The organism is Acinetobacter sp. TG2027, assembly GCF_000302435.1.
Classification (GTDB): domain Bacteria; phylum Pseudomonadota; class Gammaproteobacteria; order Pseudomonadales; family Moraxellaceae; genus Acinetobacter; species Acinetobacter pittii.
Genome location: NZ_AMJN01000008.1, coordinates 173015 through 277149 on the forward strand (window position 1 = coordinate 173015; position 104135 = coordinate 277149).

At 39.1% G+C, this 104135-nt stretch carries 97 protein-coding genes, 1 tRNA gene and 1 riboswitch (1 of these 99 cut by a window edge); of the genes, 55 read left to right on the plus strand and 43 right to left on the minus strand.

Features of this window, described 5'->3' with window-relative positions; genetic code table 11:
* From B806_RS0103885 to B806_RS19850, 4 genes are all read left to right on the plus strand, one after another.
* Positions 1-910: the 3' portion of a methyltransferase gene (locus tag B806_RS0103885; protein WP_017385597.1), read on the plus strand. Its footprint begins 104 nt before the window's first position; only the last 910 of its 1014 coding nucleotides appear in the window; the start codon falls outside the window, past its left edge; its stop codon occupies positions 908-910.
* Between the two features lie 21 nt (positions 911-931).
* Positions 932-2392 (plus strand): amino acid permease, encoded by a 1461-nt coding sequence (locus B806_RS0103890; protein WP_014207587.1) that lies wholly within the window; start codon positions 932-934, stop codon positions 2390-2392.
* Between the two features lie 266 nt (positions 2393-2658).
* Positions 2659-3864: an RtcB family protein gene (locus B806_RS0103895; protein ID WP_017385598.1), complete on the plus strand. Its 1206-nt coding sequence runs from the start codon at positions 2659-2661 to the stop codon at positions 3862-3864.
* Positions 3865-3867: 3 nt separating this feature from the next.
* Positions 3868-4026, plus strand: coding sequence for a hypothetical protein (locus B806_RS19850; protein WP_017402640.1), 159 nt, complete (start codon positions 3868-3870; stop codon positions 4024-4026).
* A gap of 121 nt (positions 4027-4147) precedes the next feature.
* Here the strand turns inward: B806_RS19850 and omp38 are convergent, their stop codons facing one another.
* Positions 4148-5173 (minus strand): outer membrane protein Omp38, encoded by a 1026-nt coding sequence (gene omp38 / locus B806_RS0103905; protein ID WP_017385600.1) that lies wholly within the window; start codon positions 5171-5173, stop codon positions 4148-4150.
* Positions 5174-5552: 379 nt separating this feature from the next.
* Here omp38 and B806_RS0103910 point away from each other — a divergent pair, with 379 nt between their 5' ends.
* The 3 genes from B806_RS0103910 (at position 5553) to B806_RS0103920 (ending at position 7925) form a co-directional block, all read left to right on the plus strand.
* The gene (locus B806_RS0103910) at positions 5553-6068 is read left to right on the plus strand and encodes a GspH/FimT family pseudopilin (protein ID WP_017385601.1); all 516 of its coding nucleotides are present in this window, start codon (positions 5553-5555) and stop codon (positions 6066-6068) included.
* A 108-nt stretch (positions 6069-6176) separates the two neighbouring features.
* On the plus strand, positions 6177-7352 hold the full coding sequence (locus B806_RS0103915) for an acetyl-CoA C-acyltransferase (protein WP_017385602.1): 1176 nt from the start codon (positions 6177-6179) through the stop codon (positions 7350-7352).
* A 129-nt stretch (positions 7353-7481) separates the two neighbouring features.
* On the plus strand, positions 7482-7925 hold the full coding sequence (locus B806_RS0103920; RefSeq protein WP_005072758.1) for a VOC family protein: 444 nt from the start codon (positions 7482-7484) through the stop codon (positions 7923-7925).
* A gap of 51 nt (positions 7926-7976) precedes the next feature.
* Here the strand turns inward: B806_RS0103920 and B806_RS0103925 are convergent, their stop codons facing one another.
* The 6 genes from B806_RS0103925 to B806_RS0103950 all read right to left on the minus strand — a co-directional run bounded on the left by B806_RS0103925 (position 7977) and on the right by B806_RS0103950 (position 15786).
* Positions 7977-8330 (minus strand): SMR family transporter, encoded by a 354-nt coding sequence (locus B806_RS0103925; RefSeq protein ID WP_017385603.1) that lies wholly within the window; start codon positions 8328-8330, stop codon positions 7977-7979.
* A gap of 81 nt (positions 8331-8411) precedes the next feature.
* Positions 8412-8897 (minus strand): DUF934 domain-containing protein, encoded by a 486-nt coding sequence (locus B806_RS0103930; protein ID WP_017385604.1) that lies wholly within the window; start codon positions 8895-8897, stop codon positions 8412-8414.
* On the minus strand, positions 8890-10533 hold the full coding sequence (locus B806_RS0103935) for a nitrite/sulfite reductase (protein ID WP_005064287.1): 1644 nt from the start codon (positions 10531-10533) through the stop codon (positions 8890-8892). Before B806_RS0103935 ends, B806_RS0103930 begins: the two co-directional genes overlap by 8 nt.
* A gap of 166 nt (positions 10534-10699) precedes the next feature.
* Entirely contained in the window at positions 10700-13105 is a 2406-nt protein-coding gene (locus tag B806_RS0103940) for a glucose/quinate/shikimate family membrane-bound PQQ-dependent dehydrogenase (protein ID WP_017385605.1), read from the minus strand.
* Positions 13106-13279: 174 nt separating this feature from the next.
* Positions 13280-14512 (minus strand): carbohydrate porin, encoded by a 1233-nt coding sequence (locus tag B806_RS0103945; RefSeq protein ID WP_078210305.1) that lies wholly within the window; start codon positions 14510-14512, stop codon positions 13280-13282.
* Positions 14513-14667: 155 nt separating this feature from the next.
* A complete protein-coding gene (locus B806_RS0103950; protein ID WP_002116185.1) occupies positions 14668-15786 on the minus strand; it encodes a CoA transferase in 1119 nt (372 codons plus the stop codon).
* A gap of 210 nt (positions 15787-15996) precedes the next feature.
* Between B806_RS0103950 and B806_RS0103955 the strand changes: the two genes are divergently transcribed.
* From B806_RS0103955 to B806_RS0103975, 5 genes are all read left to right on the plus strand, one after another.
* The gene (locus tag B806_RS0103955) at positions 15997-17007 is read left to right on the plus strand and encodes an AraC family transcriptional regulator (protein WP_002116561.1); all 1011 of its coding nucleotides are present in this window, start codon (positions 15997-15999) and stop codon (positions 17005-17007) included.
* Positions 17008-17176: 169 nt separating this feature from the next.
* Entirely contained in the window at positions 17177-18382 is a 1206-nt protein-coding gene (locus tag B806_RS0103960) for an acetyl-CoA C-acetyltransferase (RefSeq protein ID WP_005064279.1), read from the plus strand.
* Between the two features lie 18 nt (positions 18383-18400).
* Complete coding sequence (locus B806_RS0103965; protein WP_017402641.1) at positions 18401-20536, plus strand: 3-hydroxyacyl-CoA dehydrogenase NAD-binding domain-containing protein; 2136 nt, start codon at positions 18401-18403, stop codon at positions 20534-20536.
* Positions 20537-20701: 165 nt separating this feature from the next.
* Positions 20702-20959 carry a hypothetical protein gene (locus B806_RS0103970; protein WP_017402642.1) on the plus strand — a complete coding sequence of 86 codons (258 nt, stop codon included), beginning with the start codon at positions 20702-20704 and terminating at the stop codon, positions 20957-20959.
* Between the two features lie 15 nt (positions 20960-20974).
* Positions 20975-21835: a patatin family protein gene (locus B806_RS0103975; RefSeq protein ID WP_017402643.1), complete on the plus strand. Its 861-nt coding sequence runs from the start codon at positions 20975-20977 to the stop codon at positions 21833-21835.
* Positions 21836-21864: 29 nt separating this feature from the next.
* On the opposite strand, the gene B806_RS0103980 is transcribed toward B806_RS0103975, so the two are convergent.
* Together B806_RS0103980 and B806_RS0103985 are read right to left on the minus strand one after the other, a co-directional pair.
* Positions 21865-22284: a GNAT family N-acetyltransferase gene (locus B806_RS0103980; protein ID WP_017402644.1), complete on the minus strand. Its 420-nt coding sequence runs from the start codon at positions 22282-22284 to the stop codon at positions 21865-21867.
* A 12-nt stretch (positions 22285-22296) separates the two neighbouring features.
* The gene (locus B806_RS0103985; RefSeq protein WP_017402645.1) at positions 22297-23508 is read right to left on the minus strand and encodes an SAM-dependent methyltransferase; all 1212 of its coding nucleotides are present in this window, start codon (positions 23506-23508) and stop codon (positions 22297-22299) included.
* A gap of 129 nt (positions 23509-23637) precedes the next feature.
* On the opposite strand from B806_RS0103985, the gene B806_RS0103990 reads away from it, so the two are divergent.
* The gene (locus tag B806_RS0103990) at positions 23638-24279 is read left to right on the plus strand and encodes a hemolysin III family protein (RefSeq protein ID WP_031944657.1); all 642 of its coding nucleotides are present in this window, start codon (positions 23638-23640) and stop codon (positions 24277-24279) included.
* 132 nt (positions 24280-24411) lie between these two features.
* Entirely contained in the window at positions 24412-25722 is a 1311-nt protein-coding gene (locus tag B806_RS0103995; RefSeq protein WP_005072730.1) for an MFS transporter, read from the plus strand.
* 65 nt (positions 25723-25787) lie between these two features.
* On the opposite strand, the gene B806_RS0104000 is transcribed toward B806_RS0103995, so the two are convergent.
* A complete protein-coding gene (locus B806_RS0104000; protein ID WP_002116535.1) occupies positions 25788-26231 on the minus strand; it encodes a hypothetical protein in 444 nt (147 codons plus the stop codon).
* 131 nt (positions 26232-26362) lie between these two features.
* Positions 26363-29083 (minus strand): preprotein translocase subunit SecA, encoded by a 2721-nt coding sequence (gene secA, locus B806_RS0104005; RefSeq protein WP_017402647.1) that lies wholly within the window; start codon positions 29081-29083, stop codon positions 26363-26365.
* A 407-nt stretch (positions 29084-29490) separates the two neighbouring features.
* Here secA and B806_RS0104010 point away from each other — a divergent pair, with 407 nt between their 5' ends.
* From B806_RS0104010 to B806_RS0104020, 3 genes are all read left to right on the plus strand, one after another.
* Complete coding sequence (locus B806_RS0104010) at positions 29491-30141, plus strand: peroxiredoxin (RefSeq protein ID WP_005309671.1); 651 nt, start codon at positions 29491-29493, stop codon at positions 30139-30141.
* Between the two features lie 215 nt (positions 30142-30356).
* Positions 30357-31169 carry an MBL fold metallo-hydrolase gene (locus B806_RS0104015; protein WP_079380925.1) on the plus strand — a complete coding sequence of 271 codons (813 nt, stop codon included), beginning with the start codon at positions 30357-30359 and terminating at the stop codon, positions 31167-31169.
* Positions 31166-31744, plus strand: a complete 579-nt coding sequence (locus tag B806_RS0104020; protein WP_017385613.1) for a dual specificity protein phosphatase family protein — start codon at positions 31166-31168, stop codon at positions 31742-31744. The genes B806_RS0104015 and B806_RS0104020 overlap by 4 nt, the downstream gene beginning before the upstream one ends.
* Positions 31745-31772: 28 nt before the next feature.
* Here B806_RS0104020 and B806_RS0104025 read toward each other — a convergent pair whose 3' ends face one another.
* The 5 genes from B806_RS0104025 to B806_RS0104045 all read right to left on the minus strand — a co-directional run bounded on the left by B806_RS0104025 (position 31773) and on the right by B806_RS0104045 (position 37103).
* Entirely contained in the window at positions 31773-32837 is a 1065-nt protein-coding gene (locus B806_RS0104025; protein ID WP_031944496.1) for an SPOR domain-containing protein, read from the minus strand.
* Entirely contained in the window at positions 32828-34114 is a 1287-nt protein-coding gene (gene folC, locus B806_RS0104030) for a bifunctional tetrahydrofolate synthase/dihydrofolate synthase (RefSeq protein ID WP_017402648.1), read from the minus strand. Before folC ends, B806_RS0104025 begins: the two co-directional genes overlap by 10 nt.
* Positions 34111-35007: an acetyl-CoA carboxylase, carboxyltransferase subunit beta gene (gene accD, locus B806_RS0104035; RefSeq protein ID WP_002116475.1), complete on the minus strand. Its 897-nt coding sequence runs from the start codon at positions 35005-35007 to the stop codon at positions 34111-34113. Before accD ends, folC begins: the two co-directional genes overlap by 4 nt.
* On the minus strand, positions 35004-35807 hold the full coding sequence (trpA, locus tag B806_RS0104040) for a tryptophan synthase subunit alpha (protein WP_017385616.1): 804 nt from the start codon (positions 35805-35807) through the stop codon (positions 35004-35006). The genes accD and trpA overlap by 4 nt, the downstream gene beginning before the upstream one ends.
* A gap of 246 nt (positions 35808-36053) precedes the next feature.
* Complete coding sequence (locus B806_RS0104045; RefSeq protein WP_017385617.1) at positions 36054-37103, minus strand: AraC family transcriptional regulator; 1050 nt, start codon at positions 37101-37103, stop codon at positions 36054-36056.
* Positions 37104-37224: 121 nt separating this feature from the next.
* Between B806_RS0104045 and B806_RS0104050 the strand changes: the two genes are divergently transcribed.
* On the plus strand, positions 37225-38100 hold the full coding sequence (locus B806_RS0104050; RefSeq protein ID WP_025465958.1) for a metal-dependent hydrolase: 876 nt from the start codon (positions 37225-37227) through the stop codon (positions 38098-38100).
* 8 nt (positions 38101-38108) lie between these two features.
* Here B806_RS0104050 and B806_RS0104055 read toward each other — a convergent pair whose 3' ends face one another.
* The 4 genes from B806_RS0104055 to B806_RS0104070 are packed head-to-tail and all read right to left on the minus strand — an operon-like array spanning position 38109 to position 41536.
* Complete coding sequence (locus B806_RS0104055; RefSeq protein ID WP_005804702.1) at positions 38109-39104, minus strand: DUF2804 domain-containing protein; 996 nt, start codon at positions 39102-39104, stop codon at positions 38109-38111.
* Positions 39105-39141: 37 nt separating this feature from the next.
* Positions 39142-39654: a DUF1543 domain-containing protein gene (locus tag B806_RS0104060; RefSeq protein WP_001139542.1), complete on the minus strand. Its 513-nt coding sequence runs from the start codon at positions 39652-39654 to the stop codon at positions 39142-39144.
* 9 nt (positions 39655-39663) lie between these two features.
* A complete protein-coding gene (trpB, locus tag B806_RS0104065; RefSeq protein WP_017385619.1) occupies positions 39664-40893 on the minus strand; it encodes a tryptophan synthase subunit beta in 1230 nt (409 codons plus the stop codon).
* A complete protein-coding gene (locus tag B806_RS0104070) occupies positions 40868-41536 on the minus strand; it encodes a phosphoribosylanthranilate isomerase (RefSeq protein ID WP_017385620.1) in 669 nt (222 codons plus the stop codon). The genes trpB and B806_RS0104070 overlap by 26 nt, the downstream gene beginning before the upstream one ends.
* A gap of 126 nt (positions 41537-41662) precedes the next feature.
* Positions 41663-41870, plus strand: a riboswitch (cobalamin riboswitch).
* 23 nt (positions 41871-41893) lie between these two features.
* On the opposite strand from B806_RS0104070, the gene B806_RS0104075 reads away from it, so the two are divergent.
* The 3 genes from B806_RS0104075 (at position 41894) to B806_RS0104085 (ending at position 45272) form a co-directional block, all read left to right on the plus strand.
* Positions 41894-43810, plus strand: coding sequence for a TonB-dependent receptor (locus B806_RS0104075; RefSeq protein WP_017402649.1), 1917 nt, complete (start codon positions 41894-41896; stop codon positions 43808-43810).
* A 95-nt stretch (positions 43811-43905) separates the two neighbouring features.
* Positions 43906-44484 carry a cob(I)yrinic acid a,c-diamide adenosyltransferase gene (locus B806_RS0104080; RefSeq protein WP_017385622.1) on the plus strand — a complete coding sequence of 193 codons (579 nt, stop codon included), beginning with the start codon at positions 43906-43908 and terminating at the stop codon, positions 44482-44484.
* Between the two features lie 74 nt (positions 44485-44558).
* Complete coding sequence (locus B806_RS0104085; RefSeq protein ID WP_017402650.1) at positions 44559-45272, plus strand: glycerophosphodiester phosphodiesterase; 714 nt, start codon at positions 44559-44561, stop codon at positions 45270-45272.
* A 28-nt stretch (positions 45273-45300) separates the two neighbouring features.
* Here B806_RS0104085 and B806_RS0104090 read toward each other — a convergent pair whose 3' ends face one another.
* On the minus strand, positions 45301-45834 hold the full coding sequence (locus tag B806_RS0104090) for an META domain-containing protein (protein WP_017385624.1): 534 nt from the start codon (positions 45832-45834) through the stop codon (positions 45301-45303).
* Between the two features lie 208 nt (positions 45835-46042).
* On the opposite strand from B806_RS0104090, the gene B806_RS0104095 reads away from it, so the two are divergent.
* The 3 genes from B806_RS0104095 (at position 46043) to B806_RS0104105 (ending at position 49412) form a co-directional block, all read left to right on the plus strand.
* Positions 46043-47215: an acyl-CoA desaturase gene (locus tag B806_RS0104095; RefSeq protein ID WP_017385625.1), complete on the plus strand. Its 1173-nt coding sequence runs from the start codon at positions 46043-46045 to the stop codon at positions 47213-47215.
* Between the two features lie 99 nt (positions 47216-47314).
* Positions 47315-48757: a protein adenylyltransferase SelO family protein gene (locus B806_RS0104100; protein WP_017385626.1), complete on the plus strand. Its 1443-nt coding sequence runs from the start codon at positions 47315-47317 to the stop codon at positions 48755-48757.
* Positions 48758-48830: 73 nt separating this feature from the next.
* Complete coding sequence (locus tag B806_RS0104105; protein ID WP_017385627.1) at positions 48831-49412, plus strand: L,D-transpeptidase family protein; 582 nt, start codon at positions 48831-48833, stop codon at positions 49410-49412.
* A gap of 70 nt (positions 49413-49482) precedes the next feature.
* Here B806_RS0104105 and B806_RS0104110 read toward each other — a convergent pair whose 3' ends face one another.
* Both B806_RS0104110 and baeS read right to left on the minus strand, forming a co-directional pair.
* Positions 49483-50169 carry a response regulator gene (locus B806_RS0104110; RefSeq protein WP_002116101.1) on the minus strand — a complete coding sequence of 229 codons (687 nt, stop codon included), beginning with the start codon at positions 50167-50169 and terminating at the stop codon, positions 49483-49485.
* Between the two features lie 21 nt (positions 50170-50190).
* Positions 50191-51849 carry a sensor histidine kinase efflux regulator BaeS gene (baeS, locus tag B806_RS0104115; protein ID WP_031944498.1) on the minus strand — a complete coding sequence of 553 codons (1659 nt, stop codon included), beginning with the start codon at positions 51847-51849 and terminating at the stop codon, positions 50191-50193.
* 132 nt (positions 51850-51981) lie between these two features.
* Between baeS and B806_RS0104120 the strand changes: the two genes are divergently transcribed.
* The 4 genes from B806_RS0104120 (at position 51982) to B806_RS0104135 (ending at position 57005) form a co-directional block, all read left to right on the plus strand.
* Complete coding sequence (locus B806_RS0104120) at positions 51982-52362, plus strand: hypothetical protein (protein WP_000784273.1); 381 nt, start codon at positions 51982-51984, stop codon at positions 52360-52362.
* Positions 52363-52651: 289 nt separating this feature from the next.
* A complete protein-coding gene (locus B806_RS0104125) occupies positions 52652-54454 on the plus strand; it encodes an acyl-CoA dehydrogenase C-terminal domain-containing protein (protein ID WP_001136741.1) in 1803 nt (600 codons plus the stop codon).
* Positions 54455-54621: 167 nt separating this feature from the next.
* Positions 54622-56403: an acyl-CoA dehydrogenase C-terminal domain-containing protein gene (locus B806_RS0104130; protein ID WP_001123422.1), complete on the plus strand. Its 1782-nt coding sequence runs from the start codon at positions 54622-54624 to the stop codon at positions 56401-56403.
* A gap of 119 nt (positions 56404-56522) precedes the next feature.
* On the plus strand, positions 56523-57005 hold the full coding sequence (locus tag B806_RS0104135) for a phosphate-starvation-inducible PsiE family protein (protein ID WP_001113293.1): 483 nt from the start codon (positions 56523-56525) through the stop codon (positions 57003-57005).
* Positions 57006-57042: 37 nt separating this feature from the next.
* Here the strand turns inward: B806_RS0104135 and B806_RS0104140 are convergent, their stop codons facing one another.
* Positions 57043-57426, minus strand: coding sequence for an RcnB family protein (locus B806_RS0104140; RefSeq protein WP_000743009.1), 384 nt, complete (start codon positions 57424-57426; stop codon positions 57043-57045).
* Positions 57427-57590: 164 nt separating this feature from the next.
* Between B806_RS0104140 and B806_RS0104145 the strand changes: the two genes are divergently transcribed.
* Positions 57591-58037, plus strand: a complete 447-nt coding sequence (locus B806_RS0104145) for a hypothetical protein (RefSeq protein WP_001290065.1) — start codon at positions 57591-57593, stop codon at positions 58035-58037.
* Between the two features lie 194 nt (positions 58038-58231).
* On the opposite strand, the gene B806_RS0104150 is transcribed toward B806_RS0104145, so the two are convergent.
* Positions 58232-59695 (minus strand): phospholipase D family protein, encoded by a 1464-nt coding sequence (locus B806_RS0104150; protein ID WP_002059994.1) that lies wholly within the window; start codon positions 59693-59695, stop codon positions 58232-58234.
* A gap of 75 nt (positions 59696-59770) precedes the next feature.
* A complete protein-coding gene (gene znuD / locus B806_RS0104155; RefSeq protein ID WP_000899879.1) occupies positions 59771-61846 on the minus strand; it encodes a zinc piracy TonB-dependent receptor ZnuD in 2076 nt (691 codons plus the stop codon).
* Between the two features lie 135 nt (positions 61847-61981).
* Here znuD and B806_RS0104160 point away from each other — a divergent pair, with 135 nt between their 5' ends.
* The 5 genes from B806_RS0104160 (at position 61982) to B806_RS0104180 (ending at position 67165) form a co-directional block, all read left to right on the plus strand.
* The gene (locus tag B806_RS0104160; protein WP_002059997.1) at positions 61982-62746 is read left to right on the plus strand and encodes a DUF4184 family protein; all 765 of its coding nucleotides are present in this window, start codon (positions 61982-61984) and stop codon (positions 62744-62746) included.
* Between the two features lie 170 nt (positions 62747-62916).
* Positions 62917-64695, plus strand: coding sequence for an aspartate--tRNA ligase (gene aspS / locus B806_RS0104165; protein WP_000986451.1), 1779 nt, complete (start codon positions 62917-62919; stop codon positions 64693-64695).
* Positions 64696-64836: 141 nt separating this feature from the next.
* Positions 64837-65055 (plus strand): hypothetical protein, encoded by a 219-nt coding sequence (locus tag B806_RS0104170; protein ID WP_001251493.1) that lies wholly within the window; start codon positions 64837-64839, stop codon positions 65053-65055.
* Between the two features lie 42 nt (positions 65056-65097).
* Complete coding sequence (locus B806_RS0104175; RefSeq protein ID WP_002059998.1) at positions 65098-66147, plus strand: glycosyltransferase; 1050 nt, start codon at positions 65098-65100, stop codon at positions 66145-66147.
* A gap of 85 nt (positions 66148-66232) precedes the next feature.
* Positions 66233-67165, plus strand: a complete 933-nt coding sequence (locus B806_RS0104180) for a glycosyltransferase (RefSeq protein WP_017402651.1) — start codon at positions 66233-66235, stop codon at positions 67163-67165.
* Between the two features lie 82 nt (positions 67166-67247).
* On the opposite strand, the gene B806_RS0104185 is transcribed toward B806_RS0104180, so the two are convergent.
* On the minus strand, positions 67248-68102 hold the full coding sequence (locus tag B806_RS0104185; protein ID WP_001035148.1) for a WlaTC/HtrL family glycosyltransferase: 855 nt from the start codon (positions 68100-68102) through the stop codon (positions 67248-67250).
* Positions 68103-68205: 103 nt separating this feature from the next.
* Here B806_RS0104185 and B806_RS0104190 point away from each other — a divergent pair, with 103 nt between their 5' ends.
* Positions 68206-69336, plus strand: coding sequence for an acyltransferase (locus B806_RS0104190; protein ID WP_002059996.1), 1131 nt, complete (start codon positions 68206-68208; stop codon positions 69334-69336).
* A 68-nt stretch (positions 69337-69404) separates the two neighbouring features.
* On the opposite strand, the gene B806_RS0104195 is transcribed toward B806_RS0104190, so the two are convergent.
* From B806_RS0104195 to B806_RS0104235, 9 genes are all read right to left on the minus strand, one after another.
* The gene (locus B806_RS0104195) at positions 69405-70472 is read right to left on the minus strand and encodes a glycosyltransferase family 4 protein (protein ID WP_000734175.1); all 1068 of its coding nucleotides are present in this window, start codon (positions 70470-70472) and stop codon (positions 69405-69407) included.
* Positions 70469-71497 (minus strand): ELM1/GtrOC1 family putative glycosyltransferase, encoded by a 1029-nt coding sequence (locus tag B806_RS0104200; RefSeq protein WP_002060002.1) that lies wholly within the window; start codon positions 71495-71497, stop codon positions 70469-70471. Before B806_RS0104200 ends, B806_RS0104195 begins: the two co-directional genes overlap by 4 nt.
* Positions 71490-72485: a glycosyltransferase gene (locus tag B806_RS0104205; protein WP_000546718.1), complete on the minus strand. Its 996-nt coding sequence runs from the start codon at positions 72483-72485 to the stop codon at positions 71490-71492. The genes B806_RS0104200 and B806_RS0104205 overlap by 8 nt, the downstream gene beginning before the upstream one ends.
* Before the next feature lie 12 nt (positions 72486-72497).
* Positions 72498-73307 (minus strand): polysaccharide deacetylase family protein, encoded by an 810-nt coding sequence (locus tag B806_RS0104210; RefSeq protein ID WP_000499402.1) that lies wholly within the window; start codon positions 73305-73307, stop codon positions 72498-72500.
* Positions 73308-73320: 13 nt separating this feature from the next.
* Positions 73321-74208, minus strand: a complete 888-nt coding sequence (locus B806_RS0104215; RefSeq protein WP_017402652.1) for an ELM1/GtrOC1 family putative glycosyltransferase — start codon at positions 74206-74208, stop codon at positions 73321-73323.
* A gap of 68 nt (positions 74209-74276) precedes the next feature.
* Positions 74277-75203, minus strand: coding sequence for a branched-chain amino acid transaminase (locus B806_RS0104220; protein WP_017385645.1), 927 nt, complete (start codon positions 75201-75203; stop codon positions 74277-74279).
* 24 nt (positions 75204-75227) lie between these two features.
* On the minus strand, positions 75228-77978 hold the full coding sequence (gene glnE / locus B806_RS0104225) for a bifunctional [glutamate--ammonia ligase]-adenylyl-L-tyrosine phosphorylase/[glutamate--ammonia-ligase] adenylyltransferase (protein ID WP_017402653.1): 2751 nt from the start codon (positions 77976-77978) through the stop codon (positions 75228-75230).
* Positions 77979-78045: 67 nt separating this feature from the next.
* Positions 78046-79317 (minus strand): HAMP domain-containing sensor histidine kinase, encoded by a 1272-nt coding sequence (locus B806_RS0104230; protein WP_017402654.1) that lies wholly within the window; start codon positions 79315-79317, stop codon positions 78046-78048.
* A 524-nt stretch (positions 79318-79841) separates the two neighbouring features.
* Positions 79842-79928 (minus strand) — tRNA-Leu (locus B806_RS0104235).
* 182 nt (positions 79929-80110) lie between these two features.
* Between B806_RS0104235 and queA the strand changes: the two genes are divergently transcribed.
* From queA to secF, 8 genes are all read left to right on the plus strand, one after another.
* Positions 80111-81148 carry a tRNA preQ1(34) S-adenosylmethionine ribosyltransferase-isomerase QueA gene (gene queA / locus B806_RS0104240; protein WP_002116179.1) on the plus strand — a complete coding sequence of 346 codons (1038 nt, stop codon included), beginning with the start codon at positions 80111-80113 and terminating at the stop codon, positions 81146-81148.
* An 85-nt stretch (positions 81149-81233) separates the two neighbouring features.
* A complete protein-coding gene (locus tag B806_RS0104245) occupies positions 81234-82235 on the plus strand; it encodes a hypothetical protein (protein ID WP_017385648.1) in 1002 nt (333 codons plus the stop codon).
* Between the two features lie 96 nt (positions 82236-82331).
* Positions 82332-83360: a hypothetical protein gene (locus tag B806_RS0104250; RefSeq protein WP_017385649.1), complete on the plus strand. Its 1029-nt coding sequence runs from the start codon at positions 82332-82334 to the stop codon at positions 83358-83360.
* Positions 83361-83445: 85 nt separating this feature from the next.
* Positions 83446-84015: a LemA family protein gene (locus B806_RS0104255; RefSeq protein WP_017402655.1), complete on the plus strand. Its 570-nt coding sequence runs from the start codon at positions 83446-83448 to the stop codon at positions 84013-84015.
* Between the two features lie 152 nt (positions 84016-84167).
* A complete protein-coding gene (gene tgt / locus B806_RS0104260) occupies positions 84168-85301 on the plus strand; it encodes a tRNA guanosine(34) transglycosylase Tgt (protein ID WP_017402656.1) in 1134 nt (377 codons plus the stop codon).
* A 97-nt stretch (positions 85302-85398) separates the two neighbouring features.
* Positions 85399-85728 (plus strand): preprotein translocase subunit YajC, encoded by a 330-nt coding sequence (gene yajC, locus B806_RS0104265; protein ID WP_002116168.1) that lies wholly within the window; start codon positions 85399-85401, stop codon positions 85726-85728.
* A 51-nt stretch (positions 85729-85779) separates the two neighbouring features.
* Complete coding sequence (gene secD / locus B806_RS0104270; protein WP_002116237.1) at positions 85780-87681, plus strand: protein translocase subunit SecD; 1902 nt, start codon at positions 85780-85782, stop codon at positions 87679-87681.
* Between the two features lie 8 nt (positions 87682-87689).
* On the plus strand, positions 87690-88655 hold the full coding sequence (gene secF, locus B806_RS0104275) for a protein translocase subunit SecF (RefSeq protein WP_005804728.1): 966 nt from the start codon (positions 87690-87692) through the stop codon (positions 88653-88655).
* Positions 88656-88721: 66 nt separating this feature from the next.
* On the opposite strand, the gene coaBC is transcribed toward secF, so the two are convergent.
* Positions 88722-89975 (minus strand): bifunctional phosphopantothenoylcysteine decarboxylase/phosphopantothenate--cysteine ligase CoaBC, encoded by a 1254-nt coding sequence (gene coaBC, locus B806_RS0104280; protein WP_017402657.1) that lies wholly within the window; start codon positions 89973-89975, stop codon positions 88722-88724.
* 99 nt (positions 89976-90074) lie between these two features.
* Between coaBC and radC the strand changes: the two genes are divergently transcribed.
* Both radC and B806_RS0104290 read left to right on the plus strand, forming a co-directional pair.
* Positions 90075-90794 (plus strand): DNA repair protein RadC, encoded by a 720-nt coding sequence (radC, locus tag B806_RS0104285; protein ID WP_079380924.1) that lies wholly within the window; start codon positions 90075-90077, stop codon positions 90792-90794.
* A 61-nt stretch (positions 90795-90855) separates the two neighbouring features.
* The gene (locus tag B806_RS0104290; protein ID WP_005064169.1) at positions 90856-91767 is read left to right on the plus strand and encodes a bestrophin family protein; all 912 of its coding nucleotides are present in this window, start codon (positions 90856-90858) and stop codon (positions 91765-91767) included.
* A gap of 7 nt (positions 91768-91774) precedes the next feature.
* On the opposite strand, the gene B806_RS0104295 is transcribed toward B806_RS0104290, so the two are convergent.
* Positions 91775-92626: a PHP domain-containing protein gene (locus B806_RS0104295; RefSeq protein WP_017402659.1), complete on the minus strand. Its 852-nt coding sequence runs from the start codon at positions 92624-92626 to the stop codon at positions 91775-91777.
* A 44-nt stretch (positions 92627-92670) separates the two neighbouring features.
* On the opposite strand from B806_RS0104295, the gene B806_RS0104300 reads away from it, so the two are divergent.
* From B806_RS0104300 to mnmC, 4 genes are read left to right on the plus strand one after another with little or no spacing between them, the layout of a single operon-like run.
* A complete protein-coding gene (locus tag B806_RS0104300) occupies positions 92671-93285 on the plus strand; it encodes a septation protein IspZ (RefSeq protein ID WP_017402660.1) in 615 nt (204 codons plus the stop codon).
* 34 nt (positions 93286-93319) lie between these two features.
* Positions 93320-93622, plus strand: coding sequence for a YciI family protein (locus B806_RS0104305; protein ID WP_002116400.1), 303 nt, complete (start codon positions 93320-93322; stop codon positions 93620-93622).
* 4 nt (positions 93623-93626) lie between these two features.
* Positions 93627-94097 carry a hypothetical protein gene (locus B806_RS0104310; protein ID WP_017402661.1) on the plus strand — a complete coding sequence of 157 codons (471 nt, stop codon included), beginning with the start codon at positions 93627-93629 and terminating at the stop codon, positions 94095-94097.
* A gap of 23 nt (positions 94098-94120) precedes the next feature.
* Positions 94121-95995: an FAD-dependent 5-carboxymethylaminomethyl-2-thiouridine(34) oxidoreductase MnmC gene (gene mnmC, locus B806_RS0104315; protein ID WP_017402662.1), complete on the plus strand. Its 1875-nt coding sequence runs from the start codon at positions 94121-94123 to the stop codon at positions 95993-95995.
* Between the two features lie 36 nt (positions 95996-96031).
* On the opposite strand, the gene B806_RS0104320 is transcribed toward mnmC, so the two are convergent.
* On the minus strand, positions 96032-96346 hold the full coding sequence (locus tag B806_RS0104320; protein ID WP_002116171.1) for a rhodanese-like domain-containing protein: 315 nt from the start codon (positions 96344-96346) through the stop codon (positions 96032-96034).
* Positions 96347-96437: 91 nt separating this feature from the next.
* Here B806_RS0104320 and B806_RS0104325 point away from each other — a divergent pair, with 91 nt between their 5' ends.
* From B806_RS0104325 to B806_RS0104335, 3 genes are all read left to right on the plus strand, one after another.
* Positions 96438-96926: a YajQ family cyclic di-GMP-binding protein gene (locus B806_RS0104325; protein ID WP_002051423.1), complete on the plus strand. Its 489-nt coding sequence runs from the start codon at positions 96438-96440 to the stop codon at positions 96924-96926.
* 34 nt (positions 96927-96960) lie between these two features.
* Positions 96961-97455: a DUF4442 domain-containing protein gene (locus B806_RS0104330; protein WP_014207651.1), complete on the plus strand. Its 495-nt coding sequence runs from the start codon at positions 96961-96963 to the stop codon at positions 97453-97455.
* Positions 97456-97530: 75 nt separating this feature from the next.
* Positions 97531-98037, plus strand: a complete 507-nt coding sequence (locus tag B806_RS0104335; RefSeq protein WP_017402663.1) for an ester cyclase — start codon at positions 97531-97533, stop codon at positions 98035-98037.
* A 70-nt stretch (positions 98038-98107) separates the two neighbouring features.
* Here the strand turns inward: B806_RS0104335 and B806_RS0104340 are convergent, their stop codons facing one another.
* Genes B806_RS0104340 through B806_RS0104350 form a run of 3 tightly spaced genes read right to left on the minus strand, consistent with a single transcriptional unit; the run spans position 98108 to position 99860 of the window.
* Positions 98108-98524: an acyl-CoA thioesterase gene (locus tag B806_RS0104340; protein WP_002116010.1), complete on the minus strand. Its 417-nt coding sequence runs from the start codon at positions 98522-98524 to the stop codon at positions 98108-98110.
* 1 nt (position 98525) lies between these two features.
* A complete protein-coding gene (gene trxC, locus B806_RS0104345) occupies positions 98526-98963 on the minus strand; it encodes a thioredoxin TrxC (protein ID WP_017385658.1) in 438 nt (145 codons plus the stop codon).
* A complete protein-coding gene (locus B806_RS0104350) occupies positions 98964-99860 on the minus strand; it encodes an alpha/beta hydrolase (RefSeq protein WP_005064153.1) in 897 nt (298 codons plus the stop codon). It abuts the gene before it with no gap.
* 192 nt (positions 99861-100052) lie between these two features.
* Between B806_RS0104350 and B806_RS0104355 the strand changes: the two genes are divergently transcribed.
* The 3 genes from B806_RS0104355 (at position 100053) to B806_RS0104365 (ending at position 103404) form a co-directional block, all read left to right on the plus strand.
* Entirely contained in the window at positions 100053-100388 is a 336-nt protein-coding gene (locus B806_RS0104355) for a TIGR01244 family sulfur transferase (protein ID WP_002116083.1), read from the plus strand.
* A gap of 363 nt (positions 100389-100751) precedes the next feature.
* Positions 100752-101948, plus strand: coding sequence for a hypothetical protein (locus B806_RS0104360; protein ID WP_017385659.1), 1197 nt, complete (start codon positions 100752-100754; stop codon positions 101946-101948).
* 82 nt (positions 101949-102030) lie between these two features.
* A complete protein-coding gene (locus B806_RS0104365; protein WP_017385660.1) occupies positions 102031-103404 on the plus strand; it encodes a dihydrolipoyl dehydrogenase in 1374 nt (457 codons plus the stop codon).
* Positions 103405-103463: 59 nt separating this feature from the next.
* Here B806_RS0104365 and B806_RS20190 read toward each other — a convergent pair whose 3' ends face one another.
* Entirely contained in the window at positions 103464-103994 is a 531-nt protein-coding gene (locus B806_RS20190) for a hypothetical protein (protein WP_017385661.1), read from the minus strand.
* Positions 103995-104135 lie beyond the last annotated feature (141 nt).

Sequence of the window (104135 nt, forward strand, 5' to 3'; positions counted from 1 at the left end):
GGATATTGATGCTTCAGTCTGGACATGGAACCATACTGACTATCAGAGCTTTATAAATAGTGGAACAAATGCACATTTCTCAGTTGAGTTTCCATTACAAGAATTCGATCAAGCCGTCATTTTTGTTCCCAAATCTAAAGAACTATTAAATTACATATTGCATGTCGTAATGAGCAATCTTAAAACTGCTCAGTCTGTTTTTTTAGTAGGTGAAAAAAAAGGTGGTGTTGAACGCGCTGCCAAACAACTACAAAGCTTCGGCAAAGTACTTAAACTCGATAGTGCACGCCACTGTCAGCTATGGCACTTAAAGATTGAAAAAACAGAACAAATTAAACCTCTCGAAAGTTGGCTTAAAAATTACACTGTTCATGTTAATGAACAAGAACTTACGATTTGTGCCCTTCCCGGTGTATTTAGCCAAAATCATCTAGATGTCGGAACTGCTGTTTTACTCCCTTATCTTAATCAGGTGAAATCAGGTAGAATTGCCGACTTCGGGTGTGGTGCTGGAATTATCAGTTGCTATTTGGCAAAAATAAATTCAAGTAATATTATTCATGCCCTAGATATTGATGCTTTCGCTTTACGGTCAACGGAAATGACTTTTAGTCGAAATGGAATAGGTTCAGACCAGTTGAGATTGCAGCCTGTTACAGGAATTGCAGACGCTCCAACAGAACTCGATGCCATTGTCAGTAATCCCCCTTTTCATCAGGGTATTCATACCAACTATGATGCAAGTGAAGGACTCTGCCAGAACGCTAAAAAACATTTAAAGGCATCAGGTGAGCTATGGATTGTAGCAAACCGTTTTTTAAACTATCCGATCTTAATTGAGAAGCACTTTGGTCAGTGCCAGATTAAAACTGATCATCAAGGCTTTAAGGTGTTATATGCCTGTGCATAACAAACTATGTAAGGAATCTCCATGAGCGAAACACATGCTCCTGAAAAACTCCAGCGTAAGCTTGGGGCTCGTCATCTGAATATGATCGCCATTGGTGGTTCCATTGGTACAGGCCTCTTCCTTGCTTCTGGATCAACCATTGCAAACGCTGGCCCTGGTGGAGCGCTACTCGCCTATTCACTCATTGGCATTATGATTTACTTCTTAATGACCAGCTTAGGTGAGCTTGCAACTCACACACCAACATCCGGTGCCTTTTTTACTTACGGCAGTCGTTATGTCGAAGAAGGCTTTGGTTTCGCTCTAGGCTGGAACTATTGGTATAACTGGGCAATTACGGTTGCATTCGAACTTGTTGCGGTTCAGTTTATTATGAAGTTCTGGTTCCCTGATATTCCAGGGTTCTATTGGAGTGCCCTGTTCCTTATTGTTATCTTTCTGATCAATGCCATGACAGTAAAGGGATTTGGGGAAAGCGAATTCTGGTTTTCGATGGTAAAAGTAATTGCGATTGTTGCATTTATTATTATTGGCTTAGCCATGATCATCAAGATTATGCTAACTCCAGGTGTTGCAACTTTCGGAAACTGGACCTACAAAGAGGCACCTTTTGTAGGCGGTTTACAAGCCATGATTGGTGTAGCAATGATTGCTGGATTCTCTTTCCAAGGAACTGAAATGGTTGGAGTTGCTGCTGGCGAATCAAAAGATCCAAAGAAGACAATTCCACTTGCAATCAAACAGATTTTCTGGCGAATCTTATTATTTTATATCCTATGTATTTTCATTATCGGCACTCTAATTGCCTATGATGACCCGAATTTATTGCAAGCAGCAGCCACTGAAGATATCGCGCTTTCTCCGTTTACATTGCTTTATGAAAGAGTAGGTTTTGCTTTCGCTGCGAGTTTAATGAATGCTGTCATTCTTACTGCTATTTTATCAGCAGGTAACTCAGGCATGTATTCCTCAACTCGTATGTTGTTTAAAATGGCTCAAGAAGGCCGTGCACCAAAGTGGTTTGCAAAACTCGATGGTCGTGGCGTTCCAATGAACGCGCTATACGCAACGACATTTATTGCTGCATTCTGTTTTTTAACGACATTTATTGGTGAAAAACAAGTATTTAACTGGCTACTCAATATGTCGGGTATGTGCGGTTTTATTGTTTGGTTAGGAATTGCGATTTCACATTATCGTTTCCGTAAAGGATACATTGCTCAAGGCTATAAATTAGAAGATTTAGCATATCGTGCCAAATTTTTCCCATTTGCACCTTGGTTTGCATTTATTCTCTGTTCAATCATTATCTTAGGACAGAACTACCAAGCCATTTTAGGTGGAAAAATTGATTGGTTAGGCTTACTTTCAACTTATATTAGCTTGCCACTGTTCTTGATCATTTGGTTAGGTTATAAGTGGAAAAATAAAACCAAATTGATCTCTTACGATCAAATGAATGTGAAGCCTGAGCAAGACTAAGAATCGGTAATTAAAAGTTAATCAAAGATCAAAAACTTGATCTTTGATTAAAAAAGCGTAAAATGCCGTTCAGATTTTCAACGGCACTTTTAAATAAGGAGGACATCATGCCATTAGTACAAGGTAAAACAGATTAAATTATTTGGCACGATGTCAGCTCACGGACAAGTGTACAAATTCACACCACTTGTCCGAATGCTTAAATTTAGAACCTAGCATTCGCTAGGTTTTTTTATGCCTGCTCGGACAAAAATAAGAGAAAAATTATGGGCATACAAAAAATATTAAACAAGGAGGCACTCTATGGTGTCCCTGTTAAAATTTTCACTCAAGACATAGATAGTGAAAGCATCGAACAACTCAAGAAAATGGCACAGCTGCAATTCATCTATTCTCATATTGCAGTTATGCCTGATGTGCATGTGGGCAAAGGTGCCACTGTAGGTAGTGTTATTCCTACTAAACACGCCATTATTCCTGCTGCTGTAGGAGTTGACATTGGATGTGGAATGAATGCAATTCGCTTGAGTTTAAAGGCTTCACAATTACCTGATAACTTAAGCCGTTTGCGTGATGCGATCGAACGTAAAGTACCGGTTGGCTTTGCTTTGCATAAACAAGTCAAAGCGAAAGCTTCTAGCATTATTCCACTTGAAAAACGCTTAGAACCAATTATCAAGAAGCATCCTGGTCTTGTCCGAATGCTTCGGCAATTTGATGCAACATGGCAAAAACAACTTGGGACCTTGGGTGGTGGTAACCACTTTATAGAGTTATGTATTGATGAGAATCAAGATGTATGGGTAATGCTACACTCAGGTAGCAGAGGGCTTGGCAATGTTATTGGCACTTATTTTATTGAGTTAGCCAAAAAAGAAGCTCAGCATCGCTTTGGCCATGTACCAGATAAAGACTTAAGTTATTTTGCTGAAGGCTCAAAAAGTTTTGATGATTATGTAGAAGCTGTAGAGTGGGCACAAGAATATGCTTTTGAAAATCGCAAAGAGATGATGCGATTAATTTTAGAAGCGATCCGCCCTCTTCTACCTTCTTTTCAAATGACAAAAGAAGCGATTAATTGTCATCATAATTATGTAAGCCGTGAAACACATTTTGACGAAAATCTATTGATTACCCGAAAAGGTGCAATTAGAGCAGGCTTAGATGAGCTAGGTATTATTCCAGGTTCAATGGGCGCACGATCTTATATTGTTAAAGGCAAAGCAAATCCTGAATCATTTTGTTCTTGTTCTCATGGCGCTGGTCGCAAGATGAGCAGAAGTAAAGCAAAAGTTCTTTTTAATCAGCAAGATCTTATTGAACAAACCCAAGGTATTGAATGCCGTAAAGACAGTGGCGTTGTCGATGAAATTCCAAGCGCTTATAAAGACATTGATGAAGTCATGGCGAATCAGTCAGATCTCATTGAAGTCGTTCATACTCTAAAACAAGTTTTATGTATTAAAGGTTAAAGCATGAAAATTAAAGAAATGCCAAAGATCAAAGTCCGTAATCAAGTAGCTCTATCCCCTTTACTTCACAAAGGTGGTATGCACGAAACGGAAAAACCTCGTGCTCAACATCGCAGAGATAGACAAGACACTAAACAGCAATTGAGAAAAGGTAATTGGTAACTAATTTAAACCAAGATCGAAAGCCATTATTAAGGAGACACAGAAATGACTAAATATTTTAAAAATCGCCATAAAAAAAGCGACTCTTACGAGTCGCTTTTTTACTGTTCAAGAACTCAAATTATTGAGCTTGTTGACCAGGTTGAACTACCACAGTACGGCTACCAGTGATTGTCGCGAATACACGACGGTTCATAGCACGACCTTCTTTAGTCTTGTTGTCAGCAATCGGTTGATCCCAAGCGAAACCTTGAGTAGACAAACGAGATGCATCAACGTTGTATTCGTTTACAAGAGCTGATTTAACAGAGTTAGCACGAGCTAAAGATAAACGTTCGTTCAACTTACGTGGACCAGTGTTATCTGTGTGACCTTCGATACGTGCAGTAGCGTTAGGGTATTCAGTTAACTTCTCAGCAACTTTAGCGATTTCTGGCTTGTATTGGTCTTTGATGTTTGATTTGTTAGTATCAAAGAACACACGAAGTTCCATGTTAAGGTCTTCAGTTAACTCTTGTGGTTGTGGAGCAACTGGAGTTGGTTCAACTGGAGCAACTTCTACTACAGGAGCAGCAGGCTTCAAGTGACCACCAAGAACTACGTTTAAACCAGCAAGAGCTGTATAACGCCAGTATTTTTCGTCAAAATCATAAGTACCACGAGCTTCTGTACGAAGTGATAGTGCGTCGTTCAAACGGTAGAAAGCACCAACACCGGCATTACCGATAGTGTCTTTCTTGTCTTCATAGATACCATCAAACTCAGTTTTAGTTTGACCTGCACCTAATAATACATACGGCTTGAATTTGCTGTCGTAGTTCTTAGTGATTAAGTCTGAAGTTGCGTAGAAGTTACCAGCAATAGTTTTTTGCTTATATTCAGAACCAGCTACGCCAGTACCTTCAAGATCGCCTTTAACTTGGTTATATTCAGCTTCAAAACCTAACCAAGGAGTTAACTCAACACCTAGTGCAGCACCAACGAATAAATCATCTTGTAATTCAGCATGACTTGTTAATTTATCGTTGTTGTGGTCACTATCCTGCCAAGTATAACCTACTAGTAAAGGAGTAACAGTTACGCCCGCATTAGCAGCAGCTAATGGAGCAGCGACAAGCATAGCAAGTGCAATACGACTCAATTTCATGGATATCCTCCAGAGATAACAATTGTTGTTCAAGCTCAGCCTAAATTTATTGGCCCCTGAGATATTTTCACCCCAGTATTATTTTTAAGCTATTCACATTTGAATCATACAAACACTTGATAGACTTTCCAAGTGCTTGATAATTTTAATCAAGTAAATTATTGACAAAATTACTTACAATTTCCGTTGTAATTCGGTAATTTTTCACTCAACTAGCAAATATGGACAACTTCTTTCTTTCGCTTACGGTGATTTTACCAGTATTCTAGCATCCTGATAACCTTTATTTAATTTTGTGTTTCCTCACTATAAAAATCATTATAAATCATTGATAGAAAGCATAAAATCAAAATATTTCTTTATATATTAAGGAATTTTAATGTTTAAATCTCCCGGTTTCACGTTGTTGGAACTCACTATAACGCTCGCAATTCTTATGATTATGGCCACTATAGCGCTTCCTTTATATCATCAATTTATGGCTTCTGTAGAATTAAAAAATTCGTCTCGACTACTCACAATTCATATACAAAAAGCCAAATACGACGCAATTCTACGACATAAGAGTGTCGTACTTTGCCCAAGTGTTGATTTGTCTACATGTAATAGTAACTGGGATACAAGTCTTATAAGCTTTGTAGACACGAATCAGAATCTACAAAGAGAAAACAATGAAGAAGTATTAACCAATGTTGAACTTGCTCATCGCTACGGTTCTTTAAAATTTCAAAAGTTTGGAAAAAAACTAAATAGTATTGTATTTCAGGGCGACACAGGACTCCCACGCGAATCTAACGGCACTTTTACTTACTGTTCTTATAACCAGCTTAAAAACTTTAAATTAATTCTCAGCAAAATGGGACACACCCGTTTAGAAGACCTTAAAAATTGTTAGAACTCTACAGTCTAATGCAGAAGATATCTCTCTTTGATTTTTGCAATATACTGCCTAGGTTTTAAACATTTCTTATTTTGAGATTAAGAACAATCGGAGATTACAACAATGACTGACATCGTAATTGTAAATGGTGCTCGTACTGCCATGGGTGGTTTTCAAGGATCACTATCAGTACTTACAGCGCCTGAATTAGGTGCTGTAACGATTAAAGAAGCAATCGCACGAGCAGGTTTACAGCCTACTGATGTCGAAGAAGTCATTATGGGTTGTGTACTGCCTGCTGGCCTAAAGCAAGGTCCAGCACGTCAAGCGATGCGTAAAGCTGGCTTACCAGACTCTACAGGTGCAGTAACGATTAACAAGCTTTGTGGTTCTGGCATGAAAGCTGTTATGCAAGCCGCTGATATGATTAAAGCAGGTAGTGCTGAAGTTGTTGTTGCTGGCGGTATGGAGTCTATGACAAATGCACCTTATGTTTTACCAAAAGCACGAGCTGGCTATCGCATGGGCCATGGTGAAATTAAAGATCATATGTTCTTTGATGGGCTTGAAGATGCTGAAACTGGGCGTTTAATGGGTTCATTTGCTCAAGATATGGCCAATACTCGTGGCTATACACGTGAGCAAATGGATGACTTTGCGATTCGCTCTTTGAAACGTGCTCAAACAGCAATTACTGAAGGTTATTTCAAAGACGAAATCGTTCCAGTTACTGTACCTAGTCGTAAAGGTGATGTCGTTGTTGATCAGGATGAACAACCTTTAAATGCCAAGATTGACAAGATTCCTTCACTCAAACCAGCTTTTGCAAAAGACGGTACGATTACCGCCGCAAATGCAAGTTCTATTTCGGATGGTGCGTCTGCATTAGTATTAACTTCAAGTGAAGTTGCAGCACAGCGCGGTTTACAACCGCTTGCAAAAATTATCGCGACAGCGTCAAACTCTCAGCATCCTTCAGAATTTACGATCGCTCCAGTTGGTGCTATTGAAAAAGTTCTTAAAAAAGCGGGATGGAATGCGCAAGACGTCGATCTTTGGGAAATTAACGAAGCGTTTGCTATGGTTACCATGTGCCCAATTGATGATTTCAAACTTGATGCAGAGAAAGTAAATATCAATGGTGGTGCTTGTGCACTAGGTCACCCTGTAGGTTCTACGGGTTCTCGTATTATTCTTACCCTTATTCATGCACTCAAACGTACTGGCGGTAAAAAAGGTATTGCTGCACTCTGTATTGGTGGTGGTGAGGCAACAGCAGTTGCAATTGAACTCATTTAATCCAAATTCATTATTTTAAAATCCCACTTCGGTGGGATTTTTTATGAAAAAACTACAAAAAATGACCCACAAAATCACTTTTAAGTTTTAACTTATTCCTTTAAACGAAAACAACAATGGACAATAACAATGCAACTCAATCACTATCTCAATTTCCAAGGTCAAGCAGAACAAGCCTTTAACTTTTATAAATCAGTATTTGGCGGTGAATTCGGTATGTTAAGCCGTTATGGTGATATGCCAGCGCCTGAAGGTGTGACGTTATCGGAAGCCGACAAAAATCTGGTTCTACATGTTTCTTTACCGATTAATGAGTACACTGTGCTTATGGCCTCAGATACAAATGATCAGTTTTGTGCCCCTAACAGCGTTTTTACCCAAGGAAATAATCACTACATCTCGATCAACCTTGAAAAAGATGAGCAAGAAAAAGCAAAACAACTTTTTGATGCTTTATCTGTTAATGGTCAAATTGAAATGCCTTTAGAAAAAACGTTCTGGGGCGCATTGTACGGCGCTTTTACCGATCAGTTCGGTATAAAGTGGATGGTTAACTGCCAGCTCGATACCTAATATTTTCAATATTTAGCCCTTATAGAGATACTTAATATTTCTATAAGGGCTTTAAACATCGATATTGGAATATTGTGCAATAATCATTAAACCTACAGTAATAAAACCAATTCCCACCCATCCTGCCACATCAATATTCTGACCAAGAAAAATCTTTGCCAAAAAAGCTGTTGCTAATACACCTATCCCAGACCAAAGCACATATAAGATTCCAGCTTGCATATATTTCAAAGCAATAGCAGCGCATGCAAAAGAAATAATATACAAAACCAGAGCAATACCCTGAGCTGTTTTATTGACTAAGCCATTCCCCTTAGCAGAATAAAATGTTGAGAGTACATCTGTCGCAATAGCAAAAAGTAGCCACCAAGCACCAGGATTTATTTTTGAAATTAAACCAAACATTGTTGTTCTTCAGTTGAGTCATTTAAAAATTATTCATAAAAAAAGCTGAACCTGAGTTCAGCCTTTATATTTAAAAACTATTTAAGCGCCAGTTTGATAACTTGCTTGCGGTACGGCTGTTGAGGCTTGGTATGGGTTGGTAAAGTCTTGCAAACCAGCTGCCGCTTCTTGCACATCTTTACCTTCTTTAATCACAAAACTATCAAAACCTGAACGTTTTAAATAGTTTAAGACATCCTTAAACACATCACCAGTTGCACGCAACTCACCTTGAAAACCTTGACGACGTAGTAGTGCAGCGAATGAATAACCACGACCATCACCAAAACCCGCAAACTCAATGAAGATTGCATCAAGTTCATTTAATGGAAATGTGTGCTCTTCAGGTGAATCATTTACAGTCACATACAAAGCTTTTTTGCCTTGAACGTTAGCTAATTGATCGAGTTGAGCTGTTGTTACAACAACATCACCTTGGGGAATAACACCATCTTCAGCAATGATTTGATAAGTATTATCTGTAATCGTGCCATCTTTATAAAGCACTGGTAGAGCTGTATTAAGCATATGCACGCTCCTTAAATGGTTGAATTCCTACACGGCGATATGTATCAACAAAACGCTCACCTTCAGTACGTAGATCAAGATAAGTATTCAATACTTCTTCAATGACATCTGGCACTGCATCTGCTGCAAATGATGGGCCTAAGATGTCACCGATTGATGCATCATGGTCTGAATTACCACCTAATGTAATTTGATAGAACTCAGCGCCTTTCTTATCTACACCTAAAATACCGATGTTACCTACGTGGTGGTGACCACAAGCATTCATACAACCAGAAATATTTAGATCTAAATGACCAAGATCATAAACTTTGTCTAAGTCATCAAAACGACGTGTAATCGCTTCAGCAATTGGAATTGATTTCGCATTTGCAAGTGAACAGAAATCACCGCCTGGGCAACTAATGATATCGGTAATAAAGCCGATATGTGCACGCGCCATATTTTGTTGTTCAAGCGCTTGCCATACATCAAACAAATCTTTTTGAGGTACATCTGCCAAAGCAATGTTTTGTTCGTGAGTCGTGCGAAGTTCACCGAAAGTGTATTTATCAGCAAGGTCTGCAATAAAATTCATTTCTTCAGTAGTCATATCACCTGGTGCAATACCTGCGCGTTTTAGAGAAATCGTAACAATACGATAGCCCTTCACTTTATGCGCATGCGTGTTGATATTGAACCACTGTTTGAATTTTGGATGCTCAGCAAACAATGCTGTGAAGTCTTCATCTGCCAAATCTTGGTAAGCAAATGGAGTGAACTCTTCATCCAGTTTTTTCAAGATTTCTGGCTGAATCTTTAATGCTTCACGTGTATGTTCAAATTCAGCTTCAACTTTTTGTGCAAACACTTCAGGAGTTAATGCCTTAACTAGAATTTTGATACGCGCTTTATATTTGTTATCACGACGACCATGCAAGTTATAAACACGTAAAACCGCTTCTAAATAAGCAATTAAATCTTCACGTGGTAAAAACTCACGAATCACACTACCGATGATTGGGGTACGGCCTAAACCACCACCAGCCATAATTTTATAGCCGATCTCGCCTGCTTCATTACGCACGATATAAACACCAATATCGTGGAATGCAGTTGCCGCACGATCTTTTTCTTCAAGTGCAGAAACAGCAATTTTGAACTTACGTGGCAAGAATGCAAATTCTGGGTGGAATGTACTCCACTGACGAATCAACTCACATGTTGGACGTGGGTCTGCAATTTCACCAGCAACCACACCTGCATATTGGTCAGTTGTCGTGTTACGAATACAGTTACCACTGGTTTGAATGGCATGCATTTGTACAGTTGCAAGTTCAGCCAAAATATCTGGCACATCTTCAAGCGCAGGCCAGTTCAACTGGATGTTCTGACGTGTAGATACATGTGCATAACCACGGTCATAAGCAGTTGAAACTTCAGCAACTTTACGTAATTGTTTAGAATTCATTAAGCCATACGGCACAGCTATACGCAGCATAGGCGCATAACGTTGCACATATAAACCATTTTGCAAACGTAATGGACGATATTCGTCTTCAGAAAGTTTGCCAGCTAAATAGCGTTCTGTTTGATCACGGAACTGAGCAACTCGTTCATTAACCAGCTGCTGGTCGAAATCGGTATATAAATACATGGCGTATGGCTAGTAGATTCATTATTAAGGCGGATAGCATAGCGAGCTTTTATTCATCAATAAAATGCTTTTTTTGCATATTTAATAACGGTTTTATTGATAAGCTTTAATATAAATCGACATAAAAAAAGCCCGGATAAATCCAGGCCCTTTCTATAAAAGCTTTTTATTTGTTATCTGGTAAGGCATAAGCCACTAAATAGTCGCCCATTTTCGTACCAAATGAACCATGACCACCAGCCATGATCACAACATATTGCTTACCATTGATTTCATAAGTCATTGGTGTTGCTTGTCCACCTGCTGGTAAACGCGCTTCCCAAAGTTTCTTACCGTTAGTAACGTTAAACGCACGTAAGTAGTTATCTTGAGTTGCACCAACAAACATGACATTACCGGCAGTAGAAATTGAACCACCTAAACCAGGCACACCAATTTTCACAGCTGGTAACTGGAACAAGTTCGGCAAGCTGTCACGAATTGTACCAATACGTTTTTTCCATACCACTTCATGAGTTTTCAAATCAACGCCAGCTACATAGCCCCAAGCCGGTTGTTTACAAGGTAAACCAAGCGGAGATAAGAATGCGCTAATTTCAACACCATACGGTACGCCGTACATCGGTTGTACGCCCTGCTCAGTTCCCGCACCTTTTGCAGTTTGTGCACGGTTTGGATCAGCAGGAATTAAACGACTGACGAATGGCAGACCAATCGGGTTCATTACAGCAACCTGACGATCAGGGTTAACTGACATACCGCCCCATTCAAACACACCTAAGTTACCAGGGAAAACTAAAGTACCGTTTTCAGATGGTGGCGTATAAATACCATCGTAATTTAGACGTTTGAAAGATACACGACACATGAGCTGATCAAGCATAGTGGCACCCCACATGTCTTTATCAGTCAATTTATCTTGTGGCGCCAAGTTCAAGTCAGAGAATGGCTGAGTTTTTGAATAGAACTCACCTTTAGTTTGTGGTCCACGTTTAACTGTTTGTGGAACTGGTTTCTCAGTTACAGGGACAATCGGTTGACCATTACGGCGATCAAGCACAAAGGCATTACCTGTTTTCGTCAATACATAGATTGCAGGAACAGTTTGGCCAGCTTTGTTTTTGATATCAGCTAAAGATGGTTGAGATGGTACGTCCATATCCCATAAATCGTGATGGGTTGTCTGGAAGTTCCACACTAATTTACCAGTAGAAGCATTAATCGCTAACATTGAGTTTGCATAACGCTCTTTCAGCTCGGTACGGTCACCACCCCAGATATCTGGTGTACCTACACCTGTTGGTACATAAACGATATCAAGTTTGGCATCGTATGCTAAAGGTGCCCACGCATTTGGTGAGTTGTGAACAAAAGTAGTACCTTCGCCCGGCATTGCATTTGGATCTGCTGCGCCAGTATCAAATACCCAAAGAAGTTTACCAGTGTTAACGTCGTATCCACGAATGACACCAGATGGCTCTTTATTGGAGTAGTTATCTGTTACAGAACCAGCAATCACAACAGTTGAACCAGTCACGATACCAGGAGATGTTGGGTTGTAACCGCCTGGATAAGCATATGGCATAAACTCTTGTAAGTTCACTTGACCATTTTGACCAAAGTCAGTACATGCTTTACCAGTGTCAGCATTTACAGCCACTAAACGGCCATCGTTGACTGGTACAAATACCTTACGTGGACATTGTGTAGAGCTAGATTTCTTGCTTTGAAGACTCGTTGCAAACTCAGTTGTATTGTTTGCATCGTAGTACATCACACCACGACAAGTTAAATGCTGGAACGATTTATCCGTTTTAAGTTTCGGATCGAAACGCCATTTTTCTTTACCTGTAGCAGGATCAATCGCAATTAACTGCTGGTGAGCTGTACAGATAAACATGTTATTACCGATTTTAATCGGTGTAACCTGATTGGTCGTTTCGCCAGAGTCGTTATCTGTCTTAAGATCGCCAGTACGTAAAGTCCAAGCAACTTTCAAGTCTTTTACGTTTTGATCATTGATCTGTTTCAATGGAGAATAACGCACGCCTGCTTGAGTACGACCATAAGCTGGCCAATCGCTTTCAGCAACACCAGGCACGGCTTGAGCTGTTTCTGGTTGAGGTGTTTTGATTTCACCATTAATTTCTTGCGGATCATTGAAGATAGAATAAACCATCAACACGATTGCAATTGCTAAAGTTGAAGATAAGGCAATCTTACTTGATCCAAGGTTGTTGATTCCACGAGTTACAGCCGGAACCAATAACCATAAACCAAGAATACCTAAAATATCTAAACGTGGTGCAAGCGCCCAAAAGTCTGTTCCAACTTCCCAGACACTCCAGATAATAGTTCCTAGCATTAATGCAGCATAAACCCACAAAGCAGTAGAAGCACGCTTGTAGAGTTGCCATGCAACAATGAGGAGTAATACTCCAGCTATAATGTAGTAAATTGAACCGCCTAGTGTAGCGAGCCAAATACCTCCAATTAACAGGAATAACGCCAGTAACCCAATAATAATTACGGTAAAAGTCGTTAAACCTGATCTTGAAGTAGGTTGATTCATAAACCACCTCTTATCAATCATCATTTTTATAGGAAAGATGTGCCAAGAACCTTATAGAAAAATGGCATCACCAATACATCTAAAACAAATTCAGGCATCAAGAAAAAACGGAAGGTCAGGTTAATTCAATCAATGATTTAGCCCTCGACAATCCGTTTTTCGGAGTAATTACGCTTAGAATGCAGTTGAGAATTTAATACCGCCAACCCAAGTGTTATCACCATTTTTTAATGCACCAACATGACGAACATATTGCACATTTGGACGAATAGTTAACCAGTTAGTGGCATGAATACCGTAGTAAAGCTCGGTATTGTATTCAGTGTCATATTCTTTAGTTTGAACATCGTTCCAATCATCATTGATATGGATACGAGCCACACCGAGTGCCAACTCATCTTGAGGACGTTGATTGAGCAAACCTTTATAGACCAAGCCTACATTTTGCATGTTATCAATTTTGTTGGTATCAGAGTCGTGGAAAGTCAGGTTCACAAAACCTGTCAAACCGCGATCTGTTTGATCAGCAGGCTGGAATAATTTTTGTTTTGCAGTTACCCACACCCCTTGTTTATGAGATGTTTGAGCCTTATTCGTAATTTCTTCAGCGTCAGCAGTGCTGTAGTAATAACCTAAACGGTATTCACCAGCCATACTTTGAGCGCCTAATTTAGGTGACCAAACTACTTCGGCAGGAATAATTGCACCGTGAGAACCATCAGTACTTAAGTTAAAACCTTTACCTCGGTCCAGATTTTCCGGGTTGTATTCATATACACCAACTTGCGTATATAAATCAGGTTGCAAGTTATATTTAACACGCATTGCCCATTGGCTTACTGGCCAGTTATACCACTGATCGCCCACCCAGTTACCGACTTGCGAACCACAAAGCGCTAAATTCTGGAAATCACAGTCAAAACTATTAAAGTCTTCACCTTCACCAAAACGACCGACTTTCACATCTAACTTCTGATCAAGGAATTTCTTCTTGATCCACAAATCTGTTAAACGCCAAGTTTGCTCACGCCCCCACACTTCTTGCACCGAGCTTAAGTGCCCTGCTAAAGCTGGTGAATGTTCAGAAAGCGACTGCCCATCACGATATGTTAATGTGATTTGAGCTTCCGTATCTTGCCAACCTAAAATTTTATTTAGGTCAAAATGAGTTCCTAGTGCAAGTTGCCCCGTATAAGCACTACCATGCGTAGACGTATTTTTTGAATCTAAAATACCGGCATATTCGCCGGTATATCCAAAAGAAAAATCATAACCTTGTGCTTGTAACGCTGTGCGTTGACCGTTCCAATCACCCAACATCCAAGGACTATTTGGGTCGAATGCAGCAGCAGCTTGTGCATGCTGTATAAAAAGAGTAATTGATAAAACGGATAAACAGGAAGCCATCAAGGATTTATGTGTTTTCATGTTTACATACCTTTTATGTCTTTGTTTATAAAGGGTACGCTAATTTTATGTAAAGAAATTATTCAAAATGTTAATCGATTGATTAATCTAATAATAATCTTAATACACATTGTATGAAAAATGGCCCCAGCTCTTTACCACTGCCCTTCACCAAGTTTTTGACCTATAAAGGAATATCTCATTTTCGATCTTGAAAACTTAATTGGACAAGCCAATTGTGGTTCTGTATCCGCTGTATTATTTTGCAAAGGTACATCCACAATCCATCCACGTTCTTGTGCTAAAGGCGAGTTTAAGGACTCAGTTAGGCTTAAAACAGGTTCTACACACACATCAAGATTTGCAAAAATTTCATGCCATTCTTTAAATGATTTCGTTTTAATTTTCTCTTGAATGGCTTGTTTAACTTCCTGTCGGTCTTCGACATCTAAGGAAGCGCCTTTTTGTAATAGTAAAGGCAAATCAAGCGCCACTGATAAACCAGACATAAATTGTGGCTCAAGACTACCTATTGAAAGATAACGACCATCTTGAGTCATATAATAGTCATAAAAAATACCGCCATTGAGCATGCCATGCTCTGGTGCTTGTTCAACTTGTGCCGCAAGTGTAGCGGATGCGGCCATACTGTTTAGGCTAGCAACACAATCGGTCATGGAAATATCAATATATTGTCCCATTCCACTACGTCCACGTTCGACAACCGCAGCTAAAATTGCAATGACAGCATGAAGTGAACCACCTGCAATGTCTGCAACTTGAATACCGAGTGGTGGCGGACCACTGTCTTGTCGGCCGCTATATCCAGCAATACCTGCTAAAGCTAAATAGTTAATGTCATGCCCAGCTCTGTCTTTATAACTTCCTGTTTGTCCATAACCTGTAATTGAACAATAAATGAGACGTGGGTTAATTTCGGCAAGTGTCGCGTAGTCTAGTCCGAGACGACGCATCACATCAGGTCGGAACTGCTCTATGACAATATCAAACTCAGAAATTTTGGCTTTAATCAGATCAATACTCGCTTTATCTTTTAAATCCAGAACAATCGACTGTTTATTTCGGTTTAGATAGCTATGTGCTGTTGCTTGACCATTTGCATATGGTGGCATGATTCGGATTAAATCAGGACGTGATGGAGATTCGATATGGATGACTTCTGCTCCCATATCGGCCAAATACATTGTGGCAAAAGGTCCAGGTAAGAGCGTCGAGAAATCGAGAACTTTAAGTCCATTTAATGCTGTCGTCATCGTATTTTTAACCACTATTATTCGAATTTTCTTTTATATTAGTTAAGCAAATATACTAAAACAATGTCATGTTCAGCCATTTACCTTGATCATTTCGGCAATTTAACATGTAAAAAGTGCTTTTACTCTGTTGTAAATCGCCAATTTATTTTTTTAGACGGTCATTTAGGTCAATTTAAAGTGAACATCAAAGAGACTGAAGGATTCAATATGAGTCGCGATACGATTAGCATCCACTTCGTGAATGCGGCTTTGACAGGCGTAAAACGCCTTGGCATGGATGTTGAAATGCTCCTTTCACATGTGGGTATTGAAGCGGAATTATTACGTCAACCTAAAGCTCGAATCTCACCAGAACAATACACTCGTTTTATAAAAATGTTGTGGATGGTCACACAGGATGAACACGTTGGATTTGACGTACAACCACGTCGTCTGGGCACTTTTGCCATTATGTGTCAGTTGATTATTCACGCAAAAACATTGGGCCAAGCCCTTGAACTTTCATCTCAATTCTACAAATTATTTGGCGATGAATGGTCTGTAACTCTAGAGCGTGACAAACATGAAGCACGCCTAGTTCCCCTCATTCCAAAAACTTTAGATCCAGACCATTTCATTACTGAAAGTATGCTCATGATTTGGCACGGTCTAGCATCATGGTTGATTGAACGCCGCTTGCCATTAGAACGTGTTCATTTTAGCTATCCACGTCCTGCACATGCAGATGAATATGATGCATTATTTTTTGCACCAGTTATGCAGTTTGATGCACCACGTACTGAAATTACCTTTGCAGCTGATTATCTTGATTTGCCAATCCGCCAAGATGAGAAAACGCTAGAAGAATTCTTAAAAGCAGCTCCTGCTCAGCTTTTAGTAAAATTCAAAAACACCAACTCGCTAACTTCTCGTATTCGTGAAGTACTTAAAAGCCAAATTGGTGAAGAAATGCCAACGCTTAATGACGTTGCATCAATGTTGTATTTATCTCCGCAAACTTTACGCCGCCGCTTGGCTGCCGAAGGTAAAAGCTACCAAGGTGTAAAAGATGCCCTACGCCGAGATGCTGCGATTCACTTGTTACTTAACCCAGAATTAACACTTGAAGACGTTGCTCAACAAGTTGGTTTTAGTGAAACCAGTACGTTCCACCGCGCATTTAAAAAGTGGACGGGTGTAACTCCTGGCCTATATCGCCAGCTACATGGTTATCACTAACTCTTAAATCTCTTTAGTTTCACATTTAGCCCAAGTTCAACTTGGGCTTTTTTGTATTTCTATTGGCAAAAATCATCACCTGACTGGTGCGCTTATCGTCATTGCGTTGCCTTTTAAAACCAGTACACTCAAAACACAACAAAGTTTAAGTAATAAAAAAGGAACTGTTATGAGCGAGGCTTATATTATTGATGCCATTCGCACCCCACGCGGAAAAGGAAAAAAAGATGGCTCTCTTTATGAAGTAAAACCAATTACATTACTGACGACCTTATTAAATGAATTACAGCAGCGCCATCAACTCGATACGTCTAAAGTCGATGACATTGTTTTGGGCTGCGTAACACCAATTGGCGATCAAGGTGGTGATATTGCCAAAACTGCAGCGATTGCAGCAGGTTGGAATGATGATGTTGCTGGGGTGCAAATCAATCGCTTTTGTGCATCAGGCTTAGAAGCAGTCAATATGGCAGCAATGAAAGTCCGCTCTGGTTGGGAAGATTTAGTGGTTGCTGGTGGCGTTGAATCAATGTCACGCATTCCAATGGGCTCGGATGGTGGGCCGTGGGCATTAGATCCAGAAACAAATCTTAAGTCATCATTTGTTCCACAAGGTATTGGGGCCGACCTCATTGCAACCTTAGATGGCTATAGCCGTGAAGATGTTGATAATTTTGCTGTAAAGTCACAGCAAAAAGCGGCGGCGGCTCAATCAAATGGTTATTTCGACCAATCAGTTGTGCCAGTAAAAGATCATGCAGGTGTGGTGATTTTAGAGAAAGATGAATTTATTAAAGGCAATACCACACTCGAAGGTCTAACGAAGCTCAACCCAAGTTTTGAAATGATGGGACAAATGGGCTTTGATGCAGTTGCTTTACAAAAATATCCAGAAGCACAAAAAATCAATCATGTTCATCACGCAGGTAACTCATCAGGTATTGTCGATGGGGCAGCTGTAGTTTTATTAGCTTCTGAAAAAGCTGTCAAAGAACAAAATTTAAAACCACGCGCTAAAGTTTTGGCGACTGCATTGGTTGGTACCGACCCAACCATCATGCTGACTGGCCCTGCGCCTGCTGCACGTAAAGCTTTAGAAAAAGCTGGGCTTACGATTGATGATATTGACCTATTTGAAGTTAATGAGGCATTTGCGGCAGTTGTTATGCGTTTTATTAATGAACTCAACGTCCCAGCTGAGAAAGTCAACGTAAATGGCGGTGCGATTGCTTTAGGTCATCCATTAGGGGCAACAGGTGCCATGATTTTAGGTACTTTACTTGATGAGCTTGAACGACAAGATAAAAAGCGCGGTTTAGCGACCCTCTGTGTTGGCGGTGGGATGGGTATTGCCACCATTATTGAACGCGTATAAAAATTAGGGATATAGAAGATGAGTGCAATTCAATACGAAAAAAATGCCGACAATATTGTCATTTTAACGCTTGATTCAACCGGTCAATCTGCAAACACCATGAATGCCGAGTTTCGTGACTCGCTCGATGAAGCGACTCAGAAACTTAAAGCAGAAACAGAACTTTCAGGGGTTATTTTCCGCTCGGCTAAAAAAACTTTCTTCGCAGGCGGCGATCTAGATGAACTAATTCAAGTTCAGCCTGAACACGCAACTGACTTTTTCAACATGGTTGAAAAGCTAAAAGGTCATTTACGTACAATTGAAACACTAGGGATTCCAGTGGTTGCAGCATTAAATGGCACAGCACTTGGCGGTGGTTGGGAAATCGCCTTAAGTTGCCATCACCGTATTGCAATCAATGACCTGAAAAGCAAATTTGGCCTACCAGAAGTCACTTTAGGTTTGTTACCAGGCGGCGGCGGTATTGTGCGTATGGTACGTTTGCTTGGGCTTCAAAATGCATTTCCTTTCTTAATGGAAGGCAAACAGTTCGGTGTTGATAAAGCAAAATCTTTAGGTTTAATTCATGACACTGCCGAAAATGATCAAGAGCTTTTAGATAAAGCAATTGCTTGGATCAAGGCCAATCCAAAATCTCAACAGCCTTTTGATGTAAAGGGCTACAAAATCCCGGGTGGTGATCCAAAAACTCCAGCAGTTGCACAAGTTCTTGCAATTGCACCAGCCATGTTAAAAGACAAGACCAAAGGTTGTTACCCTGCCCCTGAAGCGATTATGGCTGCCGCAGTTGAAGGCGCTCAAGTTGATGTCGATACTGCACTGCGTATTGAGTCTCGCTACTTTACTCAGCTTACCACAGGCCAAATTTCTAAAAATATGATCGGCACGTTCTGGCATGGTCTAAATGCAATTAAGTCTGGTGCGAGCCGCCCTGCCGACGTTGCAAAATGGCAAGCCACGAAAGTGGGTGTGTTGGGTGCAGGCATGATGGGTGCAGGCATTGCTTATTCAACAGCCATTAAAGGCATTCCAGTTGTACTTAAAGATGTATCTGTTGAAAATGCTGAGAAAGGCAAAGCATATTCTCAGAAATTGCTAGATAAACGTGTTTCACAAGGCCGCATGACGGCAGAAAAACGTGATCAGGTTTTATCGCTCATTACGGCTACAGCTTCTGCTGAAGATCTTCAAGGTTGTGATTTAATTATTGAAGCCGTATTTGAGAATCAAGAACTCAAGGCGAAAGTCACTCAAGAAGCCGAGCAATATCTAGCACCTAACGGTGTGATGGCATCAAACACCTCAACCCTGCCAATTACAGGTTTAGCGCAAGCAAGTAAGGATGATAAAGCTTTTATCGGTCTGCATTTCTTTAGCCCTGTCGACAAAATGCAGTTGGTTGAGATTATTAAAGGTAAAAACACCTCCGCAGAGACACTTGCCAAAGCTTACGACTTTGTACAACAAATTGGAAAAACACCGATTGTTGTTAATGATAGCCGTGGTTTCTTTACCAGTCGTGTGTTTGGTACGTTCATTCAAGAAGGTATGCGCTTGCTTGCCGAAGGTGTCCACCCAGCGCGTATTGAAATGGCAGCACTGAAAGCTGGTATGCCAGTTGGCCCCCTCGCTATTCAAGATGAAGTATCTTTAACATTAACCGAACATGTTGCCAGTGAAGCACGCAAAGCTCTTCAGGCCGAAGGAAAAGATTTACCTAAAACTTCTGTAGATGAAGTGGTTCACACCATGATTCATGAGTTAAACCGTAAAGGTAAAGCTGCTGGAGCTGGTTTTTATGAATACCCTGAAAATGGTAAAAAGCATCTATGGGAAGGCTTAAACCGCTGGAAAAAAGATCATGATATTTCTGAACAAGATATGATTGATCGCATTCTGTTTGTACAGGCCTTAGATACCTTACGTTGTTATGAAGAAGGCGTATTGGAGTCGGTAATTGATGCCAATGTCGGTTCTATCTTTGGGATTGGTTATGCACCTTGGACTGGAGGAGCAATTCAATTCCTAAATCAGTATGGTACTGATAAAGCACAAAAACGTGCCGAAGAATTAGCTGCCAAATATGGTGAACGTTTCACACCGCCTACGTTACTAAAAACCAAAGCTGAGCAGAAACAAAATATTCAGTAATTTAGTCTTATTGAATATTTAAAAAACTGCATAAACCTTACCCATATAAATATATTTTATTTATATGGGTTTTTCTTTATGACCTTTAAGATTTCAGCCCCCTGCCTAAATATGCTATAAATAGACTTCATTTTTGTGCTTCTACAGCACATTCGAGAAATTCTTATGTCCGATAAAAATTCTTCCGAGTCAGCAATTTTAGGCTGGAAATTTGTTCTGATCGTTGGTGTTTTAAGTGCAATTTTCCTTGGCTTTTTCTATTTAGCAATGAGTAATGAACCTGACTATATGCCAGGTGCACAGCGCAAAGCACAACAAGAGCAAATGCAGCAAAAGGCTGAGCACTCTACAAAGCAACACGCTCAACATAGTGACAACATGCCTGAAATGGATATGCAAGAACATAAGCAATCAACTCAGTAATCAGATATTTTTCAAATGACAGATTTTTCCCGCAACGCACTGGTTGTAGAAGGTGGAGGCATGCGCGGCGCCTTTACCAGTGGTGTACTTGACGCGTTTTTACAACAACAGTTCAACCCATTCGATTTATATGTTGGCGTATCATCTGGTTCAACCAATGTCGCTAACTACTTGGCAGGTCAGCAAGGCCGCACTCTAACATTTTATATTGATCATTCACTGCGCCCTGAATTTATCGATTACAAACGCTTTTTTAAAGGCGGCGACTTACTTGATTTAAAATGGATGTGGGAAATTGGTGAAAAAGAACATCCACTTGATCAACAGAGTCTTTTTGCCAAAAATCCTGATTTTTATATGGTGTTGACGCATGCCAAAACAGGTCATGCAGAATATCTTCGTGCGGGTAAAGATAATTTACTCAATGCGCTTCGAGCTTCTAGCTCAATTCCAGTTTTAACGCGTCATCCCGTCGATATTATGGGTGAACCTTATTTTGATGGTGGTGTTGCAGATGCCCTACCCGTTCGCTGGACGGCTCAGCAAAGTGGCGTCAAAAAACTGTTAGTTTTACGTACTCGTCCGAAAAACTATTTCAAAGCAAGTAGTCGAGGTGATCAATTCCTCGCAAAATATGCGTTTAAACATCATTATGGTTTCGCTAGTAGCTTGCGTAGCCGCTGTGCTCGTTATAACGCTTCGGTCGATTTTGTTCGTGGTGAAAATCCAGACCAGCAAATTTTAGAAGTGTGTCCACCGCCTCTTAAAAATATGGCTGGCCGTTTAACTACCAATCCCAAAAAGCTTCGCTACAGTTATGAAGTCGGTTTAGAAACTGGCTTACAGGCCATCGAAAGCTGGCATGCAATGAAATAAATCTAAATTGAGACTTCTAAAAAGAAGTCTCAATTTAACTTCAAAACCATATCAATATGTGGAATGCCACAGTCTTCGTAAACTTCACCTTGCACGTGAAAACCTAAAGCTTTATAAAAGGCTGTTACATAGGTTTGTGCTGAAAGCTTTAAGTAAGGCAATTTATGATGACGCGCATATTCAATAATATGCTGCATTAAAATTTTACCAATACCCTGCTTTCGATAAGGCATTAAAACAGCAACACGCCCTACGCTATGCTGTGGCAACAAACGTGCTGTAGCAATAGGCTGCTCTTTGTCATAGACAATAAAATGTAGAACTGTGGCATCCAAGTCGTCCCATTCATCTTCAGGTGCAATTCCCTGTTCTTGGATAAAGACTTGTTCACGGATGTATTTGGCATCCTTCTCAAGCTGTTCCCAACCACCCTCTACAATTTTATACATCCATTCACCTTCCTAGCACTTACAGCCAATATTTTCGATCGGCAACTGATCTTGTAACAACAATTCCAACGTTTGTTTTTTAATACCATACATTTCTTTCAATGCTTGGATTTGAGCCATAATCTTGGGATCAGGTTGTGAAACATTTCTGCGTTTTGTTGCCAAAATCATTTTATTTTTGCTGGTATGTTCAAGCGATACAAACTCAAAAACTTTGGTTTCATAACCATACGCCTTTAAAAGTAATGCACGTAAAGTGTCGGTCAACATCTCGGCTTGTTGTCCAGCATGAATACCAAACTGTAGCATTGGCTGTAAAACTTCTGGGCTATGTAATTGAGGGCGTAACTCTTTGTGGCAACATGGTGCACACATAATCATCGAAGCGTTTAAACGAATTCCGGTATGAATAGCAAAATCAGTCGCAATATCACACGCATGTAAGGCAATCATAACGTCCAGCTTTTCTGGTTGATAACTACGAACATCGCCTTCAAAAAAGTCTAGATGATTGAAATTAACTTTGTTTGCAACGTTCTGGCAAAATTCCACCAAATTACGACGTAGCTCTACACCAGTAATCAATGGTGTTTTCTGCTGTTGTTGCAGATAATCATACAATGCAAAAGTTAAATAACCTTTCCCCGAGCCAAAATCAACAATGCGTAACTCTTGTTGAGACGCATCAATCTGTTCGTAGGCACTCGCAAAAATTTCAATAAATTTATTAATCTGTTTCCATTTACGAGCCATGCTTGGAATGACCTGAGCTTTTTCATCAGTAATACCCAGCTCTTTTAAAAATGCATTGCCCTGCTGTACATAGCGCTGCTTTTCACGGTCATGTGCCTGAACCGTTTGTGTCGTATTTACGGCCTGCTTTTTACCCATATTTAATATGGCTTTTTTCTTATTTTTTTTTAGTTGAATTTCTTGAGTGGTTGAAAATAAGTTTGCTTGCTTACACTGTGTGATTAATTGCTCAATCTGTTGCAAACCTTCTTGAAATGAATAGTTTTTAGTCACATCTTGGGTCGTATGATGGTATAGAGCTGAAAGCTGTTTTTGTCCATGTAGCTCTACAACGCGGAAAGTAATTTTTTCCAGCTGCGCCAACTCTCCCTTATATTGGCTCAAGATCAAACGCTCAAAAGCTTGTTGGTCAAGCATTTGCTTGATTTCATGAAAGAATTGCTGTTCTTGCTCAAAGGAGAAAACCGACACGGATATACCTGAAAAATTGAAGACTCATATAAAATAGAAGTTTAAAGGGTCTAGGATTAAAAATAAAATAACTTTACGACTGTTTTGTATTTCTATACATTTGTATTTTTAATCAAAAAAATTAAAGTTATGAGTAAATCTGTGTTGGAAACTTATGATCCAAAAGAAGAACTATTTAATGCCTATAGTCATGGTGCTGGTGTTGTTATGGCAGTTGTAGCTTCTATCTTTTTAATTATAAAGGGATCTTATCTTTCAACTGCTCAGTGGGTGGGTTTATGGGTATATTCATTTAGCCTAATTTTAGTTTTTACCAGTTCTACACTCTATCATTTTGCTCAAACACAAAACCTACGCTACTGGTATAAAAAACTCGACCACACTGCTATTTATTATTTAATTGCGGGAACATATACCCCGTTCTTAAGCATTGCTATACCTACGCAAAAAGCTCATATTTTACTTATTGCTCTATGGAGCATTGCTGCAATTGGTACACTTTTCAAGTTAGTTTTTATTCATCGTTTTCAGAAAATTTCGCTACTTGCTTATGTTCTTATGGGTTGGCTTGCTGTATTTGTTATGGATGATATGCGCACCTATCTAAGTAAAGACGCGTTGATTTTGTTAATTATTGGCGGATTAGCTTATACGGTTGGAGCATTGTTTTACGCGTTAAAAAAGGTAAGATATACCCATGCGATCTGGCATATTTTTGTGCTTTTAGGTGCAGGGGCACATTTTCTTGCAATCTATTGGTACGTAGTTTAGTCCATTTTTCACTCATATTCAGTGATCCTGAAAGAGTCATGGATGATGTTCTTTCACGCTATTCTTTGAGAAAAATACGTCTTTAAAAAGAGTAGTCATTAAAAATAAATTTTAACGGATATAAGGACTTATATGGAGTCAACTTCTGCGACTGCTGCTCCTGTAGTAGCCACTAATTCAAAAACACGAGTTTTGTTTGCAAGCTTAGTCGGTACAACCATTGAGTTCTTCGACTTTTATATCTATGCAACAGCTGCCGTGATTATCTTTCCTCACCTATTTTTTCCTGCTAGTAGTGGCAGTGCCGCAGTCTTACAATCTCTGGCAACCTTTGCAATTGCCTTTATTGCTCGTCCTATCGGTGCCGCATTATTTGGCCATCTAGGAGACCGTATCGGTCGTAAAGCAACTCTAGTTGCAGCTTTACTGACCATGGGTATTTCAACCGTATGTATTGGTTTACTTCCAACTTATGCTCAAATCGGAATTATCGCACCATTACTATTAGCTGTTTGTCGTTTAGGACAAGGCTTAGGTTTAGGCGGTGAATGGAGCGGCGCAGTATTATTAGCGACTGAAAATGCCCCAGAAGGTAAAAGAGCATGGTACGGGATGTTTCCACAGCTAGGTGCTCCAATTGGCTTTATTCTGGCAACAGGTTCATTCTTATTATTGAGTGCAGTTATTCCTGAGCAAGCATTCATGCAATGGGGTTGGCGTATTCCATTCATTGCCAGTGCTGTATTGGTTATTGTTGGCTTATATATCCGTTTAAAACTTCATGAAACTCCAGCTTTCCAGAAAGTCTTAGATAAGCAAAAAGAAGTTAATATTCCATTTAAAGAAGTTTTAACCAAACATACTGGTAAACTTATTCTTGGTACAGTTGCAGCAATCTGTACCTTTGTTGTGTTCTATCTTACTACCGTATTTGCCTTAAACTGGGGAACCACAAAGCTTGGGTATGCGCGTGGTGAATTCTTAGAACTTCAACTCTTTGCCACACTTTGCTTCGCCGCATTCATTCCTTTATCGGCTATTTTTGCAGAAAAATTTGGTCGAAAAACAACTTCTATTGGCGTTTGTATTGCTGCTGCGATTTTCGGCTTGTTCTTCTCTAGTATGTTAGAGTCTGGAAATACTTTAATCGTTTTCCTTTTCTTATGTACTGGCTTGGCAATTATGGGCTTAACATATGGTCCAATTGGTACAGTTCTTTCTGAACTTTTCCCAACTTCAGTTCGATATACAGGTTCAGCATTAACTTTTAACTTGGCTGGTATTTTTGGTGCATCCTTTGCCCCACTGATTGCGACTAAGCTTGCTGAAACTTATGGTTTATATGCAGTTGGTTATTATCTGACTGCTGCATCACTTTTATCATTAGTTGCGTTCTTACTCATTCGTGAAACAAAAAATGATGATGTAAATAATCAGATTTAAAGTTTTAAAGACACCCCCATAAAAAAGCCAGTTCAATTTGAACTGGCTTTTTATACGTATATGAATTAGTTCATTGATGCAGGATTTGCTGGAGCAACACTATTTGTTGCAGCTGGCGCTGTTACATTGCTTGCTGCAACTGCTGCTGGTCCTGCTACAGCTGCTTCACCGATTAAAGCAACTTTTGCTTTTTCTTGGCTTTTTGCAGAGAGAGCTGGGTTGCTTGCCACAATTCGATTAATGTTTGCTGAGTTTGCCGGAGCAATCGCTGTAGTTTGTAAGATAATTGGGCGATTACCTGTGTTACCCAACGTATAGCGAATACCTGTACGTGGACTAATCACTGTAGTATTTTCTTGCTTCACTACAGCTTGAGCCGAAGTTGGGCCTTTTGCTGCAAGTACTTTGTCAACCGTTGTCGTTTGAGGGGCTGAAGCTGCTTCTGCTGCAAAAACAAAACTTGGTACAGCAAGAACAGTTAAAAATAAAGGTTGTAATACTTTTTTCATTGTCTTTCCAACATACACTCTGGATGAGAAGTAAATAGCATTTAATGCTTAAAACTGCAAACATTATTCACAGGCTTACTACAAACATAAAAAAAGCAGAACAATTGTTCTGCTTTTTTTGAGAAGGCAGATTAGATCTTACCGTGACATTGCTTATATTTTAGTCCTGAACCACATGGGCATGGGGCATTACGGCTTTCTGGAACAGGGAAAGCTTGCTGATCGGCAGACTCGTTCATGGTTTCTTGAGAAAGTGTAACTTCACCAGTTAAACCATCTACATCATCATGTTCAAAAGAAAGCTTCATTGATTCAGCTTGCTGCTGTTGTTGAGCTTCCATTTCTGCAAGTTCTTCTGGTGTTGGGATATGTACACGAGACAAATCAGTCACAACATCAGTTTTAATAATACCCAACATGTTTACGAACAGGTTGAAAGCTTCTTTCTTATATTCTTGCTCAGGGTTCTTTTGCGCATAGCCACGTAAGTGAATACCTTGACGCAAATAATCCATTGCAGCCAAGTGATCTTTCCAATGGCGATCAAGAGAGTTTAAAACGAAATGGCGCTCAAGCATTGCTGCAGATTCATCACCCATTTGAGCACGGCGCTGACGATAACGCTCAATCACTTCATCACTAATACGCTCAACCAAACCTTCTTCATCTAAACGACGATCTTGGTCTAACCATTCCTGAACTGGTAGCTCAATACCTAAATCAATACGTAAAGCATTTTCTAAACCTTCCACATCCCACTGGTCATGAATTGACTCTGGTGGAATAAAGTTAGCAATCATGCCTTGCATCACTTCACGATGCATTTCTTCAACGTATTCTTTTAAGGTGTTTTCAGCTAATACTTCATCACGTTGTGAGTAAATGATCTTACGCTGTTCGTTATTCACGTCATCGTATTTCAATAAGTTCTTACGAATATCGAAGTTACGCGCTTCAACTTTACGCTGAGCATTCTCAATCGAACGACTCACCATTTTATGTTCAATCGCTTCGTCCTCTTTCAAACCCATCGCGCGCATCATACCAACGACACGGTCGCCTGCGAAAATACGCATAAGGTCATCTTCAAGAGATAAATAGAAACGAGAAACACCAGGGTCACCCTGACGACCGGCACGACCACGTAACTGGTTGTCAATACGACGTGATTCATGGCGCTCAGAACCAATAATGTGCAAACCACCCGCTTGCAAGACATCTTCGTGGTCCTGTTCCCATTGTGCTTTTAGACGTGCTTCATCTTCTGCAGTTGGGTTTTCAAGTTTGGCAAGTTTCGCTTTCCAGTTACCACCCAAGATAATGTCCGTACCACGACCAGCCATGTTAGTTGCAATCGTTACTGCATTCGGGCTACCCGCTTGAGCAATAATGTCAGCTTCACGCTCATGCTGCTTTGCATTCAATACTTCGTGGTGAATACCAGCTTGCATTAACTTAGAAGATAAAATTTCGCTGGCTTCAATGGTTGCTGTACCAATCAGAATTGGAGCAACACCCTGCCCACGAATATTCATAATTTCTTGAATAATCGCGTTATATTTGCCGTTACGGTTTAAATAAATTAAATCGTTTTGGTCGTTACGAATCATTGGACGGTGAGTTGGAATAATCACAACATCAAGACCGTAAATTTCTTTCATTTCCGCAGCTTCAGTATCAGCAGTACCTGTCATACCTGAAAGCTTTTTATAGAGACGGAAATAGTTCTGGAATGTTGTTGTCGCTAAAGTTTGGTTTTCAGGCTGAATTTCTAAGCCTTCTTTTGCTTCAACAGCTTGATGCAAACCTTCTGACCAACGACGACCCGGCATCGTACGACCCGTATGTTCATCGACAATAACCACTTCACCATCATGAATAATATAGTGAACATCACGTTGGAATAGGAAATGCGCACGAATAGCAGCAGATACATGGTGAACAAGGTTCAGGTTTGTTGCTGAATATAAGCTTTCGCCTTCAGCCAACAAGCCCATCTGAATAAGTTCTTGCTCAACAGTTTCATAACCAATTTCGGTCATTTCTACTGAACGCTGCTTTTCATCAATCCAGAAATGGCCGCCATCTGCTACTTTTTCTTCTTTTTGCGGATGTAATTTAGGAGGAATCTTATTGATTGCACTGTAGAGGTGTGAAGAGTCTTCACTTTGACCAGAAATAATTAATGGTGTACGTGCCTCATCAATTAAGATGGAGTCAACTTCATCGATAATGGCATAGTGCAAACCACGTTGTTTCTTTTCTGCTAAAGAAAACACCATGTTGTCACGTAAATAGTCAAAACCGAATTCGTTATTGGTACCGTAAGTAATATCGGCAAGGTAAGCTGCCGCTTTTTCTGACGGACCTTGCATTGAATAAATTGTACCAATTGATAGACCCAAAAACTCAAATAATGGGCGGTTCAACTCGGCATCACGCTGTGCCAAATAATCGTTCACAGTAATGACATGTACACCTTGGCCACTCAAAGCGTTTAAATAACACGCCAGAGTACCCATAAGGGTTTTACCTTCACCAGTACGCATCTCGGCAATCTTACCTTCATGTAAGGTAATACCACCAATTAACTGAACGTCATAGTGACGCATACCCATCACACGCTTAGCAGCTTCACGACAAACTGCAAACGCTTCTGGAAGTAATTTATCTAAACTTTCGCCATTATTATAACGTTGTTTGAATTCTGGAGTTTTTGCAGATAAGTCTGCATCGCTTAAAGCTGATATCGTCGGCTCGAGCGCATTGATTTGCTCAACAATTTTGCGCATGCGTTTGAGTTCACGCTCATTTTTTGTACCGAAGATACCTCCGATCAGACTTGCCAACATGGATAAACTCTCTAAATCTTGCTTGGTCAAATGAATAAACTTTTTCTCAGTCGTTTATTATGGTGCCAGAAATTTGAAGTACAAGGGGTTTGCACAAAACCCCTAAAAAAAATCTGATAGTTAGACGAATGGTTTTTTCATTCATCTAATCTCCCCTTAATGTGCCGAGCACCAAAAACACACCATTAACGCTCATCTATTAAGCATAACTTCCGAGAAATCTAATTTAGCAAATTTACCTTAAAGTTACATTGATTAAGCACTTAAAATAATGAGTTTTAGTCATATATATTTACACTTATATAAAAATTTCATAATAAAATATAAAAACAATAATTTTAATCATAAAGTAAATGCTGCATATTCATTCAATCGAATAACAAATTATGAGCAATTGAGGAAATATCATGACACTACGATTAGGAGACACTGCCCCCGATTTTCAACAAGAATCGAGCGAAGGCCCAATTAATTTTTATGATTTTTTAGGGGATAGTTGGGGAATCTTATTTTCACATCCAGCCGACTATACGCCAGTATGTACAACAGAGTTAGGTTACACAGCAAAATTAAAAGATGAATTTACGAAGCGTAATGTTAAAGCGATTGCTTTGTCTGTAGATGATGTAGAGTCTCATAAAGGTTGGATCAACGATATTAATGAAACACAAAACACAACTGTAAACTTTCCAATCATTGCAGATAAAGATCGTAAAGTATCTGAGCTCTATGGCTTCATTCACCCTAATGCCAGTGAAACTCTAACAGTGCGCTCATTAGTGATTATTGATCCTAACAAAAAAGTTCGCTTAATCATTACCTACCCTGCTTCGACGGGCCGAAATTTTAATGAAGTCTTACGTGTTGTGGATTCATTACAATTAACAGATAAACATAAAGTCGCTACGCCTGCGAACTGGCAGCAAGGTGAAGATGTCGTGATTGTGCCATCACTTAAAGATGAAGAAGAAATTAAACAACGTTTCCCTAAAGGTTATACGGCTGTTAAACCTTATTTACGCCTCACGCCACAGCCTGAAAGCAATAAAACCGACTAAAGGTTTTATTGCTTGCAAGACAAACGCAGTGCGTAGGCAAGCATCTGAAAAATTCCTTACAAGACAAGCGAAGCGCGTAGGCACATTTAGATTAAATATCACACCCGAAAAAGTCATCCGTAGTGATGGCTTTTTTATTTATGTATTGAATACTCATGGTTTTTATTGTTTAGATCAGTTATAACTCGAAACGATTTGGTAAAAAAATAAAAATCATGATCTATAAAATTCATCATTTAAAGTGTGGCAGTATGTGCCCAGTTTGTGCCCCCTTATTTGGACAAAAAGGCTTCCGAGCTGAAGTAATCTGTCATTGTCTTTTAGTTGAAACTGATCGAGGCTTAGTGCTTATCGATACTGGCTTTGGCTTGCAAGATTACTTACATATGAAGCAGCGCCTAGGCTCATTAGTTAAACGCTTAGGCAATATTGAGCATAATATTGAATTTAGTGCGATCCAACAAATCCAAAAGCTCGGGTTTAGTCCCAAAGATGTACAGCATATTTTTGTCACTCATCTTGATTTCGACCATGCTGGTGGTATCTCAGATTTTCCTCATGCCACAGTTCATGTTTTAGCAGCAGAATACAACGCTGCCCAACTTCCAAATTTTAAAGGCAAACTTCGCTATAGAACCAATCAATATAAAGATCATCGGTATTGGAACTTCGTTGAATATCAAAAAGGTGAAGCATGGTTCAACCTCGAAAAAGTTAAAGGTTTTCCGCTGTTTCAAGATGAAATTTTAATGATACCGCTGTTAGGACATACAGCTGGACATTGCGGGATTGCCATAAAGCAACAAAATCAATGGGTATTATTTTGTGGAGATGCCTACTACTCACACCTAGAGTTAAACCCTAAAAATAAATTAAGATCACTTGGTCTGGTGGAAAAAACATTTGCAGAAGATAATGAAAAGCGTCTTTTTAACCTCAAGCGTTTACAGCATTTAGCTCAACATGAACCCAAGATTGAAATAATTTGTGCTCACGACCCTGATGAGCTGAAACGGTATCAAACATGAAGAAATTATCGCTCCTTACACTTGCCATCTGTATAAGTTTACAAGGGTGTATGCAGCACGAAAGTATCGCCCATGAGCATCGACCACAAGATTGGGGAAGCTTAGTTTCTCAGACTCATAACTTTTATCAAATTAGTAATGATGTTTATCGCAGTGAACAACCTGATACTGCAATGATTTCTGAATTAAAGAATCATCAAATTGGAACGATCATTAATTTAAGAGCCAAAGACGCAGATAGTTTAGTTTTTAAAAATGAAAATTTTAATCTTGTACATATTCCTATTAACACTTGGGCAATTGACCGACAAGACCTCCTAGAAGTCATGCAACAAATCAAAATTGCCAAGCAGAATGACCAGCGCGTTTTATTACACTGCTACCATGGTTCAGACCGTACCGGCGCCAGCGTTGCCATGTATCGCATTATTTTTGAAAATTGGGCAATTGATGATGCGGTTAAGGAAATGAAACAAGGGGGTTACGGTTATCACATTATTTGGAAGAACATTGACCGTTTATTTACACCTGAAAATGTAAAATGGATTCAACAGCAACTGTCGAATCCATCTTAGTGACATCTTGAGTGGAGTTTTAATCTGGTTAACGTTGGTCTAACGGCACCCAGTCAATCACCCACGCTGATTTCATGTTTAAACTTGAATCAGAAGTAATTTTCTTACGAGCAGCATCTGCTGTATCACGGTCTTTTGCAGGTCCAACCATAATACGAATCCCCTTACTGGTTGGGCTTGTAGTGACCTTATAGCCTTTAGCTCGTAATTTAGAAACAACTGCATCTGCATTTGCTTGGTTAGCAGCCAAAGCGACTTGAACCATCCACTTTTTATCGCCATTTTCAAGCAGTTCACGTGCTTTTTCAGCTTCAGCTTTTTTCTCAGCTTCAGCTTTTCGTTTAGCATCAGAGGCTTTTTTATCAGCTTCTACTTGTCGTTTGGCTTCAGCAGCTTTTTTGTCTGCTTCTGCTTGGCGTTTCGCTTCTGCAGCCTTTTTATCAGCTTCTGCCTGTCGTTTAGCTTCAGCTGCTTTCCTGTCTGCTTCTGCTTGGCGTTTTGCTTCAGCGGCTTTCTTGTCTGCTTCTGCTTGACGCTTAGCATCAGCCGCTTTCTTGTCTGCTTCTGCTTGGCGTTTTGCTTCAGCAGCTTTTTTGTCTGCATCTATTTTTGAAGTATCAGTTGTTTTATTCACCGTATTGGTTTGCTGGTTTTTTGCTTTCGCCTCACCCACTAACTCCGGTGGAATATTATCTGAACTTTCTTGAGCCGCTGTACGGCGCGCATTAATCGCAGCGTACTCTGCTGCAGCTTTACGAGCAGCATCAGCTTCAGCTTGCTGCTGCATTGCTAAGAACTCAGCTGCACGTGCTTCTTGTTCAGCAACGGCCTTTTCACGCGCACGACGCTGTTCTTCTAGCAAACGTTTTTCAGTTTCAACATCAACCGCAAGCGGTTGTAGTTGTACCATTTGCCCTTCAGTTGTCTGTTTTGGTTTAGTTTGAGTTTTTGGCGATGTGGATGCGGATGCGGATGGTTGAGCTTCAACCTGTTTTATTTCCTCATTTCCTTTTAGAAGTAATGCTGCCAATAAAACACCACCTCCTAGTAAAACAACGCCACCCATCCAGCGTTGTTTGTTATTCATTGACATTCTTCCAAATACTCCCAAATCGCTTCTAAAGTATGAAACGAACCACAGGCCAAAATCAGCTGATTGTTATTTGTTTGCTCAAGCGCTGATTTAAAAGCCTCTTTGATATTGCCATATTGTTGTACTGTCTGGCCTTGCAAGGCATCATTGAGTTGCTGAATCGGTGCAGCACGCGGCACATTCAATTCAGCAATTTTCCAATGTAAAACAGTAGGTTTCAATAAATCGACTACTGATTTTATATCTTTATCTGCCAGCATTGAAAATACTGCGACAACTTCTGTGTACTGTTTATTGTATTCTAAGAAATTTCGCAATTGCTTTAACAAAAATTCAACACCATGTGGATTGTGCCCAGCATCAAAAATGACCGTCTTCCCATCCACTTGACGCTGTTCAAAACGCCCTGCTAAGCGAGCAGATTGAATACCTTTTTCTAATGCTGACTGAGAAATTTCAAGTCCGCTATTTAAAATGGCCGCAACTGCTCCTGCAATATTTTCAATCGCTAATGTACCTAAAGGAAGTTTTAAAGTGGTTCCTTCCGAAGCAAAGTACCAGTTTTGTCCATCTTCTGCGAGCTTATAAAAATAATCACGATTAACGGTATATAAGTCTGCTTGTGAACTTTGCGCTTTATCTTGAATTGCTTGCGGTAATTGTTGCTCACCCGCGAAGATAACCGGAATATATGGACGAATAATGCCTGCTTTTTCAAAAGCAATTTTTTCGATGGTATCGCCTAGCCAATCTGTGTGATCTAGGCCAATATTAGTAATTACTGCAATGTCGGGGTCAATCACATTGACGACATCTAAGCGCCCGCCCAAACCAACTTCGAGCACCCATATATCACATTGTTGTTGTTTAAAAATAACAAAAGCAGCCAAAGTGGTTGCTTCAAAAAAAGATAAGCTTAAATCACAATCGCGACGAGCCTGATCGACTTGAACAAAAGCATCAATCAGACTTTGATCATCGACTTCAACTCCACCTAACTTAACTCGCTCATTAAAGCGATAGATATGCGGTGACTGATATAACCCAACTTTATAACCCTGTACGTTTAATATCGCAGCCAGTGTGGTTGTGGTTGAGCCTTTACCATTCGTTCCGGCTACTGTAAAAACTTTAGCATTAGGCTGAGTTACACCCAGCTTTTCTGCAACAGGAATTACACGTTCCAGACCAAGATCTATCCCTGTAACGTGAACATGGCTCCAATAATTGAGCCATGTATCTAAAGAGTCTATTGAAAGTGGAGCTTGTTGGTTCAAGGTAAGTTCATCAATTTCGATACAAGTCGAGATACAGTATCACGTAAAGCATGACGATGAACAATCTGATCGATTACACCATGATCAAGCAAATATTCAGCACGTTGGAACGGTTCTTCAAGAGTTTCACGTACAGTCTGTTCAATTACACGCTTACCAGCAAAGCCAATCATCGCTTTAGGTTCAGCAATATGAATATCACCCAACATTGCTAAAGAAGCTGTTACACCACCATACACAGGATGTGTTAACACAACGATATATGGTAAGCCAGCATCTTTTAATTTTTGAATCGCAGCAGAAGTACGCGCCATTTGCATAAGCGACAACATACCTTCTTGCATACGCGCGCCGCCAGAAGCTGCGAAACAGATTAATGGCTGACGTTTTTCAATTGCAAGCTCGGCAGCCTTTACAAAACGGTCACCGACAACTGTACCCATTGAGCCGCCCATAAAGTCGAACTCAAAAGCACATGCAATCATATCTACGCCATTTAAGTTACCTTGCATGGCAATTAACGCTTCCGTTTCACCAGTTTTGCTTTGCGCTTCACGCATACGATCTGGATACGGTTTAGAGTCGACAAACTTTAATGGATCTTTAGCAGTAAATTCTTGACCCAATTCAGTTACAACATTATCGAAGAACCAGTTCAAGCGGTCACGAGCTTTCATTCGTAAATGTTCGTCGCATTGCGGACAAACATATGCATTGAAAGAAATTGCTGTACGTGTCACTAGTGCATGACATTCAGGGCATTCAATCGTTGGCTCAGTAAATGTTGCTTTGAGAATTTGTTGCTCATCTGCGACTTCAATACCTGGAACCGGACGTTTTGTCCATGGTGTCGAAGGGCTAAGAACTTTCCCTGGTTTCACTTCTTGATTCATACTAACTCATCGAGCGCTGCTCGAAGCTCCTTGACTTTACTCACCGTCTGTTCAACAGCGTCATCCGCTGCCAACGTTGCAAAATTTTTAACGAAAGCACTACCTACAATCACGGCATCAGCAACATTACCCATTGCTTTTGCTGAAGCAGCATCACTAATACCAAAACCAACACCCACTGGAATATTAGTGGCATTTTTGATTTTTTGAATACGCGCAGCAGCTTCTGCCGTATCAAGTGTTGCTGCTCCAGTTACACCCTTAAGTGAAACGTAGTAAATAAAACCACTTGCCTGATTAGTCACATGTTGAATACGTTGATCTGTAGAAGTTGGCGCAAGCAAGAAAATTTGGTCCATATCATGTTGTTTCAACACAGTACCAAACTCTTTTGACTCTTCTGGTGGTAAATCCACAAGTAATAAGCCATCTACACCACATTGTTTCGCATGAGAAACAAACTTCTCGTAACCAATCACTTCAACCGGATTCAGATAACCCATTAAAACAACAGGTGTTTCCTGATCCTGCTCACGGAACTCTTTTACCATGTTGAGTGCATCCAACGTGTTAGTCCCTGCCGCAAGCGCACGTTCAGCTGCAAGCGCAATTACCGGACCATCAGCCATTGGATCTGAAAATGGTAAACCAAGCTCAATGACATCTACTCCTGCCGCAACCATTTTATGCAGTAACGGAACCGTTACTTGTGGCTGTGGATCACCCGCCATAACATAAGATACAAGCGCTTTACGTTGTTGGGACTTAAGCTTTTCAAAACGGGTGGCAAGACGTGACATAGGGTTGTGCTTTCCTTGAATTATTTAAAATTGAGGAGTTGTTTGTAGAAATACAAGAACATCGCATTTTAACGCTATTTTTTGTCCATTGAACAGGTCTAACGTTATGGCGATATTCGATTGTATGATTCATACAACCCATGGTGTACATTTATCAATATTTTGAAACTTTTCTCAATGATCAAAGCTTCCTATTTTCGAGCCATTATTAGATTGCCACCCGATCAAAAAATCACCACACAAAACTTATTTCTCAATATTTTTATTGGCGAGTTGTAATTCCCTTTTCCGCGTGAGTAAAGTTTGTCCTGTCAAATTTTTATGAGCACGCGCAAGTGCCGACTGATCCGAATATCCCAACTGTTCAGCAATTGTAGTGAGGCTTTCATTTTGGTGAAGTAATATTTCACAGCGTTTCATGCGTTCAGTATCTAAAATTAATTTAAATGAAGTATTTAATGACTGTAATTGACGCTGCAAGCTACGTACTGAAATATTCAACTCGATGGCAATATCCTCTATTTTAGGGGCTTGTTGCTTGTGTTTGAAATATTCATGAACAATCCAATGTATTTGCTGAGCTAAATCTGTATGTATTTTCCGCTGAGCCAATGCCTCTTCTGCTTGTTTCACTAAAAGTTGCATTAAGCTAGGGTCTGCATGTCGAGGACGAACATTCAATCCCTCACTTGCAAAAGTTAATGCATAGTAAGGTTGCTCAAATGATAATTTGCATTGAAAGAAACGCTGATAGTGAACTAATGGGCCACGTGAGCGGTGTACGAACTCAACATGCTGCAAGAGAAAATCATGGAAAGGAGCAATTTGTTTAGCAAGCTGCACCATAGCAGCTAAAGTCAGCTCACAAAGTATGATATTACTGGCATCAACTAACGGCCAATACAAACGAATGTTAGAAGCATCTTGTTCAACTTGCATAGGCACGACTTGCTCACCGTCAATCACGAGACGATGAAATTTCATGACATATTCAAGAACCTCTGAGAAGCTGCCACTTCGAGAAGCCATGTATCCCAGTACACCAAAATTGGCAGGTGTAATACAAGTTGCCATTTCTAGGGCTAAATTAGAAACTTGTAGACGAGACTCTGTCAGCTCTAAAAGTTCAAGAAAAAAGTTTAAAGAAGATTGGGCATCAATAGATGAAGCTAAAATATTTTGAACTTGACGGGCCTGAACATCTGTAAGGTTTAATGCATGCCAATCGATTCCTTTTTCTTTTAGATAAGTATTCCAAAGATAAAAATAACCATTTGAAATCGTAAAATCCTGCATGGCTCATCCTTTTTTTAATGCCATCTTGTCGCAAACTGTATAAAAATTGGCAATAACTGTCAAAACAAAGCCGACTATTAGCGACATACTAATGAACATGTTAGATGCGAGAAATAAAAATATGAACGCACATGTTTCTTATCAGGTCGAGCCAGTGGTTCGTAAAGATCTGGATTTTCATTTAAACGAAGCGCCTCGCTTTTGGTTTAATAATGATCCTTTTTTGACTCGTATGTTTGATGCGCTCAGCTTAACCTTTCCAGATGGAGAGCGTTATTTTATTGAATGTGTCCGTATGTTCCGAGACAAAATTGATGATCCCGAACTACAAAAACGGGTTGCGGACTTTATTAAACAAGAAGCTCAACACGGTATTGCTCATGACAAAATGAATCAGCTCATGAAAGAGCAAGGCATGCCTGTTGACCAGTTCACAACCACACTTAAAAGAATTTTTCGTTTTGAACTCACCAAACGTTCACCGCAATACAATATTGCAATGACGGCGGCAGCTGAACATTTAACAGCGTTAATGGCGGAAACTTTTTATAGCAATAAAAAAACTTTGGAAAATGCTCACCCCTATGTTCGAGCGCTATTCGCGTGGCATGCCATTGAAGAGATGGAGCACCGCGATGTTGCTTTTGATGTCATGAAACAAGTAGGTGAAGTTCCTGAGTCGACTCGTCGTTTTGTATTGGTTCTTACGACAGTACTAATGTTTGGCTTTACACTCTATCGCACCAACATCATGTTGAAATGTGATGGCTTTAGTCCAAGAGAAAGACTCTTGATGAACCTTAAAGGTTTACCTTGGTTCTTCGGCAAAAATGGCACATTAACTGCCATGAAAAGCCAATATTTAGATTGGTTTAAAAAAGACTTTCATCCAAGTCAGCATCCAGTCATTCGTCAATATCCTGTTTGGATTGAAACACTCGAAAAGACAAATGATCCTATTGCAGCTGGTGAGGCATTCTGGCAAGCAGGTTTATAACCTGCTTGTTACCATTTCGCATAATGTTGTTCTAGTAAACCATATTGTTCGTTGCAATTGATGATATCGGTTGCCTCATGCTCAATCGCGCCGCTAATTTTAGCTTGCCACTGATTGAACTGGCTGCCGATCATTCTTAAGTTTATATTTTCATATCGGCACCAACCAATATGCACTTGGAGATTAAGCTTTTGATCTAAAGAGCTAATTTGCCAAAGCTCATCATTTACTTTTTCAAATAAAACATCAGTTAGTGGAAATAAGACTCCGTTAATCCATAAGCAGTTTTCATTACCAAAACTTTCATTAACACCAGAAGCCAGATTTAGCCCTATACGACGCCCTTGCTCATCCCAGAAATTACATGAAAGCCAGAACCAAGCCGTTTCAGGTCGCAAAAAACCGCAGGTATCATCTAAAGAGGCAAATGTCTTTTCATCAAATTGTACGACTTGGTTTTGCTTATTAATAAACATTCCCTCTACAGCCAATGTGGTCTGCTTTTGGGTATAAGTCCAACCATTGATGCCAGTTGGTGTACACAAACTTAATATATCGGTTCCAGCACAAAAAATACGAGCGCTAAGTTGAATCTCACCATATTTAGTGACTCGAATGTATCGCACACCATTGGCATGCTGGATATCAAACTGATAAGGAGATTTAGAAAAATAACTTTGATTAAATAAAGGTTGTTCATCAAGGTAGGTTTTATGACCTAAAGGCTGAATGGCATTCCACTCGATGACTTGCCCTGTTTCATGGTCATAAATATAGAAAAAGCCATGCCCAACCCAGCCAATATCTGCAATTGCCAGACCAATACTATAGTGTTTATGTTGAATGCCGCAGAATTTAAATTTTTTATATTTTAATTGCTTACGCCAGCCTTTAAGGACCTTACCATAAGGGGTTTTATAAATATAATGTTGTACGTGAATGGTTGACGGTACAGATTCAAAACGCCCGTAGCGAGGCTGTCCATTTTCTTGAATTAAATCCATTTACCCACTTCCATATGAATATTAGATTTCAAATGACCTATACCACGGTCAAATACGTATTTTCCCAAATTGTTTCAGCAAAATCGCCTTTTATTAAATGAATATAGCGCCCTGCTACACAATCTATTGCTAAGCAGTCATCAATATCAATGACTCGATCTGTATGTGCTTTTTGCCACTGCCGATCTATAAATTGTTTACCTAATTGTTTGGCAGCTACCGCATTCGGTGCAACCACAAACTCATAACGGTGAAGTTCACCGAATTCACTTGCATTATATCCACCTAGATTAATTAAATATAATTTTAAATCATCTGGTTGTGGAGCAGCATCTGTAAAGTGAATTTGATAATTTTGCCCTTGAGAGCTAACACCAGAGAGCTTGGCCCAAGCATCAATATGTAATCCTTGAGCCTCACCAAACCAAGCCTGTTTAAGTTGAGGATAAACTTCTTCCAAAGTATCTCCTACAGCCATGACTACATCATGAACTTCTGTATTAGCGCGTGCATGACGCCCGCCTAACATCACCATAAACAAACTTGGCATTATATCCTCTTACATCTCGACCATTTCTACGCCATCAATACGTGCAACTGTCATTAAATCTTTATCACCACGACCTGAAACAGTCGCAATAATAATCTGATCTTTAGACATCGTCGGTGCAAGCTTAGAGACATAAGCCATCGCATGCGAGCTTTCAAGCGCAGGAATAATCCCTTCAATTTTAGTTAAATCACGGAAACCTTGTAGAGCTTCTGTATCATTAATCGGCACGTACTCTACACGCTTCATATCTTTCAAGAAGCTATGTTCAGGGCCAACACCCGGATAATCAAGGCCCGCCGAGATACTATGTGTCTCAATAATCTGACCTTGTTCATCACTCATCAAGTAAGTACGATTACCATGTAATACACCCACATGACCTGCATTTAACGGCGCAGAGTGTTTACCAGTTTCAATACCAAAACCAGCTGCTTCAACACCATACATTTTCACGTTGGCATCGTTTAAGAATGGATAGAACAAGCCCATTGCATTTGAACCACCACCTACACAGGCAACTAATGCATCTGGTAAGCGACCTGCTTGTTCCAAAATCTGTTTGCGTGCTTCACGGCCAATGATCGACTGGAAGTCACGAACGAGTTGAGGGTATGGATGTGGGCCTGCAACTGTACCAATTACATAGTATGTCGTATCAACGTTGGTTACCCAGTCACGCATCGCTTCGTTCATGGCATCTTTCAGCGTTTTAGAACCACTTTGTACAGGAATAACTGTAGCGCCCAACAAACGCATACGGTAAACGTTCATGGCTTGACGCTTAACGTCTTCGGCCCCCATATAAACAACACATTCAAGACCTAAACGTGCTGCAATCGTTGCAGTTGCAACACCATGTTGCCCAGCGCCCGTCTCGGCAATAATACGTTTTTTACCAGAAAGCTTTGCCAATAACGCCTGACCAATCGTGTTGTTTACCTTGTGTGAGCCAGTATGGTTCAAGTCTTCACGTTTAAGATAAATTTGCGCACCACCTAACTCTTTTGACCATCGCTCAGCATAATAAAGTGGACTAGGACGACCTACATAGTAGGCGAGATCGCGGTCGAATTCTGCCAGAAACTGTTCATCATTTTTCATGCGGGAATAGAGATTTTCTAAATCTTCTAATGCCGCCATTAAAGTTTCTGACACAAAACGTCCGCCATGGATACCAAAATGCCCTGCAGCATCTGGGTACTGTGTATAGTCAATCACATTGTTTTGCTGATCCACGTTGGACTCCTTGCATAAATCTTTCAATGAGTTGTTGGTCTTTTATACCTTTTGCGGATTCTACGCCTCCGCTCACATCTACTGCAAAAGCACCGGTAGTATGAATAGCGTCTATGACATTGTCAGGGGTTAAACCACCTGCCAAGATTAAAGGAATATCAAGTTTTGGGAATTTAGACCAGTCAAACTGATGTCCTGTGCCCCCTTTAAGCTCAGGATGCCACGCATCGAGCAATACAGCACTGGCACCAGCCGCCTGATATTTTTGAATTTCAGCAATTACATCTAAATCAGGTTTAACCTGAATCGCTTTATACCAGCGACGTTTACAATAGCGAGCTATTTCCTGACATTGTTCTGGAGTTTCATCGCCATGTAGTTGTAATACATCTAGGGGAACACAATCAAGTACATCCTGAATTTCAGTAGCACTCGCATTTACAAACAAACCTATCATTTGTACATAAGGTGGAATTACTTTTGCTAATTCTTGGGCCTGTTCAACCGTAACATGTCTTGGGCTTGGCGGAAAAAAAACAAAACCAATCGCATCTGCTCCAGCAGCAACAACTGCTTGAACATCTTGAATACGAGTAATTCCACAGATTTTTGCTCGTGTACGTTTTTGGTTTGATTGGCTCATGATCTGCCTAAACTACAACCATTTCTTAAAATAAGCGCCATTGTAATGCAATTTTTGTCCCTTGCGTAAAAGTTCTCAGGGAATTGCTCCAAATGACATTGTATGAAGTAAATCGCCACTTTATACTGCGTAAAATTGGAAACAAGTGTAAGCAATTCATGCTTTAGGGAAGCTGGTGAAAGTCCGGCACTGCCCCCGCAACGGTAACAATGTAAAGCATATTTTTTAAGTCGTTCTCGACTTACACCACTGCAGTAATGTGGGAAGGTGAATATGTCCATAAATTAAATATGGCGCTGAAGTCCGGAGACCTACTTGTTTCATCTATCTACCCGATCATTCACGTGGGGTGAATGTATGGAGCATGTTATGTCTAAGTCTTTTCAACCTACTCGTCTGGTAGGGGCTATCGCTATTGCGATGGGGTTTTCACCTGTTATTTTTGCTGAAGATACAACGAATGTAACTCAGCTTGATCCAATTGTAGTGACTGCTTCCAAAAGTGCTGAAAAAGCGAGTGAAGTTCCGGCGCGTATTTCAGTGATTTCAAAAGAAGAAATTGAAAAAAATCCTATTTCAAATTTATCTAGTATCTTACAAAAAGATGCATCTATTTATATCAAACAAAATGGTGGTCTTGGACAAGGCACTAATCTTTTGATTCGTGGTACAAATCCAAATCATGTACTGTTATTAAAAGATGGAGCACGTCTAAATACTCCAAATACCCTTTCTCCGATCTATCCTGAACTTTTAGATACAACTAATCTTGACCGCATTGAAATCTTAAAAGGTCCTGCATCAGTTCAATATGGTACTGATGCGATTGGCGGTGTGATCCAAATGATTACATCTTCACCTGAAAGAAACTCTGCATTCGTTACAGGTATTTATGGTGAAGATAATACTTATAAAGCGATTATTGGAACAGATTTAGTCAGCAATGAAGGGTTCTTTGCTCAAATTCGTGGGCAAAGTATGGAAAGTGATGGAACGCATATTTTCAACACTCAACCAGACAATTTAAAAGCTGCTTATGATCAAAAAGGTTATAGCGCAAAAATAGGTTATGACAACAAGAACAACCTAAATGCAAATGTTGAAATTTCTCAAAACAAGGGTGCTAATAATTATTCAGACAATGGTGGCATAAGCAATACAGCTAAACGTGAGTTTGACAATCAATTATTCAGCACTAGAGTCGAATATAAACCTACATCTAATATCACTATCAATACAAGATATTCTAATTTTAAAGATACACAAGATTATCGTGAATCATCACCTTATCATGCCGACACTAAACGCAATGAAGGTGATTTAAATGTTAAGTGGCAATTTACACAGGCACAAAACATCTTGGTTGGCACAAGTATTGATAATACAGAGTATCAAGATGCCTCCATTTTAAATGGAAAGCAAGATATTGACTCTACTGGCTATTATCTACAACATCAATATAAAACTGATAAAATCAGCACGCAATTAGGCGTCCGCCTCGAAGATAATGAAAAATTTGGAACACATAATGTAGGACAAGGGGCTATTCGTTACTTTGTATTACCGTCAACCAGTATATATGCAAATATCGGAACAGCATTTAGAGCTCCGTCACTTACTGAATTGTATTATCACAGCGAAGCGGATTATGGTTCTTTTGGAATTTATCATACTTATGGGAATACTAATCTAAAACCAGAAGAAAGTACTTCATATGAAATTGGCTTAGATCATCAGTTTACTCCTGCATTAACAGCATATTTATCGGCATACAAAACAGACGTCAAAAATTTAATTGCCTCAACTTCAAGCTTTGATGTTGCAACTAATACAACGACAAGTACTTATGAAAATCTAAACAAAGCACAATTTTCTGGTGGAGAAGTTGGATTTAAATGGAAACAAGATGATCTATTTTTATCGACTGAATATGCCTATGTAAAAACTGAGAATAAAGAAACTGGTTTAGAAATTGCTTATCGACCTAAACAAACACTTACCTTAACTACAGGCTTAGAAAATGCTGTTTACGGTGTTAGCGCTTCTGTTATTGCCCGCTCTAGCTCTAATGCGCAGAATAGCTCTAATCCACAAAAAGTACCAGGCTATGCTACTGTCGATTTAAATGCTTACTGGAATATCAATCCAAACGTTAAAGTATTTACTAATATCGAAAATGTAGGTGATGCTGAATATAAAACAGTTTACAACTTTAGTAACTGGTATGTGAACGGTGGCCGTCAAGCTTCTGTTGGCGTAACTTTCCGTTATTAATTACTCACGCCAACTATAAAAATATTTTCTTAACTCCAGTTTCGGGGTAATGTTCTGACCGACATTATCCCTTTTTTATGTTCAGGATATCCATCATGGGACACCGTTTAAGCAAAATCTATACACGCACAGGCGACTCAGGTACAACAGGTTTAGGCGATGGTTCTCGTGTTGCCAAGGATGATTTACGAATTACGGCACTTGGTGATGTTGATGAACTCAACGCCATTATTGGGGTACTTCGTGCTCAAATCACAGATAGCCAAGTAACTGATAAGGCTGATTGGGATAAAAGCTTAAGTCTGATTCAACATTGGCTTTTTGATTTAGGTGGAGAGGTTTGTATTCCAAATTACAATCTACTCCAGCCCGTTTGTATTGAATTTCTTGAAAAAGAAATTGACCGTATGAATGAAGACTTACCGATGCTTAAGGAGTTTATTCTACCATCTGGTTCTTTATCTTGTAGTTATGCTCATCAAGCTCGTGCCGTTTGTCGTCGTGCAGAGCGATCACTCATGTCGGTGCAAACTCGTGATCAAAATATTCAAACCACGGCGCTCCAGCTTTTAAACCGTCTATCTGACTGGTTATTTGTCGCATCACGCGCTTTACAGCGTGCCGAAGGCGGACAAGAAGTACTTTGGCAAAAAAATATTAATGAGATTATTTAAAAATAGATTAGATTAAACATGGTCTCTGGTCTTTTTAAAGAGACCATAGTCAAAATATTTCATAGAAGAAAATTATGCGCATTATTGGTCATCGTGGTGCACGCCGAGAAGCTCCTGAAAATACACTTGGTGGGTTTCAGCACATAAAAAATTTAGGTATTCGTGGTGTCGAATTCGATATTCGTCAGCTTCAAGACCAAGAGTTAGTTGTTATTCATGATGATAGTTTTTTACGTACAGCTGGAGTCGATCAAGTTGTAGAGCAATCTACTTTGGCTCAAGCGTTGTCATTTGATCATCGTCAAAGCTGGCCCAATTGGCCAACCTCTGAACCAACGCCTACACTAAAAGGTGTTTTAAATTTACTTGATAATTTCGATCATATTGAAGTTGAAGTTAAAGCTGTAAGAGATATGGTGTTGGCCGAAAAACTCGTTCAAAAGCTTGAGACTGAATTACAGGGTTTTGAGAAAGTTGTAACCATCACAAGTTTTGATCTTCAAATTTTAACTGCCTTACGCGATATAAACTCTCAATTTAAACGCGGATTGTTAGTTGAACTTCCGGTTGGCGCAACAGCGATTGAACTCGCGCATCAGTATGGGTGCTGTCATATTGGTTGGCACGATCAGCTGGCAACAGATGAAATGATTCAATTATCACATCAAGCTGGTTTGAACATTAGTGTCTGGACAGTCAATGATGTAGAAAGAGCAAAAAGACTACGTGATTTAGAAGTTCAGGGCTTAATTACAGATATTCCAACCACGATGTTACAAGCCCTATAAATATAAAAAAGGTGGTAAAAACCACCTTTTATTTCTTTTGTGCCTGAATGAGACGCTGACCATTCTGGTCAAGTAAATATAGCGTATTACCTACGAGTTGGAAGCGTTGAATACGTTGCAAAGCATCTACCAACTCTGCTTCTTGAGCCAAAGCACCATCACAGCTTGAATGACCTGCATTTACTTGCATATCAAGTTTTTGCTGGCTGAAATTAAATGTATAACGGCCAAAAACAGCATTACAGCCAGTATGGCCCGATACTGTTTTGACTGCTGAGTTCAGTGAAAGAGTTGGCCATTGGTTAAAGAATTTTGCCTTATGACCACTGATCTGAGTGATCTGCCAATCAATATCTTGAATGCCATCTGGACTCACTCTCTTTTTTACAACAGGGGTTTGAGTCTGATGAACTGTTCTTTTTGGTTGAACTTTTTTCGTAGTTTGTTCGGGTGCACTTTGACATGCGGCTAATACAAGACTGATTGTGACCAAGATACACTTCAATGATAATTTTCTTGAAATATCAATGCTGTTCTTTTTTTTCAATCGTTGTACGTTCATTAAACAACTTCTCCTGCTTGAAAAACTCTTTGACATAGTTTAATTCTGTTACGGTTCTTTCAATACATCTGTACAATAATGCTAGTGATTCTCACTAAGCACGTGCTAATATGAAGGATAGAATAGCAATATATCTTGATGATTGGTTTTGCTATGTCGTTTTGTCTTTGTACCTTGTTTCACAAGGATTCTAGGAGCGCTGCCGGATATGACTTCCGCCCCACTCAAAGCCCCAATTAACTGGACCGCTAGCATTACCTTAATTGGTTTACCAATTCTTGCCGCAATCATAATCCCGATTTATGCGTATTTTTATGATTTTAGTGTAAGCGCATGGGTAAGCTTATTTTTTCTTTTAGCTCTAAGTAGTATGGGGATTACTGCTGGTTACCATCGCCTTTGGGCTCACCGAGCTTATGAAGCGTCGTTACCGCTTAAAATTCTTTTAATGATCGGTGGAACATTTGCCGTACAAAATAGTATTTTGTTCTGGGCATCTGGTCACCGTACTCACCATCGACATGTTGATGATGTTGATGAAGATCCGTATTCAATTGAGCGTGGTTTTTGGTATGCCCATATGGGTTGGATGATCCGCGATCATTCACCATCTGAGCCAGACTTTAAAAATGCACCAGACCTACTCAATGATAAATTGGTCATGTTCCAGCATAAATATTACGCACTACTTGTAGTCGCAGTTCATGTTGGTATTTTAGGTTTAATTGGTTGGGCAACAGGTGATCTATGGGGTGTAGTCCTCCTAGGTGGTCTCTTACGTTTAATCATTAGCCATCAAGTTACATTCTTTATTAACTCGCTTTGCCACATGTTTGGTAAACGTCCTTATACAGACGAAAACTCAGCACGTGATAATTTCTGGTTAGCTATTGCCACTTGGGGCGAGGGTTACCACAACTATCACCATATCTTCCAATACGACTATCGTAATGGTGTGAAATGGTGGCAATATGACCCAACAAAATGGTTGATCTGGTCATGTTCTAAAATTGGTTTAGCTAAAAATTTACGTCGTATTCCAAGCTTTAATATTAAAAAAGCAGAACTGGCGATGAAATTTAAATACGCTGAACAAGACCTAGCTATTTATGGTCATGATGTAAATGCAGACATTACTCAAATGAAACAACGTATTGCACAAGAGTACGAAGCATTTACACACACCTTAAATGATTGGGCAAAACTTAAAGAACAAGAGTTACAAGCGAAAAAAGCAGCAATGGCTGAAAAGATTCATAGAATGGATCATAAGCTTAAAGTTGATTTTCAATTGCTTGAACACCGTTTAAGTCATCACCGCGAATGCTTAGAAACACTGATGCGTAGTGTTAAAAAGAATACCAACGTGGTGTCAGACTAAAATAAATTCTGATCTAAAATAGCTCTTTCGGGAGCTATTTTTATGCCTGCTTTTTAACTGTGTTATAGTGAAATCTGCTCTCTCTATTTTGCTCAGCCTATGCAGTTTAATCCTCTCTACCCTTCACTTCCGTCTAAATTATTTCATGTTCAGCAACCATCACCTTTACGTGGTGCAAAAGCAGGACATTTTAACAGTGCTTTGGCTGATGAACTGCAATGGTCAGAAGACGATAAAAATGCATGGGTTGAGATCTGTAGTGGACAGCGTACATTCCCTGAATTTCCGTCTCTTGCGATGGTCTATGCTGGCCACCAATTCGGACAATGGGCAGGACAACTCGGCGATGGACGTGGCTTACTGATTGCGCAAATACTGAATACAAAGGGTCAAACCATTGACCTACATCTCAAAGGTGCAGGTCCTACGCCTTATTCAAGAATGGGCGATGGGCGAGCAGTATTACGTTCTGTGGTCCGTGAATATTTAGCAGGACATGCTCTAAATGCTTTAGGCGTCGCATCTAGTCATGCAGTCGGTTTTACAACCTCGACTCAAGGTGTACAGCGTGAAAAACTAGAGTTAGGCGCAATGCTACTTAGAACATCTGAATGTCATATTCGTTTAGGACACTTCGAATGGATTAATCAATATGCGCCTGAATTGCTGTCAGAATTCACTCAAAAATGTATTGAATGGCATTATCCAGAATGCTTAGAAACTGAAAATCCAATTTTATCCTTTGCAAAAAAGGTAGTTGAATGTACTGCAATTATGATTGCGAAATGGCAATTGGTTGGGTTTGCTCATGGAGTGATGAATACCGATAACTTAAATATTACAGGTTCAACACTCGATTTTGGTCCATATGGCTTTATGGAGCGTTTTCGCCCGAACTGGATCAACAACCATTCCGATTATCAAGGTCGTTATACTTACCAAAATCAACCAAGTATAGGCCATTGGAACTTATGGACGTGGCTAAACAACTTAATTCCTCTCGCTGAACCTGAACAAAAAGATAAGTTTAAAGAAGAGTTAGCACGTTGCTTAGAACAATTTGAACCAATCTTTTTAGAACACTATGGACAAGGTTTATGTCAAAAAATGGGACTTCCCCATTTCCACAAAGACAGCCTTGATTGTAGTTTTGCGTTTTTAAGAATCTTACAAACTGAACAACTCGATTACACTCAAAGTTTTATTCGTCTTCAAAATAAAGAATATAAAACTCTACGAGATGATTGCCTTGATATTCGACAGTTTGATGAGTTTCTTAGCCAATATCAAAGTATTCGTGAACATCAAGATACTGATGAACTTGATGCAAATATGCAAAAAGCAAATCCGATTTATATTTTACGGAATCACATGGCTCAGCGTGCTATTGAAGCAGCGGAAAGAGATGATTTTAGCGAAGTAGATCGTTTATTTAAGCTACTTAATCATCCATACACAAGACAACCAGAGCTTGAGCAACCACAAGATTTAGGGCCATTACCAAGTGATGTTCCAGATGTAGCAGTGAGCTGTTCATCTTAATATTAAAAAAACTAAACTCTCTTAAGTCATTCTCAACACTTAAGAGAGTTTCTTACACATCAAAGAATAATATATGAAAATTAAACCCCTCATTATTTGTACATTTCTTATCATTCTACTGGGAATCGCTTTTTATAATTATGAAAAATATTTACCGACTTTTACGTCAAGCCATCAAGCGCTTTCAAAAGAAGAAATATTAGAACTCATAAAGACCAAGCCAGTTACCTCAATTGAAGTGTTTAAAAACCAACGCCTACTTCTGCTCAAGAGTAATCAGGACGTGATTCGGCAATATCCGATTCGTCTCGGCTTTAATCCCAAAGGACATAAACACTTTGAAAATGATGGTAGAACACCTGAAGGAATTTATTCTATAGATTGGCGAAACTCACAAAGTGCTTACTATAAATCTTTGCATATTTCGTATCCCGATGCGAAAGATATTGCTTATGCCAAGCAACATAATCAACCAACAGGAGGAGATATCATGATTCATGGATCTGTTCCGAAATCATTACTCTCCATGCCTTTTAGCTCGACTTATATGCCCCATAAGGATTGGACGTTAGGATGTATCGCGGTTAGAAATGTAGATATAGATGAAATTTGGCAATTAGTACCCAATCAAACTAAGATTATAATTTATCCATAAAATTTTTAAAACTATCCACATTTTCTGTGGATAACATTGTGGTTATCCACAGAATAACTTTTATGAAGACTTACTCTTCAGGATATTCGAAGCGATAACCTACACCATAAACTGCTTGAATCCACTCATGGCGGTTACCAGTTTCCGCTGCTTCACTAATTTTTCGTCGCAAGTTTTTGATATGGCTGTCAATCACACGATCGGCAACATCAAAGCTATCTGGATTAATATGATCCAATAATTGTGCACGTGAATAAACTTGCCCCACATGCTCTAAAAATAGCTCAAGTAAGCGAAATTCGGTTGGCGTTAAGCTCAACGATTTTTGTTGATACCAAATTCTTTGTTGTGCTTTATCAATTCGGAAAGAATCATTTTGTTCAGGTTCTGCCTTACGCTCTAAACGGCGTAAAACAGCTTGTACACGAGCCACTAACTCTTTTGGGCTAAATGGTTTACATACGTAATCATCAGCTCCCATGTTAAGACCTAATACTCGGTCAATTTCTTCGGTACGGGCAGTGACCATAATAATCGGTAAATCTGATTGTTCACGAACTTTACGGCAAATCGTTAAACCATCCATTCGTGGAACCATTAAGTCCAGAATCATCAAATTTGGTTTACGTTGCTGGAAACTCGCATAGGCATCTTGACCATCATGAAACATACTTACTTCAAAACCGGCAGCTTCAAGATAATCACGCACCAAATGCGCCAATTCGACTTCATCTTCAACCAACATCACATGTTTCATGAGATATTTTTCCTTTTATATTTAACTCTGCTTTTTAAAAGTAAGTACACAACGTAAACCACCTAATGGTGAATGTTCAAAACTGAGTGTACCACCAAGCGCCTGCGCAATCTTACAAGACAAAGCTAAGCCCAGCCCTGTTCCACCTGTACTACGCGTACGCGAATCATCTACGCGATAGAAACGTTCACCTAAACGGGATAACTGCTCATCACTTAAACCATAAGGACTATCATCGACATACAAAGTCCACTCTTGAGGAGTCTGGCTTGTATGAATATGAATTTTGCCACCTGTTTCTGTGTAACGAATACTATTACTAATTAAATTAACAATAATCTGTTTAAAACGGTCACGGTCTAATAATAGCGGAGAACTTGTTCCTTCAACTTGAATTTCGAGACCAGCCTGCTCAAGTTTGGGTTTAAAGTTTTCAACTTCTTGTAGTACCACTTCCCATGGATTTACAGAGCTCAAATAACACTTAAGCTGCTGAGCATCTGCCTGCGCCAAGTCTGCAAGGTCTTGGGTCAATTTTTTCAAGCTTGAAACCTGACGCATCATTGCATCTAAATGTTCAGGAGTTGCTTTTCGAATCCCGTCTTGCATCGCTTCAATTTGTGCTTGCAATACAGCCAAAGGCGTTTTTAATTCATGAGAAGTATCTGCCACCCATTGACGTCGTGACTCTTCATGCTGATGTAAAATCTCTGCCAAATGGTTCAACTGGGTTGATAAATCACCTAGCTCATCATTTCGCTTAATGACCACTTGGTGTTGATAATTTCCTTTGGTTAATTCATTGGTTGCATTTAATAAACGCTGAATTGGCTTTTTAAAATAAGTCGCCATTAACAGTGCTGCAACTAGACTTGAAAGTAAGGTTAAAGCATAAATTAAGAGTAAATAACGCTTTTGATTACTAAAAAAGTTAATACTCAAAGCGTCTTCTTTATCTAAAACAGGCTTTAAACCTAAATATCCCACGACTTTATTATTTAAAATAATCGGGCGAAATGACATTTGATCTGAAGAAGGCGGTTCACCTACCACAAACTGGTGCTGTGCATCATATAGAGATAGACGCGAACTCAATCCTAAACGGTCTGGTAAAGCGATAAAACGTTTCTTCCCATTTTGGGTTTCAATATCTTTTAGGCTTCCCTTCTTTGACTTATTTTTATCATCACTTGGACGAAACTGGTTTGCACTTAAGGGGAATCTTAGCCCTTCAAAGGGTTGATATTGAGAAGGTAAATTTTGCTCAAGCGTTCTTAACTCTTCATCACTAAAAATAGTATTTTTATTGGTCGGTGCAACTTGCGGTGAAATATTAATAAGGGCATGTTCATCAAAAGAATGCTGCTGTATGGCAATGTCATATTGACGACGAAGCCACCACTGCGAGAGACGATCGTAGTCATCGGGAGCCGCGGTTCCTTCGATTTGTAAAATCTGTGCCTGAATCGCATTTCCCCAATCATGGTATACCGTATAAACATCACCCAGATTGGTAATGAGGCGGTCTAGTTTCTGCATTTCAACGTCAGCCACATATTTGGCAAAGTTCTTTTGCATTGTCCAGTGCAAAACGCTCAAGCTTGCAGTCGCAATAAGCAATGTGGTGAGCAAGACTGTCAAAAATAACCGTAATGCAATGGGAACACGTAGAACGTTCAAAAGCACTCTCTCATTTTTACGCTATATTTTGCATTGTAACCAACAACGAAAAGAAAAACTCTCCATTGTTTCTACATCTTTATTATCTAATCTTTAAGCCATCAGAAAACACAACATTAAAGGGCTTTAAATATGAAAATGACGGCTAAAATTGCATTATTCAGTGCAGCAATTGTAACTATGGGTAGTTTGGCTGCTTGTCAATCAACAACTCAACCACCTAAGCCAGAACATGGCATGATGCAAGATGGCCCACGTAATGGTCACCACCATCGTATGAAACACCGTGAATTTACGCCTGAACAAAAAGCAGCATGGGAACAACACCGTGCAGAGCGTAAAGCTCGTTTTGAGCAAATTCAAAAAGCATGTGAAGGTAAAGCTGTTGGACAAACTGTCAATGTTCAAGTTGGAGATAAAACACTTGAAGGTACATGTAACCTCCGCTTTGAGCCAAAACGTCCTCAACCACCAGTCAATGCCCCTGCTCCAGTAGCGACTCAAGCAAAATAATTCTAAAAACAGTAAAACAAAAGGCGCCAGAAGGCGCCTTTTATTTATACATAACTATTTACGATTTTGACTATTTGTCTCATCTAAACTTCATCAAAAGTGTTTACACTCAAAGCACTTACATAGTTCAAGTATTTTTTTCTTGACTTTGCAGTCACAAAGTAAAGGCCCCGAGGTGCTTGTACAGTTATGCAAGTTGTTGCACGATGTAATAGTTCAAGGTGCCTTATGGCACATTATCGTAGATTAGGATTATAACTCTGGTTTCACCAGTATTGAGGAACCCGATATGCCACAATACAAAGCGCCCTTACGTGATATGCAATTCGTTTTGCATGAATTATTAAATGCTGAAGAACACTATGCAAAATTACCTGACTTTCAAGGTAACGTAAGCCGTGAATTGGTTGATCAATATTTAGAAGCTGCGGCAGACTTCTGTGAAAATGAACTTTCTCCTTTAAACCAAGTTGGCGACCGTGAAGGTTGTACTTGGAATGATGGTGTTGTAACTACACCAACAGGCTTTAAAGAAGCTTATCAAAAATACATCGAACTTGGCTTCCCGTCTTTATCAGCAGAAGAACAATACGGTGGTCAAGGCTTACCTAACTCTTTAGGTATCGCAATTTCAGAAATGGTAGGTAGCTCTAACTGGGCATGGGGTATGTACCCTGGTTTGTCTCACGGTGCAGTACGTACATTAGAACATCATGGTTCTGAAGAGCAAAAAAATACTTACTTACCAAACCTTGTTTCAGGTGTTTGGACAGGTACGATGTGTTTAACTGAATCTCATGCAGGTTCAGACTTAGGTATTATCCGTACTAAAGCAGAACCAAATGCAGATGGTAGCTATGCAATCTCTGGCGAGAAAATCTTTATCTCTGCTGGTGAACACGACATGGCTGAAAACATTATCCATATCGTTCTTGCTCGTCTACCAGGCGCACCAAAAGGGACTAAAGGGATTTCGTTATTCATCGTTCCTAAGTTCAATGTCAATGCAGACGGATCTCTAGGCGAACGTAATGCCGTACGTTGTGGTTCAATCGAACACAAAATGGGTATTCACGGTAACGCGACTTGTGTCATTAACTTTGACCAAGCAAAAGGTTATTTAATTGGCCCTGAAAACCGTGGTTTGAACTGTATGTTCACCTTCATGAACACAGCACGTATTGGTACTGCGGTTCAAGGTTTATCTGCATCTGAGTCTTCTTTCCAAGGCGCTTTAACTTACGCGAAAGAACGTTTAGCTATGCGTTCACTTTCTGGTCCTAAAGCTCCAGAAAAAGAAGCAGATCCAATTATCGTTCACCCTGCCGTTCGTAACATGCTTTTAACTCAAAAAGCGTTTGCTGAAGGTGGTCGTGCACTTGTTTACTTACTTGCTCAATATGCAGATATCGTTGAAAAAGGCGAAACTGAAGAAGAGCGTAAGTTTGCTGACAACATCTTGTCTTTATTGACTCCAATTGCAAAAGCATTCTTAACTGAAACAGGTTCTGAATCTGCTAAGCACGGTGTTCAAGTGTTCGGTGGTCATGGCTTCATTTCTGAGCATGGCATGGAGCAAATCGTACGTGATACACGTATTGCTTGCTTGTATGAAGGTACAACTGAAATTCAGGCACTGGACTTGTTAGGCCGTAAAGTTTTACAAACTCAAGGTGCAATGCTTCGTGATTTCACTAAGATTGTTCACAAGTTTGTAGAAGCAAATAAAGACAATGCTGCCATGAAAGAATTTGTTGAGCCACTTGCTGCGCTGAACAAAGAATGGGGCGACCTCACTATGCAAATCGGTATGCGTGCAATGCAAAATCCGGATGAAGTGGGTGCAGCGGCTGTAGATTACCTCTACTTCTCTGGTTACGTTACTTTAGCTTATCTATGGGCTCGTATGGCGCTTGTAGCACAAGAGAAATTAGCTGCGGGTACAACCGATGTTGATTTCTACAATGCGAAAGTAACTACTGCTCGCTTCTACTTCAAGAAAATTTTACCGCGTGTACGCTCTCATGTAGATGTTATCGCAGGTGGTTTAGACCCATTGATGGCATTAGATGCTGAACATTTCGCTTTCTAATCATAGTTAGTTGCGATATGCAATGTTAAAAACCAAAAAAGGACTGCTCAGTTTTGACGGTCCTTTTTTTATAAAATCAATGATAAATTTAGATTTTAAATTCAATATCCATTTCGTTTTACAGGATATCTAGCACAGGCCGATGTGCACAAAAAAGGTGAACGATTATGCCAATTTACAATGCTCCTTTAGCTGATATGAAATTCATCTTAAATGATGTATTTAAAGCAGAACAATTTTGGCAGGCTAATGAGAAACTCGCTCATGTAGATGCTGCAACAGCTGAAGCAATTTTAGAAGAAATGGCTAAATTTGCTCAGAATGTGACTCATCCATTAAACCGTACTGGTGATGAAGAAGGCGCTCGCTACGAAAACGGCGAAGTCTTTACTCCTGCTGGCTTTAAAGATGCATTTCGTCAATATGCAGAAGGTGGTTGGATTGGCTTAGGTGCAGATGAAGAATGGGGCGGTCAAGGCATGCCAAAAATGCTTACCGTTCTTGCGGATGAAATGTTATTCGCGACAAACCCATCTTTCATGCTCTACCCACTTCTTTCAGTAGGTGCAGGTATGGCTTTAAGTAGCTACGCATCTCAAGAGCAAAAAGAAACGTATTTACCTAAGATTTATTCAGGTGAATGGTCAGGTACCATGTGTTTGACTGAACCACATGCCGGTACTGACTTAGGTATTATCAAAACTAAAGCCGAGCGCAATGAAGATGGTACTTATAACATTACAGGTACTAAAATCTTCATCACTGGCGGTGACAACGATTTAGCAGAAAACATCATTCACTTGGTACTTGCTAAAACTCCAGATGCTCCTGCTGGTTCACGTGGTATCTCGCTATTTATTGTACCGAAATACCTTGTAAACGAAGACGGTTCTTTAGGTGACCGTAACCATGTTGGTCCAGGTTCTATTGAACATAAGATGGGGATCAAAGCATCTGCAACTTGTGTGATGAACTTTGACGGTGCGAAAGGTTACCTCGTTGGTAAAGAAAACGAAGGCCTTGCTGCCATGTTCGTGATGATGAACTACGAACGTTTATCAATGGGTATTCAAGGTTTAGGTGCTTCTGAATTTGCTTATCAAAATGCTGCTCAATACGCGACTGACCGTTTACAAGGTCGTAGTGCAGCTGGTGTTCAGTCACCAAGCAAACCCGCTGATAGCATTTTAGTCCACGGCGATGTACGTCGTATGTTGTTAAATGTACGTGCAAACAACGAAGCTTCTCGTGCCTTTGCAGTTTATGTAGGCCAGCAGCTCGATATCACTAAATTCTCAACTGATGCAGAAGCCGTGAAAAAAGCCAATGACCGTGTTGCGCTTTTAACCCCAATTGCAAAAGCTTACCTCACAGATACAGCCTTCCAAGCGACATTAGATGCTCAAATGGTATTTGGTGGTCACGGTTATATTCGTGAATGGGGTATGGAGCAATGTATCCGTGATCTTCGTATTGCTCAAATCTACGAAGGAACTAACGGCGTTCAATCTCAAGATTTAATTGGTCGTAAAACCATTAAATGTGGCGGTGCATTCATTGCTGAATACATCACTGAAATTCGTGACTTTGCAAATGACCTAGACACTGATTTGAACTTCATTAAAGATGCAACTTTAGATGCTGCAACTGAAATCGAAGCAATCACTCAGTTTATTATTGAGCAAGCTGCAGAGAACGTAGAGTTCCCGAACTCTGCTGCTGTTGATTACTTACATGCAGTGGGTCTACTCAGCTTCTCTTATATGTTTGCAAAAATTGCTGCCGCTGCTAAAGATAAATCTGGTGATTTCTACCAAAACAAACTTGCATTGGCTCAATACTTTGTTGAACGTATCTTGCCAGATATTGATGCACGGATTGCTAAAATCAAAGCTGGTTCTGACTTAATTATGGGCTTTAGTGAAGATTACTTTACAAACCAAGCGTAATTAAATTTTTTATAAAAGCGCCTGAAAAATCAGGCGTTTTTTTATTTTGTATTTACTATTTCCATTGGCACAAAATTTGTTTAATTTCTAAACATTCTCATATTAAAAAAGATTTTACTATGCCTGATCCCAAAAAGTTTGAAAGAACCCTTGATCGGTTTGGACATTATGCTGTTGAGGCTTTTCATTATTTAGCCTTATTTATCATAGGCTGTATGATTGCTTGGTCTGCTGCTCATACCGTTTTTGAAATTCTGACCGTCAAAAAATATGCATCAATCGATGACATCTTATTGTTATTTATTTACCTAGAACTTGGGGCAATGGTTGGAATTTACTTTAAAACCAATCATATGCCTGTACGTTTTCTTATTTATGTCGCCATTACAGCCCTAACACGTTTACTGATTTCTGATATCCAACATGACCATAAAGCTGACCTTGATCAAGTCATTATTACTGGCTCAATTCTTATTTTAGCCTTATCTATTTTAGTTGTCCGTTTTGCTTCTTGGCACTACCCATCTGTTATGAAAGAAAAACATTCAAAAACGCCTACTTCTTTAAAAACACCCCAACCGCAAGATGACGAGTTGGCATAAAAAAATGGCCCTAAGCTGGCCATTTTTTATTTTACATTTAACGAACTCGATAAATGTGATGTTTCGAGTCAACCAATAAGTATTGGTTAGGAGTCTTCACCCAGTGGTATCCACGTGGTGGTGCATATAAGCGATGTGCACGCCAGTCTGAGACATAATAACGGCTATTACGGTATTCCACAGGAATACGATCACCGCGCTTAAAGGCTACATATCGGCCATAATGGTTGCCACGCTCAGAATGTGACCAAACAGGAGCTCTATGATCATTGCGGTGGTCATAACGATAATCATGACGCTGTTCATAGCGATTATGGTCTTTACCGTGATAGTTATCCCAACGATGATTTGAATCGGCCATCGCAGTTGCCGACATACCCAACATTAATGTTGAAAGTACGAGAACAATAGGCTTTTTCATGGAGTATTCCTTTTTATCTTGATCTGAAGCTAGATTAAGAGAGAGTCAAGGAGAAACCATGAATAAAATGGCTTTGATTGATATTGTTTGTAATGACTATAAAGAAAATATGAAGAATCTGTATCTGTGCTACCATTAGCATTTTTCAAGCTAGGTCAATTGCTGTGTCTGAAATCAGTTTTGAACGTCTTCATCAATTTTTCTGCAAAGTTCCAAGTGTACAAGAAGCCCGTATCATGGCTCATGGAGCAGATGGCGAACACGCTTGGTGGTTTAAGTTCAGTATTGATGTACAACACCCTCTCGCATGGCAAACCGTTCAAGAATTAGGTCATGTTTTAAATTACCTGTCGACGAATGAACGTTTACCTACTTTATTCTTTCCTGTGTCTCCACCACCTTACATGAATGGTGAAGCAAAAGATTTTTTATCATGGGTTATTCAGTGTAATCACCCTGAGTTTTCTCCAGATGTGGTTTGTGATTGGCTTGAAGCGCGTTTGCCGAATCCTGTAGATGATGAGTCGCAGTGGAAAATTAAGACGGATTTGAGTGAAATAGAGAAGTTAGATGATAAGGCTTTGGATCAGTTGATTCCGCCTACTGCTTAACTCGGACTTATGGCACAGCCCTTACTTACAATAATATTTGAATGTCTTTTATATAAGCTAATGCCTCACTTTTGAGAGGTCAAAAGTGACAAAAACCTTTGTTTCACTGATGTTGCTTCCATGCAACACAGTGAAACGGCGACATCCATGTCGCCAATCACCTTGCTACTTTTTGGAAAACTTCAAGATAGTAATTAAAAAGTCGATAAACCTGACCATTCCATAAAACGATAAATCCAATACTTCACTTTAGACTCATCGGCATACTTCGCATAGTCTACGCTCATCTGTCTACCTTGTAGGTTTGACCACGAAGTATTGAAGTAATTCTGAGCATCTTTAAAGACTTGATCTTGAACTTTGCCTACAACCAACATATCCGTTTCAAGGTTATAATTTTTTAAATTACGGGCTGTAAAATTGGCAGATCCTACAATTAACACAGCTTGTTGAGCATTATATTTCAAGATCATTTTGCTATGGTTCTGCTCACCATGGGTATCACACCAACGAATTGGAATGCCAGCAGCATGTAACTCTGAAGCTACCTGACGGTTTGGGATACCATTCTTTTGTCTACCAAACGCATCTTTATTTGGATCGAGTAAAACACGAACAATAACGCCACGTTCTTGGGCACTTTTTAGAGCTTGAATAATCTTACGTTCAGACAAATAGAACATACTTAAATCAAGATGTTCTTTAGGTTTAGCCGTATTAATTAATTTTAATACAGCTTCATAGATTGCCCCTTCAGTTAACACCTGAACTTGAGGCTTGCTAACGTCTTTTTCAAAATCGCCTAAAATAAGTGATGGTGAACTACTTCCTGACATTTGCGCAACAGCAGCTTCGGTTTGGAGTACATCAGCAGCTGTGGCTCCATTTACCACCAATGCCACATTAGAATGGCGCGAACTACCATCATGCGGATTTGCTGAAGTTACTAATGACTTCCACCCCACATCGGTATCAACGACAACAGTTTTACGATGGTTTGCTTTAAAGTTAAATAAGTTCAAATAACTACGTAGCGTAATTTTTTCATCGCCAAATGGGTTGGGTAACCAACCTTTCTCTGGATTATTGCCAATATTTTGGCAACAGATGTACCAAAACCCCGACCAGAATGGGTTAGAAGCACGTAAAGGTGCCAGATTCGTTTCGATGACATCAACACCAGCTTGGCGTAATTGACGGTAGTGTTCAGGGCTTAGTCCACCATATACCGAATTAATCGGGTCGGTAATCATAACAACCTGAATTTGACGGTTTTGTCTTTTTTTACTAATTAGTGCATCAGTGAGCTCTTGCATCAATGGTCTTTGCTTGAGTTTCGAGTCACCCACTTCTGAATTAAACAAGAACATATCCACCACAATCGTGGTTTTTGCTTCATCAATCATTTTCAAGATTTCATCAAAGATGTGCTGATCAACCTGTTGTTGCCCATTCGCATCAATATACGTTTTATCGGCTAAAAATTTAACATCGGCATGTCTGAGCTTTCCACTAAAGTTAATTCCTTGCGGCAATGGTTTCACTGTGTGATAAATTGCCGATGCAAGATATGCAATAGCAACAACGCAAAGTATGACCGCCATATAACGACGTCCTGACCAATTTAACTTTTGATGAATTCGCTGAAAAATACGCATAAAAAAGACCTAACTTGATAGTTTCAAATTAGGTCTTTTGGCTTGATTTTTCAAGTTTAGTTTCGTGTTGAAGCCTTAGAAACTAAAATCTACACCGACGGTAAAGTTACGTCCAACTTGCGGGATATTTGATAAGAACGACGCATGTTGATAAACCGTGTCATCTAACAAGTTATTCGCTTTTAAATAAACGCGATAATCTGTTTTTGCACCATATTGTCCAGAGTATGCTACCCCTAAATTGAGCATGTTGTAGCCTTCTGTTTCGGTTTCATAAGCCGCAATCTTATCTTGATTAAAGACATGATAGTACTCAGCAGAACCACTAAAACCGTCACCAAAATCTGCATCAACTTTAGTACCTAAACGCCCAGCCGGAATACGTGGAGCATTGCCCTCGGCATCAATCTTACCGCGCACGTAATCGCCAAAAGCACTGATCTTGTACATTGGCGTAATTTGATAACCAATTTCACCCTCTGCACCATAGAAACGAGCTTTATCTTGAGTGTATTGAACTAAACGGAAGTCTTTATAACGGTCAAGGGTTTGCGCATAGATGTAGTCATCAAACCAGTTATGGTAAACATGAAGATGATAATCGAGTTTGTCATTATCAAAATGCAAACCTAACTCAACATTATTTGATTTTTCCTTACTGAGTTGATCATTTCCTAACTCATAAGTATTCGTAGCAAAATGGGCACCATTTGCATATAACTCTTGTGCAAGAGGTAGACGCTCTTGGTGTGATGCTACAAATGAAAGCTTATAATTTGGCGCAAACTCCCAGTTGGCAGCACCTGCATAGGAAAAAGCAGAACCGTCAAAATCTTGTTTAGAGTTATCATCTACATCTATTTCTTGCTGATCTGCACGAGCAGAAAGTTCAAAATGAACATCTTTCCATTGTTTATGTTCTAAAGCAAAAACACTCCACTTTTTGGTAGTGGTTGGTGCCATAAATGCTTCTTCACCAGTTAAATTTAGTTTTTGTTGGCCTAACTGGGTACCAATTACCCCTTCCCAATCAGCAATAGGGTTATGGACTAACTCAATACGCCCATCATAACCTTTGTTTTGGAATCGAGTCGCGATTGTCCCTTCTTCAATTTCATCATGCTGATAGTCAGTATAGCTCGCTTGGGCACGTAACTTTTGGAAGCCTGCAAATGGATCATTTAACTCGGTTTTAAAATCATAACGCTCAGATTTTAAGTCAATCCATGGGCCGCCATGTTCGTGCTCATGTTCTTCATGGGCATGAGCCTCTTCACCCTCTTCATGATCATGCTCATGAGCATCACAATGTAAATGTGGTCTACCTGTTAAATGAGCACTACAGGTTTCATATTCATGGCTATGCCCCGGTAAACCATACTGGTCTCGACGGTTACTATACGAAATACCCGTATAACCGCGATCATAAATCCAAGACAACCCCACATTCACTGAATCACCTTGTGCAAAGGTATTGTCTACACGGCGCTCTTTTTCACCTTCATGAATATAGTTTGGTGCAATATAGTTATTCGCATCACGTGTTAACCCCTCAACACGTAATGCAACTTGGCTTCCCAACCCTACAGTTACACCAGCACTCGCCAGCTTTTCATCACTTCCAGTGTTGTAACGTAAGCCAACTTGTCCTTCATAACCATTTTCAGGCATTTGTGTAGGGATCTTGTTATCAATAACGTTGACTAAACCACCAACAGTTCCCGCACCAAACAATAAAGTAGAGGGTCCACGAATCACTTCAACTTGTTTTGCGAGAACTGGATCTACTGTTACAGCATGATCAGGAGACAAAGTTGAGACATCCACATTTTCAGATGAATTTTGAAGAACTTTAACACGTGGTCCATCTTGTCCACGGATGACTGGGCGACTCGAACCAGCCCCAAATTGATTCGCATAAATCCCCACCTCACTATTGAGCGCATCCCCAATAGTGGCGGCCCCTTCCGTCAAATGCTTTTGGTCAACTACAGTATCTGCGACTGCAAAATCTTTTGAAGTTTGCTCAAGGGGGTGCGCCTTGATGCGGATAGTTTCTAACTTCTCAACATTTTCATTTTCTGCTGCAAATACAGGTATAGATATGGCAGCCAAAATGGATAAGGTCAAAATATTTTTATAGAACAACATGAGGTGAGTCTCTAATCGTACGCCTTTTGTTTTGTTATATTATAACATTTCAGTTGTTTTGCAATAAAAAACATTCGCTAATGACATGTTTCGATAGACTCAACTTTTTGATGATGTGAGAAGCTTTCTTTTCTAATGCCTTTTACAATCTCCCATGCAGTTATCGCCCTTCCACTTGCTAAATTGAGCCGAAATACGTTACCCATTGCCGCCTTAGCAATTGGCAGTATGACGCCCGATCTTTACCGCTTATTTACAATGCAATCAGGTATGCTGACTCATCAATGGAAGGGGCTTTTCTACCCTAATCTTGCACTAGGGTTATTATTCTCTGCCATTTGGTATTTACTTTACCGACCTGTGGTTTACCGTTTTTTTGGTATCCAACACGATTTAAAACTAGATTCTTTTAGACATTTTTTTAGCTTTTTTATTGGAATCATAATTGCTCTACTCATTGGTATAGCAACACATCTCATTTGGGATGGGCTTACCCACTCAGACTTTAGAACTTTTATATTTCAAGACTTTTTATCGCAAACTGTTCACTTGTTTGGCCGCCCTTATCCATTACATCGCCTTCTTCAACTCGGTTCTTCTGCTCTGGCATTACCTTTTTTAGGCTGGATGAGTATTCATTACTATCAGCGCCATAAACAGCATTGGAAAGTAAATTATAAAATTAAAATTTTTGCTTGGTGTTTATTTGCTTTATCTACACTTTTAGGCTTATTTTCATTTTGGGACTATGCCCGTTATATTCCCCATGAGGTTTGGCATTCTGATACCTATTATTTTACTGGCCGCTCTATTAATGAGTTTATGCAAGGATGGTTAAGTACGTTTAGTTTAGGATGTCTATTATTCTTATTTTTAGATCGACAACAAAGAATGGGCTAAATAGCTAAACTTGCTGCCAAATTGCTCATTTTTAGCTAAATTATAGCTGTTTTTTGATCTAGTTCTTGTGGCATGCCATTCAACAGGGCATAATCGAAAACTTATTTTTTTGACGGTGCGCGGTTTACGCATCCGTCTTTTCAGCCAATATAGTTTGGATAATCTTCATCATGATGCGAACTCATTACTGTGGCTCTTTAACTGAAGCCCAAATCGACCAGACCGTTACATTATGCGGTTGGGTACATCGTCGCCGTGACCATGGCGGTGTTATTTTCCTTGATATGCGTGACCGTGATGGTCTCGTTCAAGTGGTTATTGACCCAGATACTCCAGAAGCATTTGCAACTGCAGATAAAGCACGTTCTGAATATGTATTAAAAATTACAGGTCGTGTTCGTCGCCGTTATGAAGGTACTGAAAACCCAAATATGGTGAGTGGTCAAATCGAAGTTTTAGGCAAAGAAATCGAAGTTCTTGCTGCATCTGAAACTCCACCATTCCCATTAAATGATGACACTATTAACGTGTCAGAAGAACACCGTTTAAAATATCGTTTCTTGGACATCCGTCGTCCAGAAATGTTAGAGCGTTTACGCTTCCGTTCTAAAGTAACTAACTTGATTCGTAACTATTTAGACGATCATGGTTTCTTAGACGTTGAAACTCCGATTTTAACTCGTGCAACCCCTGAAGGTGCGCGTGACTATTTAGTACCAAGCCGTGTACAAAATGGTAGCTTCTATGCACTTCCACAATCACCACAATTGTTCAAACAATTGTTGATGGTTGGTGGTATTGATCGCTACTACCAAATCGCGAAATGTTTCCGTGATGAAGACTTACGTGCTGACCGTCAGCCTGAATTTACTCAAATCGACATTGAAACATCGTTCTTAAACGACGATGACATTATGGATTTGATGGAAGGCATGACTGTTAAATTATTTAACGACTTGCTTGGCGTAAAATTTGAAAAATTCCGCCGTATGCCATATAGCGAAGCAATGCGTGATTATGCATCTGACAAACCAGACTTGCGTATTCCGTTAAAACTCGTTGATGTTGCAGACTTAATGCAAGAAGTTGAGTTCAAAGTATTTGCAGGTCCAGCTAAAGACCCTAAAGGCCGTATTGCAGCACTTCGTGTACCGGGCGCAGGTTCATTAACACGTAGTCAGATTGACGAATACACTAAATTTGTCGGTATCTACGGTGCGAAAGGCTTAGCGTACATTAAAGTCAATGAAATCGAAAAAGGAATTGAAGGTCTTCAATCTCCTATCGTTAAATTCATCGAACCAATCGTAATGCAATTGCTTGAACGTGTTGGCGCTGAAAATGGTGATATCGTATTCTTTGGTGCGGACAAAGCTAAAATTGTAAATGATGCAATGGGTGCGCTTCGTGTCAAAATCGGTCATGACTTGAACCTTGCGACTTGTGAGTGGGCTCCACTTTGGGTTGTTGACTTCCCAATGTTTGAAGAAACTGACGATGGCAAATGGACTTCTGTTCACCATCCATTCACATTACCTAAATCTAGTGTAGAAGACGTGAAGAGCAATCCAGGCGAAGCACTTTCTGTTGCTTACGACATGGTATTGAACGGTACTGAAGTTGGTGGTGGTTCACTTCGTATTTACACATTAGAAATGCAAAAAGCGATTTTTGAAGCGCTTGGTATTTCCGATGAAGAAGCAGAAGAAAAATTCAGCTTCTTACTCAATGCGCTTCGTTACGGTGCACCTCCTCACGGTGGTTTGGCATTTGGTCTTGACCGTTTAGTAATGCTTATGACTGGCGCGACTTCAATTCGTGATGTTATTGCGTTCCCTAAAACGAAAACTGCTGAATGTCCACTTACTCAAGCACCGGCTCCTGTTGAAGCAAACCAGCTTCGTGACTTGGGCATCCGCTTACGTGAACAACAAAAGAAAGAAGCTTAATTGCTCTTTAATAAAACACCCTGCAATTGCAGGGTGTTTTATTAGACAATATCAAACAAACATTCGGTTTTTATATGCTATACTTTGCGAAAAGGCACGTCAGTGGCATAATAAGCTGCTTTCAATTAAGAGGTCAGCTTTATGGCTATGCGCCCAGATGTACGTCGACATGCTTTAGTCGTGATTGTATTCTCCCTCGCACAATGGTTTTTCATGCGCTACATCCTTGCGAATGAATTATTTAACCTCACAACGAACCAACGTATTCTTTATTTCTGTGTAAGTAGTTTAGTCGGTGCATTACTTATCTTTGTTGCCCTAATTTATATGGTGCTCAAAGGTAATGCGGATAATCAGTAAAACCTCGATTCTTGTTCATCTTCTTATTATGGAACAGTAAAATTGCGCCATTCATCTTTAAAAATCTTGCATATTGCAAATTTCAAAACTGACAATAATGGCTTAATGTTTTACAACACCGATGCCAAAATTCAACATGGTTTAATTGAGCTTGGACACTATGTGCATGCTTTTGACTATAAATACATGGTCAGAAAAAGTAACATTTTCAATACTACATCCCTTTCTCATAAAAAAACACATCAACAACTGATTGAACTTTGTCAAAATGTTGACTTTGACCTGATTTTAATTGGGCATATCCATTTACCAAAAGAATTACTCAAGCAACTTAAAGCGATTAACCAAGCCAGAGTTGCCATGTGGTTTGTTGATCCAATCAATGAACCTCACCGCCTTGACCATTTCAAAGAAATGCACAGTGAAGTCGATCATGTCTTTGTTACAACGGCAGGCCAGCATTTACAGAATCTATCTGAAGTTTGTGATCATCCTGTGTTTGCATTTACGCCAAACCTGAGTTTACATTCGATTGAATACGCGCGTGAAGACTGGCTCAAATTTGACTATGACTGTATTTTCTGCGGTTCAAATAGCAAATATCCTGAACGTGAGCAATTTATTAACCATTTAACGGAGCAGCTTCCTGAGTTCAGATTTAAGCTCGGTGCATGTTTAGGACAACCATCTTTATTTGGGCATGAATATCAAGTGGCTGTCCGCAACAGTTTAATGGGCATTAACTACTCAAAATATAATGATATTTATATGTACAGTAGTGACCGTCTCGCTCAGCTTACAGGAATGGGGTGTCTAGTCTTTACCGCCCAAACACCAGGTCTGGCAGAATTATTTCCTGAAGATAGCGTCGTACATTTTCAAGATACGTCTGATTTACTTGAGAAATTAAAATACTATCAACAACATCCTGAAAAGGCTGTTGAAATTGCACAGCGTGGTTATGCACTTGCACATTCAATTTTTGAAGCCAAGTATATTCTGCAACAATGGTTAAATTTGATTGATCAGCAGCCATTAAATTCTCCTTGGCAAAAAGAAATTTATCAGCAAGGTAACAGAATGATCAACTGATTCTCAAAGTCATTGGATCTGCTATAAATAATGGCAGATTTAAAAATTTTCAAACCAGATTAAGATATAGAGTAATGAATGTCTCATGAACAAATTTAATGATTTTGTCAGCAAAACATATACATTATCAAATGCGCAGGATAACTTTGTTCCAAACATAAATATTGCATTTGCAATTGATAAAAATTATTTAAAGCCTTGTGGAATCACACTTTATTCAATTACAAAAAACAACCCTGATATTAATATTGATTTTCATATTTTCACAACTTTTTTTGACCCTAAAGGGTATCAAGATATATTAGAAAAAAATAATAATATTAGAATTCATGTTTATATATTAAACACTCAATTTTATGACAATTTGCAAGTTAATGGTCATTTTACAACTGCTATCTATTATCGTCTATCAATTGCAAGTATTTTAAAAGATAAACTAGAAATTTTTTGGTATCTTGATGCTGATATTTTATGTGTTGACAGTATAAAAGGCATGCTTTCCATAAATATAAATAATTATGTTTTAGCTGCGGTACAAGATAAATGTATGAAACCTGATTACATCAAAAGTATTGGTTTAAACTCTAACAACAAATACTTCAACTCAGGTGTTTTATTTATCAATGTCAAAGCATGGAATGATTTTCAGGTTTTTGAAAAATTTAACCAACTTATTTCTAAACGTGACTATAAATTTCCTGACCAAGATGTGCTGAATATCTTGTTAGAAAATAAAGTAAACTTTATTGATGAAAAATTTAACTTTTTTACTCAAGAAAAAATACACCCTGTACTGATACATTTTGTCAGTTCTCCAAAGCCTTGGAGTGTCGCTGCCTCACATAGTGCAAAATATTTAGAATACTACTACCAGTCACCATGGAAAGATCAACCTTTAGATGCACCAAAAAACTCTAAAGAGGCAAAAAAATATGCCAAAATTCTTTGGAGGCAAAGTAAATATTTAGATAGTATTAAATGGTACTTGATTTATCTTAATAAAAAAATGAAGAAATAAAAACCACTTGCCTTTTTAGTAAAATACTCTAAAAAGGCAAATATAATTTTTTAAATAAAAATGATAACTTATTTTGCTTATATTAAAATTTTCCTAAATATTTTCTGATTTTTTGAATAACATTCAATTTAGAAGTTTCATCATATCTTAAAAATAAAGTACGCCATTGATTTTTTCCTAAACGATGTTCTTGGATCAAATTTCTGCTCTTTAAAAGAGCCATCAAATATATACCTTGATCATCATCAACAATATTTTCATTTAGAAGCTCTAACTGACAAGAATAAATTATTTTTTGCAATTCTAACCACTTTTCTTTAGAAGCTATTGCAACACCGCCTATAATAAAAACCTCATTTTCAAATATTGCTTTTAATACTCTCTCTTTAGTTAATTTCGGTATTTTTTTCAGCGTAAAAAAATGTACTTTTTCCTCATCAAAGTCATACTTCCATTCTTGAACACCATTCAATGTCTGTATATCTCTACAATAACCAAAGTCAATCCAAGCAACCAAATTATTTGTTATCAAATTAGATTCAATTGCCCTTTTAACAAAATAAGATTTCAAATTAGTCAACAAAGTATAATCTGGAGACCAATATTCAGGATTAATAATTTGCTTCGGAGATACCCTGCTTTTAAATTCATTACTATTTTGAATTTCCTCAATTCTATTTCTATATTTTAAAAAATCTTCAGGATAATTAACCACAACAACATGAGTTGGTTTATTTTCTCTAATTTCTAAAATTTTCTCTTTGAACTTTTCAGAAGTAAAAATAATCATTTCATTGTTTAATAAAGCTAAATACTTAAAATAATTTATATAACTATCTGGAGTTCTAAATAAATAGTCAGGAAACCCTTTTTCTACTGTCCAATTCTCTCTCCCAATATCAAAAAAAGCTGTAACAACTGTTATTTTTTTATTCATATCAACACCATAGAAGCATATAAAATTCAGAGAATTTCTATATTATATACTAAAAAATTTAAATGATGTATATTGTTAAAATTTCATAATTTGGGAAATTAATATGATAAATAAAAATTTAGCAGCGGAAGGTTTGCGTGGTATAGCATGTATAATAGTAGTTCTATCACACCTTTCATTAACTTTCTTCCCTCAACTTCACAACTATTTTTCACAAGAAAACTTTCCTTCAAGTGATTTTTTAGCATCAATGCATAATTCACCTTTTTTATTCTTTATTTCTGGCACTGGTGCTGTTTATATTTTCTTTATATTAAGTGGATATGTTTTAACAGCTGCAAACTTAAATGCAAAAAATCCAAAAATCAAACTAAAAACATCAATAATAAAGCGCTATCCTCGGCTTGCTATACCTGCATTATGTTCATGTATTATTTCTTATTTAATTTTTCATATTTCTATTGATTTATCTAAAACTACAAATTGGTTTAGCCAACTTATACCGCAAAATATTAGTTTTTTAAATAGCATCTACTCAAGTTTAATTACTCCATTTATATTTGCAGAGTCTAAATACAATACGGTGCTTTGGACGATGAAAAATGAATTAATAGGCTCTTTAATTATATTTTATCTAATTTATTTAAAAAACATTCAAAAAATTAAACATTTTTATTTTTTTAGTTTCCTATTTTTAATAATTTCTCTTAGCATTTCAAAAATTTTTCTTTTAGGAATATTAAGTTTCATTCTTGGGATGGCTATATATCACATGCAAAATATTAACAAATATTTATCTTTATTCTTGCTAATTCTTGGTTTATATTTTATAGGCTTCCATAAAACAAGCGCAAGTTATCAAATTATTTATGAAGCCTCAAACCATAGTAAAAAAAGTTATGATTACACTATATTTACTGGAAGTTTATTTATAACATACGCCATTTTAAAATCTCATTATTTATCTCAAATACTTAGCCAAAAAGTCTTAATAAATTTAGGAAAGCTATCATTTTCAATATATTTAAATCATCTTGTTATTTTATACATTATCGGTATACCAGTATTTAATTTTTTTATAAAAAATCTCGGAGAATCTTTCTTCTTTTCAGCAATAATCTCCAGTTTAATCACAATTTTTACATCTATTGTTTTCTCTATCTTATTTTACAAGCTAGTTGACAAATACTCCATTAATATCTCAAATAAATTAGCAAATTACATTAAAAAATAATCAATATAAAAATGAATGAAAATTTCATATTTTCATTCATTTAAAATTTTATAAAACCTTTATGAATTTTACTTCATATAAAATTCATAAACCTCATTCACAAATGCATTATGCTTTTTCGCAATCTGCTCAAAACAGTATTTTTCTAATGCCTCTTTTTTGCCTTGCTGAGCGAACTTTAAAGCTTCATCTGGATGTTGAATCAAGTATTCAATACCATTAGCAAGACTTTGTGCATCATCAGCTTTGGCACACCAAGCATTAATTCCATGCTTTGCTGTTTGACGAATCCCGATGTCATCCGTAGTGATCAGGGTTTTACCCCATGCAAAGGCATCTAAAATACCAATCCCCTGAATCTCAGTAATTGATGGCAGCGCCACGATATCAGCATTCTGCAATAATGCAATTTTATCTTCGCCTCCAATCCACCCTGGGAATTCAACCTTATCAGCCAAACCCAATCTTTGTGCTTGTGCCTTACACTGTTCTAACATTTCACCTTGTCCTGCCAAAACTGCATGAAATGGCAAGCCTTTATTATTAAGAATTGCTAAAGCATCAATCAGCACATGAACACCTTTATTGGGTACCATACGCGTTAACATCACAATGTTTGGTGGCTGTTTAATTAAACATGGCTCAGCAGTAACCTTTGGTAGATATGTTAAATTTGAAATCACTTGCTGTGGTTTTGTAGCGCGCTCTTCAGGCGTTTGGCGCTTTTGCACCAACTCTTGTACATACGGCGTAATATGAATAAATGCATCTGCACGTAAGGTACGTTTGACGTTATGGCTGTGGTTGACTGCAATCACTGGAATTTTTTTCGACATTCCCAGCATAGCATTTTTAAATAACCACACAGCCTTACCACTATGGGCAATAATCACATCTGGTTTTTGCTGCTCGATGAACTTACGAATTTTTAATGCCGCAGTGACACTATAAAAACCTTTATTCGGAATCACTGTGATTGGCCATTCACCACTTTTGAGATGCTGATTTTCAGTACCACGCAGCAAAACCACTTCATGTCCAAAACTTTTTAAGGTATTTGCAATATCAAGCATTGCCTGCCAACGACCACCCGTTGCATCACCATAAACGGCATTTATGATTTTTAGTTTTTTCAAGGGAATAACCTTTCTTTTAGCAGTTTTGCCAATTGTTCACTCGGTTCATATTTTAATGATTTCATCTTATCTTCGCTATCTTTAATCTGACTTAACTGAGCTATAGGCGAAATATGGATAAGATGATCCGCTTCCAAGCGTTTCAATACATTTCCGAATTGTTCATCGGGTTGCCAATGCTCAGGCAAATAAGCAACTACAGGACGCATGGCAGAAACACTTTCCATGAGCATAGACATAGAATCTGCACTACAAAATACGCGTGTCGAAACTGCCAAAAACTGATGCAAAACTGCACGTGGCTGTTCTGCCCACCACACTACATCTACAATACATTCAAAATTTAAGTACTGCTGCAGAATTTTTTCAGCCTGTTTCCCTGTACGGCGTGAAGTGCTGAGCAACCATTTAATCCGATGCTGACGTGCCAGCAGGTTCATCTGTTTTGCCAGTTGAATCCAATCCTGCTCCTGATACTGTGCTCCCGCGCCATCTCCACCGATCAGCATGGTCCATACTTGCTGCTCGACATGTGGATGCTCGGAGTGCCATTGCTTGCCATGCTGTTGCAAGGTTGCCTGACTTAAAGGCATCGGCGACACAGGCAAGCTAATAAATGGTTTTGGCAAATCTGGTTCGAGCACCAATATTGCATCAAACAATTCAGCTTTCAGTTGACGCAATGAACCACAGAAAATATTTTTTGCACCAAGTGCTTTAGATAACCACACAATCGCATAGGCACTATTTCCACCTGCACCAACCACAATATCTGGGCGTGCATTTGGCAAAACATCTCCCTGATAAAACTGATGAATTTTTTCTGCTTTAGGGATTTTACAATTTAATAGCCAAGTCAAAGGACGACGATAAAACTTATGTTTGAGTGTCAGTTCAATCCAGTGCACGTCTAGCTCAAAATCACGCTCAAGTGCAAACAACACCCCTTTAGACTGATTAAAATGCCCTGGCACACCATCGCTGACCACCCATACTATTTTTTTACTTTTCGGTTGGTTATGCATGACTCAGTTCCTGATAAACCTGTAGGGTATTGTGTAGCACAGCTTCTAGCGTTAGCTGTTGCTGGGCAGATTGATAAATCGGTTCTGAACGCTCAGTGAGCTGCTCAAAATGCTGCACATGCTGTTGAATTAAATCATGTAAAGCAGTGACATCATTTGCAGGGCAAATCAGCTCAGCAGGTAAGACTTCTGCCACCATGCCCACATCAGTTGAAATGACAGGACAATGTACCAACAAGGCTTCTGCCAAGGTATAAGGCCCACCTTCATTACGTGATGAAATCACCAGAAAGTCTGCTTGTTGCATCAACATCGTAATATCATTGCGATGCCCAAGCAATTCAATACGATCTGTTAAAGCATACTGCTGAATTTTTTCTTGTAGTAAATCGCGATCTGGCCCATCTCCCACAATCCAGAGCTTGGCATCAATGCCTTGCCATGCTTGAACCAGTAAATCAAAACCTTTGGCAGGCACGAGACGTGCAACCGCAATCGCTTGTAAAGGTTGATGTGGCTGTTTTTGTGCTGCCTGATGTACAGGTGGCTGAATCCCATTTAAGACTACACGCACACGGTCTTGCTGACTAAACTGATTGGCGACCCGTCGACTCACTGCAATAATTCGATCATATTTTTCAAATGCCTGAACATTACGTTTTAGGTTATGGAGTGTCGCCACACTGGGAATTTTCAACCATTTCAGCATGGGGGCAATCATGGATACGGCTTTGTTGGCTTGCACATGCAGGACATCAGCATGCGTGGCTTTAATGGTCTGATACAACTGCCACAGCAAAATCGGGTTTTTACGGCTCTTGCTTAAATCCAAAGCTTTAAATTCAACACCACTGACTCGCTCAGCATACTTTTCATGCGCGATGAGTGTCACCTTTTGCCCCGCCTGTGCCAAACCATTTGCCAGTTCAACCACATGTTTTTCCAAACCGCCTTCTTCGTCACCCGCCATGACCATACAAATATGCATTGTTATTCTCTCTTATAACCCGCGCTGACCCAGTTTCAAGCGACATTTCACTGCAAATAGCGAATCTTTACCACTGATCTTGATGCGCTGTAACTGCATAAAGTCAGGCTGTGCAATATCAATACCCTCTTTGGTGGTCACGGCATTACGATAACCTGCCTGTTTGGCCAGTTCAACGTCACGCTGACTATAAATTCCAAAAGGATAGGCAAAACTGGTCACAAGTTGGTCAATCATCTGCTCAAGCTGTTGTTTCGATTGCCCCAACTCCTGCAAACACTCTTCATCTGTCAACTTGTCCAAATTGGCATGAGTCATGGTATGTGAGCCTATTTCAACTAAACCACTCTTTGCCAAAAATCGGACTTGTCCATCACTCAGTTTTGGCTCACGTGCCAATTCGCCACTATTATGATGGGCTTTTTTATAAGTCGACCAATCACGATCATGACGATCAACCACAACATATATGGTTGCCTTGGCCTGATATTTTTCTAAAATAGGATAAGCATTTTGTAAGTTGTCTAAATAACCATCATCAAAGGTAATGGCAACTGTTTTGGCTGGGTGCTTTCCCCAGTTCTCTTGCAATTCGTGCATCGTTACAAAATGGAAGCCTTGCGCTTTCATCCAGGCAACTTGCTTTTCAAACTCAGCGGGCTTGACCCGAAGCTTATTAAATTTGGCACCATTAATATGATCTCGTACCATGTGATACATCAATACACGTGGTCGATTCCAATCCACTGCTGGCTTCCACCACGCATACTTATAGCTAAATAACACAATAAGCAAGATCAGTAAAATCAGGATATAAAACACAATGCCAAACTCATTATTTCGCTAAAAGATATGTTGCCACACGGTCTGCTTCTTTAAAAGCATAAGGTTGTGGTAACTGTACAACACAAGTCTGCTGTGAAATTAATTTTGATTCTAACATTTGATCAACTGAGTGCGTAATCCGGTCGTCTTTCAAACGGTCCATTGCCATCACCCCGACTCGACAACCCGCGGTAAGCGCCTCAAAAATCATAGAGACACTGTCTTCTGTTACCCAGACAGCTTCTGCTTTTTGCATTTCTTCGAAAATCCAGCCTTGAGGTGTTTGCTCAACTGGAAATATGTGTAAATGCTGGGCAAAACTTTGTTGCCTTAAAATATCGACAAACTCTGCTGGGGTTCGACGTGAAGTGGTCAGAATAATTTCAGCGTCTGGATTATTCTCAACAATTTTTTGAACACTGGTTAATACTTTATTTTGGTTCCATTGATGTCGTTTAGATGAACCACCTAAAGCGATTAAAACTCTCGCGGTTTGATGACGATTTTCATTACGGATAGGATTTAATGCACCACGCGTGACAATCACATGGTTATCGGCGTGAATACCATCATGCTCCGGAATAACAGCATAATCAAAGCAACCAATAGGTAAACTCGGCTTCATTAAAATAATCGTTTTAGCCTTTTTAAAAATTCTACCGAGCAACCAAACACGAAAATGTGTGTGGCTTCCCACCCCAAATATAAAATCAGGCGCTTGTTTAAACAAAGATTTTTTTGAAGAGAAAAGTGCCTGAATTAAGGAAATAATAGGTAACTCAGAAATTAGGACCTCTTCAAAAGTTATTTCTGGCTGTTGTCTTTGCATTGACTGAAACAAGCCTAATGCTTGTGAGCGGTGCCCTGCCTTACCATCAGACACATAGACAATATGCATAGAAGCTCCCTAAGCCAAAAAATAAAAAGGCGAAACTTATGTTCGCCTTTTTATGTTAACGGATTAACTTATTTTACGTAAGTTAACCAGTGTTCATATTTCGGATTTCTACCTTGAACCGCATCAAAGTAAGTTTTTTGGATTTCAGTGGTAATTGGGCCACGAGTACCCGAACCGATTGGACGGTCATCGTATTCACGAATTGGTGTTACTTCAGCAGCAGTACCTGTGAAGAATGCTTCGTCTGCGATATAGAATTCGTCACGTGTAATACGGCGCTCAACAACTTGATAACCAAGATCTCTAGCGATTGTCATCACAGTTTGACGTGTAATACCGTCAAGTGCACCGCCAGCGATATCTGGAGTGTGTAAAACGCCATCTTTAATCAAGAATACGTTTTCACCTGAACCTTGGCATACATAACCTTGTGGGTCCATGAGCATTGCTTCATCGTAACCTGAGTGTGCAACTTCTTGGTGAGCAAGAATTGACAACGTGTAGTTACCAGATGCTTTTGCTTTACACATGGTCACGTTTGGATGATGATGAGTAAATGATGAAGTTTTAACGCGAATACCATTCGCCATCGCTTCATCACCAAGATATGCACCCCACGCCCACGCAGCAACAGCAGCATGAATCGTGTTATTTGTTGCTGCAATACCTAGTTTCTCTGAACCGATCCAGATTAATGGACGTAAATAGCAAGAAGCTAATTTATTTTCACGAACAACATCGATTTGTGCTTGTTCAAGCGTTGCTTGATCATACGGCACTTTCATTTGATAAATTTTTGCTGAATTTAACAAACGTTTTGTGTGGTCTTGAAGACGGAAAATGGCTGTACCTTTAGGCGTTTCATAAGCACGAACACCCTCAAATACGCCCATACTGTAGTGTAAAGTATGGGTTAAAACGTGAATCTTTGCATCACGCCAATCAATTAATTTTCCATCTTGCCAAATAAAACCATCACGATCAGCCAAATTCATGGAACACTCCAAATTGTTATAAAATCATTCACTATCCAACTCAACCGAGGCGGTTGGGTCTATTAATCTTTGCCATAAATTGCAAACGACCGCACGGGTACTACGCCAGTCCGCTGCGCTGACTTGCATGGATTGATTTGCAAGGGCTAAACGGTGGCTTTCGGCACGTTCACTAAGATAGGCTCGAATTAATGCTGTGGCATCTTCACTGGATAAGCAGTCTGCTTTAGCAGCATCTTCTAATATTCTTACATTATCAGAATAATGGGCGAGATCGGGTTTCGTCCCGCTCCATGCAAGTACAGCATACTGTGCCATAAATTCAATATCGACGATACCACCTGCGTCCTGTTTTAAATGAAAAATACCATGTTTTTTTTGTTCAGAAGACGAACCTAGGTGGTCTTTCATTTTCTGACGCATTTTCAACACTTCCTCACGAACATAAGCCTCATCTCTAGATTGAGTCAATATCTCGCGTCGAAATATTTCAAATTTCTGGCAAAGCACCTCATCACCTGCAATAGAGCGGGCACGTACTAATGCCTGATGCTCCCAAAGCCATGCACTTTTCAACTGATAGTGTTCATAGGCTTTCAGACTCGTTACCAATAAACCTGCCTCTCCTGAAGGTCTTAAGCGTGTATCAATCTCATAGACACGGCCGTCTAGCGTTTGCGTAGTCATCAAAGACATAAACTTTTGAGCAATACGCATAGCAAACTCAAAGCCACTAATTGACTTGGTTCCATCCGTATCAGCTTGTTCATCTAGATAGTGAATAAAGACAAGGTCTAAGTCAGAACCATAGCCCAGCTCAATCCCCCCCACTTTGCCATAACCAATGACAGCAAAAGCTTTGTAGTCTAGAGAGCAACGTTTTCCATCAACATCTTTAGGGTAACCATGACGCTTCGCCACGGTCTGATAAGCTAAATGGAGAGTTGCGTTTACACTGACTTCAGCAATATCAGTCAATGCATCAGATACTTTCATTAATGGGCTTTCAGCTAACACATCACTTGCAGCAACAGTTAACACATTGCTCTTTTTAAACAGGCGAAGTGCTCGCATTTGGTCTTCGACCTGATCAGTCTCAATACGAAGTAACTGCTGACGTAATGAGTCTTCTAAGTCCTTACGCTTTGGCAACTCGAAATCCATCGATAAGAACTCATCCAGCAGTACCGGATACTGTGTCAGTTCTTCACAAATCCACGGACTCACCGTCGCCATTTTCACTAAGCGTTGTAATGCCCCCTTACTTTCAATCAGCATCACCAAATACACTGTTCGACGCATGACTGATTCAATCAGTGGCATTAAACGCAACAGTGCAGTTTGTGGTTGTTCAGACTGTAAGATCGCTTCAATTAAATGAGGCCAAAACGTTTTTAAACGCTGCACAGCATTTGAAGGAAGTTTTTTAAGTGCATGACCATGCCAAAACTCATGAATCAGATTTTTCGCATTGTCATCCAGCACTTCATCTAATTGCTGCTCTAACTGCCCAAAATTTTCAGTTGCGGCATTAGAGCTGGTATCTTCAATCAATTGCTTAAATTGAACTTTTACTTTTTGACGTTTTTCATTAAGAACATCGAGAAACTCATTCCAGCTAGCAAAACCTAAGGTATCTATAATGCGTTGTCTTAAGTCCAATTCTTCTGGTAATAATTGGGTTTGCTGATCATTTAGAGCTTGAATCGCGTGTTCAACACGGCGTAAGAATAGGTAAGCATCTTCAAGTTCTAATACAGCTTGTTTTTCTAATAAGCCAGCTTCACCAATGTGCTCAAGACTAACTAAACATTGACGGTCTTGTAACTCACGTTTAGACCCGCCATAAATAAGTTGAAATACCTGAACAATAAACTCAATTTCGCGAATACCACCCGCCCCAAGTTTAATATCATCCTCAATATGACGACGTAACACTTCACGCTCAATCATCGCTTTCATGTCACGCATAGCAGCAAAAGCGGTGTAATCGACATAACGGCGGAATACAAAAGGACGTGTCATTTCTAACAAATCCTGCCCTTCTTTACCTCCAGTCACTACACGCGCTTTAATCCATGCATAACGCTCCCACTCACGGCCATGTTGACTTAAATATTTTTCTAAAGCGGCATGACTAATCGCTAATGCCGAACCATCCCCCCAAGGGCGCAAGCGCATGTCGACTCGAAACACAAAACCATCGGCAGTAATGTGTTCAAGCAAATAAATGAGTTTTTGTCCCCACAAAATACAGAACTGCTGTACATCAATACATTTGCGACCATTGGTTTCACCTTGCTCATCAAAGGCAAAAATTAAGTCGATATCACTCGACAAGTTAAGCTCTTGAGCACCAAGCTTACCCATGGCAACAACAATCAAATCTTGAACTTTGCCAGAGTAACTCACAGGTTCACCGTGCTTCGCCACAAGTGCGACACGTGCAAAATCCTTTGCTGCACAAATACTGGCATCGGCAAAATCAGAAAGTTCACGAGTGAGTGTGACAACATCGGTCAGTTGGTTGGCATCCTGCCAAATCCAGCGGAACATTAAACGGCTACGTAAAATGCGCATTCCGCGCATCCAAAGCGTTTCATCACCAACCCCATCTAGCGTGGTCTGTACAACTTGGTAAATCTGTTCGGTCGAGAGCGGTGCAGTAAATTGATCTATTTGATAATCTTGTTCTAAAACAGCTTGATGCAAACCTAAAACTTGTTCTGCGTACTGGCTGGCACGCAATGTTTTTTGTAACTGCTCCGCATTCATATAAAAAGCTCTTTTCCTCGTACTCTGTTTTTAGTTATAGCAGTTCGAGTAGTGTTAGGAAAAGGTATTAGACTAATTTTGCTTCTGATGAAGAATGATGTTCGGTATGCACCTCATGACTTTCTTGAGCTGAAGGTAATAGAACCTTAAATGTCGTTCCTACCCCTTCTTTGGAGCTAACAGTAATTTGTCCCTGATTAATCTCAACAAAACGCTTGCAAAGACTCAAACCTAAGCCAGCACCTTTTTCCCCTGCAGTGCCTTTAAAACTAGCGGTAATTCGTGGATGGAATAAATTTGCCATTTGTTGCTCGGTCATACCCAGACCGGTGTCTCGAACAGTAATTTCTACATTTGCATCCGCTTGCCTGGCTTCAATAAAGACTTTGCCCGATCCATCAACGTCGGTAAATTTCAGCGCATTTGACACCAAGTTTTGAATCACGGAAGTCATCATATTGATATCGGCGTAGATGTTTAAATCATCTGGAACACCATTAACCAGTTCAATATTTTTCTTTAAAGCTAAAGTGTGTAGTACATCGCAAACGATATTGCTGACTTGTCTAAGCTTAAAGTTAATTGGGTGATAAACAAAACGCCCACCCTCTGCCATCGCCCATGTCAGTAAGCTTTCAAGTAAGTTATAGGTCGATTGTGAGGTGTCGTATAAATAATCTGCAATATTTTGAATACTAGATTCATCTAAAGTTTCACGCTCTTTGGCAAGTACTTCAGAAAATCCAAGCAATCCATGAAACGGTGCCCGTAAGTCATGTGAGATAATCGAGAAAAATTTTGTCTTACTCGAATTAATCGCTACCTGTTGTTCATAGAGCTCGTTTAACTCTTCATAGTTAAACTTCAACTCGACTTGTTGCATAAAAGTAGAACAGTAATCGAGCAGTAATTGAATATCGTCATCTTCAAATGTTGCCGCATCGTCATCAAAAAAGACAGCAAAGCCCACCGAGGTTTTATCAGGGTGTAAAAGATGCACGGCCAGTGCCCTGCTGCACTCAATATTTAATTCTTTTAAATAGTTGATTAAATTTTGATATGAAGGATGTAAGTGATTAATGATCTGTTGTTTGGCGAAGCACTGTTTTAAATGCTTCGATGGCTTAAACGAAATGGCTGTCATGCCTTCAGGGCAACGGTGCCAAAAGTAGGGTTCCTGATTAAAAGTCAATAAGGCTTTTTTACAACTCAAAAGACGAAGACTAAACCGGAAAAATTGCTCGATGTAGTTCTGCTCGGCATTTAATCCAAGCAACAGAGATATCCTACAAGCACTTAACTGCTCAACCTGATTTAGTTCTAAACGTTGGAATGTCATTGCCCGCCTCACAGATTATGTCGTTTTTGGTCGGAACCGCTCTCAAGAAATGTACTTATAATCATTATGATCTACTACAAACTTTAACACAGTACATTAAAAGAGCAACGTTCTTTTCAAAATAGAAATGTGAAGTTTCAATTAAAGGTTTTCAGATACATAAAGTGGGTATGATTGAGGAAAATACAACAAATGTTTGAAGGTAAAGAGTTGTAAGATGTTAGAAATGCGAGTTCAGAATACTCGTAAAAGATGGTCAAAAAATATTATTTTGAATAAGAGCTTAGATTCTTACTCAGTTTCGCTTTTATCAAAGATGTTTGGTATTTAAACAAGAACTTCTTGAGCTAAAAAAATGAAAGATTTTTATAAGCTCTAAATTTATAGCTAGAAATTCGAGTCCGACCCTCTGGATCAAATAATCACTTCATAATTTCTTAAGCTCTATACACTTTTTTATACCCAACAAAAAACCCCTAAGCCGTTAACTTAGGGGTTTTCGTAGAATCTTACGATTCTGAATATGGTCCCGAGGGTCGGACTCGAACCGACACGTCATCTCTGACAGCGGATTTTGAGTCCGCCGCGTCTACCAATTTCACCACCTCGGGAGAGGAAGTATGTTTGTGTTGCGTATATTAGCGCGTTTGTAAAACTTGTCAAACCCTAAGTGAATATTATCGTTCACTTTTAGATCATTTAAACATTTTTCATGATTTAGGTCAGAAGCACAGCCATAAAAAAGCGAAAAAGTTTATACTAGGCCCAATTTTTGCGGTGTTTTTTCTCAAATATGCAACTGTCTGACTTTTCCTTTGAATTACCTGATGAACTCATTGCCCGTTACCCTCTCGAATCACGTAGTGCTTCGCGGTTGTTGCACCTAGATTCAAAGGGTCAATATCATGATCACATGTTCACAGACATTATCGATCTGTTCGAAGAAGGTGATTTGTTGGTGCTTAATGACACCAAGGTCATGAAAGCTCGACTTAAAGGAAAACGCTCTACAGGCGGTGCTATTGAGATTTTGGTTGAGCGTATGCTGAACCACACCACAGCGTATTGTCATATCAAATCGAGTAACTCACCTAAAGCAGGTGCCGAGCTTTTTGTCGGTGCAGATAATATTCCAGTGATTGTGCGTGGACGTCACGAAAATTTATTTGTGGTTGAGTTTTCACAGCCCATCTTGCCTGTACTTGAGCAATATGGTCAGTTGCCTATTCCGCCTTACTTTAACCGTGAAGCAGAAGAAATTGATACTGAACGCTATCAAACGGTTTTCCATAATCCCGAAAAAATTGCCAGTGTTGCCGCTCCTACTGCAAGCTTGCACTTTGACGAAGAGTTACTAGCAAAGTTAGAGCAAAAAAATGTTCAAAAATCTTTTGTGACTTTACATGTCGGTGCTGGCACCTTTATGCCTGTTCGTACTGATGACATTACCAATCATGTCATGCACAGTGAATGGTGTGATGTTCCTCAAGAAACTATTGATTTAATTTTGGCGACTAAAGCACGCGGCAATAAAGTGATTGCCATTGGTACAACTGCGACACGTGCTTTAGAAAGTGCAGCTCAAGCTCATGGCGGTAAAATTGCAGCTTGGACGGGCGACACACAAATCTTTATCTATCCAGGTTATGAGTTCTGCATCGTAGACCGTTTAATTACCAACTTCCATTTACCAGAGTCTACCCTGCTCATGTTGGTATCAGCGCTATCAAATCGAGACAACATTTTAGCTGCCTACGAACATGCAGTTAAAAGCCGCTATCGTTTCTTTAGCTATGGCGATGCAATGCTGATTGATAAGTTAGAAGTTTAAAAATTAAAGCTGGGTTAAATTTTATAAGCTCATTTAAAGTTTAATCCAGCTGACCCAACTACAATTTCGACTAATAATAAAATTTATGAAACTGCTTTTTAAAAAAATTCAAAGTGTTTTTGACAATCAAAATACACATAACAAAATTACTTTAAGAAATATTGAGGCATTAAGAAATTTACTTAATCAGCAATTACCACCTGATATTCTTGTTTATTCATTAAAAAATTGGACAGGCACCCAACAACTTGATATTCGAAATTATATTTTTTGGAATGCTACAATTTTCGCCTTAGTTTGTATGGCCTTAGGCTTTTTAATCTCGATTTACTTCTTCCTTTTTGCCATTCTTGCGATATTTTATGGTTTTTATCATAGAGCATCAACGGCCGAACTGATTTGCCTACTTCAAGATATCCAAGTTTATTATTATGAACATAAATATAATTTCAAATTTGCAACTGAAGATAACCTACCTAAAGAAGGAACATCCGCTTCAGACTTTCCTTTGTTTAAGTTAGGCAATCAACAAAATTCAGTTTTAACTGCAATACACGGCAAGTGGCAAGTAAGAGAAACAATTCACCCCTATAAAATCTTTAGATACCATTATGTCAATCGAGAGATGGCCTATAATTCAAAAGGTAAATGGGAACTAAAAGATGTTAGCTATAATTTATACGGCGTCATTTTGGAGAATTTTCCAGTTCGCGGAGTCAGTATTTCAAGTAAACAGAAAAAAGCTTGTCGCTTAGGAGTAGCTTGGGAATCAAGTGATATCCGTTTTAATCAAAAGTACCAACAAAGCGGAATTAATGAGTTGAATTTAGTAAAATTTCTAAGCCCAGACCGTTTGTTATTATTAGAAAAAATGTTGGAAGATTTTCAAGGGGATTTTTATGTACACCCTGAAACATCTGCATTATGTTGGCTCTGTAATGTAAATCTTTTACGGCAACAAAGCTTATATGGCGCTAGTGTACGCGAGCTTGGTGAATGCCTTGAAACTCTTTCAATGCCAGAGTTTGAGCAATTTGCAAATAAATTGCAGCATTTCATTAATGAAACTCAAATACCAAAATCATAAAAGTAATTATTTATTTAGAACTTATTTCTATTTATCTCATTCAATTTAAAAGATAATCTAAAAATAGTACTTTATGATAATGACCTCATTACTTCCATGCCAATTGATACCTTACAAGAAGCTCTGCATATAAGACGTAAGAAAAATACACAGGTTTTGCGCAATATTGCTCGACTTTGGGATGCTGGACAAAAGTCACAAACAGATCAAGAGCTTTTAAATGCGTTACATCCATGGCGTGAAGATCCTAACCTTCGTTTTGTTAATGTATTGCCATATTTGTTAGGTATTTGCAGTATTACGACTTTATTATTTGGATACTTTTTTCATCCTCATATTCAATATATTTTGAGCCTCTTATGGGCATTTTTAACTGGTTTTCTGGCCTATTTGCTCTATGAACCGCAAAAACCTCTAAGCGAAGTCATTCACTATTTAGAAGAACGTATCACCACTTTACGTTATAGATTACGGTTACAACAGTTACCGGCCTATCTTCCTATTCAATCTCAACCAATTTTAGTCTTAAGCAAATTAAAGCAACACTTTCCACTGTTTAATCGGGGTAATGAATCTAACGAAATTACTCAGTTTGCTTCGACTACGTGGGATGATGGAATTACGGAACATCAAGTTCTGCTGTTCAAATATCACTATGTAAATAATTTACCCATTCTTCAAAATCAGGATAGTGACAAAAAAATAGTTAAAGAGATCCCTAGAGATCTATGGGGCGCTTTTATATTTCAAATGCCTGCATTAGGTATTGCTGTAAGTAACCAACGTTCTCGCTTTTTTGCACCTTACTTAACTGAATGGCAAAGCACTGATATCCTGATTAACCAAAAGCTCAACATTTTTGGTACTGCCCAACACCAATTAGCTAAAGAAGTTAGCCCAAGCATAACTTTAAAACTTCATGATTTTTTTCAACACTTTAAAGGTGATTTAATTTATCATCATGAAGAGCAAATTTTGTGTTATCTCGGTGAACAAGATCTTTTTCAGACCACCAGCAAGCAAAGTGAAATACAGGATATTTCAACATTACGTGGACACTTGCGTACCATGACTATGCCGAAATATGAAAAATTTCAGCAATTAATGCTTAATTTAATTAAATAAATCTCTCGTAGCGCTGAACTGGCAACTTATCAAAAAATAAGAAGTTAAAAGGCTCGGTGAGGGAACAAAAATAAGAGGAGTGAAAATGACAGGTTTATTTATTTTCTTGGGGATTTTCGTCGTACTGATTGTCTGGGGCGTTCACATCCGTAACACCATCGTACGTTACTTTAATGCGACTAAAAGAGCTTGGGCTGAAGTTGCCAATTTCGAGCGTCAAAAAGTAAAGACCTTGGAATCTCTCGAATCAACACTCAATCAATATACTCAATTTGAAAAATCGACATTAGAAAAGGTTACTCAATTACGTCAACAAATTCTTAATTTAAATGTGAATAACACTGATATTTCTCAGCTACAACAGATCGAGAAAATGAGCCAAGAGCTTATTCGAAGCTTAACCGTTGTTGTTGAAAATTATCCAGAGCTTAAAGCTGATTCGCTGTATAGCAAAATGATGGATGATATTCAGGAACAAAATGAAAATGTTGGTGCAGCAATTAGCATTTTTAACCGTAATGTCGAGCTATTCAACAACCAGATTGAAGTATTCCCTAATAATCTCATTAACACCTTAACTTTATCCAAGAAAGCGATTCGCCCTTTTAGAGATAATCTTGTTAATGAAAATTTTGACTATAAACCTAATTTTTAATAGGAAGAAAAGAGTCTCTAAACTATCGGAAATTTATCTATTTTATAACCAGCTACATTTAGTAGTAGAACTACGTCGCAGAATCAAGGAAAATAGCTCTCTTTTTAGCAGCGAACTGTTTCTTCGCCTCTGCTCGTGTTCAGGATTTTTAGATGAAGTTTGAAAAATTAGGTCAGTCGGGGCGCGCCCGTCGTGGTCGTTTAACTTTAGAACATGGTGTTGTTGAAACACCTGTTTTTATGCCAGTGGGGACTTACGGCACAGTCAAAGGCATGTTACCTCGTGACATCGAAGATATTCAGGCACAAATTATTTTAGGAAATACGTTCCATCTATATTTGCGTCCGGGTCTTGAAGTGATTAAAGAACACGGCGGTTTACATGACTTTATTAAATGGAATAAGCCAATTTTGACTGATTCTGGCGGTTTCCAGGTTTTTAGTCTTGGCGCAATGCGCAAAATCAAAGAGGAAGGTGTTACTTTCCGCTCACCGATTGATGGTTCAAAAGTATTTTTATCACCTGAAATTTCTATGGAAATTCAGCAGGTCTTGAACTCTGACATCGTGATGATTTTTGATGAATGTACACCTTACCCTGCGACACATGAAGAAGCTCAAAAATCATTGCAGCTTTCTTTACGCTGGGCAAAACGTTGTAAAACTCATCATCATGATGAGCTCAAGAATCACAATGCATTATTTGGCATTATTCAAGGTGGCATGTATGAAGACTTACGCGATGAGTCTTTAAATGGCCTTTTAGAAATCGGCTTTGACGGTTATGCAATTGGCGGTTTATCGGTAGGTGAACCTAAAGAAGAGATGATCAAAGTTTTAGATTATCTACCAAATAAAATGCCGCATGACAAACCCCGTTATTTGATGGGCGTTGGTAAACCAGAAGATATCGTTGAAGCGGTGCGCCGTGGTGTCGATATGTTTGACTGTGTAATGCCGACTCGTAATGCGCGAAACGGTCATTATTTTGTCACTGATGGTCTGGTACGTATTCGTAATAGTAAATATCGCCATGACCAGAGTCCACTCGATCCACATTGCGATTGCTACACTTGTAAGAACTTTACCCGTGCTTATCTATTCCACCTTGAAAAATGTGGAGAAATGTTGGCATCTATGCTCGGTACTATTCATAACTTACGTTATTACCAACGTTTAACTGAAGGTATGCGTGATGCATTAGACAATGGCACATTTGATGAATTTGTTCAGGACTTTTATGCCCGTCGTGGTTTAGAAGTTCCACCATGTCCGGTTAATGAATAAGCCAGATTTGCGCTCAACCTCAAGACAGGGTAAATTGCAAAACGAATTAGGATTATGTCAGTTATCTGACTCATATTTTTAACTTTAGGAAATCAAAATGAGCTTTTTAATTTCTGCTGCTCATGCAGCACCGGCAGCTGGCCCAACTAATGGTATTTTGCCAAACATCTTGATGATTGTCGTATTCGTTGCAATCTTTTATTTCTTAATTTGGCGCCCTCAAGCAAAACGTGCTAAAGAACACCGTTCTTTGATCGAGAGCTTAGGTGTTGGTAGTGAAGTTGTTTTCGCTGGCGGTTTAATGGGCAAAGTAACCAAAATTGAAGGTGACTATGCAGTTGTTGAACTTAGCCGTGGTGTAGAAGTAAAAATTCAGCGTGCCAGCGTAATTTCAGTATTACCTGAAGGCACTCTAAATAACCTTTAATCATAAAACAGTCGTGCTTTAGCACGGCTTTTTCATTTAAGAAGAAAGCGAATGCGTTACCCTGCATGGAAATATTTACTGATTCTGGTTGTTCTGGTAATCAGTACATTATACGCACTGCCGAGTCTATATCCGGATGAGCCCGCTGTTCAAATTTCCGGTGCCAAAGCTGGTACTCAAATTGATCAAAGTGTGGTGAAAAAAGCAGAGCAAATTTTAAAAACAGCAAATATTGCGAGCCATGACAATACTTTTACAAATAATGCTGCCCTATTGCGTGTCAGTTCATCTGAAGCACAGTTAAAGGCAAAAGAAGTATTACGTCGTGACTTAGGTGATGAATATGTTGTCGCCCTAAACCTTGCACCAACCACACCGGAATGGCTGCAAAAGATTGGGGCAAAACCAATGAAACTTGGTTTGGACTTACGTGGTGGTGTCCACTTCTTGCTTGAAGTAGATATGGACAAAGCCGTTGCCCAACGTATGGAAACCTCTGCCACCGATTTGCGTCGTCAGTTCCGTGAAAACAAGATCAAATTTAACAGTCTTGCATTAACGAATAATGTGATCACTGTTCAATTTGCTGACAATGCTGACCGTGATGCAGCAATGGATTTTTTACGTCGTAATGGGAATGAATATACCCAACAGGCATTAGCAAGCTCTACAGGTTCTACTTTAAAGCTTACTTATACCGATGTACGTCGCCAAGAAATTCAGTCATATGCGGTAAATCAGAACTTAACAACATTACGTAATCGTATTAACGAACTTGGTGTTGCAGAAGCATTGGTACAAAGTCAGGGTAGCAACCGTATTGTTGTTGAATTACCGGGTGTACAAGATACAGCTGAAGCTAAACGTGTTTTAGGACGTACTGCGAACCTCGAATTCCGTTTAGTTTCTGACTTAAATGATCAATATATCGATCCATATACGGGTAAATATAATGGTCAACCTTTACCTCCGGGCACAGAAGTATTTGCTTATGAGTCTTTAGATAGCGGCCGTCAACTCTTGTTGCAACGTAACCGAATCTTGACTGGTGAGCGTGTTCAAAATGCAAGCTCTGGCTTTAGTCAGGACTCTGGCGGTGCCGAAGTAAATATCACGCTCGACAGCGCTGGCGGTAAGCTAATGTCCGATGCAACCCGTAATGCAGTTGGTAAACGCATGGCGGTATTGTTCATCGAGAACAAGCAAAAAATTAACTATGTCACAGATCCAAAAACTGGTGCACAAACAGAAGTTCGTACGCCATATACTGAGTCTGTAGTCATTAACGCTGCAACAGTTCAAGCTGTTTTAGGTTCGACTTTCCGTATTACCGGTTTAAGTTCTCCTCAAGAAGCATCTGAACTTGCATTAATGCTTCGTGCTGGTGCTTTGGCTGCGCCAATGTACTTTGTTGAAGAGCGTGTAGTAGGTCCAAGCCTTGGTCAAGAAAACATTGATAAAGGTGTATTGTCTACTCAAATCGGCTTCTTGCTTGTTGCAATCTGGATGGTGGTTTTCTTCCGTGTATTCGGTTTAATCGCGAACTTTGCTCTTGTGTTTAACTTGGCAATGATTTTAACCGTGATGTCATGGATTGGAGCTTCCCTCACCTTACCGGGTATTGCCGGTATCGTTATTACCATTGGTATGGCGGTCGATGCGAACGTATTGATATGTGAGCGTATCCGAGAAGAAATGCTCTGGGGGGCCTCACCCAAACAGGCCATTGTGGCCGGTTATGATCGAGCCTATAACACCATTTTTGACTCGAACTTAACCACGTTCCTCGTTGCATTCATTCTGTTTGCAATTGGTACAGGCCCAATCAAAGGTTTCGCCGTGACATTAATGATCGGTATTATTTGTTCGATGTTTACTGCAATTACAGTAACTCGTGCAATCGTACAAATCATTTATGGTAAACGCCGTAATTTGAAAAAGTTGAGCATTTAAGGAGATCGATGATGACTAAAGTGACTCAACAGGATTCAAAACAATATGGTCGTCCGGATGATGCAAAAATCATCCCGTTCATGAAGATTGCCAAACCTGCAGCGATCTTCTCGATCCTTATTACTTTGGCAAGTATTTTCTTTATTGCGACTAAAGGTCTTAACCTCGGTTTGGACTTTACAGGTGGTGTTTCAGCTGAGCTTAACTATGCTCAACCAGCCAATCAGTCTGAAGTTATTCAGGCACTCGATAAAGCTGGTTTTAAAGATGCTGTAGTACAAACCTTAGGTAGTAATAAAGACTTACTTGTGCGCATGCCAGTACAAGAAGTTAAGGTTGAAGACCTTAGTAATGCGATTACTAAAGCAGTGCAGTTACCAAATAATGCTGCCGAAGTTCATAAAGTGGACTCTGTTGGTGGTCAAGTTGGTAATGAACTCTATGTCCGTTCTGCTGGTGCCGTTGCACTTGCACTTATCTTAATGTTGATCTACGTAACCATTCGCTTTGAGTTTAAACTCGCGATGGGTGCCGTAATGTCTTTATTCCACGACATCATCATTATTATTGGTGCTTTTGCATTATTCCAATGGCCATTTGACCTTACAGTGTTAGCTGCGGTACTTGCTGTTATTGGTTTCTCGCTTAACGATAACATTGTAGTGTCAGACCGTATTCGTGAAAATTTCCGTAAAATTCGCGGTGCGACTCCTCGTGAAATCGTCGATATTGCGTTAACTGAGACTTTACGTCGTACCATTCATACATCAATGACGTTATTGCTGGTTGTTCTAGCTATGATGTTCTTAGGTGGTGATGGTCTACACTGGTTCTCTGTGGCAATGTTTGTTGGTGTATTTGTTGGTACTTATTCTTCGATTTATATCGGTACTGCATTTGCATTATGGCGTGGTCTTAACCGTCAAGACTTCATTGTTCAGGTTAAGCCTGAATTTGAGGATGAAATTCCTTAAGTTGTCTAAAACAAGACAAATAAAAAAACCGCGATTCATTCGCGGTTTTTTTATTTGATTCAAAAATTATTTACGGCGTAATGCATCCGAAATAGCTTCAACCAATTGTTGAGAAATTTCCTGTTTAGATGCTTTCTCCAACTCACGCTTTTTCATGTGATAGCTTTCAGCAAAGAAAACTGTCATCGCATTCTCATCAGAAGCAAATCCAATATCTGCACGTGATACATCATTGCAGGCAATCATGTCTAATTTTTTAGCAACGAGTTTACCTGCCGCATATTCTTCAACATTTTGCGTTTCGGCTGCAAAGCCCACCATAAATGGACGTTTTTCCTGACCTGCGATTGTTGCCACAATATCTGGATTTTTGACAAGGGAAACATTCAACTCATCCCCTGCTTTTTTAATTTTATGCTCAGCAACTTCTGCTACGCGATAGTCTGCGACTGCGGCAGTGGCAATAAAAATATCGCAGCCTGTTTCTAGTGAACTCATACTGACGTCAAGCATTTGTCGTGCTGAGGCAACATTTACACGTTGAACACCATTAGGCGTATCTAAACTTACAGGTCCAGCAATCAAAGTCACTTGTGCACCAGCAGCATAACAAGCAGCGGCTAAAGCAAAGCCCATTTTGCCAGTACTATGGTTTGAGATATAACGAACAGGGTCAATCGCTTCACGTGTCGGCCCAGCAGTAATAACTACTCGCTTACCTGCCAACAGTCCAAATTTCTCAGCGATGGCACGTTGAGCTTGATGGAAATAGCCAGCGACTTGGCGAGCAATTTCTTCTGGCTCTGGCATACGGCCTAAACCGACATCCCCACAAGCCTGCTCACCCGCATCCGGCATGATCACATGCACGCCATCTTGGACCAAGGTCTGCAAATTACGTTGAGTTGCTTTAGCAGCCCACATTTGCTGGTTCATGGCTGGAGCTACCCAAACAGGAGATTTTGTTGCCAAAAACACAGTGCTGAGTAAGTCATCTGCTAAACCATTCGCAAATTTAGCTAATGTGTCGCAGCTTGCAGGTGCGACTAGTAATAAATCAGCCCAACGCGCTAATTCAATATGTCCCATACCTGCTTCAGCCGCAGGGTCTAGAAGTTCAGTATGAACAGGATTACCAGAAAGAGCCTGAAAAGTTAGTGGTGTAATAAATGCCTGAGCACCATGTGTCATCACCACTCGCACGTCAAAGCCATAATCTTTGAGGCGGCGGACTAAGATGGCACTTTTATAGGCAGCAATTCCGCCAGTAATAGCTAAAACAATGTTTTTATGAGGAATAACACTTAGATCAAAGCTCACGAACAGGATACCTTTCTGTTGCAGTGGCGCTCACAATAGCATTAAATACGCGCAGACCCAAGATTGATTGGGCAAACAAAATAAAATTTTAAGCGAATAATGCTGGGGAATATGAATACTTCTATTAAAAATTGGCCTGAACAAGAACGGCCAAGAGAACGGTTATTACAACAAGGTCCACAAAGTTTATCAGATGCTGAGCTACTCGCGATTTTTCTTCGCTCAGGTTCACGGCAACATTCAGCAGTCGAGTTATCTCGTTTACTCATTCAGCACTTCGGTAATCTTAATGCAGTGTTTGATGCCTCATTTAGTGAGTTAACTCAATTTAATGGCATTGGGGCAACGAAATATTCACAATTACTGGCAGTCAAAGAACTCGGACGGCGTTATCTCGATCATCACTTCCAGACAAATAATCTCAGCCTTCATTCATCAGATTTAGTTTTGGATTATCTGCGCTATGAATTAAAAGGCGAAAAACAAGAAGTCTTTGCTGTTTTGTGCCTAGATCCCGAATTAAGAAAGCTTCATTTTAAAAAGCTGTTCTTTGGTTCAGTTCAGCATTGCGCAGTTTCGGTCAATCAAACCCTACGCTACGCCTTACAACAACATGCTTGCCAGCTCGTTATTGCACATAATCATCCATTTGGTTCTCCACAACCGTCTTCCGAAGATATTGCCTTAACTCAGCAACTCGAACAGGCTTGTCAGCTTGTCGAAATTCGTTTGCTTGACCATTTTATTATCTCACCAGAAGGGAGCTTTTCCTTTGCTGAACAACAACTGCTCAACCCAGCAACAATATCAGTTCAATGATATTGACAAAGTACTACTAAGCCTAGAAGATCAAAACAAAAATAGCGACGTTTAAAATAAAATGATTGTTCGGGAACAGCCTAGTATTTTCAAAGTATTATTCTCTTGGCGAGGCACAATTTTACCTAAAATTTTGCCATCCCTAGGCGTTGTGATGCTGATCTCGGCAATCATTGGTGGAGTGGAGTACATCAATCTTTATCGCTTTCCAGAGATTCCTTTGGTTGGCTTCACTCTCATTGGTGTCGTACTTTCAATCTTCCTAGGATTTAAAAATACTGCGTGTTATGACCGTTGGTGGGAGGCCCGAAAATTATGGGGTGTTCTAATTGCAACTTCACGCCATTTTGACCGTGACTGCCGTATTTTAACTCAAGCTCGCCGTGAACGTGTTATTCAACATGTTATTGTTTTTGCTAATGTATTACGGGATCGTTTACGTCGTCAGACGGCGAACCCAACTGAGTTGATTCAAACCAGTGGTATGAGTCAGCAAGCACTCACTCAACTCTACCAACAAAATAATGCCCCTCAGTACACGCTCAGTCTCATTCACTGGGAATTGTTGCAGGCTCTTAAAGAAGGTGAAATTTCTGACATCATTTATGCACAAATGAATAAGAATGTTGCCGACTTAAGCGTCGTACAAACTGGCTGTGACCGAATTGCCAATACACCTATTCCATTTGCCTATTCAGTTTTACTTAACCGCACAGTCTATTTTTTCTGTTTTATGTTGCCGTTTAGTCTGGGTTCATTGCTTGGATTAGCAACCCCTTTACTCGTCGGAATTTTGGCATACACATTTTTAGGTCTAGATGCGCTAAGCTCTGAAATTGAAGAGCCTTTTGGTACTCAAAGTAATGATTTACCGCTAGATGCAATGGTACGTAGTATCGAGATTGAACTATTAGGGACGCTCGGTAAACCTACCCCACCACCCATTCAAGCTCAAGATAACAACTTACTCTAAACCTCGATTAAAGAAAACGCTCCCAAATTCCTTGTTGCTTATCATTGGGTTTAGGTGTATTTCCGAGTTTAATCCATGGCATATTTTCACCATGAAAATCACTGCCAATTGAAACTGCCAACTGATATTGTTCAATCATTCGATCAATCATCTGGCGGGTAGATAGAGGTTCCATTGGTGGAGGTAACTCAATTGCATCTCCACCTGATGTCGCGAATAATTCAATTAAATAACGAACATTAGTTGCAGATAAATCATAACGGGTCGGATGTGCTAATACTGCGAATCCTTTACTTTGATGAATCACATCAATGGTTTCTTTTAAGCCTAACCCTTCAAACTTTACAAAAGCACGCTTTCCTTCTTTTAAGAAGCGATCAAATGCTTGTTGAGGACGAGTCACGACATTTTTCTCGACCAATGTTTTAGCAATATGAGTTCTTGTTACCCTATCCGCCTGATTTTCTACTTTAGCAAGAACATCATCATAAATCTGAAAACCAATACATTTTTCTAATAGCTCACAAATCACTTTAGCTCTTTGCGCTCTAATTCTTTTTTGTTGTTCTAATGCTTCTAAAATTGGTGCTTCATCTTGCATATTTAAAGCAACAATATGTACACCATAACTCTTCTTAGTGGTTGGGCGCGACCACTGACTAGAAATCTCTGCACCAGAAATAATATTTAAATCATGGCCTTGTGCAGCAATTTTTGCACGCTGCAACCCATCCATTGTATCGTGGTCAGTCAAAGCCAACGTATGCAAGTTCACATCAATAGCAGCTTGCATCAGCAATTCTGGAGACAAAGTTCCATCAGAAATATTGCTATGTGTATGTAAATCTATGCCTTGCATCTTTTATACTATGCCATTCGCCAAACCTGATCAGATACTCTAACATGAAAGCACTTCTGGACTTTGTTCCATTAATTATTTTCTTCTATTTATATAAAACAGTTGATCCAACTGACACCCATCATCCTTTACTGAAACTGATCGGGTCTGCTGGTGGTGCCGATAATAATAATATTCTTGTAGCGACGACTGGCTTAATTATTTCAATGCTTGTGGTATATGGTGCCCTATTCGTTTTCCAAAAATTCCGTCTTGATAAACAACAGTGGTTTGTATTGTTTATGACTGTAATTTTTGGTGGTATCACCCTCATGTTAAGTGACGATTTCTATATTCGTCTCAAAGCTGCGATTTTAAATTTAGTTTTCGCAGGCGCATTCTTGGTTTCACCTTGGTTTGGTAAAGACCGTAAGCCACTCATTCAACGCTTATTTGACCCTATTTTAGATTTGAGTGAAAAAGGTTGGAAAAATCTCAATTTCGCTTGGGCTGCGATGTTTGTCGTGATGTCTTGTCTGCATGTATTCTTCGCATTTTTATTTCACGGTGGAAAATATTGGGGCGAATTTACTGCATTTGGTGACATGATCGTGATGTTTTCATTTATCATTATTCAGTTCATTATTTTACGCAAACATTTTAAGTCACCAGACGCTTAAAGTGCTTCCAGATTGATTATAGAGATACGATTACATGCCTTTTTTTGTTCTAAGCTGTACCGATAACGAAGGAACTTTAGAAAAACGCTTGGCAGTACGCCCTCAGCATATCGAACGCTTACAAAAACTCGATGATGAAGGCCGCCTTGTTACAGCGGGTGCTATGCCAAAAGATCCTAATGATCCGCAAGCAGGCTTCTATGGTAGCACCATGATTGTTGAATTCGACAGTCGCGAAGCATTAGATGAATGGTTAAAAGAAGAACCATTTCTTAAAGAAGGCATTTATGCTCACGTTGATGTAAAACCGTTTAATAAAGCATTTCCAAAAGGGTAATCGCATGCAGCTTGCAATCAAAAGCTTTCTTGGCTTGTGTTTGATATGTTCAACTGCTGGAGCAGTTGAACCTGCTGCGACACCAGCAACTCTTTCCCCAAGTGCGCCTTCAACTCAAGCCGCTAAACCAGCTCCAACATCGGCAACTGGAGTCAAAACAGCAGCGACGGCAGCACAACCACTTACAGCAGAACAACTCGCAAAGAACAAGCAACTGCAAGACGCAAAAATCAAAGCCTTAGTTCAAGATCAAGCATCTCGCTTAAAACAGCTAGAACATGCCAACCTTGAAGCATTGGCCCAGAACCAAGAGTTACAGCTAAAAAATGATAATCTCTCTGTTCAGGTTCAAGTCTTACAAAGCGAACGAAGTGCGCAAATGTTTTTATATGGCGCTGTTACCTTAGCGGGTGGTGTATTGCTAGGTTTCTTTATTGCTAGTTATATTCATACAAAACGTCGACGCCAGTGGTAATACCAAGCGATCTATTAAACTCAATGAACGTATCAAACCGTATCCAAACAGCAGAGCTGGACTGGGAATTCGTCGATGGTATCGAGATTCCCATTTCTAAACAATTTGGTGATGTCTACTTCTCTAAAGATAATGGCCTACTTGAAACACGACATGTTTTTCTAAATGGTAACGACTTATCAGAACGATTAACCAATTTAAAAGATTTTGAATATTTCAGTGTAGGAGAAACCGGTTTTGGTACGGGTTTAAATATTCTTGCACTCTGGCAACTTTGGCAACAAGTTCGCCCTAATAATCAAAGCCATTTACACGCAATTAGCGTTGAAAAGTTTCCATTAAGTAAAGCTGATCTTATTCGCGCTTTAAATGTCTGGGATGAACTTAAACCGCTTGCAGAGCAGTTAATTGAACAATATCCCCTGCCTATTGCCGGATGTCATCGTTTAACTTTCCCTAAAGAACGTTTTAGCATCGATTTATGGCTTGGAGATGCGCAAGAAATTTTTCCAAGCATGGCTAAAACTAAAGCTGTGAATGCCTGGTTTTTAGATGGCTTTGCACCGTCTTGCAACCCAGACATGTGGGAACAAAATGTTTTAAACAATATTGTCCGTCTTTCAGGTTATGGCACTACATTTGCCTCTTTTAGTGTTGCTGGCATTCTAAAACGTGGACTAAAAGCACATGGTATTGATATTTCTCGTCCACGTGGTTTTGGCCATAAACGAGAAATGCTCAAAGCAGTCTGGAAGCTGCCTGAATCTGATCAGGGTTCCACAGAATTAGGGCAAACTCACGCATTGGCTACAGAGCAACAGCATATTGCGATTATAGGGGCTGGTGTAGCAGGTTTAAGCACGGCGTGGGCATTTGCAACACGTGGCCACCAAGTGACCTTATACGAGCAAAACAATGCATTATCGGGTGCCTCTGGAAACCCTTTGGCATTACTTAATCCGAAACTATGCCCAATTGAACAAAGTCATGAACACCTCATGACCTTAAGTTGGCAACATGCTTTAAATTTTTATAAAAATTTTAATGCATTCCGTCCACTTCAAATTCAACAAATTGCATTGAAAAATGCAGAAGAACTTCTCGATTTGGTAAATCAGTATCCAGCTCCTGTTGTTACTAACTCAGCGAACTCACTTGAAACTGATTACTCAAGCATATTACTAACTGAGGCTGGTTCCGTTTCACCACATCAATTACGTGATGAAATTTTGCAGCATCCATGTATCAATCTCAAAATTGCCCATGTCACAGCACTTATTTCTACTGAAAATAACGTTCAATTGCAAACCGACAATGAAATCATTGCAGAAGCAGATCATGTCGTTGTGTGCTGTGCTCGAGAAAGTGCTGCTTTATTTAACAACTATCCGCAGTTAAAACCAATACGTGGACAAGTGAGCTGGGTTGATAATACGTTTGCTCCCCTGCCTTTAAATGAAGCTTATAGCTATGGCGGCTATTGCATGCAACTTGATGCCTCACAGATGATTTTGGGTGCGTCTTTCTACCCAAATCGTGAAGATCAAGATGTACTTCCCGAAGACCATGTGCATAACTTTGAATTAATCCACAGTGTATTCCCTGAATATGCTAAAAAGTTACCATCACCTTCGACATGGCAAGGGCGTGCATCTATACGGGCACAAAGCTTAGATTATTTTCCTCTGGTTGGAAAAATGCAGGAGAATAGCCGAATTGCTACTTTTGCTGGGCTTGGCTCTAAAGGCTTCTTATTTGCCCCGCTGTGCAGTGAAATTTTAGTTGCTCAAATATTAGGAGAAGCTTGTCCAGTACCAGACCGCTTACTACAAAAATTGAGTCCTCAACGGTTCCAAAAGAAAGTGAAACCTAAAAAGCCTTATTTTAAACCGCAATAATTCATTTCAATAAAAAAGCACCCGAAGGTGCTTTTTTTATGCGCCCTGCTCTAGAGGCAAGCCAGCATCACGAGCTGCACGTGTCCCGCCCATCAGCACGACATATTCACGCGAGGCATCCAATCCTTCTAGTTTCTCAGCTGCACGAGGAGCTTTGCTACCACCACCACATAAAATATAAATCGGCTGACCCGCAGAGACCTGGTTCAAAATATCAGCATTCAAATCATTAATTGGGCGATTCACCGCACCTTTAACATGCCCTTCTGCATAAGCATTAGTATCACGGACATCCCAGATAACAGCATTTTCTGGGAATTCAAATGTTGTAATTTCTTGTTTACGGATCATTGTGCACTCCTTTGATGTAAACAACACTTGGCAAATGAAGAAAACCCTCTTAGCATCTCAAATATTCTTTCACTTTGTAAAGGTCTAAACTATGCCTTCTTTCGATATTGTCTCTGAATTAGAGTTATTTGAAGTTAATCATGCTGTACAAAACACACAAAAAGAGATTGCAACACGCTTTGACTTCCGTGGTCACGATGTTTCTATCGAATTAAATGAAAAAAATAAAGAAATCAAAATCAGTACCGAAAGTGATTTCCAGTGTGAACAAGTTTATAACATGTTAGAAAATCATTTTTATAAACGTAAAATTGATGTTCAAGCACTTGATCCACAAAAAGCTGCGGCTTCAGGCAAAAACTTTGTACAAGTCATTAAACTTAAAGATGGTCTTGACTCTGATACTGCAAAAAAAATTAATAAAGCCATTAAAGAAAGTGGCGTTAAAGTGCAATCTTCTATTCAAGGCGACAAAATTCGTGTGACTGATAAAAAGCGTGACACCTTACAACAAGTCATGACTTTTTTACGTGAACAACAATTCGGTGTGCCATTACAGTTTAATAACTTTAAAGATTAATATCTTGTCGGCCATTTAAAGCTAAGGTAATCCCATGTCTCAATCCAACCGTCTATCAAAACTGGTAAAAGCAACTTCAAAATTCCCTAAAGGCATTCGGAGCACGCTTTGGAGCAAGGCGTTTGGTCGTATCGTACCAATGGTGGGTACAGCAAATATCCGCTATCTGGAAGTAGACTCAAACCACGTTACTGTCCGTTTAGATAACCAAAAAAATATGCAGAATCATATTAAAGGCGTCCACGCTGCGGCTATGGCTCTTTTAGCAGAAACTGCAACAGGTTTTCTAACCGGTTTACATATTCCCGATAATCGAATTTTATTAATCAAATCATTACATGTAGATTATTTAAAAGTGGTTGAAGGCGGTTTGACTGCTACAGCAACATTGTCTGTTGAACAACAAAAGTTTATTGCAGATAATGAGAAAGGCGAACTTGTGATTCCTGTTACTGTGATTGATGATGCAGGCAATGAACCAATTCAATGCCAAATGCTCTGGGCATGGTTACCTAAACGTAAGAAATAATAACTAATCTAAAGTATTTTTAGACGGTTATTTACCTCAAGATATAAAACTAATATTTTGTATCTTGAGGTTAAAATGAAAAAAATATTAATTCTTTCCTCTTTATTTACCAGTTTAATATTTACAACTATAAGTTCTCACGCGACTGAACCCAGCATTAAAACCAGTAAAGTAACTTCGGCTAAATCAGAAGCTATTGATAAAGTAAGTGCTCAAAACAAAAGAATAGTGACCGACTTTTATGAAGGTGTCTTTTTAAAACATAAAGTTAAAGAATATGCAGACCGCTATATTGGTCAACAATACATTCAGCACAATCCTAATGTTCCAGATGGGAAAGCACCTTTCGTTAATTTCTTCACTGAAAAATTCCAAAAGAATCCGCAAGCTAAAAATGAGATTAAACGTGCGATTGCTGAAGGCAATCTTGTCGTTTTACATGTCCATTCGACTGAAAATGAAAAAGATCGAGGAAGAGCAATTGTTGATATATTCCGTGTTGAAAATGGAAAAATCGTAGAGCATTGGGATGTGATACAAAATATTCCTGAGCAAAGCAAAAATACCAATACGATGTTTTAATTTCTAAAAACTCATTTTTCTTTTGAATAAAGATTAAAGCCTGAATACTAATATTCAGGCTTTCTGATTCTTATTGAGTTTCCAAAAACTTTTGTTTCGCTTCTTCAGGTATTTGACGCTTATTACCTTTTACATCTACTGCTACAAAGGTAAAGACTCCTTCAGTAATGCGTATTGGTTCACGAGAGTCATCATGACTATCCCAAACTTCAATTTGCATCTGAATAGAAGTATTTCCAACTTTTAAGATCTTGGTATAGCAGCTAATGACAAAGCCAACTTTTACCGGAACCAAAAAGGTCATTTGATTAATAGAAATCGTAGCACAGCGACCACGACTGAAACGTTCTGCGTGAATTGCTCCAGCCAAGTCCATTTGTGACACAATCCATCCACCAAATACATCACCACTCCAGTTTGTATCTGCTGGCATGGCAATCGTTTGTAAGGATAAAATTCCTTCTGGTTTGGTATAAGCTTCTGACACCTTAGCTCCCGAAATTCATTTGAAGTTGTTGATCGAGCCACTGTTGCAATTCAGGCGCACGTAACGCACCGCTAATACGCGCGACCTCTGTCGTTTTATTCATTAAGACAAGTGTCGGAATACTTCTCACATGAAAAGCTTGGCTCAAGCGAGGAGATTCTTCGGTATCAATCTTGGCAAAGATAACGCCTGGATTCTGTTTTGCGACTTGCGCAAAATGTGGAGCCATCATTTTACAAGGTCCACACCATTCTGCCCATAAGTCTATAAGAATAGGTAGATCACTATTGGTGATGTAGTTACTAAAATTTTGCTCATTTAGCTCAATAGGTGCAAGCGGTAGTAATGGCTGATGACATTGCCCACAGCTTGGTTGCTCTGGAAGTTTTTCTTCCGGAACTCGGTTTTTAGCACCACACGATGCACATACAATAATCATTTACATCACTCCTATATGCTGATGTAAAAATTCTAATTGGGTTGTCACTGCTTTTTCAAACCATGAACCGTGATAGATATCAAAATGTTTCATATCCCATTCATGATAACTCACAAAAGGCGCAATATTTGTCGCAGCTTCACGGCTTGACTCAATAGGAATAAGCGAATCTTTTTGAGCAGCAATAAATAAAACAGGAATATTAATCTGGCGCACAACTTGGATTGGACGGTATCGCATCAGATTAAAAAAGACACGAGCAGGAACTTCCCCACTCCAATAATAATCAGGATTTACAATCGATAAATAGCCGTAATAACTATCAGCCGTAGGCATAAAACATAGGTTATGTTGATCAACAACAGGTAATCTCTTTGGATTAAGCCCCATCTTTGATCCCATATAATCCTGACTCGATAGCTTTAATGCTTGGGGATAGCGCTGCAAAGGATAGAGCTTGGCAGTTTCAGCGCCATCTACATAAGGAATTTGTACTAAAACCGCTTGAATATTCTTTAACTCAGAAGCCAGGCTTAGTGCATATCCCCCACTTAAAGAAGTTCCCCAAAGCACAATCCTTCGGTTATCTACGAGTTTACAAGTCGAAGCATACTGAATCACTGTCTTCCAATCTTCTAATTGTGAATTGATGGAGACCATTTCTCTAGGCTTGCCAGTACTGCCACCCCAATATCTGTAATCAAATAAAATAACAGCGTAACCTGCTTGAGCAAATCGCTGGGCATACTGAATAAGTTTAAATTGACGCAATCCGGCAAAACCATGCGCCATGATAATTACCGCAGATTTATTATTTGTTTTTGGAATATAAAAGTCAGCTGCGATCATTTCCTGATCACATGGAACATATAAAGGCTCAACCGTATAAGCGTGCATATGTGCTCCGTGGCATTATGGTCGAAGTAATGAATTTACAAAAAACATCCTGATCGCCTTTTAAAAATCTAGAGCTGTTCTATGACATAAGTTTTATCTATGTAGGAACAACGTTTTAGTGTCTTGTATCTCAGGTTAAGCTTAATGCTATGATACAGCATAAGAGGTTTTGTTAAATTTTGGAGTGACGAAATGTCAGATAATGTTGGTTTCGCAGGTCAAATTGGTCCAGAACACGTTGGCCAAGTTGTAGAAAAAGGATTTAAATCTATTATTAATAACCGACCAGATATGGAAGGCGGCCCAGAACAACCTACAAGCGCTCAGATTGAAGAAGCTGCACGTCAGGTAGGCTTAGACTATGTATATCAACCTGTTGTAGCTGGACAAATTACTGAACTAGATGTACGTACTTTTGCTAATCATTATAATGAATTGCCAAAACCTGTGCTGATGTTCTGCCGCACAGGAAACCGTTCAAATAATCTATATCAATTAGCGAAACAAATGGATTTGTTAGACGACTAAGTTTAAGAAATTAATTCTCTTTAAAACCCTATTTTCTTTTTTAAAGTAGGGTTTTGATAAATTATTTTGCATATCTCTGCACGAACTCAACAGAACTAAAAATAATATTAATTTAGAGTATTTATATCTTTTGATTCATTTATTAATTTTCTATGAATAAATTTATTTTCGTTCTTTTAAGCTGTTTAATCGTTAGCGCATGCTCCTCAATGCAAGTAAAACCTACTGTCGGGGTAACGATGGGTACACGCATTTAATCAGTTACCCTGCCTATAAATATCATGAGCAACCTCATGAAATATATGTTATTTTATAAACCTAAAAAATTATTTTAAATAACTTATCATTTTAATGGGGATAATCATGAAACTTACTCAAGGAGTATGTGGAGTTACTTTGGCTGCTTTTTTGACAGCTTGTGGTGGGGGTGGCAATGATGGCTACTATAATCAAAATTCAAATTCTGGTTCTACAACAACACCAACCACTCCATCACCAAATCAGGAGTTAGCGACCTCAGTTTTAAATAATGTAAAACAAGAAGGTAAATATCTATTTGGTGCCTATGCTCTTAACGACGAAAAGTTATCAAAAGGTTATATTGATCATGCACTAGATACCTTCGCTCAAGGACCACTTAAGTTAACCTTAGACATTCGAAAAGTAGATCTTACTAAGTACTCCGACCACTATCGAGATAAATGTTTTATCAAGAGTACTACAGACTACCGCGCCTGCTATGTATTTAAAGGTGAAGAAATTAAAACTTTACTCACTGGTTATAGTGATTGGGATTTTGATATTACAGCAGACGACTTGAAGAACATTAAACTGTCAAACGACAATATATCTCCGAACTTACAGGATTATCAATCAAATACCAGAATTTATATTTTTGAAAATGAAAATAATGATAAAAACTTTCAAGATGTAACTATTACAGGTGCGTTTGCTTATCCTTTCCAACAGTCATGGGGACTTGAACAAACCAAGCAAAAAAGATTCGTATTAATTAATGCTGCCACAAGTGATTATAAAATTACGACAACCGCTCTAGTTCAAGATCCAGAGACTGGCCAACCAACTGAAAAAGAAGTAACCACGGGTGCAATGAGTGTTTATAAAGATAATACATCAATTGATGGTGATCTCTATGTAGTTCAAGGTGGTTCTGGTTTCAACGTACTCATTAATGACAATCCTAATGTCCCTTTTGCAGAGCCAATTTCATTTGTTGTGAACTCAACTCCTGGTAATACGAACAATGCGACATATAAAGTAATGGCTAATAATCACCAAATATTGAGCCTACCAAGTATTACTAGCCTTGAAGGAAGCCGAGTTGAAAATGAATCACCAACAACGAATGCACAGAAATTTAATGGCAGTATTTATTTAGAAGGACAAAATATTTTTACTTTCAAACAAAGCTTGAATGGAACTACATTAGACTTTAAGCATGTTATTAATGGGGTAAGCATTGAAGGTCAGTCTATTAATCAAAATGGGACTGTTTCAACAACTCTAAAAACACCTTTTATGCAAAAATTTACATTTTAAAGCTAAATAATTAGGACAAAACCCTCTGTTTAAGAGGGTTTTTCTATATATTCTAAATATCTATTAAAATAGCTTAATAACAATGTTCGATATTATTATCATTGGCGCAGGTACTGCTGGTATTAGCGCATACAAAGAAGCCGTTAAACATACCAACAATATTTTAATTATAAATGATGGACCATGGGATACCACTTGTGCCCGTGTAGGCTGTATGCCAAGTAAAGTTCTCATCTCTACAGCAAACCGTATGTTTGACATTCAAAATGCTCAAGAGGTTGCTTTAGATGTATCTGCAAATATTAATACTGATCAAGTAATGCAGCATGTACAAACTTTACGTGACAGATTTACACAAGCAACTTTAAAAGATGTAGATCAATGGCCGACTGAGCATAAAATTTCTGGAAAAGCATATTTTATTGATGCACAAACTGTAGAAGTTAACGGAAAACAGTATAAATCAAAAAGTTTTATTCTGGCTGTTGGTTCAACTCCTAATTATGATCAAATTTGGAAGCAAGAATTAGGAAACCGGCTTATAACAACAGACCAAATATTTGAGTTAAAAACACTTCCTCAATCTATTGCTGTAATTGGTAGCGGTGCAATCGCTCTTGAGATTGCACAAGCTATGCATCGTCTAGGTGTAGAAACAACAATCTTCGCTCGCAGTAAACGGATTGGAATCCTAACTAGTTCTAGAGTTCAACAGCTTGCTCAAAAAGAGCTAGGAAAAGAATTAACAATTCTATTCGAGACTTTACCGAGTGAAGTTAAATGCAGTAAGGAAAACGCTGTATTAACTTACCAATTTGATGAAACAGAGAAAACTCTCGAAGTTGAATATGTTTTAGCTGCAACCGGCCGTACAAGTTTAATTGATACTTTAAAACTAGAAAATATTGATAATTCATTCAAAGATATTAAGTTATTACCTGTAAATGCTAAAACTAAGCAGCTAGATACATATCCAATTTTTGTTGTCGGTGACGCTTACACCTCAACACCACTACAACATGAAGCAGCTCATGAAGGTAAAAAAGTTGTTTATAACTGCTTAAATTATCCGCAGATAAACTCAGTTAAGACACTTACTCCATTAGGAATTGTCTTTAGTCATCCTGAAATGGCGATCGTAGGTCAAAGTTATAAGCAATTAAAAGATGAAGGTATAGATTTTATTACAGGCGAAGCCTCTTATGAACGACAAGGAAGAGCTATAGTTCTTGGAAAAAATAAAGGTGCTATTGAAGTTTATATAGAACGAAAAAGCCAAAAGCTTCTAGGTGCTGAGCTATTTACAGAAGCAACTGAACATATGGCCCATTTATTAAGCTGGATAATCGGTGAAGAATTAACGCTAAATGATATTCTAGAGAAACCCTTTTATCACCCGACTTTAGAAGAAGGCCTTCGAACTGCTCTAAAGCATGCGCGTAGACAACTGAAATAATCAATTTTAGGAGAGTCCTTTATTAATTAAATTGGCTCTTCTACTTCCACTTGCTTTCATTAATTCATTTGATGGGAAATAACCGCAACTAATGAAGCATTCTTTTCTGATGAACTAGTATATATCCATATTTCTAAAGCCTTCCCATTTTTAGAAATAATATAATTTGTTGTGGTCAAATTCTTATCTTTATATACTTCTTTTTTATAAGTTAGGCCCGTAGATTCTGGAGGTAGCCAGCTTTCTAAATTCTTCTGAATTTCAGTTGAATTTCCTTTATTTATAAATAATGAACATACGCCATTATCGAGTTGAGTAATAACAAATTTTCCTTCAGAGGAACTTATCATCCATGCATGACCATTATAATCTTTTAAAAAATGTGCAGCATATTCATCAGGCATTTGGATAAATCCCATATTTTTTGCTTGTTTATTTATTAATTCTGGATTTCCTCTAGAACTTACACAAATATTTAAAAAAGCTTTTGTACTATACAAACTTTTCACAGTTTCATTAGCATATATACAACTACAACTGAGTATTGTAGACAATATAAAGGAAAATATTTTAAATTCTGAAAATTTCATTATTAATACTCTTTTTATCATTTTAAATAGTGTGATTTATATCATAATTCATTCTAAAGTTAGTCGGGGATTTAGATTTTATATTCTCCCAATAAAGAAACACCCCCATTCATTAGAACGGGGGTGTTTAGAATAATGAGC

What these genes read in the sequence shown, in the direction of transcription:
- B806_RS0103890 (WP_014207587.1), top strand. Translation starts at nt 932, where the DNA reads ATGAGCGAAACACATGCTCCTGAAAAACTCCAGCGTAAGCTTGGGGCT.
- B806_RS0103895 (WP_017385598.1), top strand. Translation starts at nt 2,659, where the DNA reads ATGGGCATACAAAAAATATTAAACAAGGAGGCACTCTATGGTGTCCCT.
- B806_RS19850 (WP_017402640.1), top strand. Translation starts at nt 3,868, where the DNA reads ATGAAAATTAAAGAAATGCCAAAGATCAAAGTCCGTAATCAAGTAGCT.
- omp38 (WP_017385600.1), bottom strand. Translation starts at nt 5,173, where the DNA reads ATGAAATTGAGTCGTATTGCACTTGCTATGCTTGTCGCTGCTCCATTA.
- B806_RS0103910 (WP_017385601.1), top strand. Translation starts at nt 5,553, where the DNA reads ATGTTTAAATCTCCCGGTTTCACGTTGTTGGAACTCACTATAACGCTC.
- B806_RS0103915 (WP_017385602.1), top strand. Translation starts at nt 6,177, where the DNA reads ATGACTGACATCGTAATTGTAAATGGTGCTCGTACTGCCATGGGTGGT.
- B806_RS0103920 (WP_005072758.1), top strand. Translation starts at nt 7,482, where the DNA reads ATGCAACTCAATCACTATCTCAATTTCCAAGGTCAAGCAGAACAAGCC.
- B806_RS0103925 (WP_017385603.1), bottom strand. Translation starts at nt 8,330, where the DNA reads ATGTTTGGTTTAATTTCAAAAATAAATCCTGGTGCTTGGTGGCTACTT.
- B806_RS0103930 (WP_017385604.1), bottom strand. Translation starts at nt 8,897, where the DNA reads ATGCTTAATACAGCTCTACCAGTGCTTTATAAAGATGGCACGATTACA.
- B806_RS0103935 (WP_005064287.1), bottom strand. Translation starts at nt 10,533, where the DNA reads ATGTATTTATATACCGATTTCGACCAGCAGCTGGTTAATGAACGAGTT.
- B806_RS0103940 (WP_017385605.1), bottom strand. Translation starts at nt 13,105, where the DNA reads ATGAATCAACCTACTTCAAGATCAGGTTTAACGACTTTTACCGTAATT.
- B806_RS0103945 (WP_078210305.1), bottom strand. Translation starts at nt 14,512, where the DNA reads ATGGCTTCCTGTTTATCCGTTTTATCAATTACTCTTTTTATACAGCAT.
- B806_RS0103950 (WP_002116185.1), bottom strand. Translation starts at nt 15,786, where the DNA reads ATGACGACAGCATTAAATGGACTTAAAGTTCTCGATTTCTCGACGCTC.
- B806_RS0103955 (WP_002116561.1), top strand. Translation starts at nt 15,997, where the DNA reads ATGAGTCGCGATACGATTAGCATCCACTTCGTGAATGCGGCTTTGACA.
- B806_RS0103960 (WP_005064279.1), top strand. Translation starts at nt 17,177, where the DNA reads ATGAGCGAGGCTTATATTATTGATGCCATTCGCACCCCACGCGGAAAA.
- B806_RS0103965 (WP_017402641.1), top strand. Translation starts at nt 18,401, where the DNA reads ATGAGTGCAATTCAATACGAAAAAAATGCCGACAATATTGTCATTTTA.
- B806_RS0103970 (WP_017402642.1), top strand. Translation starts at nt 20,702, where the DNA reads ATGTCCGATAAAAATTCTTCCGAGTCAGCAATTTTAGGCTGGAAATTT.
- B806_RS0103975 (WP_017402643.1), top strand. Translation starts at nt 20,975, where the DNA reads ATGACAGATTTTTCCCGCAACGCACTGGTTGTAGAAGGTGGAGGCATG.
- B806_RS0103980 (WP_017402644.1), bottom strand. Translation starts at nt 22,284, where the DNA reads ATGTATAAAATTGTAGAGGGTGGTTGGGAACAGCTTGAGAAGGATGCC.
- B806_RS0103990 (WP_031944657.1), top strand. Translation starts at nt 23,638, where the DNA reads ATGAGTAAATCTGTGTTGGAAACTTATGATCCAAAAGAAGAACTATTT.
- B806_RS0103995 (WP_005072730.1), top strand. Translation starts at nt 24,412, where the DNA reads ATGGAGTCAACTTCTGCGACTGCTGCTCCTGTAGTAGCCACTAATTCA.
- B806_RS0104000 (WP_002116535.1), bottom strand. Translation starts at nt 26,231, where the DNA reads ATGAAAAAAGTATTACAACCTTTATTTTTAACTGTTCTTGCTGTACCA.
- secA (WP_017402647.1), bottom strand. Translation starts at nt 29,083, where the DNA reads ATGTTGGCAAGTCTGATCGGAGGTATCTTCGGTACAAAAAATGAGCGT.
- B806_RS0104010 (WP_005309671.1), top strand. Translation starts at nt 29,491, where the DNA reads ATGACACTACGATTAGGAGACACTGCCCCCGATTTTCAACAAGAATCG.
- B806_RS0104015 (WP_079380925.1), top strand. Translation starts at nt 30,357, where the DNA reads ATGATCTATAAAATTCATCATTTAAAGTGTGGCAGTATGTGCCCAGTT.
- B806_RS0104020 (WP_017385613.1), top strand. Translation starts at nt 31,166, where the DNA reads ATGAAGAAATTATCGCTCCTTACACTTGCCATCTGTATAAGTTTACAA.
- B806_RS0104025 (WP_031944496.1), bottom strand. Translation starts at nt 32,837, where the DNA reads ATGTCAATGAATAACAAACAACGCTGGATGGGTGGCGTTGTTTTACTA.
- accD (WP_002116475.1), bottom strand. Translation starts at nt 35,007, where the DNA reads ATGAATCAAGAAGTGAAACCAGGGAAAGTTCTTAGCCCTTCGACACCA.
- trpA (WP_017385616.1), bottom strand. Translation starts at nt 35,807, where the DNA reads ATGTCACGTCTTGCCACCCGTTTTGAAAAGCTTAAGTCCCAACAACGT.
- B806_RS0104045 (WP_017385617.1), bottom strand. Translation starts at nt 37,103, where the DNA reads ATGCAGGATTTTACGATTTCAAATGGTTATTTTTATCTTTGGAATACT.
- B806_RS0104050 (WP_025465958.1), top strand. Translation starts at nt 37,225, where the DNA reads ATGAACGCACATGTTTCTTATCAGGTCGAGCCAGTGGTTCGTAAAGAT.
- B806_RS0104055 (WP_005804702.1), bottom strand. Translation starts at nt 39,104, where the DNA reads ATGGATTTAATTCAAGAAAATGGACAGCCTCGCTACGGGCGTTTTGAA.
- B806_RS0104060 (WP_001139542.1), bottom strand. Translation starts at nt 39,654, where the DNA reads ATGCCAAGTTTGTTTATGGTGATGTTAGGCGGGCGTCATGCACGCGCT.
- B806_RS0104070 (WP_017385620.1), bottom strand. Translation starts at nt 41,536, where the DNA reads ATGAGCCAATCAAACCAAAAACGTACACGAGCAAAAATCTGTGGAATT.
- B806_RS0104075 (WP_017402649.1), top strand. Translation starts at nt 41,894, where the DNA reads ATGGAGCATGTTATGTCTAAGTCTTTTCAACCTACTCGTCTGGTAGGG.
- B806_RS0104080 (WP_017385622.1), top strand. Translation starts at nt 43,906, where the DNA reads ATGGGACACCGTTTAAGCAAAATCTATACACGCACAGGCGACTCAGGT.
- B806_RS0104085 (WP_017402650.1), top strand. Translation starts at nt 44,559, where the DNA reads ATGCGCATTATTGGTCATCGTGGTGCACGCCGAGAAGCTCCTGAAAAT.
- B806_RS0104090 (WP_017385624.1), bottom strand. Translation starts at nt 45,834, where the DNA reads ATGAACGTACAACGATTGAAAAAAAAGAACAGCATTGATATTTCAAGA.
- B806_RS0104095 (WP_017385625.1), top strand. Translation starts at nt 46,043, where the DNA reads ATGACTTCCGCCCCACTCAAAGCCCCAATTAACTGGACCGCTAGCATT.
- B806_RS0104100 (WP_017385626.1), top strand. Translation starts at nt 47,315, where the DNA reads ATGCAGTTTAATCCTCTCTACCCTTCACTTCCGTCTAAATTATTTCAT.
- B806_RS0104105 (WP_017385627.1), top strand. Translation starts at nt 48,831, where the DNA reads ATGAAAATTAAACCCCTCATTATTTGTACATTTCTTATCATTCTACTG.
- B806_RS0104110 (WP_002116101.1), bottom strand. Translation starts at nt 50,169, where the DNA reads ATGAAACATGTGATGTTGGTTGAAGATGAAGTCGAATTGGCGCATTTG.
- B806_RS0104120 (WP_000784273.1), top strand. Translation starts at nt 51,982, where the DNA reads ATGAAAATGACGGCTAAAATTGCATTATTCAGTGCAGCAATTGTAACT.
- B806_RS0104125 (WP_001136741.1), top strand. Translation starts at nt 52,652, where the DNA reads ATGCCACAATACAAAGCGCCCTTACGTGATATGCAATTCGTTTTGCAT.
- B806_RS0104130 (WP_001123422.1), top strand. Translation starts at nt 54,622, where the DNA reads ATGCCAATTTACAATGCTCCTTTAGCTGATATGAAATTCATCTTAAAT.
- B806_RS0104135 (WP_001113293.1), top strand. Translation starts at nt 56,523, where the DNA reads ATGCCTGATCCCAAAAAGTTTGAAAGAACCCTTGATCGGTTTGGACAT.
- B806_RS0104140 (WP_000743009.1), bottom strand. Translation starts at nt 57,426, where the DNA reads ATGAAAAAGCCTATTGTTCTCGTACTTTCAACATTAATGTTGGGTATG.
- B806_RS0104150 (WP_002059994.1), bottom strand. Translation starts at nt 59,695, where the DNA reads ATGCGTATTTTTCAGCGAATTCATCAAAAGTTAAATTGGTCAGGACGT.
- znuD (WP_000899879.1), bottom strand. Translation starts at nt 61,846, where the DNA reads ATGTTGTTCTATAAAAATATTTTGACCTTATCCATTTTGGCTGCCATA.
- B806_RS0104160 (WP_002059997.1), top strand. Translation starts at nt 61,982, where the DNA reads ATGCCTTTTACAATCTCCCATGCAGTTATCGCCCTTCCACTTGCTAAA.
- aspS (WP_000986451.1), top strand. Translation starts at nt 62,917, where the DNA reads ATGATGCGAACTCATTACTGTGGCTCTTTAACTGAAGCCCAAATCGAC.
- B806_RS0104170 (WP_001251493.1), top strand. Translation starts at nt 64,837, where the DNA reads ATGGCTATGCGCCCAGATGTACGTCGACATGCTTTAGTCGTGATTGTA.
- B806_RS0104180 (WP_017402651.1), top strand. Translation starts at nt 66,233, where the DNA reads ATGAACAAATTTAATGATTTTGTCAGCAAAACATATACATTATCAAAT.
- B806_RS0104185 (WP_001035148.1), bottom strand. Translation starts at nt 68,102, where the DNA reads ATGAATAAAAAAATAACAGTTGTTACAGCTTTTTTTGATATTGGGAGA.
- B806_RS0104190 (WP_002059996.1), top strand. Translation starts at nt 68,206, where the DNA reads ATGATAAATAAAAATTTAGCAGCGGAAGGTTTGCGTGGTATAGCATGT.
- B806_RS0104200 (WP_002060002.1), bottom strand. Translation starts at nt 71,497, where the DNA reads ATGCATAACCAACCGAAAAGTAAAAAAATAGTATGGGTGGTCAGCGAT.
- B806_RS0104205 (WP_000546718.1), bottom strand. Translation starts at nt 72,485, where the DNA reads ATGCATATTTGTATGGTCATGGCGGGTGACGAAGAAGGCGGTTTGGAA.
- B806_RS0104215 (WP_017402652.1), bottom strand. Translation starts at nt 74,208, where the DNA reads ATGCATATTGTCTATGTGTCTGATGGTAAGGCAGGGCACCGCTCACAA.
- B806_RS0104220 (WP_017385645.1), bottom strand. Translation starts at nt 75,203, where the DNA reads ATGAATTTGGCTGATCGTGATGGTTTTATTTGGCAAGATGGAAAATTA.
- glnE (WP_017402653.1), bottom strand. Translation starts at nt 77,978, where the DNA reads ATGAATGCGGAGCAGTTACAAAAAACATTGCGTGCCAGCCAGTACGCA.
- B806_RS0104230 (WP_017402654.1), bottom strand. Translation starts at nt 79,317, where the DNA reads ATGACATTCCAACGTTTAGAACTAAATCAGGTTGAGCAGTTAAGTGCT.
- queA (WP_002116179.1), top strand. Translation starts at nt 80,111, where the DNA reads ATGCAACTGTCTGACTTTTCCTTTGAATTACCTGATGAACTCATTGCC.
- B806_RS0104245 (WP_017385648.1), top strand. Translation starts at nt 81,234, where the DNA reads ATGAAACTGCTTTTTAAAAAAATTCAAAGTGTTTTTGACAATCAAAAT.
- B806_RS0104250 (WP_017385649.1), top strand. Translation starts at nt 82,332, where the DNA reads ATGCCAATTGATACCTTACAAGAAGCTCTGCATATAAGACGTAAGAAA.
- B806_RS0104255 (WP_017402655.1), top strand. Translation starts at nt 83,446, where the DNA reads ATGACAGGTTTATTTATTTTCTTGGGGATTTTCGTCGTACTGATTGTC.
- tgt (WP_017402656.1), top strand. Translation starts at nt 84,168, where the DNA reads ATGAAGTTTGAAAAATTAGGTCAGTCGGGGCGCGCCCGTCGTGGTCGT.
- yajC (WP_002116168.1), top strand. Translation starts at nt 85,399, where the DNA reads ATGAGCTTTTTAATTTCTGCTGCTCATGCAGCACCGGCAGCTGGCCCA.
- secD (WP_002116237.1), top strand. Translation starts at nt 85,780, where the DNA reads ATGCGTTACCCTGCATGGAAATATTTACTGATTCTGGTTGTTCTGGTA.
- secF (WP_005804728.1), top strand. Translation starts at nt 87,690, where the DNA reads ATGATGACTAAAGTGACTCAACAGGATTCAAAACAATATGGTCGTCCG.
- radC (WP_079380924.1), top strand. Translation starts at nt 90,075, where the DNA reads ATGCTGGGGAATATGAATACTTCTATTAAAAATTGGCCTGAACAAGAA.
- B806_RS0104290 (WP_005064169.1), top strand. Translation starts at nt 90,856, where the DNA reads ATGATTGTTCGGGAACAGCCTAGTATTTTCAAAGTATTATTCTCTTGG.
- B806_RS0104295 (WP_017402659.1), bottom strand. Translation starts at nt 92,626, where the DNA reads ATGCAAGGCATAGATTTACATACACATAGCAATATTTCTGATGGAACT.
- B806_RS0104300 (WP_017402660.1), top strand. Translation starts at nt 92,671, where the DNA reads ATGAAAGCACTTCTGGACTTTGTTCCATTAATTATTTTCTTCTATTTA.
- B806_RS0104305 (WP_002116400.1), top strand. Translation starts at nt 93,320, where the DNA reads ATGCCTTTTTTTGTTCTAAGCTGTACCGATAACGAAGGAACTTTAGAA.
- B806_RS0104310 (WP_017402661.1), top strand. Translation starts at nt 93,627, where the DNA reads ATGCAGCTTGCAATCAAAAGCTTTCTTGGCTTGTGTTTGATATGTTCA.
- mnmC (WP_017402662.1), top strand. Translation starts at nt 94,121, where the DNA reads ATGAACGTATCAAACCGTATCCAAACAGCAGAGCTGGACTGGGAATTC.
- B806_RS0104320 (WP_002116171.1), bottom strand. Translation starts at nt 96,346, where the DNA reads ATGATCCGTAAACAAGAAATTACAACATTTGAATTCCCAGAAAATGCT.
- B806_RS0104325 (WP_002051423.1), top strand. Translation starts at nt 96,438, where the DNA reads ATGCCTTCTTTCGATATTGTCTCTGAATTAGAGTTATTTGAAGTTAAT.
- B806_RS0104330 (WP_014207651.1), top strand. Translation starts at nt 96,961, where the DNA reads ATGTCTCAATCCAACCGTCTATCAAAACTGGTAAAAGCAACTTCAAAA.
- B806_RS0104335 (WP_017402663.1), top strand. Translation starts at nt 97,531, where the DNA reads ATGAAAAAAATATTAATTCTTTCCTCTTTATTTACCAGTTTAATATTT.
- trxC (WP_017385658.1), bottom strand. Translation starts at nt 98,963, where the DNA reads ATGATTATTGTATGTGCATCGTGTGGTGCTAAAAACCGAGTTCCGGAA.
- B806_RS0104350 (WP_005064153.1), bottom strand. Translation starts at nt 99,860, where the DNA reads ATGCACGCTTATACGGTTGAGCCTTTATATGTTCCATGTGATCAGGAA.
- B806_RS0104355 (WP_002116083.1), top strand. Translation starts at nt 100,053, where the DNA reads ATGTCAGATAATGTTGGTTTCGCAGGTCAAATTGGTCCAGAACACGTT.
- B806_RS0104360 (WP_017385659.1), top strand. Translation starts at nt 100,752, where the DNA reads ATGAAACTTACTCAAGGAGTATGTGGAGTTACTTTGGCTGCTTTTTTG.
- B806_RS0104365 (WP_017385660.1), top strand. Translation starts at nt 102,031, where the DNA reads ATGTTCGATATTATTATCATTGGCGCAGGTACTGCTGGTATTAGCGCA.
- B806_RS20190 (WP_017385661.1), bottom strand. Translation starts at nt 103,994, where the DNA reads ATGAAATTTTCAGAATTTAAAATATTTTCCTTTATATTGTCTACAATA.